The sequence below is a fragment of the Amycolatopsis sp. NPDC004079 genome (genome assembly GCF_040610415.1).
Lineage (GTDB): Bacteria > Actinomycetota > Actinomycetes > Mycobacteriales > Pseudonocardiaceae > Amycolatopsis > Amycolatopsis halotolerans.
The window spans coordinates 1-111,589 of record NZ_JBEXMH010000028.1 but is presented as its reverse complement, the minus strand read 5'-3'; the positions used below and the strand labels follow the sequence as shown (position 1 = coordinate 111,589).

The window sequence follows — 111,589 nt, the reverse complement described above, 5'->3', positions numbered from 1 at the left end:
CCCGCACCCGCAACCCATGCCAAACCGGCGGAGGGCGGGTGCTTGTCAAGGCATCTTTCCCGCCTTGACAAGCACCCGCCGTCCGTCGTCATAATCAGCTTCGGGGTGCCCCACGCAACCGTGGCCGCAATGTCGCCGCCAGGCGACGAGCCGCTTAAGAACCCAACCCGTGCCGCTCCCGAACCAACTCCACAATCCCAGCCATAATGTCAGTCAGCTCATAATCCTTAGGCGTAAACACCCGAGCAATCCCCCGCTCAGTCAACAAAGCAGCGTCATCAGGCGGAATAATCCCACCCACGATCACCGGAATATCCCCAGCCCCAGCCGCCCGCAGCCCGTCAACCACCAACGGCACGACCTCGAGGTGAGAGCCGGACAGGACCGAAAGCCCGACCACGTGCACACCTTCCTGCACAGCAGCCGCGACAATCTGATCCGGAGTCAACCGAATCCCCTGGTAGATAACCTCAAACCCCACATCCCGAGCCCGAACAGCAACCTGCTCAGCCCCATTGGAATGCCCATCCAACCCAGGCTTCCCCACAAGAATCCGCAGCCGCTCGCCCATCTCGGATTCTGTACGACGAACCAGTTCACGGACCCGCTCCAACTCCGGATCCCCCTGCCCAACAGCTGAAGCAGCAGAAACCCCAGTAGGCGCCCGATACTCCCCGAACACCTCCCGCAGAGCCCCAGCCCACTCCCCAGTAGTCACCCCAGCCCGAGCACAATCCACAGTGGCTTCAAACAAATTGTCCGAGGTAGCAGCTTTGGACTTCAACGCAGCAAGAGAAGCAGCAACAGCAGCGTTATCCCGCTCCTCCCGCCACTTCTCCACCGCAGCAACCGCAGCCTTCTCCACCGCGGGATCAATAGTCTCGATCGCCTGAGCCCCCTCCGCCTGCAACGGCGACGGCTCAGTCGTCTCGAACTTATTCACCCCGACAAGAACCCGCTCCCCGCTTTCCATCCCTCGCCGATATTCGGCAAGAGACGAAACGAGCTGCGACTTCATATACCCACTCTCGACCGCAGCCACCGCACCGCCGAGATCCTGCACCCGGGCGATCTCCTCCCGGGCCCCAGCCACGATCTCGTCCACTTTGGACTCAACAACCCGCGACCCGTCGAAAATGTCCTCGTACTCCAGCAGATCCGTCTCGAACGCGAGCACCTGCTGCATCCGCAACGCCCACTGCTGATCCCACGGCCGCGGCAACCCCAGCGCCTCATTCCAAGCAGGCAGCTGAATCGCCCGGGCCCGCGAACCCCGCGACAACGACACCGCCAGCATCTCCAGCACGATCCGCTGGACGTTGTTCTCCGGCTGCGCCTCAGTCAGCCCGAGCGAGTTCACCTGCACGCCGTACCGCAACCGCCGTGCTTTCGGGTTCTCGACGCCGTAGCGCTCGCGCGTCAGCTCGTCCCACAACTGCGTGAACGCGCGCATCTTGCACATCTCTTCGACGAACCGGACGCCCGCGTTGACGAAGAACGAGATCCGCGCGACGACCTTTTCCATGTCGGCCTGGTCGACCTGGCCGGAGTCGCGCACCGCGTCCAGCACGGCGATCGCGGTGCACAGCGCGTAGGCGACCTCCTGCGTCGGCGTCGCGCCCGCTTCCTGCAGGTGGTAGCTGCAGATGTTGATCGGGTTCCACTTCGGCACGTGGTGCACGGTCCACGCGATCATGTCGGTGATCAGCCGGAGACTCGGCCCGGGCGGGAAAATGTAGGTGCCGCGGGACAGGTACTCCTTGATGATGTCGTTCTGCGTGGTGCCGGTGAGCTTGGCCAGCACCTCGTCGACGTCGCGGCCCTCTGCTTCGGCCTGTTCGCGGGCCACCGAAACGTACAGCGCGAGCAGCCACATCGCGGGCGCGTTGATGGTCATCGAGGTGTTCGCCTCGGCCAGCGGGATGCCGTCGAACAGCTGCCGCATGTCGCCGATGTGCGACACCGGGACGCCGACCTTGCCGACCTCGCCGCGTGCGAGCACGTGGTCCGGGTCGTAGCCGGTCTGCGTCGGAAGATCGAAAGCGACCGACAGTCCGGTCTGCCCCTTGGCGAGGTTCCGCCGGTACAGCTCGTTCGACGCGGCGGCGGACGAATGACCCGCATAGGTGCGCATCACCCAGGGCCGGTCGCGCTCGTGGTCGGTGGGGTACGGCACGGTGCACCTCTCTTCGCCGAGACGACCGCCCGAGTGTACCCGCCGGTAACTTAATCGGCGGAGTGGAATCGGCCACGCCCGGGTGACGCGCCGGGCCGGACGACCACTACCCCGCGGTCAAGGTCGACGGTACCCAGCGGCGGCGCTCCCTGCGCTTCCTCCTCGAGGGTCATCTCGACCGAATCGCGGTGTTCGAGCTCGTTGCGCTTGGTGCCGTAGAGGAACGCGGTGACCTCGTCGAGGTACGTCGAGGACAGCCGCGCCTTGAGCCGGGACGGCTTCTTCTTCCGCCGCAGTTCCCAGCCGCCGACGATCAACAGCACGATGGTGGCGACCGGCAGCGAGAGACCCAGCAAGGTCAGCAGCATGATTACCCAACGGCCGGGGCGCGCGGAGCGTTCCGGGCGATCAGCCCGGCGACCTGGGCGGCGTCCGGGACGGCCATCAGCTCCGGCAGGATCGGATACCAGGCGGGCCGGGAGCGGAAACCCTGGTCGCGCAGCCACTCGGAGGCGGTGGGATGAAAGTCGATCGTCCCGGTGCCGTCGCCGTGGTCGCGTACTCGCGGCGGCCGGAGGTCGGCGAGCCGGATCCAGCGGAACTCGATGCCGGGCGGCGATTCCGACACGAAGATCAGCCTGCGGTCGGTGACCAGGTAGGTCGTCACGGCGATGAAGGCGCGACGCTCGCGGTTGCGCTCGTGCCCGGTTGCGACGGCCAGGACTAACACGACGACCCAGCCGATCATGACCCAGTAATTCAGGCTCAGAATCGTGGTCAGCCCCGCGGCGAAGAAGATCAGGATCCCCACCGTGAGGTAGTAGTGATAGTCGCGGTAGCGCCGCAGGTAGCGCTGCGGCCGCCCGGACCAGAGCAGTTGTTCCCCTTCGACCAGCGGATACATAGCGCCCTCCTCGCTCCCGAAGAGTGCACGCCGTCCCGTTCGCCCGGGTTGCCCGATCGGCCGGAGTTAACCGGCGTCGCGGAGACCCGGCACGTCCTACCCAGCGGCCGGGGTGCGCGGAGCGTTCCGGGCGATCAACTCGGCGACGTGCTCCGGATCCTCGATCGCGACCAGTTCGGGCACCATCGTCGTGAGCAACGACCGCGCCTGGAACTTCTGGGCGCGCAGCCGCACCCGCACAGGTGCCCCGAAGCCGACCGTGCCGGTGCCGTCACCGTGGTCGCGTACCCGCGGGGCGGCCAGGTCGGGAAGCCACACCCAGCGGAACTCGATGCCGCCCGGACGGTCGGCGACGAAGACGATCCGGCGGTCCGTCACCAGGTAGGTCAGCACCCCGAACAGCACCCTCCGCTGCCGGTTCTGTTCGGCGATCAGCGCGATCGCCAGGACGAAGAAGCTCGGCCACAAGCTGAACGTGACGGGATCGACGTCGAACATCACGATGCCGACGATGCCGGTCGCGACGATCGTTCCGAAGCCCACCGCCACTCCGACGTAATTGTGGTAGTCCGCGTACCGACGCACGTAGCGCTGCGGCCGCCCGGACCAGAGCAGTTGTTCCCCTTCAGCCAGTGGATACACCGCGCCCTCCTCGCTCCCGAAGAGTGCACGCCGTCCGGTTCGCCCGGGTTGCCCGGCCGGGGTGAACCACTGTGACGGAAATCCGCGAGACGTCGGCCGATCCGGGATCTACCGTGGTCAGACGTGACGTGGAGCGGGTACGGCAGTTATCTGGTGATCGTGGTCCTCATCGTGCTCGCGCCGGGGCCGGACACGATGGTGATGCTGAAGAACGCACTGTCCGGCGGGGCGCGCGGCGGCTTGCTGGCCACCGCCGGCATCTTCGCCGGCAACGCGGTGCAGGGCACTGCCGCGGCCCTCGGGCTCGGCGTGGTCATCGCCCGCTCGCAGCCGGTGTTCCTCACGCTCAAGTGGCTCGGCGCGGCTTACCTCCTCTTCCTCGGCGTCCAGGCGCTGCGCGGCGCCTGGCGCGGCAACTACGACGCGGTCGCCGACACCCAGCGCAAGCGCACCAGCGGTTTCCGGCGGTGGCGCGAGGGATTCCTGTCGAACATCACGAACCCCAAGGTGCTGGTGCTGTACCTGTCGGTGCTGCCGCAGTTCCTCGACCCGGTGCGCACGACGACCTGGGACGCGCTGGTGCTCGCGTACACGGTCGCCGTGCTGGGCACGATCTGGTTGCTGGTCCTCCTGTTCTTCGTGCACCGCGTCCGCGCGTGGCTCAGCCGCCGCAAGGTCCGCCGCGCGCTGGACGGGGTGACCGGCACCGCGCTGGTCGGGTTCGGCGCGGCGCTGGCCCTCGAGTCCTGACCCCGGTTCAGCTCGGTTCAGAGAACGTCGTCCAGCCAGTCGTAGATGCGGCCGCTCGCGAGCCGCATCGCGCCCACGTGGCAGTGCGCGTCCGCGCCCTCCTCAGCGGTGAAGTTCAGCATCTTCTTTGGGCCGCTGATCCGGTCGTACAGCTGCTGCGGCTGACCGGTGAAGAACAAGTCCTCCGGAGCGTCGCAGATCAGCGCCGGACACGTGATGCGCTCGGCGACGCCGTCGTACAGGTGGTATTCGAGGTACTTCGCCAGGAACTCGCGATCGGTCGCGCCGCCCATCACGTAGCGGCCGTGGCTCAGGGCCCAGCGAACGGTCGGGCTCTGTTCCCGCGCGGCGGCTAGAAAGGCGTCCAATTCAGGATCCTCCGGCGCGTTCGCCCGGCGGACGAGCTCGTCGCGGTCCCACGGGAGCTGCTCCACGAAAACCGCACCAGCGTCGAAGAGGCCGTCCACCGCGACGACGGCCGACAGCCTCGGCTCGAAGGCGGCTGCGCGCGGTGCGAGCATCCCGCCGAGGCTCCAGCCGATCAGCGCGACCTTCTCCGGGATCACGTTCGGGAGAGCAAGGGCGTAGTCGAGCACCTGGCTGACGACGTGCTCCCAGTCCGGCCGGAACAGCAGCCCGTCGCGGTGCACGGCACTGGGCTGGCCGGGGCCGTCGAAGGTCAGCACGTGGTAGCCGCGTTCCTGGCCCGCCGTCGCGCCCATGAAGTGCAGGTCCTCGGCGCTGCCGTCGAAACCGTTGTGCACCACCAGGAGCGGCTTCGGGCCGTCGCCGGGAGCACGGTAGAAGTAGCCGCGCAGGACGTGGCCGTCGTAGGGGATTTCGATCCGTTCGACGTGGTCGATCGACTCCACAGCGAGCTGGAAACACTCGACGTTGCGCTCGTAGGCGTAGTTGATCCGCGGGTCTTCCGGGTTGCCGTGCAAGAAAAACTCGGCGCGGCGGTAGTACGTCGAGGCACGCAGGTACGCGTCGCGCGCGCTGACCGGGTGCATGGTGGCGGCTTCGGCGTAGAGCCGTTCGGCGGTGGCGAGCCACGCGTCGTGCCAGCTGTCGTAGTCACCGGACTTGATGTTCGACGCGGTCGCGACGACCTCGCCGAAATCCGCGCCTCCGTAGGCGATCTCGCCGAGGGCGATCAGGGTTTCGAACCAGAATTGCGGGTCGTCTTCGAACAGCAGGGGCTTCATCGGATCTCCTCTTTCGCGAAGGTGCGGAAGTCACGGGCGGGTCGTCCGGTGACTCGTTCGACGGTGTCGGTCACGCGGTCCTCGGCGCCGCCGCGGATCGCCTCGTCCAGCAAGGCGAGCATTTCGGCGTACGACTCGGGAAGGCCGTCGCGGACCAGGAATCGCTGGTACTCGTGGGTGGAAACCGGTGCGTGCACGACCGGATGGCCGAGCCGTTTCCCGACGATCCCGGCGGCCTCGTCGTAGCTGAGCGCACGCGGACCGGTGATGAGGTGGCCGGTGTTGTGCGGTTCGGGATCGAGCAGCGCGCGAACGGCGACCGCGGCGATGTCGCCCGCGTCCACGAACGCCACCCGGGCGTCGCCGGTCGCGGTCACGATCCGGCCCGCGCGGGCACTGTCGCCGACCAGGTTCCCGGCAGTGAAGTTCTGCATGAACCACGACGGCCGGAGCACCGCCCAGCCCGGCTGACGGCGGACCAGGCCGGGCAGCCCGCCCAGCACCGGGGTGTGTTCGTCCACAGCGGACGAACTGAGCAGGACCACCCGCGCGTCCGGCGCGTGCTTGAGGAACTCCTCGACGAGCGGCTGCGGATCGGCCGCGACCGGCGCGATCAGATAGACCGCCGAGACCCCGTCCAGCGCCGGGCCGTACGTCTCGGGATCCTCCCAGTCGAACCGGATTTGGCCTGGTTTAACGGGATTCCGCGTCGCCGCCCGAGCACGTACCCCGGCGGCTTCGAGACCGCGCACGACCCGGCTGCCGGTGGTGCCGGTCGAGCCGAGCACGAGGACGTCAGACACCCGGCACCCCGAGAACGTCGATCACCGCGAGCGGGCTGAAGTAGTCGCGATAGCGGCGGATCAGGCCGTCGCGGACGGTCAGCACCACGACGTAGCCAAGGCGGTACGGCTTCTGCGTGGCGACCGCGATGCCGGCCAGCTCGAACTCCGCGATCGAGACCTCCGGATCGGTCGTCTGGTGCACGCGCTTGGCGGCGACCTCGCGGACGTCGAACAGGTTCGGGTAATCGCGCAGGTACTCGGCCAGAGCGGCGCGGCCTTCGACGCGCTGGGGCTCGCTCGGCGCGGCGAACGGGAACTCGAGCACGGCGTCTTCGGCGAACAGCTGCACGAATCCGGCCATGTCGTGCTGGACCAGCAGGTCGAGCGCGTGATCGATGAGTGCCATCGGAACCCCTCCTCAGGAACGGACGAGACGGTGCCGTCTCGACGCCAACGTACACGGGACGGGACCGTCTCGTCCACACGCTATACTCGTCGGCATGACGACCCGCCGGACGCCGACCGGAGCTGCCGTGCTGCAGCCCGACGTCACCTACGCCATCACCGAAGCCGTGATCGACGAGCTGGCCGATCACGGCTTCGGGAGGCTGTCGATGGAAGCGGTGTCGAAACGCGCGGGAGTCGGGAAAAGCGCGCTATACCGGCGCTGGCGGTCGAAAGACGAAATGATCGGCGCGGTCATCGCGGAATTCAGCCTGGCGCGCGCGGTGGACCCGGACACCGGCAGCCTGCGCGGAGATATCCGAGCCACCCTGGAGGCGCTTTACGGCTGGATCGCGCATCCGCGGTTTTCGCGGATTTTCCCCGGGCTGATCGCGGAAGCGCGCCAAAACCCGGCAATGGCCGAATTCGCCCGCGAAGCCATCGGCGGACCGCGGCGGGCGATCAACCGGGCGGTGTTCACCAGGGCGATCGAGCGCGGGGAGATCCCGGCGGACACGGACATCGAGATGGCCTTGGACATGGGCGCGGGGATCGTTTACTGGCGGCTGATCGTGCGCGGGATCCCGGCGGAGGAAGGGTATTTGGATCAGGTGACGGACCTGGTGGTGCGGGCGTTGCGCGCGTAATCAGAATCGCCAGCCGGTTACGGCTGACGCCGGGTGCCCGGCATTCAGCCGAAAAGATCGGTCAGCGGACGGGAAGGATCACTGTCGGAGCCGACGCGCGGTTGCTCGACGCGGATCCTCGCACGGACATCGCGCACCTGATCGACCGTTTCCACCAGGTTGGGACGCTGCAAGCAGGACGGCCGAGCCAGGAAGAGGCGTCCCCCCGCCGCCTCGCGAAGCCGGGAACGCCTGACAAGCGCTTTCCCCGGCTTCGCGACCGCGGTGCAGCCGCCGCTCAAGCCCGCTCCGGCTCCCCCGCAACCCGGTCGATCCGCGCGCCCAGCCGGTTCAGGTTCTCCACGAAATGCGGGTACCCGCGGTCGATGTGGAACACGTCCCACACCTCGGTCACCCCGTCCGCGCACAGCCCGGCCAGCACCAGCCCGGCCCCCGCGCGGATGTCCGACGCCCACACCGGCGCGCTCGACAGCTTCTCCACACCGCGGACCACCGCGTGGTGGCCGTCCGTGCGGGCGTCGCCGGACAACCGGATCATCTCTTCGATGAAGCGGAACCGCGCCTCGTACACGTTTTCCGTGATCATCGACGTGCCCTCGGACACCGCCGACAGCGCGACCGCGAACGGCTGCAGGTCCGTGGCGAAACCGGGGTACGGCAGGGTCACCCAGTCGACCGCCTTCGGGCGTTCCGGCTGGACGACTCGGAAGCCCTTGTCGTCGTAAGTGGTGACCTCCGCGCCGGCCAGGCGCAGCTTGTCCAGGACCAGGTCGAGGTGGTGCGGGTTCACGCCGCGCACGGTCAGGTCGCCGCGGGTCATCGCGGCGGCGAACGCCCAGGTCGCGCCTACGATGCGGTCGCCGATCACGCGGTGTTCGGTCGGGTTCAGCTGTTCGACGCCGTGGACGGTCAGCGTCGAGGTGCCCGCGCCCTCGATCTTCGCGCCCATTTCGGTCAGCATCGTGCAGATGTCGGCGATTTCCGGTTCGCGGGCGGCGTTGTCGATCACCGTCGTGCCCTCGGCCAGCACGGCCGCCATCAGGATGTTCTCGGTCGCGCCGACGCTCGGGAAGTCCAGCCAGATCTGGGTGCCCACCAGCGTTTCGGCCTTCGCGACGACACACCCGTGCTCGATGGTGCTCGTCGCGCCGAGCTTGCGGAGGCCGTTCTGGTGCATGTCCAGCGGACGCTGGCCGATCGCGTCGCCGCCGGGCAGCGCGACGACCGCCTGCTTCAGGCGGCCGACCAGCGGGCCCAGCACGCACACCGACGCGCGCAGCTTGCCCATCGCCGCCGAATCGGCGCGGTGCGACAGCTCCTTGGGCGTGGTGATGCGCGCCGTGTCGCCCTCGATCTCCACCTCGCAGCCGACGCTGCGCAGGACGTCGCCCATCAGCGGGACGTCCAGGATCTGCGGGCAGTTCGTGATGGTCGTGGTGCCTTCGGCCAGCAGTGCCGCGGCCATCAGTTTCAGCACGCTGTTCTTGGCGCCGACCACGTCGACCTCGCCGACCAGCCGGGCTCCGCCATGCACGTCGAAGTGCTCGCTCATGGCCGCCAATCATGCCCTCTCGCCCAGTTTTGCCCGAACCCGGGCCGGTAGAGTCGAACGTATGGTGGTTCGTATCAACCGGGTCTACACGAAGGTCGGCGACAGCGGCACGACCGCGCTCGGCGACGGTTCCCGGGTCCCCAAGACTTCCGCCCGGCTGTCCGCCTACGCCGACACCGACGAGGCCAATTCCGTGCTCGGCCTGGCGATCGCCCTCGGCGGGCTCACCGACGAGATCGCGGAAGTGCTGCGCCGGATCCAGAACGACCTGTTCGACGTCGGCGCGGATTTGTGCCTCCCGATCCAGGAAGACCCGCCCTACGAGCCGCTGCGCATCACCGAGGCGTACCTGGAACAACTCGAAGGCTGGTGCGACGAGTTCAACGACCGGCTGCCGAAACTCACGTCTTTCATCCTTCCGGGCGGCACCCCGGGCGCGGCGTTCCTGCACCAGGCGCGCACGGTCTCCCGCCGCGCGGAGCGGTCCGCGTGGGCGCTGCTGGAGGCCGAGCCGGACACGTCCAACCCGATCGCCGCCAAGTACCTCAACCGGCTCTCCGACCTGCTGTTCATCCTCGCCCGGCTGGCCAATCCGGAAGGCGACGTGCTGTGGCGGCCGGGCGGCTGATCGCGGCCGCCGTTCCCACCGCGGCAGTCCTCGCCGCCGGAGGTTGGGCGGCCCGCAATCTCAAGACGTCCGACTGGGCGGTGGCCCGCACCCGGCGTGCTGAATTCACCGGATACGACGCGGTGGTCAACGGATCGAAGCTCCACTACGCCCAAGGTCCGGCCGGTGCTGCTGCTGATCCACGGACAGACCGTCGACTGGCAGAGCCACGCGTGCGTGCTGCCTGAACTGGCGCGGGACTTCACGGTGTACGCGGTCGACGTCCACGGCCAGTCCGCCCGGGCGCCGGAGAAGTACACCGCGGCCGCGATCGGGGCTGATCTGGCCCGGTTCGTCGAGGAAATCATCGGGAAGCGGGTGGACAGCGGCCACAACGTGCACGGAGAGAAACCGGCGCGGTTAGCCGAGCTTGTCCGCGCCGTCACCGCCTGGCTCTGGCTACCGGGCCCAGTTGGCTTCCTGAGCGGCCCAGTACCGCTCGTAGTCGACGTCCCACGTCGAATCGCGGCCCGGTTCGACGGCCTGGGCGACAGTGAGCTCCTCGAGCCGCACCGGCTTCGGCAAGGTCTGCCAGCGGCGCGCGCGGTCTTCCCGTTCTCGGGCGTCCATACACCCAGGTTAGCGCCGGAGAACCCGCTGCACGAGAAACAAAAGCCGGGCCCGCCGCAATGGCGGACCCGGCTGAAAAACTCACGAAGCTCGCGGCAGCCGTCGCCCCGGCGGAGCCGATTCGAGCCACGACAGGAATCCGGTCAGCGCACCCGGCCCCATCGCGATCTCGATCGCTTCCTGGTCCGAGGACTCGCAGCGCAGCACCGTCGACCCCTCAGGCACCGCGTACGCCTCGGAACCGGACGGGTCCCGCCGGTCCGCGATCTGCATGCTTTCCCGCTGGAACACGCGATCCGGGCCGGTGCGCAGGCTCCACACCCGGTACCAGACGAATTTCTCGCCCTCGTACCGGCCGAGGCCGAGATGCCAGCTCGAACGGGGACTGTCCGGACGCCACCGCAGCGCCACGCTGACGCCGCCGCCGCGGCGCATCCGGATCCACCGCTGGCCGTACCAGCCGACCACGACGACAAGCACGATCAGGAGCGCTAGCACCACCACAGCGATCTGCACGGCCCGGCTCCTGCCCGTCTAGTCCGCTCAGACCGGCTGTCCGGCCGCGCGGAGCTGGGCCGTGGCCCTCGTCCGCTCGGCCTCGTCGCCGGTGCTGAGGGCTGCCTTCGCGGCCGCCACGTCGATTTCGTCGGACAGCTCGGCGCTCTCCGCGAGCACGCTCACCCCGGTCGCGGTGACGGACAGGAACCCGCCGTGCACCGCGGCGGTCAGCACGTCGCCGTCCGTCGTGTTCACCTTCACCACGCCACCCTCGACGAGCTGGCCCAGCACCGGCTCGTGTCCGGGCATGATGCCGATCTCGCCCTCGGTGGTCTGCGCCACCACGAAGGTGGCGGTACCCGACCAGAGCCGGCGCTCGACGGCAACCAGCTCCACGGACATCTCAGCCACGTAGCACTCCTTCGCTCGGGGTGTCACCACCGAGTGTAATAGGTCTTGCTTCGGTTACGAGAACGGCGGGGGCCGATGTCCACAATGGACAGTGCCCCCGCCGGTCTCACGCACTCACTTGCCGGTGATCTCGTGGTACTTCTTCTCGAGGTCCTCGAGCCCGCCAATGCCCAGGAACGCCTGCTCCGGGTAGTGGTCGAAGTCGCCCTTGGTGATGCGGTCGAACGACTCGATGGTCTCCGACAGCGGCACCGTGGAGCCCGGGATCTGCGTGAAGGCCTCGGCCACCAGCATGTTCTGGGACAGGAAGCGCTCGATCCGGCGCGCCCGCTGCACGGTGAGCTTGTCCTCTTCGGAAAGCTCGTCCATGCCGAGGATCGCGATGATGTCCTGCAGCTCCTTGTACTTCTGCAGGATCCGGATGACCTCGGAGGCGACGCGGTAGTGGTCCTCGCCGACGATCGCCGGGTCGAGGATCGTCGACGTCGACGCCAGCGGGTCCACCGCCGGGAAGATGCCCTTCTGGAACACCGACCGGGAAAGCTCGGTGGTGGCGTCCAGGTGGGCGAACGTCGCGGCCGGGGCCGGGTCGGTGTAGTCGTCCGCGGGCACGTAGATCGCCTGCATCGAGGTGATCGAACGGCCTCGGGTCGAGGTGATCCGCTCCTGCAGCTGGCCCATCTCGTCGGCCAGCGTCGGCTGGTAGCCCACGGCCGAAGGCATGCGGCCCAGCAGGGTCGACACCTCGGAACCGGCCTGGGTGAACCGGAAGATGTTGTCGATGAACAGCAGCACGTCCTGGTTCTGGACGTCGCGGAAGTACTCCGCCATGGTCAGCGCGGACAGCGCGACGCGCATACGCGTGCCCGGCGGCTCGTCCATCTGGCCGAACACGAGGGCGGTGTCGTTGATGACGCCGTCCTCGGACATCTCCAGGAAGAGGTCGTTGCCCTCACGGGTGCGCTCGCCGACGCCGGCGAACACCGACGTACCGCCGAAGTTCCGGGCGACACGGGTGATCATTTCCTTGATCAGCACCGTCTTGCCCACGCCCGCGCCGCCGAACAGGCCGATCTTGCCGCCCTGGACGTACGGGGTCAGCAGGTCGACGACCTTCAGGCCGGTCTCCAGCATCTCCGTCTTGCCCTCGAGCTGGTCGAAGGACGGCGGGTTGCGGTGGATGCCCCAGCGCTCGAGGTCGTCGCCGTAGCCGGGCTCGTCGAGGCACTCGCCGAGCGCGTTGTAGACGTGGCCCTTGACCTTGTCGCCCACCGGAACGGTGATCGGGCCGCCGGTGTCGGTGACCTCCGCGCCGCGGACGAGGCCGTCCTGCGGCTGCAGCGAAATGGTGCGCACGAGGTTGTCGCCCAGGTGGGCCGCGACCTCGAGCGTCACCGTCTTGCGCAGCTGCTCGAACTCGATCTCGACCTTGAGCGCGTTGAACTGGTCGGGGACGGAACCGCGCGGGAACTCGACGTCGACGACCGGCCCGGTCACCGAGACGATGCGCCCCTTGGCGCGCGGGGCTTCAGTACTGGTCATCAATCATCACTTCCTGCTGCGGTGAGCGCGTTCGCGCCACCGACGATTTCGGAGATCTCCTGGGTGATCTGCGCCTGCCGGGCCTGGTTCATCTCCCGCGTCAGGGTGCCGACCAGGTCGTTCGCGTTGTCCGACGCGGCCTTCATCGCCGTGCGGCGGGCCGCCAGCTCCGAGGCCGCGGACTCCAGCAGCGCCGAGTACAGCCGGGTGTTGATGTACTTCGGCAGCAGCGCGGAGAGCAGCTTGTCGGCGCTGGGCTCGAACTCGTAGCTCGGCAGCAGACCGGCGGGCTTCTCGTCCTCGCCCTCGGAGTACTCGACCTCGAGCGGCGCGACGCGCTTGGCGACCGGCCGCTGCGTCAGCATCGACACGAACTCGGTGTAGACGACGTGGATCTCGTCCACCCCGGTGATGCCGTCGGCATTGCCCGAGGCGTCGTCGACACCCGCGTTGAAGGACTTCACCAGCGTCTCGGCCGCCGCGACCGCGTCCGGGTAGCCCGGCTGGTCGGAGAAGCCGATCCAGCTGCCGGTCACCGGACGGTTGCGGAACCGGTAGTAGTTCAGGCCCTTGCTGCCGGTCGTGTAGACGTCGACCGCCTTGCCCTCGGACTTGAGGAGGGCAAGGAGTTCTTCGGTCGCCTTCAGCACGTTGGAGTTGTAACCGCCGCACTGGCCCTTGTCACTGGTGACGACCAGGACGGCGGCGCGCTTCGGGTTCGGGCGTTCGACCAGGAGCGGGTGGTCGAGGTTGGCCGCCGCGCCGGCCAGCGCCGAGAGCACCTTGGTGATCTCGTCCGCGTACGGCCGGGAAGCGGCGACCTTCGCGCGCGCCTTGGTGATGCGCGCGGTGGCGATGAGTTCCATCGCCTTGGTGATCTTGCCGATCGACTTCGTCGCCTTGATGCGCGAGCGAAGCTCCCGGAGTTGTGCGGCCATGGGCTACCAGCTCACTTCTTCGGGGCGGGCTTGTTGACCTTGACGGTCTCCTGCCCGACCTTCTCGGCGGCCATCGCGTCAGCGTTCGACTCCAGCGGCTTGCCCTCGGCGGTGGTGAACTCCTTCTTGAATTCGTTCACCGCCGCGATCAGGGCGTCGCGGGTGCTGTCCTCGAACTTGCCGGTGTCGCGGATCGCGCCCAGGACCTCGGCGTGCTTGCGCCGCGCCGAGTCGAGGAACTCGAGGTTGAACCGGCGCACGTCCTCGGTCGGGACCGAGTCGTAGTGGCCGTTCGTGCCCAGGTACACCGTGGCGACCTGCTCCTCGACCGGGACCGGCGAGTACTGCGGCTGCTTGAGCACCTCGTACAGCCGGGCGCCGCGCTCCAGCTGCGCCTTCGACGCGTCGTCCAGGTCCGAGGCGAAGGCGGCGAACGCCTCCAGTTCGCGGTACTGGGACAGGTCGATGCGCAGCGAGCCCGCGACGTTCTTCATCGCCTTGACCTGCGCGGCACCACCCACGCGGGACACCGAGATGCCCACGTCGATGGCCGGGCGCTGACCGGCGTTGAAGAGGTCCGACTGGAAGAAGCACTGGCCGTCGGTGATCGAGATGACGTTCGTCGGGATGTAGGCCGACACGTCGTTGGCCTTGGTCTCGATGATCGGCAGGCCGGTCAGCGAGCCGGCGCCCAGCTCGTCCGACAGCTTGGCGCAACGCTCAAGGAGACGGGAGTGCAAGTAGAAGACGTCGCCGGGGAACGCCTCGCGGCCCGGCGGGCGGCGCAGCAGCAGCGAGATCGCGCGGTAGGCGTCGGCCTGCTTGGTCAGGTCGTCGAACACGATCAGGACGTGCTTGCCCTCGTACATCCAGTGCTGGCCGATGGCCGAGCCGGTGTAGGGGGCGATCCACTTGAAGCCGGCCGAGTCGGAGGCCGGGGCCGCGACGATGGTGGTGTACTCCATCGCGCCCGCGTCCTCGAGCGCCGACTTCACCGAGGCGATCGTGGAGCCCTTCTGGCCGACCGCGACGTAGATGCAGCGAACCTGCTTCTTCGGGTCGCCGGTCTCCCAGTTGGCCTTCTGGTTGATGATCGTGTCCACCGCGACCGCGGTCTTGCCGGTCTTGCGGTCGCCGATGATCAGCTGGCGCTGGCCGCGCCCGATCGGGGTCATCGCGTCGATCGCGGTGATGCCGGTCTGCAGCGGCTCGGCCACCGGCTGGCGCTCGACCACCGAGGCGGCCTTGACCTCCAGCGGACGCCGGGTCGTGGTCTCGATCTCGCCGAGGCCGTCGATGGCGTGGCCGAGCGGGTTGACGACCCGGCCGAGGTAGCCTTCGCCGACCGGCACCGAGAGGACCTGGCCGGTCCGCTTGACCTGCTGGCCTTCTTCGATGCTCTCGAAGTCGCCGAGGATCGCGGCGCCGATGGAGCGCGCGTCCAGGTTCAGTGCCACGCCAAGCACGCCGCCCGGGAACTCGAGCAGCTCGTTGGCCATGGCCGAGGGCAGCCCTTCGACGTGGGCGATGCCGTCACCGGCGTCGGCGACGACGCCGACCTCTTCCCGCTCCACGGAAGGGGCGTAACTCGAGACGTAATTCTCGATCGCGTGGGCGATCTCGTCCGAGGAGATCGTCAGCTCCGCCATTTCGTTCCCGCTCTCGCTTCTCTTCTGTCCAGTGTGCAAAGTCTGTTGTGCCGCTCAGGCCCGGCTCAGCGTGCGGCGCGCGGCCGCCAGCTGCCCGGAGGTGCTGCCGTCGATGACCTCGTCCCCGACGCGGACGACGAGGCCGCCGCCGAGTGCCGGGTCGATCTCGACGTGCAGCGCGATCGGCCGCCCGTAGATGCCGTCGAGCTTGGTCCCGAGAAGGGCCCGCTGCTCGTCGGTGAGCGCGTTCGCCGAGGTCACGTACGCGACCGAGCGCTCGCGCCGCTCGGCGGCCAGCGCGACCAGCTTGTCGAGCGCGTTGCCGATGCCGCGCCCCTTGGCGCGCTGCACGGCCTGCTCGACCAGGGTCTCGACGACCGCGTCGACCTTGCCCGCGAACAGCCCGCGGACCAGGGTCCGCTTCGCCTCCGCGGGAGCGGTCAGGTCGGACAGCGCCGCCTCGAGTTCCGGGGCGCCCGCGACGATCCGCGCGACCTGGAACAGCTGAGACTCGACGGTTTCGACGTTCCCGGCCTTTTCGGCGGCGGTGAGCAGCGCCGAACGGCCGATCGATTCGAGCCCGTCCACCAGCTCGCGGGGACTGGACCAGCGGCTGCCCGCCACGGTGTCGAGCACCTTCAGGGCCTGTTCGCTCAGCTTTCCGTCGAACAGGCGGCGGACCAGGCCCTGGCGGCTCTCCGGCGCGACCGAAGAATCGCCGACCGCGCGGCGCAGGCCGATTTCGCGGTCAAGGAGGTCGACGACCGAGAGCAGCTCATCCCCGGCCTTCGCGGGGTCAGCGCCCGCTCCGGCCAGCACCTCGCCGAGCTTCTGCTCGGCGAGGTCGAGCGCTTCACGGCTCGCAGCATGCAGCGTCATCTCTGGTTACTTCCCCGCTCCGTTGGTGGCCCCGGCGGTGTCCAGCTCCGCGAGGAACCGGTCGACGGTGCCGCGACGGCGCGCCTCGTCCTCGAGCGACTCGCCGACGATGCGGCCGGCCAGCTCGACCGCGTTGCGGCCCATTTCGGCCCGCAGCTCGGCGACGATCTGCGCCTTCTGCGCCTGCAGCTGGGCGTGGCCCTGTGCCACGATCCGCTGGGATTCGGACTCGGCCTGCTCCCGCAGCTCCGCCTTGATCTGCTCGGCTTCGAGCCGGGCGTCGTCGCGGATCTTCGCTGCCTCGGAACGGGCGTCCGCCAGCTGGGCCTTGTACTCCGACAGCGCCTTCTCGGCCTCTGCCTGAGCCTTCTCGGCCTTCTCGATCCCGCCTTCGATCTTCTGCGCCCGCTCCTCGTACGCCTTCTCGAAACGAGGGACGACGTACTTCTTGAGGATGAACAGCAGGATCAGGAAGGCGACGATGCCGAGGATCACTTCCGACCAGTCGGGCATGATCGGGTTGTGGGCCTCTGCCAACAACTCCACTTGGGTCTTCAGCACAACGTCTCCTTAAGCGAGAGCGAACGACTCAGGCAGCGGAGGCGATGAAGTAGATGACGATACCGATCAGGGCCAGCACCTCGGTGAGCACGAAGGTGGCGTAACCGATGCCCTGCAGCTTGCTCTGGGCCTCCGGCTGACGCGCGGTGCCGTTGATCACCGCGGCGAAGATCAGGCCCACGCCGATGCCGGGGCCGATCGCGCCCAGGCCGTAGCCGATGGCGGCGAGGCCGGCGTTGAGGTTGACGGTCTGGGCGGCAGCCTCGGCCAGGACGATGTTGCTCACGTGCGTTTCCCTTCACTTCGGTCCGCGCACTCACGCGGATCGGGGTCTTGTGGTGTTCTCAGTGCTCCGACGCCAGCGCGGCGCCGATGTACCCCGCGGACAGCAGGGCGAAGATGTACGCCTGGAGGCACTGGATGAACGCCTCCAGGAACGTCAGGCCGATAGCGAAGATCCACGCCACCAGCGACACCGGCTTCAGCGCGATGCTCGAGGTCTCGGTCAGCAGGAAGGTGCCGCCGAGGGTGAAGACCGCCAGGATCAGGTGTCCCGCGAACATGGCCGCGAAAACACGGATGGCGAGCGTGAGCGGGTTCAGGAAGAACTTCTCCGCGAACTCGATCAGCGCGAACAGCGGGAGCACCGGGCCGGGGACGCCGGCCGGCGCGAGTTCTTTCTTGAAGTACCCGCCGAGGCCGTGCTTCTTGATCCCGACGTAGTGGTACACCGGGTAGACCACGAGCACCGACAACGCGATCGGGAACCCGAACCGCGCCATGGTGGGGAACTGCAGGAACGGGATGACCCCGTAGAGGTTGTTCATCAAGATGAAGGTGAACAACGCGAAGATCACCGGCACGAAGCGCTGGAAATCCTTCGAGCCGATCTGCTCGCGGGCGATGTTGTTGCGCGCGAAGTCGTAGATGCCCTCGGCCACGAACTGGCCCTTGGTCGGAACGACCTTCAGCTTGCGCGTCGCCAGCAGGAAGTACCCCGCGATGATGATCACCGAGAGCACCACCAGAAGCATCGGCTTCGTGACGAAGCCGAACAACGGCGGCAGCTCAAAGCTTTCGGCGCCAGGGGGCGCGAAGGTCGCACCCTCGGTCAGTACCAGCGCGGCCACTGGGCTCCTCCCGGTTCTCCCGGCCGGCGTTCACTCCGCCGGGGGAATCGTCACGATCTGGACTTAACGTACCCGATACGCATCGGGACGCCGGAGGCGGCGGTACCCACCGTGCGCGGAGCCAGCCAGCCGGTCTGCGCACGAGGGAGGTCTCGCGTGAACACTGCCCTGCGGTCTACTTCGGACCAGCGGGTTGAGAGGCGGAACCATCCGGTCGCCACACTGCTGATCGCGGTTCGTCGTCGGGAGTGCGCGGCCGAGGCCGCCACCCATGACGCGGACCATACCAGCAGGTCAATCACTGCCGTACAGGCGTACTCCTAACCAGCCGAATGGTCCAGGACCTAGGTCCCGAATCCGGCTGGGACCCTTGTCCCGAATCCGTCAATTCGAGGCGGGAATGATGGTCGGGATACGCGCTTTGCGGAATGTCGCGAACTCCACGGCGGCGGCCACGAGAATGGCGACGATCATCGTGATCCCGAGGGAAAGCGGGTGCAGCACGGTGACGCCCTTGAGCAGAGTGAGCGCGAGGAACAACAGGATGACCTTCGCCGCGTAACCGCCGAGCGCGATGAGCATCACGAGCGACGGGTCCTGTCCGGCGGATACCTTCATCATGCCCAGCGTCGAGAGCGAGGCGACCATCGCCAGCACGCCGCCGACCAGGGCCCCGAGGAAGCCGTGCAGTCCGTTGAGGACGGTGAAAAGAACAATGCAGATCAGGATGAACGGCGGGGTGAACAGGAGCGAGGCCCGCGTCATCGAGCGCGCGAGCTGGCGCACCGGAGCGGCGTGCGGGTTCTCCGGAGCTTTGGCCTGAGCCGCGGCCTGGGACGTCTCGGGCGTCGTCTCGGGCGTCTCGGTGTCGCTCACTGCATTCGCTCCTCGTTCGGTTCGACCCGCCAGTATAGACCGCCCGCGGGGTCAGACGCCGGGGCGGTGCCGGGAACGCAGCCGCGGCACCAGGGAAACGAGCACCGCCAGCACCAATGCCGCGCCAATCGACCAGAACACGACGGGGCTGTCGAAAATCGTGATGGAGACCGCGCCGAAAGAGAGAATTCCGGCCCACAAATAGATCAGCAGCACCGCGCGCCGTTGCGAATGGCCGATTTCCAGCAACCGGTGGTGCAGATGCATTTTGTCGGCGGCGAACGGGCTCTGCCCGCGCCGCGTGCGCCGGACGACGGCCATCACGAGGTCGAGCACCGGCACGAAAAGCACGGCCACCACGACCACCAGCGGGGACAGCAGGGCCAGCGCGTCCGACGCGGAGAACCGGGTGTAGTTGACTCGTCCGCTCGCCGATGTGGTGGCTCCGGCGAGCATCAGGCCGATCATCATCGATCCGGAGTCGCCCATGAAAATTTTGGCGGGCTGGAAGTTGTACGGGAGGAAACCAAGACATGCCCCGGCGAGCGCGGCGGCGATCAGCGCGGGCGGGTACGAGCCGAAGTCGCCGCCCGCGTTGTCGAGCAGGCCGAGCGAGAACACGCAGGTGGCCGTCGCGGCGATGAAGCCGAGCCCGCCGGCCAGCCCGTCGAGGCCGTCGACGAAGTTCATCGCGTTGACCATGACGACGACCATGACGACGGTCAGCAGCGCGCCCTGGTTCTTGTCCAGCACCAGCACCGAACCGATGGAATCGCCGTTCCCGCCCCACGGCACCCAGAACGACACCCACTGCACGCCGAAGATGACGAGGATCCCGGCGCACATGACCTGTCCGGCGAGCTTCGTCCACGCGTCGAGCTCGAACCGGTCGTCCAGGATGCCGATGAGCGAGATGACGCCCGCCGCGAGCAGCACGCCGACCGCGTCGTAGGAGACGTCGAAACCGTGGCTGAGCGCGGGAAGCTGGTGCGCGAGGCCCATCGCCGCGGCGATCCCGAGGTAGATGCCGACGCCGCCCATCCGCGGGATGGGCTTGACGTGCACGTCGCGCGCGCGGGGGTTGGCGATCGCGCCGATCCGGATGGCCACGCGCCGCACGACGCCGGTCAGCAGATAGGTCACCGCGGTCGCGGTCAGCGCGACGAGCAGGTACTCCCGGATCGGGAGAAGTCCTTGGACTACAGGCATGACCGCGTCACGCCCGCCGGGAGGTCGGAGTCACCGCGCCACGCTACCGCGCCCGCGTGCGGCCCCGGTGAACGGCAGTCACTTGCCCGGCTCAGTCCAGCGTCTCCTCGGCGACGCCGATCACCTCGGCGATGGCGGCCTTCGTGACCGCGCCCTCGCGCAGCACCACCGGCTTGTCGCCAGTCAGGTCCACGATGGACGAGGCCACCGCTTCCCCGCTCGACCCGCCGTCGAGGTACACCGACACCGAGTCGCCGAGCTGCTCCTGGGCTTCCTCGGCGGTCGAGGCGGGCGGGCGCCCGGAGACGTTCGCGCTCGACACCGCCATCGGGCCGACGTCGCGAAGCAGCTCCAGCGCGACCGGGTGCAACGGCATCCGCAGCATCACCGTGCCGCGCGAGTTGCCGAGATTCCACTGCAGACTCGGCGCGTGCGGCAGCACGATCGACAGGTCGCCGGGCCAGAACGCCTCGATGAGCGCGCGCGCCTGCGGCGGAACGCCGAGCACCAGACCGTCCACAGTGGACCAGGAGCCGACGAGAACGCCGACCGGCATGTCCGGGCCGCGGTTCTTCGCCCGCAGCAACGCCTGGACGGCGCCGGAGTCGAACGCGTCGGCGCCAATGCCGTACACCGTGTCCGTCGGCAGGACGACCAGCCGGCTCGACCGCACCGCGGCAGCCGCCGCGGACAGGCCTTCGGCTCGGGATTCGCGCTTGCCGCAGTCGTAGACCGCACTCATGACGGGCAGCCTATCCCCCGGCGCGGACGGGTTCGGAGCGCCCCGAGGTGCGATGGGGCGGTGGAGCGGTCTGGCTCCGGCGAGGGGCGGGCTCGGTACGCGATGCGGAGGTCCGTGAAGGGCTCCTTGAGGGAATCAGATTCCCTCAAGGAGCCCTTCACAGACGGCTGCGGGAGCGGATGGCTCGGTCCGATGCGGAGGATCTCGCGCCGCGCGAGCTGACGTGACTCCGGCAGGGCGATGGCGAAGGGCTCGGGTGAGGGTGCGGGGGCTGCCCCAATGCCGCTTTGGGTGCATCCCACGCACCCAAAGCGGCGTTCGGTGCATCCCACGCACCCAATGTGGCATTTCGTCAGGGACGAGGCGGAGGGCTCGGTCCGGCGCGGGGCGCGGCCGCACCGGACCGAGCCTGGCCGAGTGGCCGCCTGACCCGGGGGGTCAGCGGCCGAAGGTCAGGCGATCAGCTGCCGTAGCTGGCCTGCTTCACCGCGAACACGTTCCGGTTCCCCGCCCCCTCCTGAAGCGACCACAGGAGATCCGCGTCCTTCGGGTCCTCCCAGTACGAGATGCTCTCCCCGCTGCTCACCCAGGCGTGCGTGGCCGGGCCCGCGGTTGGGGTCCAGTAGTAGAGCTGCTTCTGAGTGGAGGAGTTGAACCACCAGCGGCCGTTGTGCGAGGCGACGCCGTTGAGGTTGTACCAGGGCAGCTGGAGAGCCTGGCTCGCCGTCGTCGAGGCTGCGAACGTCGTCGCTCCCGAGGCGAACGGGAAGCGCACCGCGCGCGGCGGGCGGTTCGGGTAGTCCGCGCAGTCGGCCTTGCAGGTGTACTCGGTCATCACCATCGACTTGCTCACCCGGTCCAGCGAGATGCTCGACCAGGCCAGGTTCGGGCCGGAGGCGGTGTGCGCGGCGACCGTGCCGACCTGCGGCAGGACGTAGCGGTAGTTGTGCGCGTAGTACTGGCCGCTGGAAAGGCCGATCTGATCCGCCGTGCCGCCCGAGTTGACCTCGAGGATCTTGCGCATGTCGAAGACCCGCATGCCGCCGCCGGTGTCGGCGACGTACAGGTAGTCGCCGTACCAGGAGACGCCGCCGGCGTGGATCGGGATGTCCTTGTAGTTCGGCGAAGCGGTGGTGCCGGTGGGTTCGACGAGCAGGATTTTGCGGTACTTGTTCGGGTAGGTCGCGTCCCAGTCGGCGAGGGTGATCCGGCTGCGGACCTGCTTGCCGCCGCATTTGTCGCGCGTGTACCAGCTGACAGCGACGAGCTGGTGTCCGTCGTAGTTGCCGCCGTTGTCGCCGCCGACCGCGTCGCGGCTGGTGGTGATGCCTTGCGGATAGTTGGTGCAGTCGGTGTTGTCGCCGTCGTCGAAGCGGAACCCGCCGGTGAGACCGGCCGGGTTGAACGTCGACGGCAGCGGCTTGCGGTCGTGGTTCGCGTTGTCCATGACGGTGTGCACCGGCACGGTGTGCAGCTTCGACGCGAGGCCCGAGTAGGCCGCGTCGTATTTGTGGTAATCCGAGGTCAAGGTGTATTGGCTGGCGGGCAGCGTGGTCGGCCCGGCGGCGGCGGACGCGTTCGTCGCGCTCGCGGTGAGCGCTGTGGCGGCGATGAGCGCGGCGCCGCATCCGGCGGTGATTCGATGACGCATGAACATGACTCCCCCAGAAGTCTGATTGTTCGGCCGCCCCAAGGTAGGGGGTGGCCTTGCGGCGGGGCAAGCAGTTGCCGCCCAGCCGAAAGGCGCCATCCGCCGGATGGACGGATGACGCCTTTCAGCGCTCAGAATCCGATCGCGGTACAGGCAGTCGTCGTTGACTTCGACGGGTCGGCGATCGACGTGGCGGTGAGCCGCACGCGAGCGGTGTGCGGTGCGTCCGCCGAACGTTTCGCGTACGCCTGGATTTGCGTCGAGCTGCCGAACTTGGCGGTGGCCAAGGCATTCGGGAGCCGGACTTCCCAGCCGCGAGCGTCAGTGGACGCGGTCAGCCGGTAGGTGTCCTGGTCGTACGGAGCTGCCGCGCCGCGTGCCGAACCCTGGTTCGACAGACGGAAGTCGCAGGTGGCCAGCCCGCCGCGGGTGAACGCGGGCAGTGCGGGCCACAGCCACGCGCCCCGTGCCTGCGGTCCGGCGCCGTCGAGCGACGCGACGGTGACCGTGTACGACAGGACGCCGCGGCTGTCCCGGTCGAGGTCGGTGACGAGGAACCGCAACCGGTTGGCTTCGTCGGTGTACTCGTAGCCGCCGGCCGCGCCGGTGCCCGCCTTGAACGTGGCGTCGTTGAGCTGCCGGTAGTCGCCGACGGTGATCTTGACCGGCGTGCCGTCCGCGCGGACGTAGTCGGTCAGGCCGATGTCCTGCGGGTTCGCGTCGACGATCCATTCGAACGGCGCGGCGTCCTTGGCCTTGGTCTTGGCCAGCAGGACGCCGGAATCCGGCGCGAACGAGTCCGAACCCATCCGGTCGACGACCTCGAGGCTGTAGTGGTCGTACCCGCCGCCGTCGCACTTCGGGTCCGTCGCCGGATCGCACTGGGGCGAACGGTCGCCACCGGTGAGCGCGATCGTGACGCCCGCGTACGCGCCGGACGCGGGCTCCGCTTCCCTCGCAGTCACGCGAGCGGTGACGGGACCGGTCGTGGCGAGCTGGTTCCGGTCCAGGTTCAGGACGGCCTTCGGATCGACGATGCCGAGCTTGAGTTTGTTGCGCAGCATGTGGTGCGCGCCCATCGAACCGCCTTCGGTCGCCGGGATCTGCCAGCGCGTGTGCGGGCCGCCGGGGCCGTTGAAACTGCCGCGCGACAACATTTCCCACGGCCCGGTGTACGAGCGCCGGGGCGGATTGCCGAACGGGTTGTTGTAGTTGTCGCCGATGCCGAGGATGTGGCTGAACTCGTGCGCGAACACGCCCTGGCCCGAGCTTTCCGCCTGGGTCGAGGATCCGTTGGCCGCGTTGGGCCAGATGGTCGACGCCGAGGCCCACGACGTCCACGGCACGTAGCGCGTGTGCGCCCAGTTCCGGTCGCCGGGTTTGCTGCCCGGCGGGCCGAATTCGGCGGGCACGTTCTCCTTCGTGCCGAACTTCATCTCGCCGAATTCCTGCCACGTCGAGCTTTCGTCCTGGCCCGCGGAGAGGAAGAAGATGAAGTCGAACTGGTCGGCGACCGGACCGACGTCGGCGCGCCACGCGTCGCCCGCGTCCTTGCGCAGGTCGCGGGTGCAGTCGGCGTTCGCGGGACAGTCCTCCGGCTGCATTTCCATGCCGTACTCGAAGGATTTGCCGGGCATGCGGTAGGGGCCGAACGCGGTGAGGTCGACGCCGAACCGGCCGCCGGAGTCCTCCATCCAGTACTCGTTGATGGTGTGGCCGTGGTTCAGGGTTTCGGGTTTGTTGAGGAAATCCTGGTAGTGCTGCGCGACTTTCTCGCGCGGCAGATTGCTCGCGGACGGCGACGGATTGCCGAAGACGGTCGAATGCGGTGCTTTCGTGACCACGAAATCCGCGTCCGGGTAGTCGGCCAGCACGACGGCGCCCTTGAACTTGCGCACGGTCGGTTTCAGCGACGGGTCGGCCCAGTTGGTGCCGGGGACGTGGCGGTAGTCCTGCCAGGTCATGCTCGCCTGGTCGGCCCAGTGCGCGGAATCCAGCGGCGCGGGCCAGCCCTGGGTGAGCGGATCGGCCGCGGCGGTCCCGGCGAGCAGCGCGGGCGCCAGTGCCGCTGCCGCCACGACTGCGGCGAGGCGGCCGCGAATGGTCCGGGTGGTCCGGATGCGGTGATTCCGGCGGGGTAAGGGGGATCTCATCCTCGCTCCTCACTTCTCCGCCGGTCCGCCCGGCGGTCCCGAGGCCCGACGCTAACGGTGATCGTTAGGCGGGCGAACGAAATCCACCCCGCTGCCGCACGACGAAAGTCGGGCAAGACAGGGGCAAAGGTGCGAATGGCGCAGCGCCACCGGCTGGATGCGGCGGGCGGGTCGTGAGGGGAACCCTCACGGACTCAGAGTCCCTCAGGGTTCCCCTCACGACCTCCAAGTTCGTGAAGGTGGCCCTCACGGACCAGCGCAAGTCCGTGAGGGCCACCTTCACGGACTCGGGTCTCCTCAACGGCCCTTCACGGCCAACAGCGGTCCGTGAAGGGCCCCTTTACCGACTCAGATTCCCTCAAGGAGTCCTTCACGGACCTTCGGAGAACAGTGCGGCCTCAGCCGAGGCGACGGGCGGTGACGAAGCGGGCGCGGCCTGTGTAGTCCGGGTGGTCCTCGACCCCGGTCAGCACTCGCCTTGCCCGCACCAAAGCCGGGACCGCCGAACCGTGTGTGTCGTCGTGTTCGATCGCCAGACCGCCGCCGGGGCGCAGCAGCCGCGCACCGGCCGCGATCGCGTGCCGGATCACCGCCAAGCCGCTTTCCTCCGCGAAGACCGCGCGCGCCGGGTCGTGTTCGCCGACCTCCGGCGGGACCGGCGTGCCCTCCGGCACGTACGGCGGGTTGCAGAGCACCAGGTCCACGAGACCGTCGAGTTCGGCGAACATCGTCGGGTCCGAGATGTCGCCGGAGTAGAGCCGGATCGGCGTGTTTCCGGCGGCGGTGTGCACGTCGGCGTTGTGCCGGGCCCAGGCGAGCGCCTGGGGGTCGACGTCGACCGCGTAGACCACCGCGTCCGGGCGTTCGTGTGCCAGCGCCAGCGCCAGCGCGCCGGAGCCGGTGCACAGGTCGACCACCACCGGGTATTCGCGGCCCTGCAGGAACTTCACGCCCCATTCGAGGAGCAGTTCGGTCTCCGGGCGAGGGACGAACACACCCGCGCCGACGTTGACCGTGATGTTGCCGAGCGCGGCCCATCCGGTCAGGTACTGCAGCGGGATCCGCTTGGCGCGCTGCGCGACCAGCTGGCCGATCGCGTCGATCACCGGCGGGTCGACCAGCGGCACCATCGGCAGCCTGCCCCGTTCCACGCCGAGCACGTGCGCGGCGATGAGATCCGCGTCCGACCGCGGCGATTCCACGCCCGCCTCGGTGAGGATCCGGGTGGCCTCCATGATGGCCAGGCGCAGCGGCTGCCGATTCACTGGTCGTCCTTCACTCGTCGAAGCTGCCCCCAACGGGGGTGCTGCTCAGCGTATCGACCCCCGCCCGCGCGGGCGTCACGCCTGGCCGAGATACCCGGACAGGACTTCGCGCCGCTGAGCCAGGTCCCCCATCCGGCGGTCCACTTCGGCCAGTTCCCCGCGCAGCCTGCGCACCAGGTCGGGGCACAGGTCCAGGTGCGCGGCGGGACCGACCGCGCAGTCGAGCATCTGGGCGATCATCTCCGTGGTCAGGCCCGCGGCCAGCAGTTTCCGGATCTGGCACACCCGCACGACGGCCTCCTCGCCGTACACCCGGTAGCCGCTCGTGTTGCGCGCCGAGTCCAGGAGCCCCTGTTCGCCGTAGTAGCGCAGCAGCCGCGGCGCGACGCCGGTGCGCTGCGCGAGTTCGCCGATCAGCATCCGATTCTCCCCCGCCTCTGGCCTTCACACTGGTGTCAATCCTTAACGTCGCGAACATGACAGAACATTTCGCGCCTCTCGTTCTCGGAGCGGGTCCCGGCCTGCTGCTCGCGCACGGCGCGGGCGGCGGCGTGCACGCCAACTTCGGTCCGCTGCTGGACGATCTCTCCCGTACGCACACCGTGGTCGGGGCCGATTACCCCGTCGCGGGCGGCACGCTCGACGAACTCGCCGACGGCCTGGTCGCGACCGCCGTCGACGCTGGCGTCGAGAAATTCACCGTCCTCGGCTACTCGCTCGGCACGGCCGTCGCGGTCCGCGTGGCCACCCGGCACCCCGATCGCGTGACCGGGCTCATCCTCACCGCCGGTCTCGCCCGGCCGGACGCGCGGATGGAGCTGGCGCTGGATGTGTGGGCGGAGCTGCTGAAAGGCGACCGCGTCCGGCTCGCCAAGTTCCTGATGCTGACCGCCGTCAGCGAGCAGTTCCTCGCCACGCTGACGGCGGAGCAGCTCACCGCAGCGGTCGCCGGGCTGGCCGAATCGGTGCCCGAGGGCACGGCGAAGCAGGTCGAACTGGTGCGATCCGTCGACACAAGGGCGGAACTGGCGTCGATCGCGGTCCCGACGCTGGTGATCGCCACGACGCTGGACGCCCTCGTGCCGCCGAGGCATTCGCGCGAGCTGGCCGACGGCATTCCCGGCGCGGAGCTGGTCGAGATCGAGTCCGGGCACGGCATCACCGACGAGGCGCCGGACGCCTGGCTCACCGCGATCCGGAAGGTGCTGCGATGAGCCGCCAGGTCGTCCTCCCGAACGAAGCGCCCGACCTGACCCCGCGACGCCTCGCCGACCTCGCCCGGCTGGCCGAGGAGCTGGGGTACGAATCCGTCTGGCTGCCTGACCACGTGCTGCCGCCGGAACCGTTCGGCGAGGTTTTCGGCGGCGTGTACGAGCCTCTCGCGACGCTCGCCTACCTCGCTGCGGCGACCGAACGCGTGCAACTGGGCACGTCGGTGGTGATCGCGCCGCTGCGCGAGCCGTACCTGCTGGCCAAACAGGTCGCGACGATCGACCGGCTGTCCGGGCACCGGCTGATTCTGGGCGTCGGCGCGGGATGGAACGAGCCGGAGTTCGCGGAGATCGGCGCGGATTTCTCCCGGCGCGGGGCGACGCTGGACGACACGCTTTCGCTGCTGGACCAGCTGTTCACTACCGGACGCGGCCGGGCTGGCGGGTATTTCGAGCCACGGCCGCGGGGGCGGATTCCGATCCTGGTCGGCGGGAACTCGACGGTCGCGCTGCGCCGGGCGGTTCGAGCCGGGGACCAGTGGCTGAGTGCGGGACTCTCGCCGGAGGCTTTCGCGGAACGAGCTGCGACGCTGACTCGGCTCGATCCTGAACGGCGCGTGCGACGGATTGCCCGGCAGCAGTTCGATGACGACTTGAGCGCGGCTGTCGAGACCTACCGTGGGTATCGGGAGGCCGGCGCGGACGCGGTGGCCGTGCATTTCGGCGATGACGACGGATACGAGGAGCGGATGGCCGCCTTCGCCGCGGCAACCGCCTGACGTCAGCCCCGAGCCCGCCCCATAGACTCCGCCCGGTGAGATCCAGGGACCTGCGCTTCGGCCTCGGGGTATTCGTCGCCTCGCTCGGACTGTTGCTGCTGCGGTTCCTCGTGCCCCGCCCGGTCGGCATGGCCGACAACGGCGACGGCTGGCGGTTGCTGTGCCAGCTCGGCGGGCGGCAGCTGGACCGGCCGTCGGAAGGGTTCGTCCGGTTCAGTTACGGGTCCGCGCCGCCGTGCGATTCCGCGTACGTCTCGAGCCAGGCCTGGCTCGATTGGGCGGCAGGCAAAATCGGCGCGTTGTTCGGTGCGTCCGGCGTGCTGAACCTGCTGGTGCTCGGCGTGCTCACCTGCGTGCTGGTCGCCGGCGCGATCACCGTCACGGTGCTCGGCCTCGACCTGAACCGGCGCAACCGGTTGATCGCCACGGTCTTGCTGCTGCTCGTGATGGGCGACTCGGCGTTCTTCGGCTACTTCGCGTCAGTGCTCAGCGAAGGCGCGGCTTTCCTCGGCATCCTGCTGATCTGCGGCGGCCTCTTCCTGTTGCACCGCCCGGGAAACCTGCGCTGGGCCGGGGCGGCGGTGACTGTCCTCGGCGGACTCGTCGGGATCAACGCCAAATCGCAAACCCTGTTGCTCATCCCGCTTTTCGCGCTCGCGCTGCTGCTGACCCGGCCGTCCGGCGCGCGCGGGCGGAAACGCTGGGTGCTGCCGCTGGCGGTGCTCGCGATCGTGGGCGCGGGCACCCTGGCGGTCCAGTCCCAAGGCGATCCGGCCAACGCGGAGTACCGCGAGGCCAACATGTACCACGCGGTCTTCGACTCCATTGTGGACGGAAAGCACGACACGAAGGCCGACCTCGCCGCGCTCGGGCTGCCGGAATCGTTCGAACAGTACGTCGGCACCGGCTGGTGGGGCGAGCGCGCCGCCTGGCACGACCCGCTTTACCCGCAGTACAAGGACAAAATCAGCCGCCGCGACGTGCTGCACTACTACGCGACGCACCCTGGCCGGACAGCCGAAATCCTGCAACAGGGCGGGGTCGACGCCCTCACCGCGCGTCCGGCAAATCTCGGCAGCTTCGGCGAACTGTCCGGACAGCCGCGGCTGTCGAAGGAGTACCGGGTGCCGGTGTTCTCCGGGCTGGCCGCGCTGATCGCGCCGCTCGGGTTGTTCGCGCTGGTGCCGATTTGGGTGCTCATCGGCTGGGCCGGAGTGCGCGCGTTCCGCCGGGATCGGCGTGAGTACGGGATTGTGGCGTTCCTGCTGGTGTTCTTCGCGGCGGGACAGCTCGGACTGTCTGCGTTGGGCGAAGGCATCGAGGGCGTCAAGCACCAGTTGCTGACACTGTTCCCGACTGTGCTCGCTGTGGTGTTCGCGGTCCTCAGCCTGCTTCCCCGTGCGGAAAGCGCGCCGGAGCACACTGAGGACTCAAGCGCTGAGGAAATCCCGGCCGCGGTCTAGGAATCAGCCCGCCTGTGAGGCGAGCCGCTCCTCCCGGTCAGCGGTAGCCAGTGCGTCCAGCACACCGTCCAGCTCGCCGTCCAAAACCTGGTCCAGGTTGTACGCCTTGTAATTCACCCGGTGGTCCGAAATCCGGTTCTCCGGGAAGTTGTACGTCCGCACGCGCTCCGAACGGTCCACCGTCCGCACCTGCGAGCGACGCGCGTCCGATGCCTTCGCCGCCGCCTCTTCCTCGGCGACCTGCTGGAGCCGCGCCTGCAGCACCTGCAGCGCCCGCGCGCGGTTCTGGATTTGCGACTTCTCGTTCTGGCACGACACGACGATCCCGGTCGGCAGGTGCGTGATCCGCACGGCCGAGTCGGTGGTGTTCACGCTCTGCCCGCCGGGGCCCGAGGAACGGAACACGTCGATGCGGAGGTCGTTCGGGTCGATTTCGACCTCGACCTCTTCCGGTTCCGGATAAATCAGCACGCCGGACGCGGACGTGTGGATGCGGCCCTGCGATTCGGTGGCCGGCACGCGCTGCACGCGGTGCACGCCGCCCTCGAATTTCAGCCTTGCCCATACGCCTTCGACGTCCGCGGTCTTGCTCTTGAGCGACAGCGTGACGTCCTTGTAGCCGCCGAGGTCCGACTCAGTCGAGTCGAGCACCTCGGCCTTCCAGTTGTGCCGTTCGGCGTAGCGCAGGTACATCCGCAGCAAATCGCCGGCGAACAGCGCGGATTCCTCGCCGCCTTCGCCGGACTTGATTTCCATGACGACGTCAGAGCCGTCGTACGGGTCGCGCGGCAGGAGGAGTTCGGTGAGTTTCGCTTCGAGCTGCGGAATTTTCGCCGCCAGCTCTTCGGCCTCGGCGGCGAACGCCGCGTCCTCGGCCGCGAGTTCCTTGGCCGCGGAAAGGTCGTCGCGGGTCTGGTCCAGCTCGCGCACCGCGCGCACGACCGGGCTCAGCTCGGCGTAGCGGCGGCCCAGTTTCCGGGCCCTGGCCTGGTCCGCGTGCACCGCGGGGTCGGCGAGCTGCTGTTCCAGCTGTGCGTGCTCGTCGAGCAGCCCCTTGAGCGAACTCGAATCCACTTCGCCGTCTCCCTCTCGCGAACAAGCCCGGACAGAACAACGGCGCCCACCCGGGCGTGCGGGTGGGCGCCGTCGGACAAGCTACTTGGCGTCGGTCTTCTGCTGACGCTTGCCGTAGCGCTTCTCGAACCGGGCAACCCGGCCACCGGTGTCCATGATCTTCTGCTTGCCGGTGTAGAAGGGGTGGCAGTTCGAGCAGATCTCGACGTGGATCTGACCCGACTCCTTCGTGCTGCGGGTGACGAAGTTGTTCCCGCAGTTGCACGTGACGGTCGTGGTCACGTATTCGGGGTGAATACCGCTCTTCATGGTGTCCTCTCTCGTTGGCCCCGGGTCCCCAGTGCGGGGTGAACCGGTGCCGGACTTCAGCGGGTCATTCTGCCAGACGTGCTGGCAGGGGCTACAACACACCCCGGTGACCAGGTATTCCACGGTCCGCCGCGACAGCCGGTAGTGAAGGACATTCGCATTGTACGGATTTTGTACCTGATGGCGTGAAGCTGGCCGAGTTCGTGAATCGCTCACTTACTGGAGGTCCGGACATGCGCACGACCGACCTGCTCACCCGGCTCGCGAAGCCGGCCGCCGTGCTGGCACTGGCCGCTTCCGCCGCGGTCTTCGCGCCTGCCGCGAATGCCGCCGACGGGATCACCGCGGCGGACGTGAATCCCGCCGCCGGCACGTTCTCGGAGGTGTCCGAGGCGAATCTGACCGGCGCCGCGGACGGGACTCCGGCCGGGGCCGTCGCTTGGTACAAGGCGCACGCCGGAAGCACCGGGTGGGAGCACTACTGCGAGAAGGCCGCCGAGAATTCTTACGGCACCACCGGGGTTTGGGCGTCGGCCAACGCGCACTGGAACGGGGCCAGCCCGAAGCACACCAGCGGCAAGCCGCCCGCCGGTTCGTTCGTGTACTGGAACATCAGCGCCTACGGCCACGTCGGCATCGCGGACGGCAACGGCGGGTTCTACGCCACCAGCGTCGGCGGCAAGATCGGCCACGGCAGCTCCACGAGCTACTTCAACAACTACCGCGGCTGGACCCCGGCCGCCGTCCCCCGCCACTGAGTTTTCTGCCGCGCCACCTCCCCGGTGCGGCAGAAACGTCCGTGAGGGGAACCCTGGGGGACTCAGAGTCCGTGAAGGTTCCCCTCACGGACCTCCACCAAAGCAACCGGCCCGCCCCCGAAAGCGATGGGGGCGGGCCGGTGTGCGTTCAGGCGAGACTCAGTCGTCGTCTCCGCCGCCGAGCGCGGTCTTCGAGACCTGCATCAGGAACTCGATGTTGGTCTTCGTCTTGCGCAGGCGCGAGATCAGCAGGTCGATGGCCTGCTGCGAGTCCAGCGCGTGCAGCACGCGGTGCAGCTTGTGCGTGACCGCCAGCTCGTCCGGAGAGAGCAGCAGCTCTTCCTTGCGAGTACCGGACGGGTTGACGTCGACCGCCGGGAACACGCGGCGCTCGGAGATCTTGCGGTCCAGCTTGAGCTCCGCGTTGCCGGTGCCCTTGAACTCCTCGAAGATCACCGTGTCCATCGTCGACCCGGTCTCCACCATCGCGGTCGCGAAGATGGTGAGCGAGCCGCCGTTCTCGATGTTGCGCGCGGCGCCGAGGAAACGCTTCGGCGGGTACAGCGCGGTCGAGTCGACACCACCGGACAGGATCCGGCCCGACGCGGGCGCGGCCAGGTTGTAGGCCCGGCCCAGGCGGGTGATCGAGTCGAGCAGGACGACCACGTCGTGGCCCATTTCGACCAGGCGCTTGGCCCGTTCGATGGACAGCTCGGCGACCGAGGTGTGGTCGGACGGCGGGCGGTCGAAGGTGGAGGCGATGACCTCGCCCTTCACCGACCGCTGCATGTCGGTGACCTCTTCCGGGCGCTCGTCGACCAGCACGACCATGAGGTGGGCCTCAGGGTTGTTCGTGGTGATCGCGTTCGCGATGTCCTGCATGATCGTGGTCTTGCCGGCCTTCGGCGGGGACACGATCAGCGCACGCTGGCCCTTGCCGACCGGCATGATCAGGTCGATCACGCGGGTCGTGAGCTTGTGCGGCTCGGTCTCGAGGCGCAGCCGCTCGTTCGGGTACAGCGGGGTCAGCTTGGTGAAGTCGGGACGGCGCTTGGCCTCGTCCGGCTCCAGCCCGTTGATCGAGTCGACGCGCACCAGCGGGTTGAACTTCTGCCGCTGCTGCTCGCCCTCGCGCGGCTGGCGCACGACACCGGTGATCGCGTCGCCGCGGCGCAGGCCGAACTTGCGGACCAGCGAGAGCGACACGTACACGTCGTTCGGCCCGGCGAGGTAGCCCGAGGTGCGCACGAACGCGTAGTTGTCGAGCACGTCCAGGATGCCGGCGACCGGCAGCAGGACGTCGTCCTCGCGGATCTCGGTGTCCGGAGCGCCGCCTTCGCGCTGGCCGCCACCGCTGCCCCGGCGGCGACGGTCGCGGAAGCGACGGCCGCGGCGGCCGCCTTCCTCGTCGTCGTCCTGCGGGCCGTTGTTCCGGTTGTCGCGGTTGTCCTGCTGGTTCCGCTGCCGGTTGTCGCGGTTGTCCTGCCGGTTGTCCTGGCCGCCGCGGTTGTCGCGGTTGCCGTCGCGGTTGTCGCCGCCGCGGTTGTCCCGGTTGCCGTCCCGGTTGTCGCGGCCGCCGTTGTCCCGGCTGTCGCGGTTGTCCCGGTTGTTGTCGCGGTTGCCGCCCTGGCGGTCGCCGCGCTGGTCGCGCTGGCCGTCGCCCCGGTTCGCGCCGCCGCGGCGACGGCGGTTGCGGCCGCCTTCCTCGGACTGGCCCTCAGCCTGGCCCTCGGAACGGTCGTGGCGCTCCGGGCGCTCCTGCGCGGCGGGCTTCCCGTCCTGCGCGGTCTCCGCCTTCGGAGCCTCGGCGTTGGCGGCCTTCGGAGCCTCCGCCTGCACCGGCTCGGCCTTCGGCTCCGCCTGGGGAGCGTCCGCCTTCGGCGCGTCGGCCTTGGCCCGGCGGGCGGGCTTCTCGGCCTTCTCCGCCTTGACCGGCTCGCCGACGCCGTCGAGCGGCAGCGTCTCGGCCGTCGCGGCGGCACGCTTCTTGCTCTTGCCCTGGCGCTCGCGGATCGCGGCGATCAGGTCCCCCTTGCGCATGCCGGTGGTCTCGCCCACACCCAGTTCGCCCGCCAGCTGGCGGAGCTCGGCGATGACCATTCCGGACAGGCCCCCGGTGCGGCGCTTAGGAGCGGCCGCGGCCCCATTGGTCTCAGCGGCCGCGGCGGGGGTCTCCACGTCGCCGCTCAACAGATCGGTGTTGCTCACACATGTCCTTCCTGACCGATCCACGTTCCAGGTGGATCAGCGGACTGCCGCCGGTAGCGAGACGGCTTCTGCCTCCGATGCGGACGGCTCGCGCCCAGCCGTGCGAGACACAGCGAAGCGCCGCCAGCACAGGGTGTTTGCCCCCTCCGGACGGAGAAAGCGGAATTCGGCACCGCCGGAACCGGAAACCCGCCTGCGTCCCTCCGCCTCCCGCGTGCCGGGCGGTGCGGAATCGGCGGATCGACGAAGGATGCGGACCGGAGCCGCCGTGAGGGGCGAACAGGCCCGGCATCGGGTGCGGAAACGCACGGTGATCGAACGCCCCCGAGGGTAGACCGCGCCCTGTCCGGGTGCAACAACCACCCCCCGCGTGGCGCACGCTGCCGTCCAGCCTGTGACCAGGTCGTCACCTGGCCACAACCTGCACGCCGTCGCGGTCCACCGGCAATTCGGCGACGTCGAACCCGGTAACGTCCACGCCCGCCGGGAGTATTCCCGTCAGCGTGAGAGCGAGCACAGTCGGACCGGCGCCGGAGATGGTCGCGGGAACGCCGTGGGCACGCAGCGTGCGCACCAATTCGGTGCTCGCCGGGTACGCCTCGGCGCGGTAATCCTGGTGCAACCGGTCCTCGGTGGCGGCCATCAGCAGTTCGGGCCGCTCGGCGACGGCCAGCACGGCGAGCGCCGCCCGTCCCGCGCTGTGCGCCGCGTCGGCGTGCGGGACCTGAGGCGGAAGCAGGCCGCGCGTCGTGCTGGTGGCCGATTTCTCCGCGGGCACCGCGACCACCGGGCGGATCGCCGCGTTCGGCTCCACGCGTTCGGCGCGGAACCGGCCGTTTTCGGACCACGCCACCACGAGCCCGCCGAACAGGCTCGCCGCCGCGTTGTCCGCGTGGCCCTCGAACTCGGCCGCGAGCTGGAGCGCGTCGGCGTCGAGCGGACGCTCCGCCAGCGCGTAGCCCAGCGCCACGCCGGTCACGACCGCGGCCGCCGACGACCCGAGGCCGCGTGCGTGCGGAATGCTGTTGTGGCAACGAAGGTGCAGACCGGGCGGCCGGACGTCCAGGTGCTCGCAGGCCCGCCGGAGCGCGCGGACCACCAGGTGGGATTCGTCGGTCGGCACGTCCTCGACGCCGCCCGCTCCCGCGTCGAGCACCTCGATCTTCAGCCCGCCCTCGGTGACCTGCAGTTCGACGACGTCGTAGCGGGACAGGGCGAGGCCGAGCGCGTCGAATCCCGGGCCGAGGTTCGCGCTCGACGCCGGGACCGTCGCGCGGAACCCGCTCAGCGCCGTCACGACCGCGCCCCAATGTGGCGTTCGGTGCGTGAGATCGCCCCAATGTGGCATTGGGGCGCTGTGGTCGGGGCGAGCGGCGAGCGGCTCATCGCAGGTCCAGGGCCGCCGCCACGGCCGTCGGGTCGACCGCGAGCGGTTCCACCTCGACGTTGCCCTCCAGCGCCGTGGCCGGGTCTTTCAGGCCGTGCCCGGTGACCGTGCAGACGACCTTCGAGCCCTTCGGCAGGCGTCCGTCCGCCGCGGTGGCCAGCAGGCCGGCGACGCTCGTCGCGGACGCGGGCTCCACGAAGACGCCCTCGCGGCGGGCCAGCAGCCGGTACGCCTCAAGGATCTTCTCGTCGGTGATCGCTTCGAACAGGCCGTCCGACTCGTCGCGCGCGGAGACCGCGCCCGCCCACGAAGCGGGGCTGCCGATGCGGATCGCGGTCGCGATGGTGTCCGGGTCGGAAACCGGTTCGCCGTGCACCAGCGGCGCGGCGCCGGCGGCCTGGAAACCGAACATCCGCGGGGTGTTCTTGACCACACCGTCGGCCGCGTACTCCGAATAGCCCTTCCAGTACGCGGTGATGTTGCCCGCGTTGCCGACCGGGAGGCAGTGCACGTCCGGGGCCTCGCCGAGGACGTCGCAGATCTCGAACGCCGCGGTCTTCTGCCCGGCGATGCGCACCGGGTTGACCGAGTTGACCAGGGTGACCGGATAGTCCGCCGCGGTCTTGCGGGCGAGTTCGAGGCAATCGTCGAAGTTGCCGTCGACCTGGAGGATCCGCGCGCCGTGCAGCACCGCCTGGGCGAGCTTGCCCATCGCGATCTTGCCTTGGGGCACCAGCACCGCGCAGGTGAGCCCGGCCCGCGCGGCGTACGCGGCGGCCGAGGCCGAGGTGTTGCCGGTGGACGCGCAGATCACCGCTTTGAGGCCGCTGGCCAGCGCGTGCGTGATCGCCACGGTCATCCCGCGGTCCTTGAACGAGCCGGTCGGGTTCGCGCCCTCGACCTTCAGGTACACGTCGGAGCCGGTCAGTTCCGACAGGTGCGCGGCGGGCAGCAGCGGAGTGTTGCCCTCGCCGAGCGTGACCACGCGTGCCCCGTCGGGGACCGGAATCCGGTCGCGGTACGCCTCAATGATTCCCGGCCACGCACTCATGCTGCCGCCTCGATTCGGAGTTTCACCATGCGCTTCGGCGAGGCGGAAGCATGAATATCCATGATTCGCTTGCAAGCTGCACTCATGCGTCTTCGCCTTCCACCCGCATCACGCTGACAACCTCGTGCACCACATCGAGTTTCGCGATTTCGTCCACAGTGGACTGCAACGCCGCGTCGGGCGCGAGGTGCGTCACCACGACGAGGCTCGCCGTGTCGTTCGCGTCGCGCTGGCGCACCGCGGCGATGCTCACGCCGTGCGCGGCAAACGCTTGCGCCACCTGGGCGAGCACACCCGCGCGGTCCGCGACGTCGAGGCTCACGTGGTAGCGCGTCGGCGTCTGGCCCATCGGCCGCACCGGCAGCGCGGCGTGCGCCGATTCGCGCGGGCCGCGGCCGCCGAGCACCTGGTTGCGCGCCACCGCGACGAGGTCGCCGAGCACCGCGCTGGCGGTCGGCGCGCCGCCGGCGCCCTGGCCGTAGAACATCAATTCGCCGGCCGCGTCCGCCTCGACGTAGACCGCGTTGAACGCGCCGCCGACGCCGGCCAGCTGGTGGCTGCGCGGAATCATCACGGGATGCACGCGGGCGGAAACCGACTCCGCACCGTCATCCGCCGTCACCCGTTCGCAAATCGCCAGCAGCTTCACCGTGCGGCCAAGCGTGCGCGCGGCGGCCAGATCGGACGCCGTGACGTCCGCGATGCCTTCGCGGTGCACGTCTTTCGCGGTGACCCGCGAGTGGAACGCCAGCGAGGCAAGGATCGCGGCCTTCGACGCGGCGTCGTAGCCGTCGACGTCCGCCGTCGGGTCCGCCTCCGCGTAGCCGAGGCGGCTCGCCTCGTCCAGGGTTTCGGCGTAGCCCGCGCCGGTGGCGTCCATCGCGGAGAGGATGTAGTTGGTGGTGCCGTTGACGATCCCCATCACGCGGGTGATCCGGTCGCCCGCCAGCGATTCGCGCAGCGGGCGCAGCAGCGGGATGGCCCCGGCCACGGCGGCTTCGAAGTAGAGGTCGACGCCTGCCGCGTCGGCCGCCTCGAACAGCTCGGCCGAGTGCTCGGCGAGCAGCGCCTTGTTGGCGGTGACCACGGATTTGCCCGCGTTCAGCGCGGTGAGCAGCCAGCTGCGCACCGGGTCGATCCCGCCGACCAGTTCGACCACGACGTCGACGTCGTCCCGCGCGACCAGCGCGGCGGCGTCGTCGGTGAGCAGTTCGGCGGGCAGTTCCGGGTGCTTGTCCGGACGCCGCACGGCGATGCCGACCAGTTCCACCGGCGCGCCCGCGCGGGCGGCCAGTTCCCCGGCCTGTTCGGTGAGCAGCCGGGCGACCTCGCTGCCGACCGTGCCGCAGCCGAGCATCGCGACCCGGATGGGCGCGCGGTCCGTGGGAGACAGGCTTTTCGGAGACACAGTGGACACTTCTCAAACCTCCAGGCGCAGCATGTCGTCCGTCGTCTCCCTGCGCAGCAGCAGCCGGGCGGCGCCGTTGCGCACGGCGACCACCGCGGGCCGCGGCAGCCGGTTGTAGCCACTGGCCATCGCGTAGCAGTAGGCACCGGTCGCCGCGACGGCCAGCAGGTCGCCGGGAGCCAGCGTGTCTGGCAGCCAGCAGTCTCGGACCACGATGTCGCCGGACTCACAGTGTTTTCCCACCACGCGAGACAACGCCGGGGTCACCGGCTCGTCGCCGTCGGAGGCGGACCGCGAAACCACGCGGCAGTCGTACACCGCGTCGTAGAGCGCCGTGCGGATGTTGTCGCTCATGCCGCCGTCGACGCTGACGTACCGGCGGGCGGTCTCGTCGCCGAGCGCGACGTCCTTGATCGTGCCCACCTCGTACAGCGTGAACGTGCCCGGACCGGCGATCGCGCGGCCGGGTTCGCCCGCGATGCGCGGCACCGGAAGGTCGGCGTACGCGCACTCCTTGCGGACGATCTCGCGGATCTGCGTGATCATCTGCGAGGGCGGCGGCGGGTTGTCCTTTTCGGTGTAGGCGATGCCGAAACCGCCGCCGAGGTCGACGACGTTCATCTGCTCCAGCAGTTCCGGGCCGTGCTCCTTGGCCAGTTCCGCGAGCAGCCCGACGACGCGGCGCGCGGCCACCTCGAACCCGTCGGCGTCGAAGATCTGCGAACCGATGTGGCTGTGCAGGCCGATCAGCTTCAGCGACGGCGCGTTCAGCACCCGGCGCACCGCCTCGGCGGCGTCGCCGGAAGCCAGCGAGAAACCGAACTTCTGGTCCTCGTGCGCGGTCGCGATGAACTCGTGGGTGTGCGCCTCGACGCCGACCGTCACCCGGACGAGCACCTTCTGCTCGACCTCGTGCGCGGCGGCGATTTCGGCGAGCCTGGCGATCTCGTAGTACGAGTCGACCACCACGGTGCCGACGCCCGCTTCGACGGCGGCGTCGAGTTCGGCGACCGATTTGTTGTTGCCGTGGAACGTGATCCGCTCCACCGGGAAGTTCGCGCGCTGCGCGACGGCCAGTTCGCCGCCGCTGCAGACGTCGAGGCTCAGCCCCTGTTCGGCCACCCAGCGGGCGACCTCGACGGACAGGAACGCCTTCGACGCGTAGTGCACGAGCGCCGGGTCGTCGAACGCCTCGGCGTAGTCGGCGCAGCGGGACTTGAAGTCCGCCTCGTCGACCACGAACAGCGGCGTGCCGTACGTCTGCGCGAGGTCGCGCACGTCGACGCCGGCGATCCGCACGACGCCGTCCGCGGCGCGATAAACGTTGCGCGGCCACACTTTCGCGGGCAGCTGGTCGAGTTCGCCCGCACTCGCGGGCGGGAACCCGGAGGCGTCGGCATGGGGGTAGACGTCGGCGTGGCGGGGGCCCGCGGGGTGCGCCATTGTTTACATCCGTTCCGGAGCGGAGACACCGAGCAGCGACAGGCCGTTCGCCAGTACCTGGCGCGCGGCTTCACACAGAGCGAGCCGGGCGTACGTGAGGGGGGTGGCCTCCTCGTCGCCCTGCGGGAGGACCCGGCCCACGGTGTAGAACTTGTGGTACGCGCCGGCCAGTTCCTCGAGGTAGCGGGCCACGCGATGCGGTTCGCGCATCTCCGCCGCCCGCCGCACCACGGCGGGGAATTCGCCGATGGTGCGGATCAGGTCGCCTTCTGCAGGCAGGGTGAGCAGTCCGAAATCGACGTTCTCGCCGGACCCGTCGGTCCTCAGACCGAGGTCCGCCGCGCCGCGCCGCAGCGACGACAGCCGGGCGTGCGCGTACTGCACGTAGTAGACCGGGTTGTCGTTGGAATGCTTGCGCAGCAAGTCCAAATCGATGTCCAAAGAGGAATCGACGGAGTAGCGGATCAGCTCGTAGCGGGCCGGGTCGACGCCGACGGCCTCGACGAGGTCCTCGAGCGTGATCACGGTGCCCGCGCGCTTGGACATCCGCACCGGCTTGCCGTCGCTGACCAGGTTCACCATCTGGCCGATCAGCACCTCGACCGTGGCCGGGTCGTCGCCGAACGCCGCCGCAGCCGCCTTGAGCCGCGCGATGTAGCCGTGGTGGTCCGCGCCGAGCATGTAGATGCACAGGTCGTGGCCGCGGTTGCGCTTGTCCTTGAAGTAGGCGAGGTCGCCCGCGATGTAGGCGGTGTTGCCGTCCTTCTTGATGACGACCCGGTCCTTGTCGTCGCCGTACTCGCTGGAGCGGAGCCACCAGGCGCCGTCGGCGAAGTAGAGGTTGCCGGAGTCCTTCAGCTGCTGCACCGCCGCGTCGACCGCGCCGGACTCGTGCAGCGAGTTCTCGTGGAAGTAGACGTCGAAGTCGGTGCCGAACTCGTGCAGGCTCTGCTTGATCTGGCTGAACATCAGCTCGATGCCGATGCGCCGGAAGGTCTCGTGGCGCTCGTCCTCGGGAAGGCTCAGCGCGCTCGGCTCGGCCTTGATCACCTCGGCCGCGATGTCGCTGATGTACCCGCCCGCGTAGCCGTCCTCCGGCGCGGGCTCGCCCTTCGCGGCGGCGATCAGCGAGCGCACGAACCGGTCGATCTGCGCGCCGGCGTCGTTGAAGTAGTACTCGCGGGTGACGTCCGCGCCCTGCGCGCCGAGCACCCGGCCCAGCGCGTCGCCGACCGCGGCCCAGCGCGTGCCGCCGAGGTGGATCGGGCCGGTCGGGTTCGCGGAGACGAACTCCAGGTTGATCCGGGTCCCGGCCAGCGCGTCGCCCCGGCCGTACTCCGCGCCCGCGGCCAGCACCTGGCGCACGACCTCGCCCTGTGCGTCCGCGGCGAGCCGGAAGTTGAGGAAGCCCGGTCCGGCGACCTCGGCCGCGGCCACCCCGTCCGCGCCGGCGACGACCTCGGCGAGCGCCTCGGCGAACTCGCGCGGCTTCAGCCCGGCTTTCTTGGCCACCTGCAGCGCGAGGTTGGTCGCGTAGTCTCCGTGGTCCGGGTTGCGCGGGCGTTCGATGGTCACGGTCTCCGGCAGCACGGCGGCGTCGACGCCGCGTGCGGCGAGGACCTGCTCGGCGGAGCTGCGGACCAGATCGGCGAGAGCGGCGGGAGTCACTCGCCGGATTCTAGGTGCGCTTCGGCCGCGCGCCTCCGGCGGTACAGGCTGGCGAGACGGCGGGCACACCGGAGGCGGATGTTCCGCTCGCCGGGGCGCCGCGCGGGTGTTCACGGTGATCGCACGCCCGGTCTCTACACTGGGCTACCGGCAGGGTTCCGCCCGGATCCCTCCCCCGCTCTCACGAGGAGATCTCGGCAACCATGGCCAACGGGACCACCAAGAAGAAGGGCTCGTCCGCGTCCGCGGTGAAGGCGGCGAAGAACCGCTCGGTCGTCGCGGGCAAGCGCACGCCCTGGGGCACCATCATCGGCGTCGTCGTGGTGGTCGCCCTGCTGGCCGGCGTCATCGTCTACTACCTGCAGGCCTCCGCGCCCAAGCGCGACCAGGCCTCCCGGGACGAGGCCGCCGCCGCCTTCGCGCCGACCGCGAGCAATCCGGACCCGTCGAAGAAGATCCCCGGCGTGATCACCAAGCAGTACACCGGTTCGGTGCACATCCTGCCCACCGAACGGGTGGCCTACGACCAGAGCCCGCCGTTCGGCGGCCCGCACGACGGGTACTGGGCCACCTGCACCGGCGTCGTCTACCCGACCGCGGTGCGCAACGAGAACATGGTGCACGCGCTCGAGCACGGCACGGTGTGGATCGCCTACAACCCGGACCAGGTCAAGGGCGACCAGCTGCCGCTGCTCGAGGCCAGGGTCAAGGGCAAGCCGTACACGATGATGTCGCCCTACCCCGGCCTGGACAAGCCGATCTCGCTGCAGTCGTGGGGCCACCAGCTGAAGCTGGACAGCGCCGACGACCCGCGCATCGACCAGTTCATCGCCGCGCTGCGGACCAACCCGAACGGCGTGTACCCGGAGATCGGCGCCTCGTGCGACGCGCTCGGCAAGGGCATGTTCGACCCGAGCAACCCGCCGAAGTTCGACCCGAGCAAGCCGGGCAAGGACGCGAAGCCGATGGACTACAAGGGCAGCACCGGGGCGCAGAACGAGCAGCAGCCCGGCATGCCGGGCACCCCGCCCGCCGGGCAGTGACCGTGGGCAGCTCCGAAAACGACGCTGACCAGGCGGAGGCGAGCGCTGTCGAACCCGAGGAGTCCGCTCCGGCGGAGCGGACCGGCTGGTCCCGGTGGGTGGTCATCGGCGGGACGCTGATCGCCGTGCTGCTGGTCGGGGCCGCGATCGGCGTCTTCGCGACGCGGCTCACCGACGGCAGCGACGCGGTGCCGGCGACGCCGGGCGCGGGTTCGGTCGAGGTCGGCTTCGCCCAGGACATGTCGGTGCACCACCTGCAGGCGGTCACCATGGCCGGCTGGGCCCGCGACCACTCGGCCGACCCGGAGATCCGCCAGCTCGCGTTCGACATCGAGCGCACGCAGACCGAGCAGGTCGGGCGGATGAAGGGCTGGCTCATGCTGTGGGACCAGCCGGAGCAGGCGACCGGCGCGTACATGACGTGGATGACCGAGCCGATGGGCCACGCGGGCATGCAGATGCCGACCAGCAGCCCGGCGGGCGGCGCGCCGATGCCCGGCATGGCCACCGACGCGGACCTCGCGAAGCTGCGCTCGCTGTCCGGCCGCGCGCTGGACGTCGAGTTCCTTCAGCTGATGCTGCGCCACCACCAGGGCGGCGTCGCGATGGCTGAGTACGCGCAGGACCACACCTCCAACGACGCGGTGAAAGCGTTGTGCCGCAGCATGTTGGTGTCGCAGGGCGCGGAGATGGACCAGATGAAGCTCATGCTGAAGGGGCGGGACGCGCAGCCGCTGCCCTTCTCCTGAAGCCTCGTGAGTGTTGAGCACGGTGAGAACCGTGCTCAACACTCACGAGCTTTTGTACGTAGGCCGCGCCAGGTCCCGGATGTCGCCCAGCGTCCCCCACTCGTCGCGCCCGAGCCGGGACAGCGGGCGCAGCCGCTCGATCATCGGGTGATCGCCGTCGAGGACGTCCTCGTTGACCGCGAGGTGCACGACCCGGCCGAACACCACCGTCGAGCGGCCGAAACCGACCGTGCTGTGCAGTTCGCATTCGAACGCCACCGGCGATTCCGCCACGCGCGGCGGGCGGACCTTCAGGCTCGGCTCGCGGGTCAGCCCGGCCTCGTCGAACTCGCTCAGTTCCGGCGGGAAATCCGCGCCGGTCGCGTTGATCTGCTCAAAAAGCGGCTCGGGCGCGAGGTTGACCACGAATTGCCGGGTCGCCTCGACATTGCGCAGGGTGTCTTTCCGCCCGACCGAGGTGAACTGCAGGACGGCGGGCGCGGCCGAGGCGACGGTGAAGAACGAATGCGGCGCGAGGTTGTCGACCCCGGCTCGCGAGGTGCTCGACACCCAGGCGATCGGCCGCGGCACCACGGTCGCGGTCATCAGGTGGTAGAACGCGTTCGGGGCCAGCTGGGCGGGGTCGAAGTCCTTGCGCATGGTCCCCGGTCTACCAGGACAGCTCCGCGCATCGGCGGGCGCATTGCGGTCCCTCGACCTGAAGCGTCGCGTGTTTGATCTCGTAGCGGACCGACAGCAGGTCTTGCGCCTTGGTGAGCACAGTGGACTGTTCGGCTTCGGCGCTCACCGTCAGGTGGGCCGAGGCGACCTCCATGCCCGAGGTCAACGTCCAGACGTGCAGGTCGTGCACGTCCGCGACGCCAGGCAGCGCGGCGAGTTCGGTGCTGATCTCGCCCACGTCGACGCCGGCGGGCGCGTGCTGGAAGAGGATCCGCAGCGCGCGGCGGGCGAGCGTCCAGGTGCGCGGCAGGACGAACAGTCCGATGGCGACACCGATGATCGGGTCGGCGTAACGCCAGCCGGTGGTGAGCGTGATCGCGCCGCTGAGCAGCACGCCGACCGAGCCGACGAGGTCAGCCAGCACCTCGAGGTACGCGCCGCGGACGTTCAGGCTTTCCTTCGCGCCCGAGCGCAGCACCATGAACGACACGATGTTCGCGACGAGGCCAGCCGCGGCGGCGAGCAGCACCGGCAGGCCGGGCACCTCCGGCGGGTCGGCGATCCGCCCGATCGCCTCGACCGCCACGTATCCGGCGACGCCGAACAGCAGCACCGCATTGGCAAGCGCGGCAAGGACTTCCGCCCGGTACATGCCGAACGTGCGGCTGGGCGTCGGCCCGCTGCGGCGCGCGAGCACGATCGCGGCGAGCGCCATTCCGACGCCGAGGACGTCGGTGAACATGTGCGCGGCGTCGGAGATCAGCGCGAGCGAGCCGGTGGCGAAGCCCACGGCGAACTCCAGCACCATGAACCCGGCACCGACCGCGAGAGCGATCAGCAGCGCGCGGACGTAGCGGCCGGAAGCGCTCGCCGGAGCGGCGGTGTGTCCGTGCCCGTGTCCCATCGCTCGCCTCCCAAGTTTCGGTGTCGAGAGGAATATATAGTGACATGCGCATATGTGCAATACAGGGTAGCCTAACTTCACTCTAATGCCTGGTGACGGGTTCTCCCAGCCCTGTTCCGCGAGGTGGGAAAGCTCAGCGCACGAGCCGGAAGAAGCCGCGAATCTGCTCGACGAGCGACGCGGGTTGTTCCATCGCCGCGAAGTGCCCGCCGCGCGGCAGTCGCTCGAACCAGCGCAGATCGGTGTACTTCAGCTCCGCCTGCCGCCGCGAGGGGCGGATGATGTCGCGCGGGTAGACGGAGATTCCGGACGGTGCGGTGACGAGATCGCCGAAGCTGCGGAAGCTCTCCCAGTACAGCCGCGCGGACGACGTCGCCGACGCGGTGAACCAGTACGCCGAGATCGCGTCGAGGAGCTGCTGACGGGTGACGGCGTCCTCCGGGTGCCCGTTGTTGTCAGTCCAGACCCAGAACTTCTCGGCGATCCAGGCCGCCTGCCCCGCCGGCGAGTCGGTCAGGCCGTAGCCGAGAGTTTGCGGACGCGTGCCCTGCTGCCCCGAATACCCCTGGCCGGTGCGCCGGAACTCAGCCGCCGCTCGCGCGCCTTCGCGTTCCTCGTCGGTCTCGTCCGCGAACTGGCCTTGAGGCGCGGCCGCCATGTTGACGTGCACCCCCGCGACCCGCTCCCGCGCCACCTCGCCGAGCGCTCCCGACACCGCGGAACCCCAGTCGCCGCCCTGCGCGCCGTACCGCTCGTAGCCGAGGGAGACCATCAGCTGATCCCAAGCGGTCGCGATTTTCTGGACGCCCCAACCGGCTTCGCTCGGCTTCTCGCTCCAGCCGTACCCCGGCAACGAGGGCGCGACCACGTGGAACGCGTCCGCCGGATCGCCGCCGTGCGCCCCCGGGTCGGTCAGCGGACCGAGGATGTCGAGGAATTCGAGCACCGAACCAGGCCAGCCGTGCGTGACCACCAGCGGAAACGCGTCCGGCTCCGGCGAGCGGAGGTGGACGTAGTGAATCCCGAGGCCGTCGATCTCCTGGCGGAACTGCGGGAAGACGTTGAGCCTCGCGGCGAACCCGAAGTCATAGTCCTCAGCCCAGCTCCGGCAGAGCTCCTGGGCATACGCGAGCGGCAACCCTTGCGACCAGTCGCCGACGGTCTCCGCCTCCGGCCACCGAGTGCGCCGCAACCGCGCCCGCACGTCGTCGATGTCCTCGTCCGCCACCCTGACCTGGAACGGCTCGGCGCTCACCGCCGCCTCCCTCCGCGTCGATAGTTCGACGCTACCGCGCTAAGCACCCTCTGTGCGCGGTCGCGGAGGGGCATGCGCTAGGCTTTGTTCAGTTCGCGCGAGCGAGCCCTCGTAGCTCAGGGGATAGAGCACTGCCCTCCGGAGGCAGGTGTCGCAGGTTCGAATCCTGCCGAGGGCACATTATCGGCCGATACTCGAAATCACCTTCACGGTGCGGGTATCGGCCAATTTTATTTCTCACGCCGGATGGATGAGGCGGCTTTCGTAGGCGAAGATCACGGCCTGGATCCGGTCGCGGAGTTCGAGTTTGTGCAGGATCCGCCCCAGGTGGGACTTCACGGTCGCCTCCGCGAGGTGCAGGGTGGCGGCGATCTCGGCGTTCGAAAGACCGGAACCCACCTGGACGAGTACCTCGCGTTCGCGGGTGCTGAGTCTGCTGAGCCGTTCGTCGCTGGCGGTGTCTGCGTCGGGCAGGTGCGGGCGGAATTTCTCCAGCAGGCGGCGGGTGACGCGCGGGGAAACCACCGCGTTGCCCGCGGCCACGGTGCGGATCGCGGCGAGCAGTTCCTCGGGTCTGGCGTTCTTGAGCAGGAATCCCGAGGCTCCGGCTTTGAGCCCGGCGAAGGCGTATTCGTCGAGGTCGAAGGTGGTGAGGATCAGGATTCTGGTCTGCGGGCGGATTCGGAGGAGCTGCCGGGTCGCCTCGATTCCGTCGATCGTCGGCATGCGGACGTCCATGAGGACGACGTCGGGACGCAGGTCGTTGGCGAGGCGGACGGCGTCGGCTCCGTCCTTGGCTTCGCCGACCGGTTCGAGGTCCGGCTCGGCGTCCAGGACCATGCTGAATGCCATGCGCAGCAACGCTTCGTCGTCGGCGATCAGGATGCGGATCGTCATGCGGACTCCGCTGAGGCACCGAAGGCGAGGCGGGTGCGCACTCCCCACCCGCCACCGGTGAGTGGTCCGGCCAGCACCGTGCCTCCGTAGACGGCCGAGCGCTCGCGCATGCCGGTGATGCCGTTGCCGGAGCCGGGGGAAGTCGGCGGGCCGGTGTCGGTGACGTCCACGGTGACGGTGTCGGCGGCGCATTCGATCCGGACCTTCGCGCGGGTGCCAGTGGGGGTGTGTTTGAGAGTGTTGGTCAAGGCTTCCTGGACCAGGCGGTAGACGGTCAGTTGCGCGGTAGCGGGGATGTGCGTGTGGCTGCCGTCGATGTCGAGGCTGGTCGGGAGTCCGGCGGCGCACATCTGGTCTGCGAGGGTCTCCAGTTGCGCGATGCCGGGCAGCGGGTGACGTGCCGCGTCGGGTTCGTCGGTGCGCAGGAGGCCGAGTGAACGGCGCATGTCGGTGAGGGCTTGTCGGCCGGTTTCGGAGACCTGAAGCATCGCGGTGGTGGCTTTGTCGGGAGACCGATGCTGCGCGGAGACAGCGGCGTCGGTGAGCGCGACCATGACGGACAGGTTGTGGGTGACGATGTCGTGCATCTCCCTGGTGATCCGGGCCCGTTCCTCGGCGACGGCCCGTTCCCGCACGGCTTCCAGGTAGGCGCGTGCAGTCCGCTTGTTCACTCCGAGGACGGCTGCGGCGACGACCATCGCGGTGAGTGCGGCGAACGGGGTCAGGAACGCACCGTCGCCCGCCCAACGCAGGCAGGCGAGGACAGCCCCGATCTCCACTACGGCGACGGCGACGAACGTGACTCTCTTGCTCGAGTTCGCGGCCACTGTGTAGAGAGCGACCAGCAATGCGATGTCCGCGGGGAGTTGGATGCCTACCACCCACTGGACTGCCGCCGCGGTTGCCACCGCACCGAACACGGTGAGCGGGGCTCGGCGTCGCCACACCAAAGGCAGCGCGAGTGCGGTGGTGAGTGCGGCTGCCACCGGTAGCTCCGCGGGCGTCCACATGATCAAGACGTGGAGCAGGAGAAACGCAGGCAACAGGGAATCCTGCACCCGCTCGGTCCTCATCCTGCAAGCGTAGGCGGACTGCCCGCCGCGCACATGAGCCTGACGGCTGACCGCGGCGGGCCGGATTGCGACTGCAGAAGGACTTCCGATACCTCCTGTGGTCGTAGTGCGGCCGCTGGTCCGGGTGCTCGATTGCCACTGGGGACGGTTGGAGATCGGGTCCGGAGAGCGATGTGGCCGGACTGGTCCGGCACCGAATATGGCGGCATGAACCTGCTGGAAATCCTCACGTTGCTCAGCGCCGTGGCGCTGGTGGTAGCGCGCTGGCTGCCTGCTGTCGCCCGCCCACGCGTCACTATCGCGGCGGGGGCGGTGTTCCTGCTGTCCGCTATCGCGCTCTGCGTGACGGGGATCCGCTGGCAGCTGCTGCCGGTGCTGGCGGGCGGTGTCGTCGCGGCACCGTTCGCCTTCTCCCCGCTGGTACGAAGCCGTGCTCGGCGGGCCCGCTGGTGGCTGGCGTTGCCGGGATCGGTGTTCTGCGTCTGCCTGATCACCACCGGCCCGGTGACGGCGTGGGCTTTTCCCGTCCCCGTCTTCCCTACGCCCTCCGGCGGCTTCGCGGTCGGCACCCGGGTGCTGCAGTGGACCGACCCGGACCGTCCCGAGAACTTCACTGCCGATCCGCGGGACCACCGCACGGTCGTGGCCCAGCTCTGGTACCCCGCCAACGGCCCAGCTGACGCCCCGCGTGCCCAGTACCTCGGACGCACGGAAAACGAGGCGCGCACCGTCGCCGACGCACTCGCTGGCGGAGTTGGCCTGCCGGGCTTCCTGTTCGACGGTGTTCCGCTCGCCCGAACCCACGCGGTTCCCGATGCCCCGGTGGCCGTCGAGGGCGGACGGTTCCCGGTGGTGCTGTTCTCGCCGGGGTCGAGCGGAGTGCGTACCCAGAACACCGCGTGGGCGGAGGAAATCGCGAGCCACGGCTATGCGGTCGTCGCGCTCGACCACCCGTACGACTCCGCCGCCGTCGTGCTCGCCGACGGACGGACGATCACCAGCGCGACCGTCTCCACCGGCGACCGGGCGGAGGACGACCGGCTGGCCGACGACTGGACCGCGATCCGGGCCGCCGACCTCAGCTTCGCGCTGACCCGGCTCGGCGCCGACCCGCTGGCCGCACGCCTGGACACCGGCCGAGTCGCCGTGACCGGGCACTCGATGGGTGGCGCCGCCGCGCTACTTGCGGCCAGGCGGGACCACCGGTTCACCGCCGTCATCGACCTGGACGGCTACCCTCGCGGCCCCTTGTCTCCCGCGCTTGATCAGCCGACGCTCGCGCTCACCCAGGCCGTCACTCCGGCCACCGATCCGCGCTACCTGCCTCGGCTCACCGACGTGCTCACGCGGGGTGCGGCGACGAACTACCGGCTCACCATCCCTGGTGCCGCGCACCTCACCTTCACGGACGGCCCGCTGTATTTGCCGCCGGTGCCTTCGATCGTCGGTTCACTGGGTCGCGCCGAGAGTCCGCGTGTGGTGGCCGCTGTCAGTCTGGCGTTTCTGGATTCCTTGCTGCGCAAGGGATCTGGTGATTTGGCGGGCGCTTTGTCGAGCTACGGGGAGCTCAGCGTGTTCCACGTTGAGCGCGGCCGCTGACCGGCTCAACGCCACCAGGTTGGGGCAACAGGAGATCCGCTCAAGGCGTGAGGGATCTGTCAGCTGCCGTTCAGCCGCCCGGCGACGAACTGGCGGGCGATCTCCACGAGCGGTTCGCCTCGTGCCTCGGCCATTCCGCGCAGCCACGCCTGTGCCTGAGGCGCGGCGACGCGTTGTGCGGACATCACGAGGCCGATCGCGATGTTGACGTCGGCTTCGTCGGCTGCCGCCCGAACCTCCTGGATGATCTCGGTGTCCAGGTCGGCAAGAAGCACGATCGCGGCGAATTCGGCGAACGCTTCCGCGTCGGCGGGCGCGTCCCCTTCGCGGGCTTCCCGGTTTCGGCGGTAGAGCGTCAAGGTTCCCGGAGATGCGGTCGCGGTGCGCAACGGGTACGCGAAGACCGCCGTAACGCCGATACTGCGGGCGACATCGGTGAAAGCGGGCCAGGCAGCGCCGAACCGCACCAGATCGGGCACCAGGACCGGGCCGCCGCCAGCGGACGCGGCCAGCGACGGACCATCGCCGGTCAGCCATTGGAGTTCCTCGACTCGCTGTCCCCAGAGGGAACTCGCGGCGAGGTCGTAGTGCACCAGCTCGCTGTCGTGCAAAGTGAGCACAGCGGCGTCGATCCCGGGCAATTCTTCCGACGCCGCGGCGCAGATCGCGGCGGCGCACCCGCCCGGACGCGCCGATCGGGCGGAGTGCACGACCCGGTGCCACAACTTGTCCCGCCGCGTCGCGTCGCTGCTGCTGGTGCGCACCGGAACCCGGGCCAGTGCGGCTTTCGCGTCGGCGAGGGCGCGGTCGTACTGAGTGACGGCGAGCATCGCGCGACGCAGCACCGCGGCCGGTTGCCGCTTGCCGTCCGCGAGTTCCGCACCGGCCGCATCGCGCAGCACATCGTGCACCACGGTGATGTCCTCGACGTGATGCAGCGTCCCCGCGACGCGACCGGCGGCATCGAGGAGCGGGGAGTTGACCGGGCTCCAGGTCTTGAAGCGGAACCGGTCGGGCGCGGCCGGATCGGGGATGTCGTAGCGCTGCACCCCCATGTCGTCGCGCAGACCGCGCCGCATGACTCGTTCCAGGGACGCGCCGAGATTGCGCACGCCGGTCGCGCCGGTGTCCGCGGGATTGTCCGGGAAGGCGTCGAACATGAAGGAGCCGACCAATTCGTCGAACTGCCGCCCGGTGGCGCGCAGATACGCCGGGTTGGCCGCTTGGATCCGCAGGTCAGCGTCCAGCAGAAGGTACGCGGACGAGGTAGCGGTGAACAGCGGGTTGCCGGACACTGAGCGCAAGAGCTCGTGCACCGATTCTCACCTCACACGGTGGCTGGCAGCGGCTGAATCGGCTTTCAATGATAGCCACTTTTCCCTGGCCGCTCGACCGATCGCACGGTGGAACGGATTCCGTAACCGGCGCTCGCTGCGGCATCGGATCAGCTCCATTTCCGGTCCGGAGCGAGCATTCGACGACTGGCTGCGGCTGCGCGGGCGGGACCGCGCTGGTTCCCGAGCGGCTACGGCGAACGGCGGTTGTCTCCCGCCCCCGTACCGGGTAATCCTATTTTTACAACGTTGTAACGCACGAGTGGAGGCTGGTCTCCGTGCCGCTGAACCGCAGACACTTCGTCGCCGGGGCCGTCGCCACTCTGCTCACCACGGCGTCCGCCGGGACCGCTGAAGCCGCGCCTTGGCGCAAGCGCGGCGGCTTTTACTCGCCCAACGCGGCTCCGCTCTCGCCCACCGCGTTCCTCAAACTCCCGCCCGGCGCGGTCAAGCCCCGGGGCTGGCTCGCCGGGCAACTGCGGCTTCAACTCGACGGCCTCTGCGGCCACTACCCCGAAACGTCGCACTTCCTCGACTTCGACACCACCGGCTGGGTGCATCCCGAACGCGGCGGCTGGGAAGAGCTCCCGTACTGGCTGCGCGGTTACGTCGACCTCGCCATCGTCACCGGGGACAGCACCGCGCTGGCCTCCGCTCGCCGCTGGATCGACGCGGTCATCGCCACCCAGCAGGCCGACGGGTTCTTCGGCCCGAGCGAACTGCGCACCAGATTCCGGGGCGGGCCGCACTTCTGGCCGTACCTGCCGATGATCCAGGCACTGCGATCCTGGCAGGAGTACTCCGGCGACGGGCGAATCATTCCGCTGCTGACCCGATTCTTCCGGTACATGAACGCGCAAAGCACCGACGTGTTCGACGCGGACTGGCTGAACATGCGCTGGGGCGACGGCCTCGACAGCGTCTTCTGGCTCTTCAACCGCACCGGCGACGCGTTCCTTCTCGACCTCTCCGACAAGATCCATCGCTACGGAGCCAACTGGGTCGGCAATCTGCCGAGCCTGCACAACGTCAACGTGGCACAGGGATTCCGCGAACCAGCCCAGTATTCGCTGCGTTCCGGCGACGCGAAGCTGATCCAAGCGTCCTATCAGGACTATGCCCAGATCATGGCCGCGTACGGCCAATTCGCCGGCGGCGGGTTCGCCGGGGACGAGAACGCGCGCCCAGGATACGGCGATCCGAGGCAGGGCTTCGAAACCTGCGGGATCGTCGAGTTCATGGCCAGTCACCAACTGCTCACCAGACTGACCGGCGACCCGATCTGGGCCGACCGCTGCGAAGACCTCGCCTTCAATTCCCTCCCCGCCGCACTAGACCCGTCCGGGCGCGCGGTGCACTACATCACCAGCGCGAACAGCATTGATCTCGACAACGTGCCCAAGACCGAAGGACAGTTCCAGAACGGCTTCGCGATGCAGGCGTATCTGCCCGCCGTCGACCAGTACCGCTGCTGCCCGCACAACTACGGCATGGGCTGGCCGTATTTCACCGAAGAACTCTGGCTGGCGACCCCGGACCAGGGCCTCGCCGCGTCGATGTACTCGGCGAGCAGCGTCACCGCGAAAGTCGGCGACGGCACTTCGGTAACCATCGACGAGGACACCACCTACCCGTTCTCGGAGACGATCACCTTCACCATCCGGACCCCGCACCCGCTGAATTTCCCTTTATACTTCCGGATTCCTTCGTGGTGCGCCACCCCGCAACTCACCGCGGCAGGTACGCCGGTCGCGGCACCGGCTGGGCCCGCTTTCACAAAAGTCCAGCGCACGTGGCGAAACGGCGACGTCGTCACTTTGACCCTGCCGCAGCGAACCTCCGTACGAACCTGGTCCGCGAACCACGACTCCCTGTCCGTCGACCACGGCCCGCTGACGTACTCGCTGCGGATCGGGGAACAGTACGAACACCTGGGCGGTTCCGCGCAATTCCCGGAGTACGCCGTGCACGCGACTACGGCCTGGAACTACGGGCTGACCGTCGACGCCGCCTCGGCGATGACGTTCGCCGCCACTGGCGGGCCGCTGCCGGACAATCCGTTTACTCCGGACACCGCGCCGGTGCGAATCACCGCGCCTGCCCGGAAAATCACTGAATGGACCGCGGATGACCAGAATGTCGTCACGCCGCTGCAGTCGTCGCCAGCGCGCAGCACGGCGGAGGTCGAGACGGTCACGTTGATTCCGATGGGTGCGGCCCGATTGCGAGTCACGTCGTTCCCGACTGCCTCGCCCGATGGCACCCAGTGGGTTCCCGGTGGTGGCGGTGCGGGATTCCGGATCGCGAACCGCAACTCCGGCAAAGTACTCGGGGTGGATCGGATGTCCACTGCGGACAGCGCGCAGGTGGTCCAGTTCAGCGATAACGGCACCGCCGACCACCTCTGGCACCTGACCCCGAACGGCGACGGCTGGTATCGGATCCGCAACCACAACTCCGGCAAGGTACTCGGCGTCGATCGGATGTCCACCGCGGACAGCGCGACGGTGGTCCAATACACCGACAACGGCACCGCCGACCACCTCTGGCAACTCATCGACAACGGCGACGGCTGGTTCCGCATCGTGAACCGCAACTCCGGCAAGGTGCTCGGAGTCGACCGGATGTCCACAGCAGACAGCGCCCAAGTGGTCCAGTACACCGACAACGGCACGGCGGACCACCTGTGGCAGCTAATCCCGGACGGCCAAGTGCGAGTCGAGAACCGGAACTCGGCGAAGATACTCGGCGTCGATCAGATGTCGACAGCCGACAGCGCCCGCGTCGTCCAGTTCGGCGACACCGGAACCGCCGATCACCTGTGGACCTTCGAAGCCGCGGGTGGCTGGCTGCGAATCCGCAACGTCAACTCGGGCAAGGTACTCGGCGTCGACCGAATGTCCACAGCAGACAGCGCGATGGTGGTCCAATACACCGACAACGGCACCGCCGACCACGACTGGCGACTGCTTGACAACGGCAGCGGCTGGTTCCGCATCGTGAACCGCAACTCCGGCAAGGTGCTCGGGGTGGACCGGATGTCTACTGCGGACAGTGCACAGGTGGTGCAGTTCAGCGACAACGGGACCGCGGATCACCTGTGGCGGCTGCGCTAGTTTTTAGAACTCCCCGGGTGGCCCCTGACCTGGAGGACCAGAGGCCACCCGGGAACAATCAATCCTCTTCAGCCGTTCGCCTGTGCAGCGTCGCGACGGGCTGACTGTCGCCGACAGACTCAAGCGCGCCTACGAGATCTTCGCCGGTCCCGCCCAGAACGAACGCACTCGGGTCCACCCCCAACTGGGCCGCCAGCGTCGCCCCAACGCGGCGCAGGCTGGTTTCCAGACTCTCCCCGTCGACAACGGGGCGTACCGCGAACATCACGACCTCACAGGAACCATCCGTGGCCAGGAATTGGAGTCCGGACGCCCCGATCGATTCCGCGATCGGGAGGGCCTGCCCCAACGCCGCCGCCAGGTCTGCCCCCGGAAACCGATGACTCACCTTGGCGATCAGGTCAGAGTCGTCCCCCAAAGTGAAATCTTCCCGGACTCCGGGGTCCCATTCCTCCAATTGCAGACCGCCGTGCGCGGCGTGCACGAGGTACAGCACATAGCCGCTGAACTCTTCCTCGTTGAACCAAAGGCTAGCGTAACCGCCATTCTCCGGGTCACCGAAGAAGTCCAGGTATTCATCGTTGAGCCGATGCTTGACAGCCACGGGCTTGACCGCGCTGCGCATGGCTTGCGCGGCAGTCTCCCCGGCCGCCCAGGGAGCGGCGCAGTAGAGGGTGGCGATGAAACCCCTGCGCGGGCTCTCCGGGTCACAGCGAATGATCTCCGCTGCGACGCCGCCGAACTCACCAGCCAGCGACTGGCATCGGTCGACCATCTCGGCGAGGTCCGCAGTGTCGACCCAGATGCCGATATGGACTTCAATACCAGCCTTTGGCAATCTCATCAATGCGTCACTCGTCCCTCGGGGGAAATATTGGCATGTCCATTTTTTGTGGCGAAGTAAACCATTTTACCATCCCCGCCGTCGAGCTGGACATCCCATTCGCTCTTTTTCGGATCCCACCGCCACTCGTGCCCATAGGCGTCAAAGTATGACCGCTTCAGGTCCTTTGAAATTTTGAAGCTGTCCGAGGGAACGAACCGAATCGGCCCCATAGTCGGCAACCGCGCATTCCGGACGGCATTACGGTATTGCGTTCCCATTCTGGCGAAGTACTGATCGGCGTCCCGCTGCAGGGTGTTCATCACGCTGAGCGCACGTTCGGCATGCGCCGGCGAAAGCCCCTTGACGTTGTGCAGGACGTTTTCCAGGAAGCCTGGCCGGGTGAAGTAAGCCGCCAGGTGCCCAAAGCTCTTCTCAAGCCTGCGGGCGGCCTTCGCCAGGTCGGCGCCCGCGCCGAGCCCGGGAATGGCTCCGGCGGCCGACATCAGCACGCCGGTCCAGTCGCCCTGGAACAGGCTCATCAGCCCGGAGCCGATGTCGCTGAGCGGGGTCGGGTCGAACATGCTCCCGAGGTCGAGCAGCAACCCCGCGATGTCGGCGACCGACATGCCGCCGTCGAGGATCATCTCCCGCGGCACCACCGGATCAGGAGCGTCGCCGCCGCCGGGCTCCGGGGTCACCGGATGCTCCCGCTGCGCCTTGGCTTCCGCATCACGCTTGTCCGTGTACGCCCTCAGCGCATCCGCGGCGGCTTGCGCGGCATCTGCGGCGGACTTGCCGGCGGAGATCGCCGACGCGCGCGCATCCGCCGCTGCCGCTTGCGCTTCAGCCGCGTAAACCCGGGCTCGCGCGGCAGAAGCCGAAGCCTCCGACGCCGACTGCTCGGCTGACCGGGCGGAGTTCTGCGCCGCGTTCGCGGCGTCCCGAGCCTGTTTTGCCGACCGCGCGGCCGCATCAGCGGATTCCTGCGCCTGGCGGGCGGATTCCTTGGCATCCCTGGCATAGCCGGCGGCTTCGTCCGCAGCCTGCTTCGCTTGGGCGGCGTAGACCTGCGCCTCCCCGGACGCCTGGCGTGCCACTGCCGCGGCGCGAGCCGCTTCGGCGGCTGTCGCCCGCGCCTCGGCCGCCAGCCGGGTCGCCTCCGCCACGTACCGCCGGACCTCGGCGGCGTGGGTCGCGGCGTCGTTGTCCATCCGCTGGGCCTTGTACTGCCCGACCCGGATGAACGTCTTCAGGAACGAAGGCGGTCCAGACAACGCGACCTGGCCCGCTGCCTTCACGTTCGGCCCGCCGGCGCTGATAATTCGGCCCGCGGAGATCCGGTCGTCGTGCTCGGCCGCGACGTGCTGCCCGGTCGCGAGGAACTGTTCGACGTCGGCCGGGGTGCCGTCGAGCGCCCGTTGCGCCGCCTCGTTGGTAGCGGGGCCGCCGGTGCTCATGATCTGGCCGACCTTGACCCGGTCGTCGGCGACCTTCCCGTCGTAGTACTGGGTCCGCAGGAATTCCTGGACTCCCGAATAGGCGCCGAACAGCACCCGTTCCGCCGCTGCTTTCTTGGCGGGCTTGTCGGTCTCGTCGGCCAGGTACGCGACCCGGGCCCGATCGTCCTGCTCGGCCGCGACCTGTCGCTGGGTTTGCACGAACGCCAGAACGTCCGCTTCGGTCCCGGCCAACGCCGCTTCCGCGGCCGCCGCGGTCCACGATCCGCCGGTCTTGCGCAACTGCACCGCGATCAGACGTCCGTCGGTCACCTTCGTCGCCGCCGGGGTGTTCGGCGCGGAGGCTTCTTCGATCAGCCGCCGGGTCTCCTGGTCCAGCCGGGCTGCCTCGGCGGCGTCCCACTCGGCGTCCGCTCGCCGGGTGTCGTACGCCTGTTTCGCCTGCTCTGCGACACCAATCGCCTCCGCGGTGTCGTTCTCGAGCCGGGCGGCCTCACTCGCCCGGGCAGTCTCTTCGATCTTCGCTGCCTGCGCGGCGGCCGCGGTCGCGGCGTCCGCCGCCCGCAGGGACGCGTCCGCATGTGTCGTGGCTTCCTTGGCCGCGTCCGTGGCCTCGCCGGCGTGTTTGGCCGCTTCGTCAGCCGCGTCCGCCGCCGCTTCGGCGTGTCCCGCTGCCGACCTGGCCGCATTGGCCGCGTCCGAGGCCTGAACGGCTGCCTGGTTAGCGAACGTCTCGGCTGCACCAGCCGCCCGATTGGCCTCGGCGGCTTTCCGCTTCGCGGTCGCCGCGGCGTTCCGAGCCCGCTGCGCCTCCGCGGTAGCACTGCCCACAAAACGGGCGGCGTCCGCGGCCGCCGCTGCTGCCAGATCGGCGTTGACTCCCGCGCTCCTCGCCGAGCCGGCCGCGGAGGCCGCGCTGATCGCAGCGATTCCGGCGGCGACAGCGGCGTTGGCCGCGAGAGTTGCGGCCTGGGCCACTGTCCGGGCGTCGAAGGCTGCCTGACGCGCCCCGTCCGCGTTCTTCGCATCGGTAGCGGCCGCGGTCGCGGCGTTGCGCGCACGGATCGCCGCTTGCCCGGCTGCCGCTGCCGCCGAAGCCGCTTTGGCTGCCGCGTTCGCCGCGACTCGCGCCGCCTGGTTCGCCGCGTTGGCCGCAGCGATCGCGGCCTGCGCCGAATCGGCGGCACGACTGGCCGAATCCGCGGCCCGTCCGGCTGCCTCGGCCGCGCGGCCCGCATCCTTCTGCGCCGCTTCGGTTTCCTGCGCGGCTCGCTGCGCGGCTTCCTTCGCGAGCCGAGTCGCCTCGACCGCGCGCGCTGATGCTTCCTTGGCCGCCGCGGCCTCTCGCGTAGCTTCTTCGCCGGCGTCCTTGGCCAGCCCGGCAAGCTGTGCGACCGAGGTTGTCTCCTGGTCGCGCGCCCGTGCGAGGTATTGGCCGCTGCGCAGAAACTCGCTGACATCCTCCGCTGAGCCCGACAACGCGATCTGCGCGGCCTGCTTCACGTTCGGGCCGCCTTCGGACATGATCTGGCCGACCCGCACTCGGTTGTCCCGCTCAGCGGGTTCGTACTGGCCTTCCACGAGGAACCGCCAGACGTCGTCGACCGTGCCGTTGAGCGCGGTCTGCGCGGCCTCGCGCACACCGCGGCCACCGGTGCTCATGATCTGGCCGACCCGCACTCGCAGGTCCTGTTCCAGCGGCACGCGCCAGCCGTCGGCGAGAAACGCCTGCACGTCCGCGGGCGCGCTGTTGAGCGCGGCTTGTGCGGCTTCCCGCACCCCGCGTCCGCCAGTGCTCATGATCTGGCCGACCCGGACCCGGTCGTCCCGCTCCTTCGCCGCGGCCCCGCCAGTCCGCAGGAACTCCTTGACCTCATCGTCAGAGCCGGTCAAAGCGATCTCCGCGGCGCGCACCAACCCCGGCGTGCCCTCCTTCAGCATCGCCACCACGCGCGCCCGGTCCGAGCCGCTTCCGTCCGCGGCCGACGCCATGGGCCCGGCCTCGAGCGTTCCGCACAACACCGCGACCGCAGTGGCCAGCACGACGGCGGTCCGCCGTCTCCGACCGCCGTTCGATCTTGTTCTCACTTCGCTCAATTCCCCTCGATTCGCGAACGAACAAAACAGAGCGACGATAGCGATTCTTAATCGACAACCACCAGAGGCAATCGGGTTTATTCGCCGGCGGCCATCCGGCCTAGCGCGCCGAATAACACCAGAAGTTCACCAGAAGAACGTTACTTTCCCCTGGTAAAGTGTAACCAAAGTCACAGTTATATAAACTTTACCTTCAAGAAATGCAAGAGAAATAGGTTCGCCTTATCGTTTTATCGCCGGGGCCGAACCCGGCCGAAGGCTTCACCCTGACCGACATTTCCGGAACGGGAACTGAGAAACGGGGAATCGTGCGTTTGTTTTCCAAGCGACTAGGGCTCGGCAGCGCAACACTGCTCGGCCTCACGACGGCGTTGTTCACGACTTCCGAAGCCGCCGCGAGCGGGGCCGCCGACGACACCGCCCCGCCGCCGCTGGTCGAGACCTACGACTACCCGGGTGCGGACAAGATCCTGGCAGAACGGAACATCACCCTGCTCAAGGGCGACGGGCACGTGCTGCTGGTCGACTGCGCCTCGGGCGGCGACCTGATCGTCGTGCAAAGCTACAAGATCAAAGGCGGAGATGCCTGCTTCCGGGTGACTGGGGTCCCGGGTTACGTGACCATGCAGATTCCGGAGACCTACTTCATCAAGGGCGACTCGCACACCGCGAAAGCCACGCTGACCGCCAAGAGCACGACCGAGAGCGTGGACATTCAGAAGGGGCAGTGGACGCCCGTCGGCGAGTCCATCCCCAAACACGACCCGGCAGCACTTCTCGAGATCCGGGTCACCGCCTAGCCCTCAATCTCTCCGCCATTCGAATCCCTCGCTCGGCGGCCGACTTCTCCGGAACGCGGCTGCCGAGCGAGGACCGGCCAGCGCGCCTAACCCATCACAGCCGCGGCGAGCTCGAACTGCTCCCTCGCCGCCTCGTCTTCGCCCCGCGCCTGCAGGCAAGCCCCCAGCCGATTGCGGACTTCGATCTCCGCCCACGGCGACATCTGATCCGTCAACGCGCCCAACGCCCGCAAGTGATACGAGAGCGCGACATCCAAACTCCCTAAGTCCTGCACCGCGGAACCAAGGCGAGAAAGCGAACTCACCAGCAACAGCCGATCCTCGACCCGCTCCGCCAATTCGACCGCCGCACGCAAGGGTTCCGCTGCTTCCGCCGAGCGGCCCAGATGCAGCAGGACGCTGCCGATGTGGCTGGAGACCCGGCCCAGCATCGCCGGATTGCCGGTGGAGACCGCGACTTCCCGCGATTCGGCGAAACACGCGAGCGAGAGTTCGTAATCGCCCTGCTTGAAATGCACGTAACCGAGTCCGGAAACCGCCCGTTCGACCAGCCAGCTGTCCGCTACCTCGGTGGCCAGCGTTCGCGCCTCGGTCAAAACCTGCTCCGCTTCATCGAGCGGTCCGGCAAGCATCGTGACCATTCCCAGACCGCACAAACCTCGCGCTGTTTCCCGCCGGTCGCCGGTTTCGCGGCTGATTCGCAGTCCTTCTTCGCACCATTTCCGGGCCTGGGCGGAATCTCCCAGCGCGAGGTGCGCCCAGCCGAGCCCGAAGCGGAGCGCCGTCGCCATCCGCCGGTCCGCCACGTTGTCTACTTCGGACAGTGCGACTTCCAGCAGCGCAAGGCATTCCCGGTACCGGATGCGCCGCACGAGGTAGTCGACGGCGCCCTCGGCGATCCAGCACGCGTAGTCCGCGTGCCCGGCCGCGACCGCGGCCGAGACCACTTCCACCAGGTCGCCCGCCCGGTCCAGCCAAGCCGAAGCGTCCACCAGCCCGGCGAACGGCGAATCGGCGAGTTCCGGGCCGCTGGGGAAGCCTGGCTCGCCCCATTCGCTCGCCGCGCGGCAGGCGTGCAGGTACACCCCGAGCCCGCTGGCGACGTCGGGCTCGTCCGCGGCCAGGCGGCGCGCGTAGACCGCGACCAGGTCGTGCATCCGATACCGGCCCGCGGCGGGTGCCTGCACCAGGTTCGCGTCGACCAGGTCCTCCAGCACGCTTTCCGCGGCACGCCGGGAGCAGCCGAGCATCGCGGCGAGGACCAGTTCGTCGAACTCGGGCGCGGGTGCGCGGCCCAGCGTGCGGAAGGCGCGTTGCGCGTCAGCCGGAAGCTGGTCGTAGGAAAGCCGGAACGCGGCCTCGACGCTGCGTTCCTCGGCGGTCAGTTCGCCGAGCCTGCCGGTGTCGTCGGCAAGCCGGTCCGCCAGGTCTCGGAAGGTCCACATCGGACGGTTCTGCAAGCGCGCTCCCGCGATGCGCAGGGCGAGCGGGAGCCGTCCGCACAGGCCGGCCAGTTCGCGCACGGCCTCGTGTTCCCGACCCGCGCGAGCCGGGCCGACGATCCGGCTCAGCAGGCCAGCCGCGGCGTCGGAAGTCAACGGCCCCAAGGAAATCCGGCGTTCAACGTCCAAACCGGGCAGTCGGCGGCGGCTGGTGATCAGCACCCGGTTGCCGGTTCCGCCAGGCAGCAGCGGACGGACCTGTTCGGCGCTGACTGCGTCGTCCAGCACCAGCACCAACCGCAGCGGAGCCGTCGCGGCGCGCCAGTTCGCGGACAGTTCGTCCAGGTCGTCCGGAATGTTCTGGTCGTTGACGCCCGCCGAACGCAGCAATCGGCGCACGACCCGCACCGGCGCGAGCGGAGCCCGGCTGGTGCTGTGCCCGTGCAGGCCGACGAACAGGCAGCCGTCGGGATGTTCTTCGCGCAGCAACTGGGCCGCGCGCACCGCAAGCGCCGTCTTGCCTGCCCCGGGCACACCGTCCACTGCGGACACCGCGCTCCCTGGCGAGGCGAGCCGGGCCAGTTCGTCGTCGCGCCCGGCCAGCTCTCCGACGTCATTCGGCAATTCGTCCCGGATTCGCGGCGGCGGGGCAGGCCGGGACGCGACGCCGAGCGCGCCGTCGTCGCCGCGCAGCACCGCTTCGTGCACGCGACGCAGGTCCTCGCTGGGTTCGAGCCCCAGCTCATCGCGCATCCGGACGCGGAACTCGCGCCAGGTGTCGAGCGCGTCGGACTGCCGGCCAGCGCCGTAGAAGGCCCGCATGAGCAGGCCGGTCAGCGATTCGCGATCCGGATGCTCGGCGAGCAGCGCCGACACCTCGCTGATCGCCGATTCGTAGTCCCCCAGCCGGATCAGCGCGTCCGTGCGGCCTTCGACCAGCCCGACGCGGCGTTCGCCGAACCGGCGGCGCTCCCGTTCGGCGAACGGGCCGGGCAGTCCGGCCAGCGGAACTCCCTCGTAAAAGGCCAGCGCCTGGCCGTACCCGTCCGCCGCCGCGGCGAGCGCACCGGCCGCGGCCGCCTTCTTCGCGCGGGCGGCGATCTCCTCGACCCGCACGGCGTCCACCCCGACGCCCGCCCCGGCGAACCGGTATCCGCCGGGGTCGGTCCGCAGCACCGATTTCGCGTCCGCGCCGGCCGCGGCCAGGGATCTCCGCAGCTGGTAGATGTAGCCGGGCACGCCGTCGCTCTCCGGCGGATGCTCGCCCCACACCCGGTCGACCAGCTCGGCCCGGCTGACCGTCACGTCCGGCCGCAGGAGCAGCGCCACCAGCATCGTCGTCCGCAGCACCGGCCCGAGTTGCAGCGGCTGCCCGCCGTACCAGCCGCGGACCGGCCCGAGCACGGCGAACTCCAGCCGGGCCCCGGGCTCGCGCTCCGCCCCTGCCCGGCCGGTTCGCGCGGCACCCGATGACATACCGAGAGTTTAAAGCAGCTCTTCCGGTGTCCCCCAGGAGAGCTACCCGCAGGTGTCCACCTCGCGGGGACGATTCCGCACGGCCGAATCAGTAGCGTTTCCCCTGTCCCGGCGCGGCCTTTCGTGAACCGGGTTCTGTCATGGAGGAGTATTCGATGCGCAAGGTCGGGGGAACCGCGGCGGTGCTCGCGGCTTGCCTGCTATTGGCGGGCTGCGACGAGGAATCGGAGGCGGATCCGGCACCGAGCAGCGCACCGGTCAGCCAGGCCGCGTTCACCGGGGCGAAGAAAATCACCGTCGACGGCAAATCGGTGAACGTGTCCTGTTCGGGAAAGCTAGAAAAAGGCAAACCGGTAGTCGTTCTGCTACACGGCGGCGGCGACGCACTGGACAAATTCGCCAGCCTCCAGGAAACGCTCGGCAAGAAGAACCGGGTGTGCTCCTACGACCGGCTCGGCGCGGGCGGCAGCGACCAGCCCGCCGGTCCGCAGACCTTCGAGACCACCGGAAAGGTGCTGACCGGCGTCCTCGGCCAGCTTGCCGCGGACTCGCCGGTCGTGCTGGCCGGACATTCGCTCGGCGGGCTGATCGCCGCCCGCTACGCACCCGAACACCAGGACAAGGTCAAGGGCCTCGTGCTGCTGGACGCCACCTCGCCGACGCAGAACGCCGATCTGGCCAGGGAAATCCCGGCCGACGCCACCGGGGACGCGGCCGATCTCCGCGCGCAGACCATAGCGGTCTTCAAAGGCGAAAGCCCGGAAAAGCTGGTCGTCGCCGACGCCGACGTGAAATCCGCCGGGGACATTCCGGTCGAGGTGATCAAGCACGGACAGCAATACCTGGCACAACTTCCGCAGTACGGCCCGGGCTTGGAACGAGCGTGGACCGAAGGCCAGGAAAAATGGCTCGCGATCTCCAGCCGCAGCAGACTGACCGTTGCGAAAACCAGCGGCCACTACATTTACGTGGACCAGCCGGACCTCGCCGTGCGGGAAATCGAGGACGTCGCCGCGCGAGCCGCGGGCTAATCGACCAGCCCGTGCCGATAAGCGTAAACGACCGCCTGCACTCGGTCACGGACGCCGAGTTTGGCGAGCATTCGCGAAACGTAAGTCTTCACTGTCTCCTGGCTGAGCACGAGCGTCGCGGCGATTTCGCTGTTGGAAAGGCCTTCCGCGACCAGGCGGAGGACTTCCAGCTCGCGCGGGGCCAGCGGGAGGTCACCCGGATCCGCGGCAGCGGGGCGGATCCGGGTGGCGTACCGGCCGACGAGCTGGCGCGTCACCTCGGGATCCAGCAGCGCCGCGCCGGCCGCGACGGTCCGGATCCCGTCCAGCAGCTGGTCCGGCGGAGCGTCCTTGAGCAGGAACCCGGCGGCCCCGGCGCGCAACGCCTGGTAGACGTTCTCGTCGAGGTTGAAGTTGGTCACCACCAGCACTTTCACCGGTGCCGCGACGTCGGGGCCGGCCAGCAGCCGGGTCGCGGTGATGCCGTCGAGCACCGGCATCCGCACGTCCATCACGACGACGTCCGGGCTCAGCTCGCGGGCCAGCTTGACCGCGGCCTGCCCGTCACCGCATTCGCCGACGACCTCCAGGTCCGGCTGCGCGTCGATGATCGTCACCAGGCCGGTCCGGACCAGCACCTGGTCGTCGGCCACGAGGACCCGCAACGGCGCGCTCACGCCGGAATCCGGGCCCGGACGCAGAACCCGCCGTCCTCGCCGCGGCCCGCGCTGAAGTCGCCGCCGACGTCGTCCACCCGATCCCGGAGCCCAGCCAGCCCGCGCCCGCTGCCGCCGACGACCAGGTCGGTCTCACTGTCAGTACGGACTTCCACGGTGATGTCCTCCTCGCCGTGCCGCACCCGCACCGACGTCGGGCTGCCGTGTGCGTGCTTGAGCGCGTTGGTCAGCGCCTCCTGCACGACCCGGTACGCCACCGGCGCCGCTCCCGATTCCGCCGGAGTGCCCACCTCGGTGAACTCCACCGGCTGCCCCGCTCGCCGCGTCCGCTCGACCAACGTGTCCAGCCCGAGGTCCGGCGGGGCGCCGGGATTGAGCACGTCGAGCAGATTCCGCAGCTCAGCGATGGCCTGCCGCCCGGTGCCGGTGACTGCGGCGAGCGTCTGGTCGAGCCGGTCGCCGGTGAGGTAGCGCGCCGATTCGGTCTGCACGACCATCGCCGTCACGTGATGGGTCACGACGTCGTGCAGCTCGCGCGCGATCCGCGCCCGTTCGGCCGCACGCGTTTCCGCAGCGACCCGACGACGCCGTTCGACCTCCGCTGCGCGGGTCGAGCGCAGCCACGCCCCGATCCCCCACACGACGACCAGCGACAGGTAGAACGCGACCACTCCCGCCGCCGGTTCACCGCCGCCACGCAGCGGAAACGCGGCCACGAACAGCAGATACGCCACCGTGAACCCGATCGCCGCCGCGCGCCTTCCCCGGTCCGCCCGCCAACCGGCGTTCAGCACCGCGACCGGCAACGCCGAACCGGCGAACGAGTGGTAGCCGCACAGCTGGTCGATCGCGAACCCGGCCGTCACCAGCGCGAGCACCGCGATCGGCCACCGGCGGGCTGCCGCGAGCGACAACGACTGCAGCGCGACCGCCGCGACCGCCAGCGCGTCGAACGGCCGCGACGGCAACCCGCCGAACTGCGTCCCGAACGTCTGCAGCGAGGGGAGCAGCGACCCGGCGAAGAACGCCAGTCCGAGCAGGGGGAACCACACCGCGTGCCGAGATGCCGAGACCCGCCGGAGGTTGATCACCCGGCGAGTGTATTCGGGACGAACAGGACGCCGGACCCGATCATGCGGCACCATGGACGGCGGGGCACGAGTCCTGCCCTGGTTCAGGCTGATTCGCGACCGGTTCGATCAGCCTCGGCCTTTGTTGGCCACCCACTCGTCCCTGGTCAGCGCGTACTCGACTTCGCCGTGTTCGGTGCCTGGCAACGGATCGTCGAAGTGGACGTGGAACGTGCGGACGTAAGTCAGCCCGGACCGTTCCATCACCCGGCGCGACGGGGTGTTCACCGCCATCGTCTGGGCCCATACCCGCCGCGTGCCGAGTTCAGTGAATCCTTTGTGGATCACCGCCCGCGCGCCTTCCGTCGCGTAGCCGCGACCCCAGGCTTTCGCCATCAGCCGGTAGCCGAGTTCCAGCTCCGCGGTGCTGCCGTCCTCCGGTGGATCGAGCGAAATCCAGCCGATGAACTCGCCGGTCTCCCGCTCGATCGCCGCCCACCGTCCGGCCGGTCCGTTGTGGTAATCCCGGAGGATGGCGGGGAGGATCTTGTGCTCGACCTCGGCACGGGGCGTCGGCTCGCCGGTCAGGAACCGCATGACCCGCGGGTCGCTGTCGAGCTCGACCAGGTTCTCGATGTCGTCTTCGGTGAATCGCCGCAACAGCAACCGATCCGTCTCCAGGAACGTCACCGGCCCGCCAATCCGGCCGCCGCCGCGAGCCGGTCGCGCGATTCCAGCAATTGGGTCTTGAGCTTCGGCAGATCAACCCCCAGCAGCTTCCCGTTCCGCTTAACCGCCTTTCCCCCAACGAAGACGCTGTCCACCAACCCTGGATGCGCGGCGGTGACCACTGTGGACACCGGATCGTTGACCGGAAACACCGACAGGTCCTCCGCGTCGATGAGCACCAGGTCAGCGTCCTTCCCCACGCTGATGCTTCCCGTCCGATCCTCTCGCCCGCAAGTCCGGGCACCGTCCACAGTGGCGAACTCCAGCAGATCTCGCGCGACCAGGCTGCCGTCGAGACCGCGCTGTGCCGCGAACGCCGTACGCATAGCCGAAAACATGTCACCTCCCACTGACGGACAGTCGTCAATCGACAACGACGGCCGGATCCCGGCGGCCAGCAGACGTCCGGTTTCCGGCCACCCGAACCCCATTTTGAGCTCGACGTCCGGGCTGACCGTCACCGAACAGCCCGCGTCCGCGAGGATCGCCAACTGCTCGTCGGTGAGGCCGTTGCCATGAACGATTGTCGTCCGGTCGTCAAGCAGTTTTCGTTCGCGCATCTCGGGAATCGAGTCGCGAACCGCGCGGTGGATGTGCACGCTCACCCTGAGCCCGAGCTCCCGCGCCAACGCGACGTCGGAGGCCGTAGTGTCCATTGTGGTCAACATCGGCCCACGCAGCCCGAACGCCATTTCGTCGCCGGTCAGTCGGTTCCGCACTCGCGCGGTGTCGGCAGGCTCCAGCGCGCTGTAACAGAAGATCGACCTTCCGGGAGCCTCCTGAAGCGCGTCGATCGCCGCGTCGGCGTTCTCCGGCCGGTCAGAGCAGTGGAACCAGTCGAGCATCGTCGTCACACCCGAATTGAGCGCTTCGAGCCGCCCCAGCAGATTGCCGACATACACATCCTCCGGCCGGTAGTGCGGCCTCAGCTTCTCGTGCATCGTCTCGCGGTATTCGGCGAACGTCCAGTCCGCACCGATCCCCCGAAACGCCGTCTGCCAGGTGTGCCGATGAGTATCCACGAACCCAGGCAGGACGATCTTGCCCGCCGCGTCCACGACCTCAGCGTCGGCTTCGAGCGCGGTGCCGACCGCCGCGATCCGCCCGTTCTCGATCAGCACGTCGCCACGCGGGAGATCCCCGACCTCCGGATCGAGACTGACCACAGTGCCGTTCCGCAGCAACGTCCGCATGAACCCTCCCCAAAGTTGATGCATCAACTCTAGGGCGGGTCGAGTTGATGAGTCAACTGCCGAGGTACGCTCCCTGCCCATGACGCCCGACGACTGGGAGCTGTGGAACGCCTGGGTGCGCGCCCAACGCCTGCTCACCCGCGAGCTGGACCGCGGACTGCAGCGCGACTGCGGCATTTCGAAGGCCGAGTTCAGCGTCCTCGTGACCCTGTGGCGAACCCCCGGCCATGAGGCGCGCGTCGCCGACTTGGTCGAGGCCCTCGGCTGGGAAAAGAGCCGCCTCTCGCACCAGCTGACGAGAATGGAATCGCGCGACCTGGTCACCCCGACCCGCAGCGGCCCCAGCGGCCGGCGCACCGGAATCAGCTTCACCGCGCACGGCCGGTCGATCATTCAGGACGCCTTGGTGATCCACGGCAACAACATCCGCCGCCACTTCCTGGACGAGCTGACCCCCTCGCAGGCCGCCGCGATCCGGTCCTGGGCCGAACAAACGATCGAGCGTATCGAGCCAGCCGGCTGACCGGACGCTACCGTGTTCCGAAGATGAGTACAGGTATCCGAAAGGTTGATGCCATGAGCGACGCACCGGGCAAAGCAGCGTCGCCGGCCGCGGACCGGACGCTGACCGTGCTGGAAGCCCTCGTACGGGCCGAGGAACCGTTGACGCTGACCGCACTCGCCAAGGCTGCCGGGGTGCCGCTCGCCACCTGCGCCTCTATCGCTTACACGCTGGAGCAGCGGGGGTATGCCGTGCGGCGAGTCGTCGGCCGGAGCCACTTCTGGCGCCCCACGCTGCGGCTTTACGGGCTGGCCATCGAGTTGGTCCGGAAGGTCGATCTGCCGTCCATCGTCCAGGCCGACCTGCGGCGTCTTGCGGAGAGCCTGGGGATGCCTGCGCATGTGGGGATCTTGGAGGATGCTTCGGTCGTTTATGTGGCTAAGGCTTCTACGCCTGGGTTCGTCCAGTTCGATACTTATCGGGGGAAGGTTGCTCCGTTCGACCTGACTGCGTTGGGGCGGGCGATCGCTGCGCATCTGCCGGAGGCTGAGTTGAAGCCGTTGTTGTCCCGCCTTTCGCTCGGGGCTGGGCCGAAGGCTGCTGCGCCGGATGCTGGTCAGTTTCTGGCTTTGCTGGCGAAGGTGCGGGCGGATGGGTATGCGATTGAGAGCGAGGAGGAGCAGGCGGAGATCGCTTGCCTTGCTGCGCCGTTCTTTGACGCCGAGGGTGCTGTCGCTGGGGCCGTTGGGGTGACGGGGTTTGCGCGGCAGTTGGTTGGGGAGAAGCGGAAGGCCGCGGTGCGGGGTGTGGTGCAGGTGGGACAGGAGGTCTCGCGGCGGCTGGGGTTTGCAGTGTAAGGCACGTCGGTCCCGCACAATCTATCTCGACGAATCTATCCGCCTCAGGAGCGGCGCAGATTACTCAGGCCCAGCGCCAAGAAGACGTCAACCATTATCGCCTGCCGCATGCAGCCTAGTACGGATAGCCGCGCGGTCGCAACTTACACAATACGCAACGGGACAAGCTCACCCCAAGCTATCTCATCTCTCATTACAGCTCTCGAATGAACTTATTTTCTATGACCAAGCGGTCGATGCAAGACAAAACGTCCTCACCGAGCTCGCCGAACGCATCATCGAATCCGCCAAACCAGTGACCATTCCTCCCAAGCAGTAGAACCAGGTATCCATTACTAGCCTCCCCGACAGGCACCAAGGTCGTTTTAGCACGATCGGCGTAACCCGCAACCCACCTTGGGTCAAAACTCTCAAGCAATCGAGCCGCCGAGAAACGCATCCCATCCGGAAAGCCACTGACCCTTTTCCATCGCATACTAATTCCCGAGTACTCCCGAAGAAAGTTAATCGCTTCAGGAAACACCTCAAGACCGGCCTCAGCCAAAGAACGCAGATCGTCTGAAATGTCCACATCACGACCAAGAGTCCAGCCAGCTTGTCTCAATAAGTCAATCGAAGGCCGCTCGTTCATTTGTCTCCATATAGCCAACGTACACAATTTTCACAAGGCGGTCTTAGTACGCCATCGTTCGTATGAACAGAAACAACTTCCAGATCCTCAAGCTTAGCACCATGCGAAATCGCCGCCGAGCATGCCGCCACCTCTCCACAGTTCCGCACCGGCCACGGTTCACGACTCTCTCCAGGCAGCCGTTCGGCCAGCTCTCGAGGAACGAACACCTTGGGGTTTCCACTTGTACCGATCCAGACCTGACCAGTCGTCCGATCCACTGCCGCCGTTGTCACCCGAGGTGTCGCACTCCTGGAGAGCCCTAATCCCATTAGCTCCGATGCCGCAGCCCGCGCCGATTCCAGTGCTCCCGGTATCCCAGCCGCCGCTTTTCCAGCCTTTCCAATTCCACCCAAACCGGCACCGAGCGCCAGGAGAAACTCTCCAGCAAGAGCGCTTCCGGAACTGTGCTCGCATTCCGCCGCATTGATAATACAGTAGGTAGCGGCAATGAATTTGGCACCCTGTACGTCACTCTTGTTCTCTCGCAGATATTCTGCAGCCTTCTGACATCCAGTTAACCCAAAGCAGCTTCTCTTCACCTCACCCTTGGCGCCAGTATAGGCGGGATCCCACCACGAACCGACAAATTCTGCCCCCTTCAGATCGTCGAGAACTTCCTCAGATTTTTCCGTTTCGGGAGAATTCTTCTTAACCCATTCTTTTCGCGTCTTGTACTGTTCCCACCAGACAGCCTGACTTACCGCCCAACTCTTTTCCTCAGCAGTGGGCGGAGCACACCCCTTGTCTTGAACTCCAACCCCAGAGCAATTGATCGAAGTATCCCGCGGCTCGTGGCCATCGAGTTCTACCCGTCCGACGGGGTTCCCGCCAGTGAAAGCGTATCGACTTCCAGTGAACGGGTCAGTAGTCAAATTGAGGTCGCCAAGTGCCCCGTTGTACGAGTCACGCGTCAGGAAGGTGTTGCGACCAGGGCTGTAGTGCCGGAACCCCATGTCGTAGTTACGAGTAGCCGGGTCGTAGCGCTTCCCGTTGAACCGATACAGGTTGTAAGCCTGCGCCGAAGGATCCTGCGGCTTGGGCTTGTCAATCCCGGTAAACGACTGCTTGTCGTCACTCCCGTAAGCCGTATAACCGTAAGTCGCCTTCGTATCGCCCTTATCCGTAGTAAGAGTCTCGACGTCCGTATGCGGGTTATACCCGTACTGAGTCGTCTCCTTGCCACCGTCACCGGTCTGCTTGGTCTGCGACAACCGCTGCCCGTTAGGGCTGTACTGATAAGACTTGTCCAGCTTCCCGGCAAGCTTCTCGTTCAAGACATTGGAAGACAGGCCGAGATAAGCGAAATCAGTGGTCTTGCCGCCCTCGGTCTTGGCGAGCGTCCGGTCCAACGGGTCGTACGCATACGTCGTCGTGACCCGCTCGGTCGCGCTGCCTTCCTTGAGCTTCTGGTACTCCGCAATGCGATCGAAGCCGTCGTACCGGTACTTCTCCAACAACGTCCCGTCCACAGTCACGTTGTCCAGGCGGCCGAACGGGTCGTAGGTATGAGTGCTGGTGTTCTTGTCGATCGACGACGTGACCAGCCGGTTGCGGTCGTAGGTGTACTTGGTGGTCTTCCCGTCGATCGTCTGCTCGATGACGTTGTTGTTCGCGTCGTGCAGGTACTTCTCGACACCGAGGGTGGCACCCGAAGGCTCGGTCTTGGTCGATGAGCGGAGCCGGTCCCGTGGGTCGTAAGCGAACGTGCGGGTGTTGTCCAGATAAGCGCCGTGGTTGTCCGCGTTCATCGTGTGTTGCGTGTCGTGCGCGGGGTTGCCGTTGGCGTCGTAGTCGCGGGTGTGTTCGCTGACGATCGTGCCGTCGGGCTTGCGTTCGACCTCGTGCCGCAGCGCGCCGTCCGGGAAGTACTCGGACTGGAGCTGGTTGCCGTTCGCCTTGGTTTCGAGCAGTTTCTGGGCTCGGGGTGTGTAGGTGTAGGTCGTGTTCTGCGGGGTGCCGCCGGTGTCGGTGTTGGTGGCCTTCTCGACCAGGTCTCGGACGTCGTACTCGTAGACCGAGTGCTGGTCGTCGTGGTCACGGGTCTTCGGGTTGCCGTTGGGGTCGTAGCTGTAGCTGGTGGTCTTGGCTACGGCGCCCTTGAGCTTTTCCTGGACCTGCTGGATCTGGTTCAGCCCGTTGTACGCGATCGCGTAGTTGTCGATCTTGGCGTTCGGGCTCGAATCGGTGATGTCGACCAGATTGTTGTTCGGGTCGTAGCGGTAGCCGAACGTTTTCTGCTGGGCCGGACCGGTTTCGCCGCTGCCGTCGCGGACGATCTTCACCGCGTCCGCGGCTACGACGCCGTTGGCCTTGTCCGACAGCGTGACCTTGCGCGGCTGGCCTTCGGTGAGACCGTACGAGCCGAGGCTGACCCACTGGCCGGGTTGCTGGGTCTGGTCAACGGTCTTGGTCGTGCTGCCGCCGTCGTGATCGATGGTGTAAGTGGCGTTGGTGGCGGTGGCGGCCTTGGGATAGCGGACGAAGATCTCGTACGTCCCGGTGCGCGGCGCGTCGAGGTTCCAGGCGACCGTGTCGGTGCCGGTGCCGGGGTTGTGCCGCCGGTAGTCGAACCCTTCGTAGTCGGGGTTCGGGTCGGCTCCGCCGGTGCCCCAGGTGCCGGTGACGATGGCGGCGGGGTCGCTGTTGTCGATCACCCGCACGTCCCGGCCGATCGGGACGCCGTCGTCGGAGCGCGACTTCAGCTTTCCGTCTGGGTAGAACGACCACGCCATGGTGCGGCTCATGGATCCGCCGGCCGCGGTGAGGGTGCGGGCGGTCTGCTTGCCGAGCTGGTCGTAGTCGTAGGTGGTGGTGATGTTCCACGGGTCGACGCTGGAGCGGAGCCAGCCGGTGTCGAAGTAGCTGGTGCGGGTGACGTTGCGGAAGTTCTGGCCGTTGGACGGCGGCGCGCTGACTTCGGTGAGCCGGCCGACCTCGTCGTAGGTGTAGGTCGTCTTGTCCGGCGTCTTGACGCGTTCGTCGTTGACGTCGAACGGGGTCTGCTGTTCGATCGGGCGGTTCAGCTTGTCGTAGACGGTGACCGCGGCGAAGTTGTCGGTGTTGCCGGCGATCTCGGTGCCGCGCGGGGAAATGACCTTGGTCTTGTTGCCGACCTCGTCGTACTCGAAGCGGGTCTTGCGGTAGACGGGATTGCCCGACGCGTCCTTCGCGCGCGGCACCCACTGCTCCTCGACCATGGCGCGGGCGTCGAGTTTGAGCACCGAGGTGTTCTGCTCGGCGTCGGTAGCCTCGACGATATTGCCGTCCCGGTCGTACTTCCGGCCCGTGGTGAATCCCGCGGCGTCGGTGACGGTCTTGACGCGGTGGTTCAGGTCGTAGGCGTACTTCGTCGTGTACGCCTTGGGGTCGTGCGTCGCGGTCTTGCGCGGGTCGACCACGGTGGTGAGGTTGCCGACGTTGTCGTAGTCGTACGTGGCCCGGTTGCCGCTGGCGTCGACGGTGGCGATGACCCGGTTGAGCTGGTCGTATTCGCGGGTGGTGGTGAAGTCGCCGGGGTCGGGCGTCAGGGTGCCCTTCGGATCGGTTTGCCGCAGCAGGTTCCCGACGTTGTCGTAGTCGTAAGTGGTGGTCTTGTCGGGATCACCGGCGTCGTCCTTGGGGGCGCTGACCGCGGCGATCTCGTCAGTGGGCCGGTAGGCGGCCGAGGTAACCGCGCCGTTGGCCGCCGTCGTTTTGACGACGTTGTCGTTCGAGTCGTATTGCGCGCCGGGGGTGAAGATGAAGTCGCCCTTGTCGGCGTCCTTGGGCGCCTTGGACGACAGCGGCCTGCCGAAGAGGTCGTAGGTGTACTCGCTGACCTTCTTGCGCGCGTCCATTGTGGACAGCACGTTGCCCGTCGCGTCGAACTTGGTCAGGGTGTCATGGCCGTACGCGTCGGTGATCCGGCGCGGCGAGCCGATGGGGTCGTAATCCCCGAAGGTCGTGGTGTTGTTGTTGGCGTCGGTGACGGTCAGCAGCTGGCCATAGCTGTCGTAGCTGCTCAGGGTGGTGTAGTGGCCGGAAGCGGGATCTCCGCTGCCCTTGGGGTCGGTGACGGCGACCAGGTTTCCGCGGTCGTCGTAGGTGAACAGCCACTTGCGGCCTTCAGGGGTGATCTTCTCGGTCAGGTCGGCGACGCGGCCGCCCAGCCCGGTCCGGTAGTTCAGCGCGGTGGGCGGGGTTTTGTTCGCGTTGGCCTCGGCGTCGGCGATGCTCTTCGGGTAGCCGGTGACCGGGTCGTATTCCCAGGTGGCGACGGCTTTGCCACCGTTCTCGGCCAGGCGGCGGACGTTGTTGTCGGCGTCCCAGGTCAGTTCGGTGGTCTGGTTCTTCGCGTTGGTCAGCTTCGTCGGGCGGCCGTAGCCGTCGATGAGCGTGTCGGACGCGTGGCCGTTGGCGTCGGTCACGATCGAGTCGACCGCCGAACTGTGGTCCGGATCCGGGTAGCGGTAGTCGAAGCCGGTGTCTTTCCCGGCCCGGTTCGTCAGCGTCCGCGTCTTCCATTTGCGGGCCGGATCGTCGTAATAGGACAGTCCGGTGGAATTGCCGCGCGGGTCGGTGACCGAGATCAGCTTCGCGTTTTTGTTCAGCAGCGCGTTGTTGTAGAAGAAGGTAAACGTCTTGTGCTGATCGGTGCCCGCGCCGTCGGTGATCTCCTGCAGCAGGCCGCGGTCGCTGTAGACGAACTCGATGCGGCGTCCGGAGATATCGGTGATCGCCTTGAGCTGGTTGGCGATCTTCCCGTTGGCCAGGTTGACGCCGTGATGCTTCTTGTCGCCGGTGAAGTAGTCGTAGTCCGGGTCGCCGTTCTGGAAATACTCGAAGTTCAGGGTCCGGCGGCCGGTGGCGTCGGTGAGGTATTTCAGGACGCCGGTGTTGTGGTTGTTGACGCACGAGCGTTCATAGGTGAACTGGAGCTCGTTGCCGTTCTTGTCGACGGTGGCGCTCTGGTAGCCGTCGCTGTCGAACACGAGCTGGGTACGGTCCGGCCGTGTCATCACCCACGTGCGGTTCGGGTCGCTGCTCCCAGTGCGCTGCAGATAGAGATGGACGCCGGCGGGCTTGTCGTAGTCCCACAGCCGCGGGTCAGGGCTGTCGTGCTTGTTCAGCGCGAACTGGTGGCTGGTGCCGTCCCCGTCGGTCAGCACGATCTTCGCCGGATACCCCGCCCCGCCCCAGCCGTAGAACTCCAGCGGGGTGCCCAATCTGGCCAGGGTCGAGGCGGAGAGGGACCAGCCGGAGCCGATGTAGGAGTTGGACGTGTCCTGGGCGTTGTAGGTCATCCGCAGGAACGTCGCCAGGCCGCGACTCGGATTGCTCAGCGCGTTGTAGGACCACACCGCGTTGCCCGCGAACTGGTTGACCATCAGCGTCGAGCCGGCTCCGGTGTTGCCGCCGGAGTAGGAGTAGAACTTCTCCAGGCCCAGCTGGTCCGACTTCGGATCGTCGATCGTGATGTTCTGCGCCAGCGACGGGATCTTCGTCGTTTCCGACAGCCACTTCCCGGTCGTCCGGTTCCGCAGGTCCCACTTCAGCACGAACGCTTCGCGTTTGTTGCCGAGGTCGAACGGGGTCGCTGTCTTCACCTTCGCGTCGACCGCGAGCACGCCGTCGGGCGCGAGGTCCTTGGGCAGCGGCGTCTCGACCCGGTTGCCGGGGCCGGTCACGTCGGTGCCGTCGGGCAGTTCCCAGTGGTAGGACAACGCGTAATCGGCTGCGGGCCAGGCCGCGCCGGTGGTGTTGGTGAGGGTGACCGGGACGGTGTACTCGTCGCCGGGGATCATCCGGTCCGGCGTGGTCGGCGCGTAGTAGGTGCTTTCCGCGGTCTGTTCGGTGTAGACCACGGTCAGTTTCGGGCGCAGGCGCGGCTCGGCGGCCTCGCTGCTGAGGAAAAGGGTGCGCTCCTGCGGATTGGCCTCGTCGGCGAGCTTCACCAGCGCGCCGTGGTTGCTCGCCGGATCGTTGACCCACCGCTGTGCCAGACCGGTCACGCCGAGGACGCGCAGGGCCGGGTCGTTGGTGACTCCGGTGGTGGTCCCGGCGACGGCCGGGTCGAAGTCGCCGCCGGGAGTCGACCAGGCGCGACCGGCGCTCGCCTTGTTCCAGGTGGCGCTGCCCTGGTCGAAATCCTTCGTGAGCCCGTGTGCTTCATAGCTGCCGGTGCCCACCGGCGTGCCGCCGACGTAGGTGAAACCCCAGAGGCTGAGCTCCGCGTTCTGCACCCGCGCGCCGGACGGAATCCCGCCCAGATCCGGGAATTTCACCACGCCGCGGGTCGCGCCGAAGGTGCCGGAGTTGTTGCCGACCGACAGCCACGGCTCGCCGGTCAGCTTGTCGTGCGGCTGGTCGGGTTGCTTGCTGGCCAGGGTGGTGTCGGCGGCGTTGCCCTGGAGGACTTTGACGACCTGGCCCGCTTTGGGCAGCCGCACCAGCTGCGTCGCGGACGGGATCAGCTGGCCGTCGCGTGTTTTGGCCGCGACGACGTAGTAGAAGGCGTTGCCGAACGGCTGCGGGTCGTCGGCCTTGGTCGGCTGCGCGGTGGTGTCGGCGTAGCTGGCGGTGCCGGGGCGCAGCGGGGCGACCAGCGTCGCCGCCGTCGGGGTGAACTGCTGGAATACCGAACGGTGGACCTGGTACTCGACCAGGTCGTTCCCGGGATAGGCGGACCAGGTCAGGTTCGCGCCGGTAGCGCGGATCGTCGTCGGCGCGTCGAGCGCGGGACCAGGCTTTCCGTAGGTGAGCAGCAGTCGCGGGGTCTGCTCGGTCGCGCCGTTGTAGGCATACTCGGCGGCCTCGTAGCGCGGACCGCCCATGCCCCGGGTCTCGTCAGCGGCTTTGAGCAGGAAACCGTGGTTGGGCTGGGTGCCGTCCAGCCAGCTTTGGACGGTGGAACGCACGCTGAAGCTGTGCCACACATTGGCCTTGTCGGCCTTCTTGACCTGAGTGCCGGGTTTGGTCAGGCGTACGGCGTCGGCCACGACCTCCTTGCCCGCCACCCCGCCGAGCACGACTTTGTGCCCGGTGCCTGCTTTGAACGGCCAGGTGCCCAGCGATTTCCACCCGCCGGGGGCCGAGGCGGTCTGGTCCACCGGCACGGTCTGCTGCCCGCCGTTGTAGTACACGGTGTACGGCGCGCCGGACGCCCGGTTCGCTCCGGGCACGTAATGCACCTCGACCTGGTAGTCGCCGTCCTCGGTGAGGCGGGGAACCCAGGTGTAGTCGCCGCCGCGGCTGCCGACCCGGTAACTGTGGCCGACCGCCTGTTCGGCGTCGCCGGTATCGACCGTGCGCCACTCGCCGTTCGCGGCGGTGCGGCCGGGTTCGCCGTCGTCGACGCTGTCCTGGTTCTGGCCCACCTCCGCGAAAGCGGCCGCGGCGGAGTTCCAAGTCGCGGTGCTCGCCGTCCACGGCTGGGTCGCCCGGTGCGCTTCCACGGTGACGTCGTTGGCGCCAGTCGTGTGGTCCTGGTCGTAGTACACCTGCAGCTGCGCCGAATCCAGCCGCGTGCCGGCCGGAATGTTCGCGAGGTCGAACTTCAGCAAGCTGCGCGCGGCACCGGAGTTCGTGGCGCCGACCGACAACCGCCAGCTGCCGTCGTGGTTGGCGTCCGGCTCGTCGGAGGTCACCATCGTGTCCTGCGCCTGGGTGGCGGTGGGCTGGATCTTGATGGTCGGGTCGATCACCACCGGGTACACGCGTTCCTTGGCACGCAGCCATTCCTGGTCCGCGGTCACCGTGATCGTGAACCGGTTGCCCTCGGCGCGAACCGTCTGGGCGACCTTGCCGCTCCACGACTTCCCGTACGGAGAGGCCGCGTCGTCGCGACCGTCCAGCATGAACGGCTTGGCCATGACGAACAGCGGCCCGCCGTCGCGGTCCCCGCCCGCGCGGAAGAAGGCGATCGAACCGTCCTTTTGCTGCTCGGCCTCGACACCGGCCAGGTCCATGGTGAAGCTGTAGCTCGGTGCCTGAGCCGGAGGTTTGGCCAGCACGAGCTTTTCTTTCAACGCGTCCGGAGTCACCTGGTAGACCACATCGGTGCCGGGGAATGCGCCCGGATAGGTGATCGCGGCGCCCTCGACGCGCGGTTCCAGTGAACGTGATTCACCGGCGATACCGAGCCGGATTTCCCGTTCGCCTTGCTTGAAACCGACGAGATGATCCGTTTTTCCCCCGAAAGAACTGTGGAAAGTGTTGTGTTCGTTGCGGTAAGCGAAGCCCTCCGGCGCGGACGTTTTCTCGATCCGGGTGTCGATGTCCTGCCAGTGCCCGGCAGCGTCGCGATAGTGCAGCGGCGTCTGCGACACCTGGAGCTGCGTCCGACCGTCCGACAAGGGAAACGCTTTGGTCGTGAGCGTCCGCTGATCGACCTTTTCGGCCAGCCGCTTCGCTTCGGGTACCGCCTGTCCGACCGGCGCTGATTCGTGGCGGGGCAACGCATCCGCCGGTCCAGGCGGCGACGGGGGGACGCTGCGATGGGAGTGCACCGGCGGGCCCGCGGCCGGACGCGGCGGTAGCGCGGCAGCCACCGGACCGGCGCCGAAAACGGTGCCAGCCGTTACGATAATCGTAAGCGCGCAGCACAACAAAGCGCGTTTGGTCGGCATCTCTGGGTTCCCCCTGCACAATCGCGCCCGAGTCCGCTTGATATGCGACTGACCGGCGACAACGCCAGCCATCCCCTCTGGGCGGCGAACACCGCAATCGACGGTACAACCGCGTGATCACGTCCTCAATAGGCCGGATGGTCCAGCTTGGACAATCGCGGCGGGATAGACCGATCGAGCGGTATTCGCTACATTCGAGCCACTCAGTCATGCAATCGCATGGTCCACGGAGGGGGAGGCCGGGATGAGCACTATTCCGCGTGCGAAAATAATGTTTCTCACCGCGGCGGCGGCCGCGGCGCTGCTCGCCGTCGCGCCCAGTGCGGAGGCGAGTCCGGACGCGAGTTCGCTGGGGCTGCCCGCCTACTCCGATCTGGTCGCCGACGAGGCGAACCACCACGTGTTCGTGAGCGGCGGCAAGACGAGCAACGGCGTCGTCGTCACCGACTTCGGCGGCCGGGTGCGCAAGACCGTCGACGGACAGTTCGGCGCGTCCGGTCTCGTACTCTCCGCCGACGGCCGCACGTTGTACGTCGCGCTCGCGTCCGGCGACGCGATCTCCGCGATCGACACCACCACGCTCGCCGAAACCGCCCGCTACCCCACCGGCGCCCAGACCTGTCCGGCGCATCTCGCGCGCACCGGCAACGTCGTGTGGTTCGGCTACGGCTGCGAGGAATCCTGGAACGGCGGCATCGGCAAGCTCGACACCGCCGCCACCCCGCCCGCCGTCACCCTCGACTTGCAGGGCGCGAACGTCCGATTCCACCACGCGCCGCTGGTCGCATCCCAGACCGGGGACGCCGGACCGCTCGTGGCGGGGCAGGCGGAACTCAGCCAATCGTCGGTCTACGTCTATGCCGTCGCTGCGGGCAAACTCGAGTCCCGCGCGTCCGGTGCGGTCGTCGGCAGCGACCTGGCCGACCTCACGCTCTCTCCTGACGGCACCACCATCTACACCGCCTCGGGCTCCCGCGACGCAGTCGAGGCCTTCAACAGCAAGGACCTCACGCGCGCCGGCGCGTATCGCACCGGGCAGTATCCGAATTCCGTCGCTGCTTCGGCGGACGGCAAGTACCTCGCGAGCGGCGTCCGCAACCCGCGCGATGACGTCTACGTCTACAAGGTGGGCGGCAGCGCGCCAGTAGCCACGGTGGATGCGACCAGCGACGGCGTCCTCGCGCCGCGAGGGCTGGCGTGGGCCGCGGACGGCGAGCGGTTGTTCGCCATCACCCGGCCTGCCAATGGGGCGGAGCCCGCGTTGCGGGTGCTCAAGGATCCGGCTGACCGGTAAGCCTTCTCCGCACGTCCACGGCCCGGCCGCGGCTCCAGCTGCGGTCGGGTCGCTTCTTGCCGTCCGGTCAACGGCATTGCTTCTGCTCCCCCGATCGACTATCTTCCTAAATGAGGAAGACTTCTACGAAATACCGGAAGATAAGCCAACCGGAGTATCGGGGAGACGTCGTGGGCGCACTGCTGCGCTGGGCGGAGGCCGACCGCGCCGCGGTGCGGGGTGTGCTTTCCGAGGCGCTCGTCTTGGTGCCCATCGGCGCGACCGAGCAGCATGGGCCGCATTTGCCTACTGGGACGGACGCGTTTCTCGCGGCTGCCGCTTGCGAGCGCGCGGCTGAGATCGCGGCACTGCGGGCCGAGCGGGCATTGTTGCTTGCGCCGCCTATTCCGTACGGGGCTTCTGATCATCACCTTCCCTTCAACGGCACGCTTTCTCTGTCGGCGCAGACCTTGTTGCATGTGCTTGACGATTTAGCACGGTCGATCGCGGTGCAGGGCGGGAAGCGGATGGTTGTGGTCAATGGGCACGGGGGCAACGTTGGGGTTTGCCACGCCTTCGCTGGTGCCGCGTCGACTCGGCATGGGCTTGCGGTGGCGCATACCGATTATTGGCGGGCACTCGAGGCTGAGGACATCGTTCCTGGGCATGCTGGCGAGTTCGAGACGTCGATGATGCTGGCGGTCCGCAGAGAGCTGGTTCAGGAGCGGGCGGACCGGGAGAAGCCTCAGCAGACGCGAGTGTCTGATGTGGACATCCATTCTGGACAGGTTTGGCGGGAGATTGACGGGTATACCGACCAACCCGCGTTAGCCACGGAGAGCCAGGGCCACCGGTGGTTCGAGAGGATCACCAACGGGCTCGCGGACCGGTTCGTGGCGCTGGCGAAGGTGTCGTGAAGCCGATGATCGTGGACGTCCACACTCACACTCCGACCCACCGGTCCGCGGTGCCGGAGGACGAGTTGCGCGTTTACGAGGGGTGGCGTACCGACCGGGCCGTGGTCACCACTAATTCCTGGGACGACTACGACAAAGCCACTGCGGCGGCTGATCTGTCCATTGTGTTCAACATCGCGGTCGAGAAGCCCGAAGAAGCCACGGGGTTGCCGTATCGGCCAGAGGACACCAATACCGCCACGGCGGCGTTCGCGGCGGACGATCCCGAGCGGCGGATCGGGTTCATGTCGGTGAATCCGACTGCGCCCGACGTGTTCGATGAGGCTGACCGGTGTCGTGAACTGGGACTGGTCGGGGTGAAGCTCGGGCCGAACTATCAGAATTTCGATCCGCTGTCGCAGCCCGCGTTGGATTTCTACGGTTACTGCGAGCGGAACGGGTTGCCGATCTTGTTTCATCAGGGGGCCTCGCCGATTCGGCAGGCACCGCTCCGGTACACGTACCCGCTGGTCACGGACGAGGTCGCGTTGCAGTTCCCGGAACTCCGGATTGTCATGGCGCACATGGGACATCCGTGGGGGCGCGAGACTGTGGTGACCATCCGCAAGCATCCGCACGTCTACGCCGATGTCTCGTCGATTTACCTCCGGCCTTGGGTTTGTTACGAATCACTGCTCGCGGCGCAGGAGTGGGGTGTGCCGCACAAGCTGTTGCTGGGGTCGGATTTTCCCATCGCCACTACCGCGGAGGCGATGGCGGGCATACGGCGGGTCAATGACATCGTCGAGGGCACGGCGTTGCCCAAGATTTCCGCGGAGCTGATCGAGGGAGTCATTCACGCGGACGCGGTTGCTGCGCTTGGCCTCGAGAGGAACCCGTGATGACGCCGATCCGGGGAGTCTCTCCCGTGCTCGAAGTGCCTTTCACTGACGACGGCGAGATCGATGTTTCCGGCTTTCGGCGGGTGGTCCGGCACGTGCTCGGGACCGGGGTCGGCAGCGTGATGTTTCCGGGGTTCGCGTCGGAGTTCTACAAGTTGGCGGAAGACGAGAGGCAGACGCTCACTCAGGTGCTGCTGGCGGAAACCGCGCTGCAGCCGGACGTCTTGGCCATCGTCGCGGTTCAGGATCATGCGACGCGGCTTGCGGTGAAGCGGGCTGCCGAAGCGGTGGACGCGGGCGCTGATTTGATCAATCTTTTGCCGCCGCATTATCTGCAACCGTCCAGGAAAGCGCTGGTCAAGCATATTCGGGAGGTGCTTGACGCGGTGGATCCGACTCCGGTGGTGGTGCAATACGCACCCGCGGAGACCGGCACCCGGCTTGATGCGGACATGCTTCGCAAGATCGCGGCCAAGCACGCCAATCTGCGGCTGGTCAAGGTGGAGTCCAGCCCACCGGGGCCGTTGATCGCCGAGTTGGCTGCTGGGGATCCGCCGATTCCGGCTGTCGAGGGGTACGCGGGGGTGCAGTTGCCCGACGCGATCCGGCGGGGTGCGGTCGGGACGCAGCCTGGGTGTTCGTTCACCGAGATTTACGTGGAGATCTGGCGGCGGTTCGAGAGCGGTGACGACGCGGGCGGGGACGAGTTGCATCGCAGGCTGCTCCCCTATATCTCTTACTGGATGCTCGACACTGAGCGGATTATCGCGACGGAGAAGCTGATCTCGGTACGCCGCGGGCTGTTCGCCAGCCCGTACTGCCGCGCGCCCGCGCACCGGCTCGACGCCGAGGACATCCGGTTGATCGACCGGTTTCTCGCGGAGTTCCGTGAGTTCCTGTGAATACGGTCGAAGACATCGAGGTCGTCGCGATCAGTCCGGTCGTGCGGCCGGAACTCGTCGTGGCCGGGGCTCGCGGGACGCATGATCATTCCGACTTCTTGCTGGTCCGGGTGACCACTTCGGACGGTGCGACCGGGATAGGCGAGGTCAGCGCGACGCTTCAGTGGAGCGGCGAAGACGCTGGTACCGCGGAGTATCTCATCAGAAAGGCCCTTGCTCCGGCGATCCTCGGCCAGCCGCTCGTCCCGGTCGCCGGCCTTGAGCGGCGCATGGACCACGCGGCGACCGGTGCGCCGTTCACCAAAGCGGGGATCTCGACAGCGTTGTGGGACGCGTACGCACGCACGCTCAACGTCCCGCTCGCAACCGCTCTCGGTGGTCCATTAAGGACTGAAGTGCCGGTGAAGTGCTCGCTCAGCGGCAGCGGCAAGAGACTCTACGAGGTCTACCAGGCAGCGTACGACGCGGGTTTTCGCAGCTATAAACTGAAGATCGGCTTCGATCCTGAAGAGGATGCCTCCAGGCTCGCAGAGGCCCGCGCGCTCGTCGGGGCGGACACGTTCCTCGGTCTCGACGCGAACGGAGGCTACCGGCCTGCGGACGCAGCGAGGGCGATTGAGTTGATGCGCGACCAAGACCCAGCGTTTCTCGAACAGCCAGTGGCACCCGGGGATCTCACCGGGATGCGCAACCTACGCGGGCGCGGTCTATCCATTGTGGCTGATGAAAGTGTGTTCGGTACTGACGATCTCGTGTCCGTGATCCGGGCCGAAGCAGCAGACGCGGTCAGCCTGTACATCGGCAAAGCGGGCGGACCGGGCCGAGTGGTGTCGATGGCGCACCTCGCGAACGCGTTCGGGATGGACGTCGTGCTCGGGTCCAATGGGGAGCTGGGCATCGGCGCGGCGGCCCAGCTGCACGCGGCCTGTGCCGCACCGGGGCTGTCGACCCGGATTCCCTCCGACATCATCGGCGCGCACTACTACGAGCGCGACATCCTCAAGACCCCGTTGTACAGCGACGGCCACAAGGTCCGGCTCGGCGACGCGCCAGGCCTGGGCGTCGAGGTAGCCGACGACATCGCTGCTGGGTTCAGGAGCGTCCGATGAACCGGTCGAGCACGTTCGCGGTCACTGCCGAGACGCCGTCGTCCACCAGCACCGACGACGACCAGGCGATCGAGCCGACCGAGAACACCTCGCCGCCGCTGGCCGTGGTGTAGCAAGCGATCTCGCCGCCGCCGTCACCGGGGTTGAGGCCGCGCGCGAGTACATGAGTCCCTTGTGGACTGTGGGGACCAGTCTTGTCGGTTTCGTGGCCGGAAGCACCGCCGGGGCATCGTTCATGGAGGCTCCGCACGCCGAACCAGCCCCCTTTGTCCAATCCGGTGCCGCGGAAAGCCCAGTGACCGGGGTCGATCACCTCGTACGGCGCGCCGGTCATCGCGCCCGCGCTGGTGAAGACCACGCCGAACAGCTCCGAAGTCGGCCGGAACGTCCGGTGCATCCGGCTCTCATACGGACCGGCCTCGATGGCCTGGGTACGGAATTGCAGCGCGTCCGCGGTGAAGGCCACCTCGCAGTCGGCGACATTGCCGCCGAAGTTGGCCAGCTTTCCGCCGCGATCGTGCACCCAGGAGTAGACCGTGGAGTACATCTCGCGGGACCAATATTCCGGATGCGTGCTCAGGACCAGCACACGGTAGCTGTCCAGCGGCAGGGTGCCGTCGTGCAGGTGTGCGTCGGAATAGAGATCGTATTCGTAGCCGTTGCGTTCCAGCCAGCTGAGCAATCGCCATTCCGCGGCGGCCAGGTGACACGGCTGTCTGCCGCGGATCGGGTCCGCTGGCTGATCGGCCGCGCTGAGCTGGTTCAGTGGTTCCGGACGTTCGAAGGACAGTGGCGGGTACGCGTCGTCGGGCAGCGCGTGTTCGCTGAAGCTCGATTCGAGGTAGCGGGGCATTTCCAAGCGGGGCACCAAAACTGGCGCGGACGGCAGTCCGGAAGCGTTGATGTAGTTGCTGCGGCCGCCGAAATTGTTGTAGGCGTTCCAGGTGTTCGTGGAGGCGACGACGGCGATGGGCGCGGTCGGCTGGCGCGGAGCGACCACCCAGGGGAACGAGAACCGAGCCCCGGATTCGCCTTCGACGTGGAAGTAGTACAGACCGCTGCGATCCGGGGCCGTGACGTACTGGCGGTGCGACGGATCGACGTAGCCTTTTTCGTTGAATCGCACGCCGGTTTGCGTGTAGTCGCCGTCGGGTGTCACCTGCACTGTGGCGCGCGGTGCGTGTTCGTCGAACCAGCCGATCAGCGCCGTCTCCTCGGCCGCCGCGCCGTGTCGCCACAGGCTCAGCCGGTACGGCTCAGGGCTGTGGATCCGGAACTCGCCCTCGTCGCCGCTGCGGGCCCATTTCGGCCAGATGTAGCCGAAGATCTGGTCGGACAGCAGCCGGAACTGGTGCGGTTCGCCGGGGCCGAGCGCGACGTCGACGTGTTTGGCTCCGTAGCCGTCTTTGGCGAGGGTGACGCGGTAGTCTCCGGGCGGGACGTCAGCGTGGATCGCGCCGGTCGCGGTGGAGCGGGCGGTCCAGTGCGACCGGCCGTCGCCGATTTCGACGAGCACGTCCGGCAGGGCGAGATAGCGTTCGTCGCTGACATATCCCAGCAAGGTCATACCGTCGCCGATTTCGGTTCAGTGACCGGTTCCGGCAACGGTTGTCCGGCGCGTTCGGGCAGCATCAGCATCGCGACCGCGCTGAGCGCGCAGCCGGCGATCACGTAGATGCCGACGCCCCACACCGCGCCGGTCGCGCCGACCAGCCACGCGCTGAGGTACGGCGCGAATCCGCCGCCGAGCACCGCGGTGAGCTGATATCCCAGGTTGACGCCGGTGACGCGCGAGCGGGTGTCGAACAGTTCGGACAGAATCGTCTGGGACAGCGCGGACATCGCCATCACGAACACCGAGAAGCCCAGCACCATCGCGACCGCCACGAGCACCGGGTTTTTCGTCTCGAAAAGCCAGAACACCGGGAAGATCACCACGGCGAGCCCGACGCAGCCGCCGAGGAACACCGGTTTACGGCCGATCCGGTCCGATAAGGCGCCCCAGGTCGGCGCGAGAATGATCTGTGCACCGGCGGCGACCATTGTCGCGGTGAGTGCCACCGACGCGGGCATGCCGAGATCTTTCTTGACGTACGACGCGCCATACGTGGTGATCACGTAGCCGCCGATGCTGTTGGCGAAACCGAACAGAACGCCGTAGATCAAATTGCGCGGACGGCGCAGTACGGAGACCAACGGAATGCGCTCGCCGGAAGCTTTCTCGCGAGCGCGTTCGAACTCCGGTGTTTCGCCCACGCGCAGCCGGATGACCAAGCCCGCGACCAGCAGCACGAAGCTCAGCAGGAACGGGATCCGCCAGCCCCAGGCCAGGAAATCCCGGTCGGGCAGCGTCGCGAACAACGCCATCAAGCCGGAGGAAATGAGCAGCGCGACGCCCGCCCCGGAAAGGAGCAACGCGCCGTAGAGACCGCGTTTGCGCGGCGGGGCGTGCTCGACGGCCAGCGAGATCGCGCCGCCCATTTCGCCGCCGGTCGAAAACCCCTGCAGCAACCGCAGGATGACGAGCAGAATCGGGGCCGCGACGCCGATCTGGCGGTATCCGGGCAGCGCGCCGATGAGAATCGTGGCGATGCCCATCAGCACGATGGTGAGGATCAGGGCCTTCTTGCGGCCGAACCGGTCCGCGATGTGGCCGATCACGACGCCGCCGACCGGGCGCAGCACGAACCCGACGGCGAAGGTGGCGAACGACGACAGCTGTCCGGTGAGCGGGTCCGCGGACGGGAAGAAGACGGCCGGGAACACGACGGCGGCGGCTAGGCCGAACAGGTAATAGTCGTAGTACTCGAGCAACGTGCCGATACTGGAAGCCAGCACCGCGGACCGGCGCGCCGAACGAGGCGGGGCCGAGCCGGGGCTGTCCGAGTGAGAGCTGTCCGCGCTCATGACGCCCGCACCTCCTGATCCGATGGTGGACCAAGGCCGGTCGACCTCGACCCGACAACCCCCCGAATCACGTATTTCCGAAATACCGTAGATACGTCTTCTATTTCGGAAAGATTAGTCTATGCTGGCGCCGTCGGACAAGGGGAATCTCGGGCGGGCACCGGCGGTTTCCGCAGCACGGGCCGCCGAGCCGTGGAGGGGTCGACCATGACGTTGAGCCGTCGTCGTCTTTTGCAGTTGTCCGCGGCCGCGGCGGGCACGGCCGTGGTCGGGTCCGGAACCGTTGCCGAGGCCGCCGGAAAAGAGCCGGACTGGGCCGCGTTGCGCAGGCGGCTGCACGGCGCGCTGCTGCAGCGAAATCACGCTGGCTACGAGGAAATCCGCCTGCCGTTCAACATCCTTTACGACGACCGCTACCCGTCGGCGATCGCCCGCTGCGTCGACGCCGACGACGTCCGGAGGTGCCTGGAGTTCGCCGCGGAAAACAAAATCACCTTCGCGGCCCGCAGCGGCGGCCACAGTTATGTCGCATATTCCACTCCGGGCGACGGATTGGTCGCGGATCTCAAGCTGATGAACCGCGTGGAGGTCCGGCGTAACGGCACCGCGGTCGTCGGCCCCGGCACGCGGTTGATCGACGTCTATCACGCACTCGCCGCCGGAGGCCGCGCATTGCCGGGCGGCACGTGCGGCTCGGTCGGCATCGCCGGGCTCGCGCTCGGCGGCGGAATCGGCGTGCTGATGCGGAAATACGGACTGACCTGCGACCACCTGGCCGGCGCGAAAGTGGTGACGCCGCGCGACCTGCGGGTACGTTCGGTCGACCCGGGTTCGGACCTCGGCTGGGCGCTCACCGGCGGAGGCGGCGGGAACTTCGGCGTCACCACGGAATTCACCTTCCGCACGGTGCCCGCGCCGCCGCGGGTCACGGTGTTCGTGGTGAACTTTCCCGAGGGTTCCGGCACCGACGTCTACGGTGCCTGGCAGGACTGGATCACCGCCGCGCCAAGGGAATTCTGGTCGAACATCTCGGTGCTCGGCGGCCCGAATCCGGCCGCGGGCGTGCCCGGCTGCCTCCTCGGCGGTGAGCAACAAGCGCGCGAGCTCATCGCCGACCTGGAACGCCGGGCCGGGGTCAAGGGCACGGTCAGCGGATTCCAGGAGACGGATTATCTCGGTGCCATGGATTTCTGGTCCGGAAGCCTGGGCCGTCGTCGATTCATGGCCGCTTCCCGGGTTCTGGCGCGAAAAGCGGATCCGGCACAGCTGAGCGCGCTCGTCACCGGCGAGACCAAGATCGCGCTGGAAGTGAACCCGCTCGACGCGGCGGTCTCCGACGTCCGCCCCACCGACACCGCGTTCGCCCACCGCGGCGTTTTCGGCGACGTGCAGGTTTATCTCAGCGCCGACCCGGACGTCGACCGGGAAACCGCGAAGCACGAGGTGAACGACGTTCAGGCGCGGCTGGCGAAATTCGCCACCGGCGGCGCGTACGTCAACTACATCAACGACGACCAGAAGGATTGGGCCACCGCGTACTACGGGGTGAATCTCGGGACGCTCCGGGCGGTAGCGGCGAAGTACGACCCGAGTGGGGTGCTCGCGTTCGAGCAGGGTCTCTCGCCGCGCCCGGTGTGAAAGCCGGTCTGCGGCCGGCGCAGGACTCCGGCCGCAGACCGGCGGGCCAGGCTTCTCCGGCCGCGATGTCAGGGACTTATCAACAAGCTGCGCAGCCCGCGCCCGCTGAACGTCCACAAAGGACGCCAACAGCGCCGAGATGCCCGCTTTATCACCATGCGCCCGGATCATGAGCTCCGTAAGGGGAACCCTGAGGGACTCAGAGTCCCTCAGGGTTCCCCTCACGGACGCCTGGCCCCGCCCAGATCCTTCGCGACCTGGGCAAACTGCACGCGCAGCGCCGCCTTCCGGCATTGCCCTTCACGGACCGGCCGAGGGTGGCTAGGCGGCGACCTGCAGGATCCAGGTGACCCCGAAGCGGTCCCGGAGCATGCCGAACGCCGGGGCCCACTGCGACGGGCCGAACGGCTCGATCACCGTCGCGTCCTCGGACAGCTTCTTCCAGAACTCGCCGACCTCGTCGACGGAATCGCCGCCGACGGACAGGAAGAACTTCTCCGTGGTGACGGTCATCCCGTTCTCGCGAGTGGTCTCGCCGACCGGCGCGGCGGCCGCGATGCCGGGGACGTCGTAGGCCATCACCTGGAACCCGTTCTCGCCGACGACCTGCCCGAAGACGACGTGGTCCGCGCCAGGCGCCTCCTTCGGCATCCCGAAGTCGCCGTAGGTGGCGATCCGGATCTCCCCGCCGAAGACCGACCGGTAGAACTCGAGCGCCTCCCTGGCCTCGCCCCGGAAGTTCAAGTGGGCGACGGCGTGCACTGCCATGATTTCGACTCCTCGATTCCCGCGCCGGACTCGTTCCCGCGCTGGAATCGAGACTCGCAGCAGTAGCGGTCAGGCAGTGGCCGCTACTTCCGGCATGATCGAAACCATGCGAAAAGTGACCGACGACGAGCGACGAGACCGCATCGGACTGCGGCATGCACTGGCGACCGCCGCGCCCGGGGTGGAGGACGCCGTCCGCGCGGTCACGTGCTTGCACGCGACCGAGGCCAGCAGCATCTATCTTTCCGCGTACGCCCGTTCCCGCGCCGACCGGGCGTCCATTTCGGACGCATTGTTCGGCCGACGCACTGTGGTGCGGCAACTGGCGATGCGCCGGACGGTATTCGCGTTTCCGGTCGATTTATTCGCTGCGGCAAGGGGAAGCGCGTCGGCTCGGGTCGCTCGGCAGATGACCGCGCGGCTGGCCAAGGACGCCGAGCTCGCCGGGATCGACGACGGTCCGGCATGGGTCGCTGACCGATGTTCCGAGGCGCTGGCGGCGATCCGCGACGAGTCCGGCACCACCGCGCAGCTACGCGCCCGCATTCCCGAGCTGAGCACGCGGATCGCCGCCGAAGGACGGCCCACCGTCCTTGCCCCCGTGGGGTCCCGCGTCCTCTCCGTGCTCGCGGCCGGCGGTTCGGTGGTACGAGGGGAGAACGCCGGTCGCTGGCAGACGTCGCGTCCAGTGTGGACAGCGGTTGAGCAGTGGCTCGGCGAGGATCCGGGCGTCCTGGACGAACGGGCAGGCTACCGGGAGCTGGTGCGGCGGTGGCTGTGGTCATTCGGGCCGGGGACCGAGGACGACCTGGTGTGGTGGCTCGGCGCGACGAAAACCGCGGTCCGCCGCGCGCTGGACGACGTCGGCGCGACGCCCGCCCTGCTGGAGGACGGCGCCCCGGCGTGGCTGCATCCCGGCGACGAGGAGGAGGTCCGCCTCGACGGGGACTGGGCGGCGCTCCTCCCGACCCTCGACCCGACCACCATGGGCTGGCGCCGCCGCGACTTCTACCTCGGCGACCACGGCCCGCACCTCTTCGACGGCGCGGGCAACGCCGGTCCGACGGCGTGGTGGAACGGGCGGATCGTCGGGACCTGGACGCAGCAGGCGGACGGGACGGTGGAGGTCGTGGCGATCGATCCGTTGCCGCGGGCCGCGGTGCGGGCGTTGGACCAGGAGGCCGCGAAGCTCACCGCCTGGTTCGACGGTGAGCGGGTCGCGACCGGTTACGTGTCGCCGCTGATTCAGGGCCGGGTCAGTCGCGGCGCCGGAGCTTCGGGTCGGTAAGCGAAGGCGGGACATACGACACGTCGATCGGCCCCACGTCGGTGCCCGGCGCGACGATCTCGTCGATCCGGTCCAGGACGTCGTCGTCCAGCCGGATGTCGGCACCGGCCAGCAGGTCGTCCAGCTGCGGCAACGTCCGGGGCCCGATGATCGCGGACGTCACGGCCGGATGGTTGACCGCGAACGCCAGCGCCAGGTGCGTCAGCGAAAGCCCGGCTTCCTCGGCCGCCTGCGCGAGTTGCTCGACGGCCGCGTGTTTGCGCTCGTCGCTCATGTGCCGCGGCACGAACCGCAGCTGTGCTTCCCGCAGCTGCTCACCGCCTGGCCGGTAGCGGCCGGTCAGCAGGCCCATCGCGAGCGGGCTCCACACCAGCACTCCCATGCCGTACCGATCGCACACCGGCAGGATTTCGCTCTCGATCCCCCGGTTGAGCAGCGAGTACGTCGGCTGCTCGGTCCGCAGCCGGGCCAGCCCCGCGCGTTGCGACACCCATTGGGCTTCGACGATCTCGGACGCTGGGAAGTTCGAGGACCCGACGGCGCGCACCTTCCCGCTGCGCATCAGGTCGGTCAGCGCGGAGAGGGTTTCCTCCAGGTCGGTGTCGGGATCGGGGTGATGGAGCTGGTAGAGGTCGATGTGGTCACTCCGCAAGCGCCGCAACGACTGTTCGACCTCCGCGACGATCCAGCGCCGGGAGCTTCCACCGCGACCCGGGCCCATCGAGCCGTTGACCTTCGTGGCCACCACGACGTCGTCCCGGCGACCCTTCAACGCCGCGCCGAGGATCTCCTCGGACTCCCCGCCGGGTCCGTAAACATCAGCGGTGTCAACGAAGTTGATCCCCGCGTCGAACGCGCGGTGCACCATCCGGACGCACTCGCCGTGATCGGGATTGCCGATCTTCCCGAACTTCATCGTGCCAAGGCAATAGGCGCTGACCTTGATCCCGGTCCGCCCCAAAAGCCGCATCTGCATGTGCCGGTTTCCTTTCCTGAGCAACGCCACGCTCGCAGAGGTAGCGGCCAGCCGGTGACCGCTACCGCGCACAATCTGCGAAAGTGCTCAGGTGACCGACGTCGTGCTGCCGCCCCGGCTCCAACGCGGAGACCGAGTACGGCTCGTCTCCCCGGCGAGCTGGCCAACTGACGAAATGCTCGCGGAATCCGTGCATGCGCTGGAAAACTGGGGCCTGACCGTCGAAGTCGGCAAACACGCCCTCGACCGGCACGGCTACCTCGCGGGACTCGACGAGGACCGGTTAGCCGACCTCAACGACGCCTACCTCGACCCCGGCGTACGCGCGGTCATCGCCACTCGCGGCGGAGCCGGGGCGTACCGGATCGCCGACGGGATCGATTTCGCGGCCGTGCGCGCGGATCCCAAGCCGCTCATGGGGTTCAGCGACATCACCAACCTGCATCTCGCGTTGTGGCGGCGCTGCCGGATCGCCGGGATCCACGGCTTCCTCGCCGGCGCGCGCTCCGCCGAATCGACCCGGCGGCTGTTGTTCGAGCCCGAACCCACGACGCTGCACCGGGACCCGAACTCGCTCACCGCAGCGGTCTCGTTTCCCGGGACGGCCACCGGGAACCTCGTCGGCGGCCATCTCGGCACGGTCATCGGGTTCATCGGTGCCGGACTGCCCAGTCTCGACGGCGCGATCCTGTTCCTCGAAGCCCCGCGCGCGATCGGGCTGGGCCAGGTCGACCGGCAGCTGACGCACCTCATGCGGTCCGGTTCGCTGCGCGGTTTGCGCGGGGTCGCGCTCGGCCGGTTCCCCGGGTTCGAGGACTACGCCGACCGCGGCTGGACCGTGCTCGACGTGCTGCGCGACCGGCTCGGCGCGCTGGGCGTCCCGGTGCTCGGCGGCATCGACGTCGGCCACGGCACCGCCCCGCTGTCAGTGCCGCTCGGACCGGTCGCGACGCTGGACGCGGACACGCTGACAGTCGGGCCCACGGTCCGCTAGGGACCCCAGCTCAGGTGCCGGTAGTGCAGCCCGTTCTTCGACTCCTGCCATTCCCCGACGGTGTCCGGCTCCCGGCCGATCTCCGGCGCGTAGACGTCGCCCTCGAAGGACTCGCGGAGTTCGGTCACCTCGATCCGGTCGGCGAACGGCAGCGACTCCTGGTAAATCCGCGCGCCGCCCATCACCCACAAATCCTCGTCGGCGGCGGCCGCAAACGCTTGCTCCAGGCTGGGGAACGTCTCCGCGCCGTCCTGCGGCGTGCGGGACACCACCAGGTTGCGCCGTCCCGGCAGCGGCCGGAAGCGTTCCGGCAGCGACTCCCACGTGCGCCGTCCCATGAGCACGGTCGCGCCCGCGGTCACCGTGCGGAAGTGCTTCATGTCCTCCGGGATGTGCCACGGCAACGCGTTGTCACGGCCGATGACGCGGTTCGCCGACTGTGCCCAGATGAGTCCGATCATCAGACGGCCACCGGAGCCTTGATGCCGGGGTGCGGGTCGTAGCCCTCCAGCGAGATGTCCTCGTATCGGTAGTCGAACAGGCTCTCCGCCGGCTTCAGGCTCAGCGACGGGAACGGCCGCGCGTCCCGGGAAAGCTGCTTGCGGACCTGGTCGACGTGGTTGTCGTAGATGTGGCAGTCGCCCCCGGTCCAGACGAAGTCGCCGACGCGCAGGCCGACCTGGTCGGCGATCATGTGTGTCAGGAGCGCGTAGCTCGCGATGTTGAACGGGACGCCGAGGAACAAGTCCGCGCTGCGCTGATAGAGCTGGCAGGACAGCTCACCGTTGGCCACGTAGAACTGGAAGAACGCGTGGCACGGCGGGAGCGCCATCTGCGGGATGTCCGCGACATTCCACGCCGACACGATGATCCGCCGCGAATCCGGGTTCTCGCGCAGGGTGCGGAGAACGTCGCTGATCTGGTCGACGTGACCGCCGTCGGGCGTCGGCCAGGACCGCCACTGGACGCCGTACACCGGGCCGAGGTCGCCGTCCTCGGCCGCCCATTCGTCCCAGATCGTGACGCCCTGGTCACGCAGCCAGTTCACGTTCGAGTCGCCGCGCAGGAACCACAGCAGTTCGTACGCGATCGAGCGGAAGTGCACTTTTTTCGTGGTGATCAGCGGGAATCCGTCGGCCAGCCGGTAGCGCAGCTGGTGCCCGAAAATCGACCGGGTGCCCGTACCGGTGCGATCCCCCTTCTGGGCTCCCGTGTCGAGCACGTGCTGAAGCAGGTCTTCGTACTGCGTGTCCGGCATGGGTGCGGATGGTAGTCGAGACAGCGCCGTGTCAGCCGGATATCAGCCGCGGCGGTGACGCTGGTCGCACCACCACCCAGAGGGGGATTTCCGATGACACGCCCACCCGGCCTGCCGCTCGAGCGCGACGCAGGCCCGTTCGCCCCGCCGTCCGCCATCACCCGGCTGCGGGAGTCCCGGCCGGTGAGCCCGCTGAAGTTCCCGGACGGGCACGACGGCTGGCTGGTCACCGGCTACGACGCGGTCCGCCAGGCGCTCGCCGACCCGCGGTTCAGCTCGCGCCAGGACCTCGGCCCGGTGCACGTGCCGTATGAAACGCCGAGCATGCCGGAAGCGCAGGAAGAGTTCGAACCGTCGCCGCAGACGCCCGGCCTGTTCATCACGATGGACCCGCCGGACCACGGCCGGCTGCGCAGGAAGCTGACCGGAACGTTCACCGTCAACCGGATGAAACGGCTCGAGGAGCGCATCACCGAAATCGCCGAACAGCAACTGGATCACCTCGCGGACTGCCCGAAGCCGGTCGATCTGGTCAAGGAATTCGCGCTTCCGGTGCCGTCGCTGGTGATCTGCGAAATGCTCGGGGTGCCGTATTCGGATCGGGAAATGTTCCAGAAGAACTCCGCGCAGATCATGCTCCGGGACCAGAGCGTCGACGACAAGATGGCCGCTTGGACGGCGATCTCGTCGTACCTCGGCGAACTCGCGGTGAGCAAGCGCGCGGAACCCGGCGCGGACATCCTCTCCGACCTGGCCCGCGACGAGGATCTCAGTATCGAGGAACTCGTCGGGATCGGGTTCCTGCTGCTGCTCGCCGGGCACGAGACCACGGCGAACATGCTGGCGCTCGGCACTTTCGCGTTGCTGGAGAACCCGGAGCAGCTGACCGCTCTGCGCGACGATCCGGACCTGATCCCCGGCGCGGTCGAGGAACTGCTGCGCTATCTGACGGTGGTCGACGTCCTCTTCCGGTACGCGGTCGAAGACCTCGAACTCGGCGGCGAAAAGATCAGCAAGGGATCGACCGTGCTCATTTCGATGGCGGCCGCCAATCGCGATCCTTCGCATTTTCCCGACGGCGACGACCTCGATGTCGAGCGGAATGCGCGCACGCATTTGTCGTTCGGCCACGGCGTGCACCAGTGCCTCGGCCAGCAGCTCGCCCGGATCGAAATGCGCGCCGGATTCGCCGGACTGCTGCGCCGCTTCCCGACGCTCGCGCTGGCGGTCCCGCCGGAAGAGATTCCGCTGCGGACCGGGATGAACATCTACGGCGTCCACGAGCTGCCCGTGACCTGGTGAAACCGCACGCGTCAACAGATCAGTTGACGCGTGCGCACGTCAACGTCTACGTTGACAACCATGGCAGACTCCGTGCGGGAAATGGCCGACCGATACTTCCGGCAACGCAGAAACCCCTTCCTCGACGAACTGGTGCGCACGGCGAGATCCGGACGCCAGCCCGGCGAAGAGCTCAGCGCCGAGGACGCGGCGGGCGCGTTGCACCTGGTCCCGGACGTCCGCGGCGACCTGGACCGGGCCGAGGTCACGCTGATCGAATCGGTCCTCGACCGCGGCTGGACCTGGGAACAGCTGGGCGCGGAGTACGGCAACCGGTCCAAACAGGCGATGCAGCAGCACTACCGGCGGCGCGGCGGGAACCGTTCCTGGCCGGCCGGGGAACGCCCGCCGCGCACCGGATCACCGCACCGCCTAGGCGACGAAGACCTGGACCCGGCCGACGTGGCGAAGGTGCGCGAGGCGATCAGCGCCCTGCTCGCCACCGCGCACGACGTCGCCGAAACCCACACCGTCGACGGGGTGTGGACTGCGGGCGAACCGATCCTGGAGGAGATCTCGACGGTCGGCCTGGATCCGTTGCCCCGCTTGGAAGTCGCGTGCCGCGCCGCGGCCGGCGCCATCGAGGACATGGTCGTCGCGGGATGGGAACGCCGTGATCCAGGACGGGAGGAGCGGCGGCGGCAGTCGTGGACCGTGCGGCTCGAGGACGAGATGCGGGACATGGCGGCCTGGCTCGACCGTGAACCGCAAGGACACCTCCTCCCCCGCGTCGACCGTCCGCTGACCGTCGGGACGACCACCGCCATACGGGCGGACCACGTCGAGATCGCCGCTGAGGAGGTCGGCCAGGCGAGGGAGTCGATCAGCCTGACTCTCGACCGGCTCGAAGCCCACCGCGCCGTGTTCGACCAGGTCATCGACGAACTGCGGCGGCGGCAGGCCGAATTGTCCTGAGCCGTCAGCGAACCCGGGACTGCAGCCACTTGTCCCAGGGCCGTTCCTTGTCCTTGGCGAACGGCACGTCCGACCGCAGCCCGCGCGGGATCAGCACCAGAGCTTCGCCCGCGAAGCTGACGCCGATCGCGAGCTGATACGGCCTCGCCTGTTCGTGCAAGCCGAATTTCACTGCCAGCACAGTGAATCCGAGCGACACGGCCACGCCGAGCACGAACAGCGCGAGGCTCGACTTGCGGTAGCGCTGCCACAACTCGCCCTTCTTGGCGTACAGCCGGATCGTCGCCCCGCGCGCCGCGCCGAAGGCGAGACCGACCACGCAGCTGCCGACGATCCACCACACGTCAGTGCTGGTCAGCCCCGTGAACCCGACCACCCCCGCGACACCGATCGCGATCAGCACCACCGGCGGCGCGACCGTGTCGCGCCAGTTCAACGGCTCCCCGAGCATCCGGAACACCAGCATCACCACGACGCCGACGATCAAGCTCACGAGCACCCACCCGCTCATCGCGGACCCCCTGCCCCAGACAACGCAGCGGCCTTTTTGGCACGCTCATGCTAAATCCATCGTGGCACCGCCGTGCTATAAACGCAACCATGCCGAAGATCGTGGTGCCGGAAGACCGGCGGACGGCCGTCAGCGAAGCCGTGGTCCGGGTGGTCCGCCGCGGCGGCGTCGAGGCCGCGACGCTCGGCAACGTGGCCAAGGAAGCGGGCCTCGCGATCGGGTCGATCCGGCATTACTTCGCCGATCACGAGGCGATGATGATCTTCACCATGGACCAGCTCGGCCGCCGGATCGGCGAGCGCGTCGCGGTCCGCGCGGACCGGCTCCTCGCAGCAGACACCGATCGCCGGACACTGGTCGAAGACCTGCTCGCCGAATTCCTCCCGCTCGACGACGACCGCCGGGACGAGGCCGTCGCGTGGCTGGCATTCACCGTCGCCGCCCGCACCCGGCCAGCGTTCCGCGCAAGTGCCGACGCCCAGCACCAGTACCTGCGCGACCTGATCACCCGGATCCTGCGCGAAGCCGTCGCGCTCGGCAGGCTTTCCGAGGAACTGGACCTGACCGTCGAGGCGGTCCGGCTTTCCGCGTTGCTCGACGGACTGACCATGCAAGCGGTGCTGTACCCGGAATCGACGCCCCCGGAATTGCTCCGGGACGCACTGCGGCGCAGCCTGCCGTAACCCCGGGTCCCTTGTGGACCAAAGTCCCACCGGCGCGATTCATCGGTTGTGAACGCGCTGTGAATATTGCGAATTACCTGTCGCCGCGATGAGCGAAACCGCGGCGGTGCCAGTCGTTTCCCCGCGGAACCGGATGTGAACACTCACACGGCGTGCCGGAGCCGTTGCTCTGCGGGAGTGGGCGAGAACACAGTGATGCTCGGCCGGGTCACCCCGGCAAGCTCCCTTCCCCGTCTGGCACAAGGAGATTCGATGGATTACCGACCCACCCGGCGGACTGTCCGGATTACGGTGGCGACCGGGGCAGCCGCGCTTGCCGTGGCGCTGCTGCCGGGCACCGCGCTGGCCCAGTCGACCAACGACGCGGGCCAGCCGAACGGCCTCATCAAGACCGCCACGCACACCAAGGTGGTCGAAGTCCAGCCGCTCGGCGCACACCTGAACCGCGCCGCGCTGCCCGCTTCGAAGCAGCTCTCGTACAACCAGCAGGTGCAGGAAAACGACCAGTGGTGCTGGGCCGCGGACGGCTCCAGCATCGAGCAGTCCCAGGGCGGCACCGCCTCGCAGGCCGATTTCTGCGCGGCGGGCAAGGGCACCCAGTCCGGGTACTGCCCGAACGAAGGCGGCCAGATCTCGGAAATCGTGCAGGGCTTCCAGGGCACCGGGTTCTCCGCGGAGAGCGCGAACGGACCGATCAGCTACGACTCGGTCCAGAACCAGGTCAACTCCGGAATCCTGAACCTGACCGGCATCTACTGGACCTCCGGCGGCGGGCACGCCGAGGTGATCTACGGATACGACAACACGAACAACTCGATCATGGTCGGCGACCCGTGGCCGAGCTACGAGCGTTACCAGACCTGGGACTACACCCAGTACCAGAGCAACGCCCAGTTCAACTGGAACGACACCATCGTCAACATCAAGAAGGGCTGACGAGCCGCCATGGGTGAGATCTGCCGGAAGTTCGCCGCCGGCGCGGCGATCGCGGTCGCGGCGCTCCTGTCCGCCGGTCCCGCCGAGGCCGCCGGGGCCTCGTGGGTCGCGCCGCCGTCGGAGCAGGACGTCGCGGCCGCGGTCAAAGCCGCGGAAACGGCGCGCGCGATCAGTTTCGCCACGTCGAACTTCCGGCAGGTCGGCCACGGCGAGCCCGGCCGGATCACGGTCGGGCACCGGGGAATCCCGGTCTACACGCTCAATCCCGATTTCGTCGCGGCGAAGCCGGGCGCCCCGGCCGGCGTGCTGCGGTCGATCGCGGTGACGGCCACCGCGGCCACCGGCGCGAAAGCCACCCTCCGCGCCGCGCCCGACCGCTCCGCGCCGACCGGCTGGTCGGTCGGGAACGTGTTGTCCGGCAACGACGAGGAGACGCTCAGCGCCCGGCTGCGGCCGGATTCGGTGCTGCTGAACGAACCGCAGATCAACGGCTGGTACGACCTCGGCCGCGACGGCGTCGTGCTCCTGCAGGCCAGCCTTCCCCAGTCGCCGGTCGGCCAGTTCACGCCGATCGCCGACTACGAACAGCAGGTGCACTCCCGCTACGCCGACAAACTGCCCGGTTCGGCCTACCAGCGCGGCGGCGGCATCGGGTTCAAGCAGACCCTCCAGCGCGACACCGGACCGGCCGGTTCGCTGACCGTCGGGCTGATCGTGTTCGGTTCCGCGGTGGCGGCGGCAGGCGCGTTCCTGTTGTGGCGCTGGACGAAACGCCGGATCAGTCCCAAATGAGATCGACCCCGGCGATGCCCACGCCGAGTTCCTCGAAGTAGGCGCTGACCGTGTTCCCCGGCCCGCAGAACAGCGGCTCGCGGACCAGCAGCTCCAGGTCTTCTCTCGGCCGGACGGTCCGCAGGCAGCGCGCGGGCAGCGCGGCCGGGTCGAAGCGCAGCCGCAGCAGGTACGCCGACATGCGGGAGCGCACGACCCGGTGGAAACTCCCCGGCCGGACCGAGGCGGAGGGACGCAGCGTGAACCCGAACGTGTGCGTCTCCCCCTCGGCGAGGCCGCGGTCGAAGAGGACCTCGAACACCATCCCCGCCGACCGCATGCTGCGCCGCACCCGCCCGACCCGGCAGCCGTCGACCGCGATGATCTCCGTCGCGGTGACGTCGCTGCCTTCCTCGTCCTGGTGCGTGACCAGGAAACTGTCCGGCCCGGATCTTCGGGCCCGCACCACCATGGTCGACGTGATCTCCTCGGTCCGGCCCTGCGCGCCGAGGGTCAGCACGTCGACGACCGTCGCGACGTCAAGGTCCGCGTTCTCCTCGACGCCCGGCGTCCCGCTCAGCTCGTCGCGCAGCGCGAACGTTTCCGCCCAGCTCTGCTGGAGTTCCGGCAGCGACGGCCTGCGATCGGCGTCGGCGGTCCGGTGCGGCCCGATCAGCACGACCAGGCTGTCCGGCGGGAGGTTCAGCACCGACTCCAGAGCGCGCACGACGTCGAGCGACCGCGGCGCGGACGGACTGCGCAGGCCGCGCTGCCAGTAACTCAGCGTGGACTCGGCGACTGAAACCCCGTGCGCGGCAAGGTGCGCGCGAAGCCGCGAAAGGGACAGCCCGCGCCGGTCGACGGCCTCGGACAACGCGCGGTGGAACGGACCGGACCGGACTGTTCGCGACGACCACCGGACCGCCAAGCTCTGCTGCTGCATCTGGCTTCCCCTGCTCGTGCCGAATAGCTGTTCAGCATGAGCAGTTCGTGACCGGGCAACAACCGTCCATGGTCGAGAATCGGACATTTCCCCCGACTTGGGGAGGCTCAGCCGTCCTCGAGGGTCCGCCAGAAGGCGCAGCTGCTCGTCGTCCAGCCGGTCGGTCAGCCAGGTGAACCCGCCGGTGGACATCAGGCGGGGTTGCGCGAGGTCCGTCACGCGCATGCCCGCGTCACCGGCTTCAGCCAACAGGGCTAGCACGCCGTACTCCGCCATGCTCGCGTTCGGGATGTTCAAGCAGTTCTTCGATCTTGTCGACCAGTACGCGCTCGTCGACAAACCCGTCCTGCTGGCCGCGACCGGCGGTGGCGATAACCACGCACTGGTGCTGGAGCATGCGCTACGGCGGCCGTCCAGTTCCTTCCCTCGACAGCTCAGCCCGTGAAGTAAGCCGTCGCGAACTCCGTTAACCGTTGTGCCGCCGCGGAAACATACGTGTCCGCACGCTGCACCACCGTCAACGTCCGATAACAACCCGGAGCATCCAGCTCCAACCCGACGGCCGCCTCGTCCTTGGCGGCTCGTCGGGCCACCTCCGGCACCAAACCGATCCCCAGCCCGCTCGCGATCAGCTGGCCGGTCGCGCCGGGTTCGTCGCTCTCGCAGGAGTAGTTCGGTTCCAACCCGGCCTCGGCGAAGAGGCGGTCGGCGAGGGTGCGCGGCCAGTAGCCGGGGCGGGTGGTCACCATGGGCTCGTTCGCGAGGTCCGCCATCCGCACCCGTTTGCGCCGCGCGAGGCGGTGCGCGCTGGGCACGGAGAGAATCACCTCCTCGCGCAGCAGTTCCCGCGTCTGGAGGCCGGGTTGCCGCAGCGGCTGCGAGGCGAAGCACAGATCGACCTCGCCCGCGCACAGTTGTTGCGCCATGGTTTCCGCCGAGGATTGGTACAGCCGCAGCTCGATGCCGGGGTACTCCGCGCGGAAGGCGCTCATCAGGCCGGTGAGCGTCAGCAAAGTTTCCGACGCTACGGCGACCCGGCCGTGGTCCAGGCCGGCCAGGTCGACGAGTTCCTGGCGGGCGTCGTCGAGTTCGCGCAGGGCCCGGTCGACGCGGCGCAGGAACGTGGTGCCGAAGTGGTTGAGCCGTATGCCCCGCCCGGCGCGTTCGAACAGCGGCACGCCGAGATCCGCTTCCAGCCGCGCGATCGCCCGGCTCAGCGACGGCTGCGCGATGCGCAGTTCGGCCGCCGCCTGGCTGAGGTGGCCGCGGTAGGCGACCGCCTGGAAGTAGCGCAGTTGCAGCAGGTCCATCTCATAGCTCCGAGGTCATGAGTATATGCCATATCTGGTCTTGGACGGCATGAGAAATTCAGCTTAGCGTCTGTCCGGGGGAAGATTCACGCGCACAAGGGGGAACAGTGGCCGAAACGGCCCTCACACGCGGGCGGACGTTGCTGGTGGTGATGCGGGTTTTCGCGACGCTCCACGCCGTCGCGATCCTGGGTCAGCCGGTGTTCGCCGGACGGTATCTGATCGGCGATTACGGCATGCTGGCGCTGCACGAACTCGGCGCGAACATCGTGTCGACGATCGCGCTGGCGCAGCTCGTGCCTGCCGCGCTGTACTGGTGGCGCGGCGGCGTCCAGTGGCCGTTCTGGGCGAGCCTGCTGCTGGCAGGCGGCGAGACCGCGCAGTACTTCGCGGGCCTGGCCGGTGCCCTTGACCTGCACATTCCGCTCGGCGTCGCGCTGGTCGCGATCGCGCTCGGAACGCTGTTCGGCATCTGGCGGACCGGGGCGCGGCGATGAGCGGGATGTCGCGACGCCGGTTTCTCGGACTGGCGGGCGGTGCCGGTGCGCTGCTCACTGCCGGGTTCGTCGCCCCGCGGTTGTTGCGGCCCGCTGCCGCTACCGGCGAGCTGCTGACCAGCGAAGTGCCGCTGCCGCGACCGTTTCAGGTGCCATTGCCGCTGCCGCCGGTGCTGAAGCCGGTATCCCGCGACGGTGGTGCCGACCGGTACGAGATCGTCCAGCGGGCGGGCACCGCGGAGATCCTGCCCGGACTGCGCACGCCGATCTGGGGCTATCAAGGCACTTTCCCCGGACCAACGATCGAATCCCGCAGCGGCCGGACCACGATCGTCCGGCACCGCAACGAACTTCCGGTCCCGACGGTCGTGCACCTGCACGGCGGACGCACGCCGCCGGAGTCCGACGGATACGCCACCGACCTCGTCCTGCCCGCCGACGGCCGGTACCTCGCCGGCGCCGGGCACGGCCATTCGGGGATGGCCGATCCGGACGCCGTCGTCACCACCGGCACTCGCGAGTACACGTATCCGTTGCGGCAAAAAGCCGCGATGCTCTGGTATCACGACCATCGGATGGATTTCACCGGCCCCGCGGTGTATCGCGGGCTCGCCGGACTGCACATCGTGCGCGACGCCGAGGAAGACGCCCTGCCGCTGCCGCGCGGCGAGCGGGAAATCCCGCTGATGATCACCGACCGCGCGTTCGCCGAAGACGGATCGATGCGGTATCCGTCGCTCGACCCTTCTTTGCGGGCTGTACCAGGCGTCGAAGATGCTTATGCCGCAGGGGTTCTCGGCGACGTGCTGCTGGTGAACGGCGCGCCGTGGCCGGTCGCGGAAGTGTCGGCGACCCGGTATCGGCTGCGCTTCCTCAACGGTTCCAACGCCCGCCGCTACGACCTCGCGCTCGACCCGCCGCCCCCGAGCGGACCCGCGTTCACGCAAATCGGCTCGGATCAGGGCTTGCTCGACGCCCCGCGCGGCCACGAACACCTGCCGATCGCGCCTGCCGAACGATACGACACGGTGGTCGATTTCGGTGCCTATCCGGTCGGTACCGAGGTCACGTTGGTGAACCGGCTCGGGACCGGGACTACCGCGCAGGTCATGCGCTTCCGCGTGGTCCGCCGAGCTAAGGACGACAGCCGAATCCCGGCGCGACTGTCCGAAGTGGAGCGACTTGACCGTGCACAAGCGACAGTGACGCGCGAGTTCGCGTTCCGAAGTGGACAGTTCAACGGCAGGCACGGCTGGACTATCGGCGGCGAAGCTTTCACTCCGACGCGGATCGCCGCGCAGCCGAAACTCGGCGACGTCGAGATCTGGCGGTTTGTCGCGGATCTGCACCATCCGATCCACCTGCACCTCGTGCACTTCCAGGTGCTTTCCCGCGGCGGCAAGGATCCCGCCCCACACGACGCAGGCCGCAAGGACACTGTGGACCTTCAGCCCGGCGAAGCGGTCGAGGTGATCGCCCGGTTCGACGGCTATCGCGGGCGGTACATGTTCCACTGCCACAACGCCGAGCACGAGGACATGGGGATGATGGCCACGTTCAAGACCGTCTAGGAGGTGGCGCGGTCACCACAAACCTTTCCGGCTGGGTGTCCCCGTCACCGTGACCTCGCGCAGCAATCTTCCTACGCTGGCCGCAACGGTTTCCTCTTCGATTCTGGAGGTGCGGCAATGAGCTCCCCAGCCCGACTGGCCGGTGCTGCGCTCGGCCTGTCCGCGGTGCTGGCCCTGACCGGCCAGACCGCCGCGACGGCCTCGCCAAAACCGGCGGCGAATTCGGTGACGTGCAATTCCGGTCCGCTGCAGGTGAAGTTCTCCGAATTCCCCGGTTCGCCGCCGAACGTGTTCTGGTCGCTCGGCGTCTTTTGTTCCGCTCCGGCGCAAATCTCCCTGTCCTCCCGGTTGGTCACCGGGTTCAGCACGCTGGCCTTCGGCACCAATCCCAGCGCGTTCACCCAGCTGCTGTTCACCACCTCGCCCGGCAACAAGTCCGTGTCGGTCCCGAAGGGCATCCCGGTGGAAGTGCTGGCGTCAGCCACGATCGCCAACCGCACCGGCGGCATCGTGACCATCGCCAGCTCCGCGGGCGGAAACTGCACCCGGAACAATTCGGTGCAGGTGACGTGCAATTACGCCAGCGGGTTCTTCCGTCCCTGACCGGGTTGGGCGTCGAGTGCCGACGGCCGCGGCACTCGGCGTCACTGGCGCGCGGACAGCGCGGCGAGCGCCAAATGCAGCACATGCAGATCGTGATAACCGCTCACTGACAGCCCGGTGCGCTGCTCGATCTGCCGGAGCCTGCGGTCGAGAGTGTTGGGGTGAATGTGCAGCATAGCGGCCACTCGCCGCCGGTCGGCGTTGCCGAGCACCCAGCCGCGCAAGGTGTCCACCAGCACCGGCGAATCGGTCAGCGGCGCGACTGTGCCGGACAACCGCGTCGCGAGGTCCGGATCGCCCGAAACCAGCCGATCCGCCAGCACATGCGACAAGTCGTAGAAACCGGCCGGATAACCCCGGCTGCGCACCAGCCGCCAGACTGTCACCGCTTCCCGGAAGGCGGCGGGAAGTTCCTTCGTGTTTCCCTTCGCCACCACCACCTGGACGCCGGGGCCGAGCGCGCCGAGAGCCGGGACCGACGAGTGTTCCGGCACCCGGATCCCCGGCCCGTCGACCACGGGCAAGGGATGCAGCAGGATGACGAAATTCTTGCGCGCCACCACCAATGCGCCGCTTTCGAGCAGTGTTCGCTCAAGCCGGTCCAGCTTGCCCGAGAGGTCGCCGCGCGGATCCTCGGGCGACACTAAAGCGATCAGGTATGCCGGAGCCCGCGAGCCCGCTCCGGCGGCCGAACCGCTCAGCAGGCCGCGAATCACCTGTTCGCGGTAGCGACCGGTTTCCGCTCGTTGCTGATGCCAGTCGAAGAACGCACCCAGTTCGGCAGCCTCGGCCAGCGGACCCAGCTGAGCCGACCACATCACCAACGGCATCAGTGTGGCCCGGTCGGTCACCGACGCTTCGGCGAGCGCGATCCGCATCGCGGCGGTGTAGCTGGTGGTGACGCCGAGCCGCAGCGACTCCGCGGAAAACCCTCCGTCGGCCACGACGTGCCCGAACTTTTCGTACGGGGAAAGGGTTTCCGGATCGACAATCTGGTCCGACCGCGCACAATCGAAGGCGAGATCCGCGCCGAACCGGATGAGTTCGATCGAGCGCGGGATCAGTGCGAGCGCCCCCGGACCGTGCCCGGCCATCGTGGCGTTCAGTTCGTTCCGCACCCCTGTCAGCACGCGGGGCAGCAGCCGTTCCAGAACAGCCCGGGTTTCTCCGCTACGCATGGCGACGGTTTCCTGACGGCGAGGTGCGCCCAGCATAGCGGCTGAACTACTTGGTCCACACCCACAACCTGACGCGGCGGCCGGTCGCGAAGGCGCACGCCAGCAGCGGCAGCAGCCAGTCCAGGAAGAGGAGGAAGAACAAGACGAGAATCGGGTCCACGCCCCACGCGTCGAGCACCCGGCCGCCGTCCACCCGGACGGACGCGACGACGAAGGCGGCCACGACGACCACCAGCCTGCTGCCCGCGCCGAGAAGAACGAACGTCCGGCCGAGCGGGTTGCGCAACGCCAGCAGCATCGCGCCGGCCAGGCAGCAGACCCCGCAGAAAACCTGGCTGACCAGGCCGCCCAGCATGCTGATCGACAGGGTCCCGTCTTCGGTCGGCACGAATCCCGTGGTCAGCGACAGCGCGTCGGCCGCGTCCCATCGGCTGCCCGGGGAGACGGAAGGCACGCTGCCGAGGGGCCAGATCAGGAACACCGCCTCACGCACAGCCAGCAGCACCGCGAACCCGATCGCGAGCAGCACCCCAGCCGGTATCCGCCCAGTCCGCTCCGTCACCAGACCCTCCTCCGCCACCGAGGCGGTCAAGCTAGGCCAGCTCGGGCGGGACCGGTCCCGAATCAGGCCAGCCGGTACCCGGCCCCCGCGACCGTCTCGATCACCGGCGGCAACCCGAGCTTCCGCCGCAACGTCATCACCGTGACCCGCACTGTGTTCGTGAACGGATCGGCATGCTCGTCCCACGCCTTCTCGAGCAACTGTTCCGCACTCACCACCGTCCCGTCCGCACGCATCAGGACCTCCAGGACCGCGAACTCCTTGGGAGACAACGGCAAGAACCGGCCGTCGCGGGACGCCTGATGCCGGGGCAGATCCAGCACCAGCCCAGCCGCCTTCAACACCGGCGGCAACGCCGGGCGCGCGCGGCGAGCCAGCGCGTGCACCCGAGCGACCAGCTCCGCGAATACGAACGGCTTGGTCAGGTAGTCGTCCGCGCCGAGGTTCAGACCGTCGATGCGATCGGTGACGTCGGCGGCGGAGGTGAGCATGAGGACCCGGGTCTCGCCTCCCGCGTCGACGATCGCCGCGCACACCTGGTCGCCGTGGACGGTCGGCAGGTCCCGGTCCAGAACGACGACGTCGTAGGCGTGCACGGCGACCCGTTCGAGCGCTTCGCCGCCGTCGTAGCAGACATCCACCGCGATCGAATGGCGCCGCAGCCCCTCGGCGATCGAATCCGCCAGGAGCGGCTCGTCCTCGACAATCAGTACCCGCATTCGATCATCATGCCCGGAACGGCGATAAAGGGGAGATAAGGATCAGGCGGGCAGGTGCACGTCGACGGTCAGGCCGCCGTTCGGATTGGCTCGCGCCGACACGTCCCCGTCGTGCGCGCGGGCGACGGAACGCACGATCGACAACCCCAGCCCCGAGTGATCCGCCGCGCCAGTCCGATCCGGCTTCCCGCGCCGGAACGGTTCGAACAAGCCCGGCACGGCGGTTGCGTCCACATTGGACCCGGAGTTGCGCACGCTCAACGCGGGCGTCGCACCAATCGTCACTGCCACCCACCCGTCCGGAACGTTGTAGCTGATCGCATTGCTCACCAGATTCAGCACCAACCGTTCGAGCAGCACCGCATCGCCGATCACCGTCCGCGCGCGCAGCCGGGTTTCCACCGTTACGCCGGCCTCCTTCGCCTGTGCGGCAGTGAGCTTCACGACCGAACGGACCACTTTGTCCAGCCGCACCGGTGCCCGAGCGCTGAGGCCGCGGTCGGTGCGCGCGAGCACCAGCAGTCCCTCGATCAGCCGCTCGCTGCGTTCGTTGGTCCGCAGCAAATGCGCACCCAGTTTGGTCAGCACCGGACCGGCCTCGGGGTTTTCCAAAGCGACCTCGATCAGCGTGCGCTGCACCGCGAGCGGCGTGCGCAACTCGTGCGAAGCGTTGGCCACAAACCGTTTCTGGCTGTCGAAAGAACCGGCGAGGCGGTCCAGCATGTTGTCGAAGGTGTCAGCGAGTTCCTTCAGTTCGTCGCGTGGACCGTCGAGGTTGATCCGCTGATCGAGCTTCCCGGCTTCGAGCCGTCGCGCGGTCGAGGTGATGGTGTGCAGCGGCCGCAGTGCGCGTCCGGCCATGAACCAGCCGAACAGCAACGCCAGCGCCGCCGTCACCACCAGCGCGATCGCCGAGGCGAGGACCAAAGTGGACATTGTCGAGCTGCGGTAATCGGTGAGCACGGCCGTGGCCACCCGCTCCGCCGACGCGGTATCCGCCGGGATCGCACTGAAAGTGGCGTCAGCAGGGAGCGCATCGGCGGACATCGCCTGGCCGAGCCTCAGCGAGACCCCGTCGCCGAGATACTGCGCGGGCACGGGCAGTTCGTTGCTGACGACAACGTAGGTCACCACTACCAGCACGATTCCGGCCAGCAGGAAGAACCCGCCGTACAGCGCGGTGAGCCGGGTCCGCACGGACAGCCGCAGCGGCCCCCGGCGGGTGCCGGCGTTCTTCTCGGCCAAGGATCCTCCCAGGTCGTCGCTGCCGACAAGTCTGTCGGATCCGGGCATAAGGAGAGGATAAACAAGATCGCTTAACGGGCCTGTATCGCCGCGTCGGTACTACTGGGCCACCGGCGGGAACCACCCGCTCGAGCGAAGGAGAATCCGATGCGGAAAGCACGTCTGGCGGCCGTCGGGGCCGGACTGGCGCTGGCACTGCTCACCGGGTGTTCGTCCGGGGACACCGCGCCGCAGGTGCCGTCGATCTCCAGCCCGAAGGCGAGTTCGGACCCGGGGGCCGCCGCCGGGAAAGCCGATCCCGCGGCTGATCGGGACGCGATGCGCAACTACGCGAAATGCATGCGCGAACACGGCGTCGACACGCCGGACCCGGGCGAGAACGAAGCCCCGACCATCAACTTCTCCAACGACCCCAAGACCACGGCGGCGCTCGACGCCTGCAAGAAGCTGCTGCCGGGCGGCGGCGTGCCGAAGAAGCTGACCCCGGAGGAGATGGACAAGGCGCGCAAGGACGCCAAATGCATGCGCGAGCACGGCGTCGACATGCCGGACCCCGACGCGGAAGGCGGCGCGCGGGCGCTGCCGATGAAGGACGACGGGACCAAATTCGAGGAAGCGCTCAAGGCGTGCGGAATGGGAATGGCCGGAAAGTGACCGGGAAACGAGCACGCTGGATCATCGCCGCGGGAGCGACTGTCGTCGTGGTCGGCACGACCTCGGCGGTAGTGCTGACGCATGTCGCCTCCGGCGGCGAACCGCCCGCGGCGGCGAAACCGGTGGCGACCGCCGAAGTGACCAAATCGGACTTGAAGGAAGAGGAGAACGCGACCGGAAAGCTCGGCTACGGCAAGGAATCCACGCTGAGCGGCAAAAAGACCGGCACAATAACGTGGCTGCCCTCTCGCGGCGACGTACTCGGCCGCGGCAAGTCGGCGTACACAGTGGACGCCAAGCCGGTGCCGCTGTTTTACGGAAACCTGCCGTTCTATCGCGTGCTGAACGACGGCGTGGACAAAGGCCCGGACGTCAAGGAACTTGAAGAGAACCTGAAAGCGTTGGGGTACAGCGGTTTCGGCACGCCCGACGAGAAGTTCACCTCGGCGACCGCAGCAGCGCTCAAACGCTGGCAGAAATCTCTCGGCCTGGAACAGACCGGGTCCTTCGATCCCGCCGACGTCCTGCTGGCCCCCGGCGAGATCCGGGTGTCGGCGGTGACCGGGCAACTCGGCGGGCCGGGCGCGGGCGAGATCTTCAAGTACACCGGCACGGCACGCGTCGTGGAAGCCGAACTGGACGCGACCAAGCAGAGCGTCGCGGTCAAGGACGCGAAGGTGTCGGTCTCGCTCAACGGCCGCACGCTGACCGGCACCATCACCGACGTCGGCAACACCGCCGCGGAGGACAAAGAGAACGGCAAGGCGAAGGTCACCGTCCAGATCCGGATGGACGACCCGGCCGCCACCGGCGACGTCATCGACGTTCCGGTCTCCGTGCGGTTCACCAAGCAGGTCCACCGGGACGTGCTGGTGGTCCCGGTCGGCGCGCTGGTCGCGCTCGCCGAGGGCGGCTACGCGGTCGAGGTCGACGAGCAGGGCAAGCGACGGCTGGTCGGCGTCGAGACCGGGCTGTTCTCTGGCGGCCAGGTCGAGGTCAAGGCCGCCGGTCTGCACGCGGGTCAAAAGGTGGTGACCACGTCATGATCCCCGTGCTGGCCGCGTATCGGGTGTCGCGCACCTACGGCGGGAACGTGCCCGCGCTGCGGAATGTCTCACTGTCCTTTTCGGACGGCGAGATGGTCGCGATCGTCGGGCCGTCCGGCTCGGGCAAATCCACGCTGCTGCAACTGATGGGCACGCTCGACCGGCCGACCGAAGGCCGGATCGAAATCCGCGGGCACGACGTCGCGCAGCTGTCCGATCGCAAACTCGCCGCGCTGCGTTCGCGGTGGATCGGGTTCGTCTTCCAGCAGTTCTTCCTCGACGACGGCGAAACCGCGGTGGGCAACGTGTGCAGCGGCCTGCTGTACAGCGGAGTCCCGAAGCGGAAACGGCGCGCGCGAGCATTGGAGGCACTCGACCAGGTCGGGCTCGGTCATCGCGCCGGGCACCTGCCGGGCGAACTGTCCGGCGGCGAACGCCAGCGGGTCGCGATCGCGCGGGCGGTCGTGAACACGCCGCCGATCCTGCTCGCCGACGAACCCACCGGGAACCTCGACACCGGCAACGGCGCGGCAGTGCTGTCCCTGCTCGCGGAGCTCAACGCCGCGGGCACCACGATCGTGCTCATCACGCACGACCGGGAGATCGCGGCCGGAATGCCCCGCCGGATCGAAATCCTCGACGGAGAACTGCGCCTCGACACCGGTGCCGCCGATCTCGCGGGAGCAGCGCAATGATCGCGCCAGCGCCAGCACCGCCCAGCCCGAACCGGCTCGGTCCCGCCGACCTGCTTTCCCTTGGCGCGCATGGCATGCGCACCCGACCGCTGCGCGCGATGCTGTCCGCGCTCGGCATCGCCATCGGCGTCGCGGCGATGGTCGCGGTACTCGCCATCCCGGCGTCGGCAGACCAAGCACTGCAAAACAAACTCGCCGCGATGGGCACTAACCTGCTCCGCGCCGAAGCCGGTCAGACGCTCATGGGCGGCTCGGCGAAGCTCCCGGACTCAGCGGTACCGATGGTGCGGCGGATCGCGCCGGTCGAGGGAGCGGTGGAGGTCGGCAAGGTCAACGCCAAGGTGTACCGCAACGACCGCGTCGGCAAGGACGATTCGGCGGGCGTCTCGGTGTTCGCCGCGCGGCCGGATCTGCTGCCGGTGCTCGGCGGGAAGGTCCGGACGGGGACGTTCCTCAGCCCGGCGAACCAACGCTTCCCGGCCGTCGTGCTCGGCTCGGAAGCGGCGTCACGGCTGGGGATCGACCGCCTCGACCCCGCCCGGCCGCCGCAGATCCTGATCGGCTCGTCGTGGTTCAGCGTCGTCGGGATTCTCGCCCCGATGCCGCTCGCGCCGGAGGTCGAGCGTTCGGTGCTGATCGGCTGGGACGTCGCCACCCGGGTCTTCGGCTTCGACGGCCACCCCAGCACGGTGTACCTGCGCGCGAGGGAATCCCAGGTCAACGCGGTGCGTTCGGTGCTCGCCGCGACGATCAACCCGGCCGCGCCGAACGAGGTGGCGGTCGATCGGCCGTCCGACGCGCTCGCCGCGCAGCAGTTGACGAAGAACACCTACGGCGCGCTGTTCCTCGGCCTCGGCGGGGTGGCACTGCTGGTCGGCGGCGTCGGCGTGGCGAACACGATGGTGATCTCGGTGCTGGAACGCCGGCGCGAGATCGGGCTGCGCCGCGCGCTCGGCGCGACCAGGGGCCAGATCCGCGGGCAGTTCCTCGCCGAATCGGTACTGCTGTCCGGATTGGGCGGGCTCGTCGGGGTGGTGCTCGGGGTCGGCGCGACGGCGGGCTACGCGCTCAGCCAGGGCTGGCCCGCGGTGCTGCCGCCGGTCGCGCTCGTCGGCGGGGTGGCGGTCTCGGCCGCGGTCGGCGCGATCGCCGGGGCGTATCCGGCGATGCGGGCCGCGCGGCTTCCTCCGGCCCAGGCCCTCGCTTGAGTTCTCGGGTAGCCCGCACGGCCGCGTGAACGCCACCCGGTCGTGCGGGCAAATATAAACACTGGACTCCCGTCTAGTGCTATGGTGCAACTACGGTTACAAGTACTAACGTTCAATTGAGTTCCTAATCAACTCCGGCCTGCCGAGGTACCGCAGGCACTACCGCGGCTCGGCAGTGCGGGGGATCGAACCCGCGCGCCGAATCGCGGATCCTCGGCCGAGGCGGACGCGAAGGACACGGCGCTGTCGCCGGGAACGACTGGTCTGTGAGCTGACATGAGCGCATTGCCCGAACGAGTGGCGATCATCGCCAACGACCCGATCAGCGGCGAGGGTGCCGCCGCCTACCTGCGCGCCGCGCCCCGCTACGCCGTGATGGCCGCCGGCGAGGTCCCGCGCGCGGACGTCCTGCTCGTGATCGTGCCGGAGGTCCGCGAGAAAACCCTGCTCGACCTGGCGCGGATCCGCCGGGCGGCGCTCGCGCCGGACGTGCGCGCGGTGCTGGTCGCGGACCGGATCGACAAGGCCGAACTGAGCAGGCTCGGCGGCTTCGGCCTGTCCGCGGTGCTGTACCGCGGTTCCGCGACGCGCGAGAAGATCCTCGACGCGCTGGCCGCCCGGGTGCCGGCGGCCGAACCGGAGGAAGTCCGCGCGACCAGGCTGACGAACGAGTTCCGCGCCAGCGAGGGCGAGGCGCGCTATCCGCGAGGCTTCCTCGACCGGCACCGGCTGCAGAGCCGCGAGGTGGAGATCCTCGGCCTGCTCGCCGACGGCTTCGGCACGGTCGAAATCGCCGACCGGATGTCGTACTCGGAGCGGACGATCAAGAACATCATCAGCACCCTGCTGGTGCGGTTCGATCTGCGGAACCGTTCGCACGCGGTCGCGTACGCGCTGCGAACCGGCATCATCTGAACGTCTCAGATCGCGCCGTTGCGGAGTGCGTAGGCGACCGCGTGCGTCCGGTTGCGCAGATCCAGCCGCTGCGACAGGTCATGGATCACCTTCTTCACCGCGCGCTCGGAGAAGTTGATTTTCTCCGCGGTTTCGGCGGTGTCGAGGCCGTCGGCCAGCAGGCGCAGCACGTCGATTTCCCGCTGCGTCAAACCGGAACTGTGCGTCGGACGCGGATCCATCGGACGGCGGTAGTGGCTGAGCAGCGTCCCCAGCGCCGCCGGGGGCAGGATTCCGCCGCCGCGAGAAGCGGTCAGCACCGCGGCGGCCAACTGCTCGCTCGACGTGCGCTCGCGGTTCAGCAGGGCGACCACGTTGCACTCCACCGCCGTCAGCACCGCCGCGCCCGCGGTCTCCTCGTCGACGAGGAGAACCACCGGAGCGTCCACAGTGGCCTTCAGCCCGCGCAACGCGGACGTCGCCTCCACCGACAGCAGCTCGGCCGCGACGATGATCACGTCCACCTCGTCGGCGACCACGGAAAACTCGGGTCTCGCCTGCAGCCAGCTCCGGATCCCCGTGTCCGTAAGCGGATCCGAAGCTTGAATCAGCACCCGGACCGCTTCCTCGTGCACCGCCGCCCCGTTCATCCCACTCCCCCTGCCGCCGGTCCTCCCGGATTGCCGAATTTAGGGCCCCGGCGGGACGACCGGCGATCCCGCGCGGGGTAAAGATCAGGTACAGCCAGCTGTACCGCCCATGGTCCCGCGATACTGGTGAGGACGAAAGGACGCCGATGGCACGGACGGGACGCCGCCCCGGGCAGACCGAAACGCGGGAGGCCATTCTGGCCGCCGCGCGGGACCTGTTCGGCCGGAACGGGTACGAGGGCGCGACGATCCGCGCGATCGCCGCCGAGGCGGGTGTGAATCCCGCGCTCGTACACCATTTCTTCGGCAGCAAGGACCAGGTTTTCGCGACCGCGCTGCACCTCCCGGCCGACCCCGGCGTCGTGGTCGCCGCGATCCTCGACGGCCCGCGCTCCGAGGTCGGCGAACGCCTCGTGCGGCTGTTCCTGACCCTCTGGGAAACCCCGGCCTCGCGCGACGCGTTCTTCGGCGTGCTGCGGTCGGTCTCCACCACCGAACAGGCCGCGGACATGCTGCGCGGCTTCATCCAGGGTGCGCTGCTCGACAAAATCGCCGATGCCCTCGACATCCCGCCGCTGCGGGTCACCGGCATTGCCGCGCAACTGGTCGGGCTCGCGATGGTCCGTTACGTCATCCAGGTCGATCCGCTCGCCGGGGCCAGCCACGAGGACGTTCTCGCGTTGATCGCTCCTGCGGTGCAGCAGTACGTCGACCGACCTTGACCTCGTTCCCCCTCCGGAACACCGCCGCCACGACCCGCTTCCTCCCGCCCCAACGCCACATTGGCTCCACCCCTGCGAAAGTCCGTGAGGGGAACCCTGCGGGAATCAGAGTCCCCCAGGGTTCCCCTCACGGACCTCCGCATCACGCACCCGGCCAGCCGCGCGGCGCAAGAACCCCGCGCTAACGAGGTTTCTCGGCAGGGCCGCGCGGCGGTGTGCGGCCTGGGCCCGCTGGCAGCCGCAGCGATGCGAAGCACCGGCCGACCCTCGCCATGCCGCGCAGCTCCCGCAACCGTCCGTGAAGGGCTCCTTGAGGGTATGAAAATTACACAACGATACCGAAAACGAACACCCCCCCCCCCCCCCCCGCG

Annotated in this window: 99 protein-coding genes, 1 tRNA gene and 1 pseudogene; 39 read left to right on the top strand and 62 right to left on the bottom strand. The window is 68.3% G+C overall.

Features of this window, described 5'->3' with window-relative positions:
- Nucleotides 1–154: 154 nt before the first annotated feature.
- The 4 genes from ABZX37_RS26845 to ABZX37_RS26830 form a co-directional block, all read right to left on the bottom strand.
- Nucleotides 155–2,176 carry a protein meaA gene (locus tag ABZX37_RS26845; RefSeq protein ID WP_354743992.1) on the bottom strand — a complete coding sequence of 674 codons (2,022 nt, stop codon included), beginning with the start codon at nt 2,174–2,176 and terminating at the stop codon, nt 155–157.
- A 50-nt stretch (nt 2,177–2,226) separates the two neighbouring features.
- Nucleotides 2,227–2,544: a DUF6191 domain-containing protein gene (locus ABZX37_RS26840; protein WP_344271494.1), complete on the bottom strand. Its 318-nt coding sequence runs from the start codon at nt 2,542–2,544 to the stop codon at nt 2,227–2,229.
- A gap of 2 nt (nt 2,545–2,546) precedes the next feature.
- Nucleotides 2,547–3,080: a hypothetical protein gene (locus ABZX37_RS26835; RefSeq protein ID WP_354743990.1), complete on the bottom strand. Its 534-nt coding sequence runs from the start codon at nt 3,078–3,080 to the stop codon at nt 2,547–2,549.
- 96 nt (nt 3,081–3,176) lie between these two features.
- Entirely contained in the window at nt 3,177–3,722 is a 546-nt protein-coding gene (locus tag ABZX37_RS26830) for a hypothetical protein (RefSeq protein WP_354743988.1), read from the bottom strand.
- A 123-nt stretch (nt 3,723–3,845) separates the two neighbouring features.
- Here ABZX37_RS26830 and ABZX37_RS26825 point away from each other — a divergent pair, with 123 nt between their 5' ends.
- A complete protein-coding gene (locus ABZX37_RS26825; protein WP_354743986.1) occupies nt 3,846–4,472 on the top strand; it encodes a LysE family translocator in 627 nt (208 codons plus the stop codon).
- Between the two features lie 17 nt (nt 4,473–4,489).
- Here the strand turns inward: ABZX37_RS26825 and ABZX37_RS26820 are convergent, their stop codons facing one another.
- Genes ABZX37_RS26820 through ABZX37_RS26810 form a run of 3 tightly spaced genes read right to left on the bottom strand, consistent with a single transcriptional unit; the run spans nt 4,490 to nt 6,871 of the window.
- Nucleotides 4,490–5,680, bottom strand: coding sequence for an alpha/beta fold hydrolase (locus ABZX37_RS26820; protein ID WP_354743984.1), 1,191 nt, complete (start codon nt 5,678–5,680; stop codon nt 4,490–4,492).
- A complete protein-coding gene (locus ABZX37_RS26815; RefSeq protein ID WP_354743982.1) occupies nt 5,677–6,483 on the bottom strand; it encodes an ergot alkaloid biosynthesis protein in 807 nt (268 codons plus the stop codon). The genes ABZX37_RS26820 and ABZX37_RS26815 overlap by 4 nt, the downstream gene beginning before the upstream one ends.
- The gene (locus tag ABZX37_RS26810) at nt 6,476–6,871 is read right to left on the bottom strand and encodes a nuclear transport factor 2 family protein (protein ID WP_354743980.1); all 396 of its coding nucleotides are present in this window, start codon (nt 6,869–6,871) and stop codon (nt 6,476–6,478) included. Before ABZX37_RS26810 ends, ABZX37_RS26815 begins: the two co-directional genes overlap by 8 nt.
- Nucleotides 6,872–6,965: 94 nt before the next feature.
- Here ABZX37_RS26810 and ABZX37_RS26805 point away from each other — a divergent pair, with 94 nt between their 5' ends.
- Nucleotides 6,966–7,556 (top strand): TetR/AcrR family transcriptional regulator, encoded by a 591-nt coding sequence (locus tag ABZX37_RS26805; protein WP_354743978.1) that lies wholly within the window; start codon nt 6,966–6,968, stop codon nt 7,554–7,556.
- Between the two features lie 277 nt (nt 7,557–7,833).
- Here the strand turns inward: ABZX37_RS26805 and murA are convergent, their stop codons facing one another.
- On the bottom strand, nt 7,834–9,108 hold the full coding sequence (murA, locus tag ABZX37_RS26800; RefSeq protein WP_354743976.1) for a UDP-N-acetylglucosamine 1-carboxyvinyltransferase: 1,275 nt from the start codon (nt 9,106–9,108) through the stop codon (nt 7,834–7,836).
- Between the two features lie 61 nt (nt 9,109–9,169).
- Here murA and ABZX37_RS26795 point away from each other — a divergent pair, with 61 nt between their 5' ends.
- Nucleotides 9,170–9,736, top strand: a complete 567-nt coding sequence (locus ABZX37_RS26795) for a cob(I)yrinic acid a,c-diamide adenosyltransferase (protein WP_354743974.1) — start codon at nt 9,170–9,172, stop codon at nt 9,734–9,736.
- Between the two features lie 438 nt (nt 9,737–10,174).
- Here ABZX37_RS26795 and ABZX37_RS26790 read toward each other — a convergent pair whose 3' ends face one another.
- From ABZX37_RS26790 to ABZX37_RS26710, 17 genes are all read right to left on the bottom strand, one after another.
- Complete coding sequence (locus ABZX37_RS26790; protein WP_167756599.1) at nt 10,175–10,345, bottom strand: hypothetical protein; 171 nt, start codon at nt 10,343–10,345, stop codon at nt 10,175–10,177.
- Between the two features lie 81 nt (nt 10,346–10,426).
- Nucleotides 10,427–10,861: a DUF2550 domain-containing protein gene (locus ABZX37_RS26785; RefSeq protein WP_344271456.1), complete on the bottom strand. Its 435-nt coding sequence runs from the start codon at nt 10,859–10,861 to the stop codon at nt 10,427–10,429.
- Between the two features lie 27 nt (nt 10,862–10,888).
- Nucleotides 10,889–11,254, bottom strand: coding sequence for a F0F1 ATP synthase subunit epsilon (locus ABZX37_RS26780; protein ID WP_354743971.1), 366 nt, complete (start codon nt 11,252–11,254; stop codon nt 10,889–10,891).
- Between the two features lie 114 nt (nt 11,255–11,368).
- Nucleotides 11,369–12,796, bottom strand: a complete 1,428-nt coding sequence (gene atpD / locus ABZX37_RS26775; RefSeq protein ID WP_354743969.1) for a F0F1 ATP synthase subunit beta — start codon at nt 12,794–12,796, stop codon at nt 11,369–11,371.
- On the bottom strand, nt 12,796–13,734 hold the full coding sequence (locus tag ABZX37_RS26770) for a F0F1 ATP synthase subunit gamma (RefSeq protein WP_354743967.1): 939 nt from the start codon (nt 13,732–13,734) through the stop codon (nt 12,796–12,798). Before ABZX37_RS26770 ends, atpD begins: the two co-directional genes overlap by 1 nt.
- Before the next feature lie 11 nt (nt 13,735–13,745).
- On the bottom strand, nt 13,746–15,383 hold the full coding sequence (gene atpA / locus ABZX37_RS26765; RefSeq protein ID WP_354743965.1) for a F0F1 ATP synthase subunit alpha: 1,638 nt from the start codon (nt 15,381–15,383) through the stop codon (nt 13,746–13,748).
- A gap of 54 nt (nt 15,384–15,437) precedes the next feature.
- Entirely contained in the window at nt 15,438–16,262 is an 825-nt protein-coding gene (locus tag ABZX37_RS26760) for a F0F1 ATP synthase subunit delta (RefSeq protein WP_354743964.1), read from the bottom strand.
- 6 nt (nt 16,263–16,268) lie between these two features.
- Nucleotides 16,269–16,823 carry a F0F1 ATP synthase subunit B gene (locus tag ABZX37_RS26755; RefSeq protein ID WP_354743962.1) on the bottom strand — a complete coding sequence of 185 codons (555 nt, stop codon included), beginning with the start codon at nt 16,821–16,823 and terminating at the stop codon, nt 16,269–16,271.
- 28 nt (nt 16,824–16,851) lie between these two features.
- Nucleotides 16,852–17,109 (bottom strand): ATP F0F1 synthase subunit C, encoded by a 258-nt coding sequence (locus ABZX37_RS26750; protein WP_354743960.1) that lies wholly within the window; start codon nt 17,107–17,109, stop codon nt 16,852–16,854.
- Between the two features lie 58 nt (nt 17,110–17,167).
- Nucleotides 17,168–17,953, bottom strand: coding sequence for a F0F1 ATP synthase subunit A (atpB, locus tag ABZX37_RS26745; RefSeq protein ID WP_354743958.1), 786 nt, complete (start codon nt 17,951–17,953; stop codon nt 17,168–17,170).
- A 384-nt stretch (nt 17,954–18,337) separates the two neighbouring features.
- On the bottom strand, nt 18,338–18,829 hold the full coding sequence (locus ABZX37_RS26740; RefSeq protein ID WP_354743956.1) for a hypothetical protein: 492 nt from the start codon (nt 18,827–18,829) through the stop codon (nt 18,338–18,340).
- 51 nt (nt 18,830–18,880) lie between these two features.
- A complete protein-coding gene (locus ABZX37_RS26735) occupies nt 18,881–20,038 on the bottom strand; it encodes an MraY family glycosyltransferase (protein ID WP_354743955.1) in 1,158 nt (385 codons plus the stop codon).
- A 91-nt stretch (nt 20,039–20,129) separates the two neighbouring features.
- A complete protein-coding gene (locus ABZX37_RS26730; RefSeq protein ID WP_354743953.1) occupies nt 20,130–20,780 on the bottom strand; it encodes an L-threonylcarbamoyladenylate synthase in 651 nt (216 codons plus the stop codon).
- A 460-nt stretch (nt 20,781–21,240) separates the two neighbouring features.
- Complete coding sequence (locus ABZX37_RS26725; RefSeq protein ID WP_354743951.1) at nt 21,241–22,431, bottom strand: hypothetical protein; 1,191 nt, start codon at nt 22,429–22,431, stop codon at nt 21,241–21,243.
- Between the two features lie 131 nt (nt 22,432–22,562).
- Complete coding sequence (locus tag ABZX37_RS26720) at nt 22,563–24,584, bottom strand: M6 family metalloprotease domain-containing protein (protein ID WP_354743949.1); 2,022 nt, start codon at nt 24,582–24,584, stop codon at nt 22,563–22,565.
- Nucleotides 24,585–24,982: 398 nt separating this feature from the next.
- A complete protein-coding gene (gene prmC, locus ABZX37_RS26715) occupies nt 24,983–25,849 on the bottom strand; it encodes a peptide chain release factor N(5)-glutamine methyltransferase (RefSeq protein ID WP_116204486.1) in 867 nt (288 codons plus the stop codon).
- 75 nt (nt 25,850–25,924) lie between these two features.
- Complete coding sequence (locus ABZX37_RS26710; protein WP_354743947.1) at nt 25,925–26,269, bottom strand: MerR family transcriptional regulator; 345 nt, start codon at nt 26,267–26,269, stop codon at nt 25,925–25,927.
- A 56-nt stretch (nt 26,270–26,325) separates the two neighbouring features.
- Here ABZX37_RS26710 and ABZX37_RS26705 point away from each other — a divergent pair, with 56 nt between their 5' ends.
- From ABZX37_RS26705 to ABZX37_RS26695, 3 genes are read left to right on the top strand one after another with little or no spacing between them, the layout of a single operon-like run.
- Nucleotides 26,326–27,063 carry an alpha/beta fold hydrolase gene (locus tag ABZX37_RS26705; protein WP_354743945.1) on the top strand — a complete coding sequence of 246 codons (738 nt, stop codon included), beginning with the start codon at nt 26,326–26,328 and terminating at the stop codon, nt 27,061–27,063.
- On the top strand, nt 27,060–27,839 hold the full coding sequence (locus tag ABZX37_RS26700; RefSeq protein ID WP_354743944.1) for a TIGR03619 family F420-dependent LLM class oxidoreductase: 780 nt from the start codon (nt 27,060–27,062) through the stop codon (nt 27,837–27,839). Before ABZX37_RS26705 ends, ABZX37_RS26700 begins: the two co-directional genes overlap by 4 nt.
- Nucleotides 27,840–27,874: 35 nt before the next feature.
- The gene (locus tag ABZX37_RS26695) at nt 27,875–29,302 is read left to right on the top strand and encodes a hypothetical protein (protein WP_354743942.1); all 1,428 of its coding nucleotides are present in this window, start codon (nt 27,875–27,877) and stop codon (nt 29,300–29,302) included.
- 3 nt (nt 29,303–29,305) lie between these two features.
- Here the strand turns inward: ABZX37_RS26695 and prfA are convergent, their stop codons facing one another.
- A complete protein-coding gene (gene prfA / locus ABZX37_RS26690) occupies nt 29,306–30,376 on the bottom strand; it encodes a peptide chain release factor 1 (RefSeq protein ID WP_354743940.1) in 1,071 nt (356 codons plus the stop codon).
- 81 nt (nt 30,377–30,457) lie between these two features.
- Nucleotides 30,458–30,685, bottom strand: a complete 228-nt coding sequence (gene rpmE, locus ABZX37_RS26685) for a 50S ribosomal protein L31 (RefSeq protein WP_043832086.1) — start codon at nt 30,683–30,685, stop codon at nt 30,458–30,460.
- Between the two features lie 233 nt (nt 30,686–30,918).
- Here rpmE and ABZX37_RS26680 point away from each other — a divergent pair, with 233 nt between their 5' ends.
- On the top strand, nt 30,919–31,443 hold the full coding sequence (locus ABZX37_RS26680) for a CHAP domain-containing protein (protein ID WP_344271396.1): 525 nt from the start codon (nt 30,919–30,921) through the stop codon (nt 31,441–31,443).
- 159 nt (nt 31,444–31,602) lie between these two features.
- Here the strand turns inward: ABZX37_RS26680 and rho are convergent, their stop codons facing one another.
- The 6 genes from rho to argS form a co-directional block, all read right to left on the bottom strand.
- Nucleotides 31,603–33,651, bottom strand: a complete 2,049-nt coding sequence (rho, locus tag ABZX37_RS26675) for a transcription termination factor Rho (protein WP_354743937.1) — start codon at nt 33,649–33,651, stop codon at nt 31,603–31,605.
- 406 nt (nt 33,652–34,057) lie between these two features.
- The gene (gene thrB / locus ABZX37_RS26670) at nt 34,058–34,939 is read right to left on the bottom strand and encodes a homoserine kinase (RefSeq protein WP_354743997.1); all 882 of its coding nucleotides are present in this window, start codon (nt 34,937–34,939) and stop codon (nt 34,058–34,060) included.
- A 94-nt stretch (nt 34,940–35,033) separates the two neighbouring features.
- On the bottom strand, nt 35,034–36,089 hold the full coding sequence (gene thrC, locus ABZX37_RS26665) for a threonine synthase (RefSeq protein WP_354743935.1): 1,056 nt from the start codon (nt 36,087–36,089) through the stop codon (nt 35,034–35,036).
- An 82-nt stretch (nt 36,090–36,171) separates the two neighbouring features.
- Complete coding sequence (locus ABZX37_RS26660; RefSeq protein ID WP_354743996.1) at nt 36,172–37,497, bottom strand: homoserine dehydrogenase; 1,326 nt, start codon at nt 37,495–37,497, stop codon at nt 36,172–36,174.
- A 12-nt stretch (nt 37,498–37,509) separates the two neighbouring features.
- Nucleotides 37,510–38,940, bottom strand: coding sequence for a diaminopimelate decarboxylase (gene lysA / locus ABZX37_RS26655; RefSeq protein ID WP_354743933.1), 1,431 nt, complete (start codon nt 38,938–38,940; stop codon nt 37,510–37,512).
- 3 nt (nt 38,941–38,943) lie between these two features.
- On the bottom strand, nt 38,944–40,608 hold the full coding sequence (gene argS, locus ABZX37_RS26650) for an arginine--tRNA ligase (RefSeq protein ID WP_354743931.1): 1,665 nt from the start codon (nt 40,606–40,608) through the stop codon (nt 38,944–38,946).
- A 203-nt stretch (nt 40,609–40,811) separates the two neighbouring features.
- Here argS and ABZX37_RS26645 point away from each other — a divergent pair, with 203 nt between their 5' ends.
- Together ABZX37_RS26645 and ABZX37_RS26640 are read left to right on the top strand one after the other, a co-directional pair.
- A complete protein-coding gene (locus tag ABZX37_RS26645; RefSeq protein WP_354743929.1) occupies nt 40,812–41,651 on the top strand; it encodes a DUF3105 domain-containing protein in 840 nt (279 codons plus the stop codon).
- Between the two features lie 98 nt (nt 41,652–41,749).
- Nucleotides 41,750–42,400, top strand: coding sequence for a DUF305 domain-containing protein (locus ABZX37_RS26640; protein ID WP_354743994.1), 651 nt, complete (start codon nt 41,750–41,752; stop codon nt 42,398–42,400).
- 42 nt (nt 42,401–42,442) lie between these two features.
- Here the strand turns inward: ABZX37_RS26640 and ABZX37_RS26635 are convergent, their stop codons facing one another.
- The 3 genes from ABZX37_RS26635 to ABZX37_RS26625 form a co-directional block, all read right to left on the bottom strand.
- Complete coding sequence (locus ABZX37_RS26635; RefSeq protein WP_354743927.1) at nt 42,443–43,039, bottom strand: flavin reductase family protein; 597 nt, start codon at nt 43,037–43,039, stop codon at nt 42,443–42,445.
- A 10-nt stretch (nt 43,040–43,049) separates the two neighbouring features.
- Nucleotides 43,050–43,964: a cation diffusion facilitator family transporter gene (locus tag ABZX37_RS26630; RefSeq protein ID WP_354743925.1), complete on the bottom strand. Its 915-nt coding sequence runs from the start codon at nt 43,962–43,964 to the stop codon at nt 43,050–43,052.
- Between the two features lie 133 nt (nt 43,965–44,097).
- Nucleotides 44,098–45,219 carry an epoxide hydrolase family protein gene (locus tag ABZX37_RS26625; RefSeq protein ID WP_354743923.1) on the bottom strand — a complete coding sequence of 374 codons (1,122 nt, stop codon included), beginning with the start codon at nt 45,217–45,219 and terminating at the stop codon, nt 44,098–44,100.
- A 105-nt stretch (nt 45,220–45,324) separates the two neighbouring features.
- On the opposite strand from ABZX37_RS26625, the gene ABZX37_RS26620 reads away from it, so the two are divergent.
- Nucleotides 45,325–45,397 (top strand) — tRNA-Arg (locus ABZX37_RS26620).
- Nucleotides 45,398–45,456: 59 nt separating this feature from the next.
- Here the strand turns inward: ABZX37_RS26620 and ABZX37_RS26615 are convergent.
- Both ABZX37_RS26615 and ABZX37_RS26610 read right to left on the bottom strand, forming a co-directional pair.
- A complete protein-coding gene (locus tag ABZX37_RS26615) occupies nt 45,457–46,116 on the bottom strand; it encodes a response regulator transcription factor (RefSeq protein WP_354743921.1) in 660 nt (219 codons plus the stop codon).
- The gene (locus ABZX37_RS26610) at nt 46,113–47,189 is read right to left on the bottom strand and encodes a histidine kinase (protein WP_354743919.1); all 1,077 of its coding nucleotides are present in this window, start codon (nt 47,187–47,189) and stop codon (nt 46,113–46,115) included. The genes ABZX37_RS26615 and ABZX37_RS26610 overlap by 4 nt, the downstream gene beginning before the upstream one ends.
- Before the next feature lie 207 nt (nt 47,190–47,396).
- Here ABZX37_RS26610 and ABZX37_RS26605 point away from each other — a divergent pair, with 207 nt between their 5' ends.
- Nucleotides 47,397–48,788 (top strand): dienelactone hydrolase family protein, encoded by a 1,392-nt coding sequence (locus ABZX37_RS26605; RefSeq protein ID WP_354743917.1) that lies wholly within the window; start codon nt 47,397–47,399, stop codon nt 48,786–48,788.
- A gap of 59 nt (nt 48,789–48,847) precedes the next feature.
- Here the strand turns inward: ABZX37_RS26605 and ABZX37_RS26600 are convergent, their stop codons facing one another.
- Nucleotides 48,848–50,104, bottom strand: coding sequence for a PAS domain-containing protein (locus tag ABZX37_RS26600; protein ID WP_354743915.1), 1,257 nt, complete (start codon nt 50,102–50,104; stop codon nt 48,848–48,850).
- 296 nt (nt 50,105–50,400) lie between these two features.
- Here ABZX37_RS26600 and ABZX37_RS26595 point away from each other — a divergent pair, with 296 nt between their 5' ends.
- The gene (locus tag ABZX37_RS26595; protein WP_354743913.1) at nt 50,401–53,238 is read left to right on the top strand and encodes an RICIN domain-containing protein; all 2,838 of its coding nucleotides are present in this window, start codon (nt 50,401–50,403) and stop codon (nt 53,236–53,238) included.
- Between the two features lie 58 nt (nt 53,239–53,296).
- On the opposite strand, the gene ABZX37_RS26590 is transcribed toward ABZX37_RS26595, so the two are convergent.
- Together ABZX37_RS26590 and ABZX37_RS26585 are read right to left on the bottom strand one after the other, a co-directional pair.
- Nucleotides 53,297–54,082, bottom strand: coding sequence for a hypothetical protein (locus ABZX37_RS26590; protein ID WP_354743911.1), 786 nt, complete (start codon nt 54,080–54,082; stop codon nt 53,297–53,299).
- Complete coding sequence (locus tag ABZX37_RS26585) at nt 54,082–57,564, bottom strand: polymorphic toxin type 17 domain-containing protein (RefSeq protein ID WP_354743909.1); 3,483 nt, start codon at nt 57,562–57,564, stop codon at nt 54,082–54,084. The genes ABZX37_RS26590 and ABZX37_RS26585 overlap by 1 nt, the downstream gene beginning before the upstream one ends.
- Nucleotides 57,565–57,926: 362 nt before the next feature.
- Here ABZX37_RS26585 and ABZX37_RS26580 point away from each other — a divergent pair, with 362 nt between their 5' ends.
- On the top strand, nt 57,927–58,418 hold the full coding sequence (locus ABZX37_RS26580) for a hypothetical protein (RefSeq protein ID WP_354743907.1): 492 nt from the start codon (nt 57,927–57,929) through the stop codon (nt 58,416–58,418).
- Between the two features lie 86 nt (nt 58,419–58,504).
- Here the strand turns inward: ABZX37_RS26580 and ABZX37_RS26575 are convergent, their stop codons facing one another.
- Complete coding sequence (locus tag ABZX37_RS26575) at nt 58,505–61,336, bottom strand: BTAD domain-containing putative transcriptional regulator (protein ID WP_354743905.1); 2,832 nt, start codon at nt 61,334–61,336, stop codon at nt 58,505–58,507.
- Between the two features lie 155 nt (nt 61,337–61,491).
- Between ABZX37_RS26575 and ABZX37_RS26570 the strand changes: the two genes are divergently transcribed.
- Nucleotides 61,492–62,367: an alpha/beta fold hydrolase gene (locus tag ABZX37_RS26570; RefSeq protein ID WP_354743903.1), complete on the top strand. Its 876-nt coding sequence runs from the start codon at nt 61,492–61,494 to the stop codon at nt 62,365–62,367.
- Here the strand turns inward: ABZX37_RS26570 and ABZX37_RS26565 are convergent.
- The 4 genes from ABZX37_RS26565 to ABZX37_RS26550 form a co-directional block, all read right to left on the bottom strand.
- On the bottom strand, nt 62,364–63,023 hold the full coding sequence (locus ABZX37_RS26565; RefSeq protein WP_354743902.1) for a response regulator transcription factor: 660 nt from the start codon (nt 63,021–63,023) through the stop codon (nt 62,364–62,366). The two genes, ABZX37_RS26570 and ABZX37_RS26565, sit on opposite strands and share 4 nt — an antisense overlap.
- On the bottom strand, nt 63,020–64,114 hold the full coding sequence (locus tag ABZX37_RS26560) for a histidine kinase (protein WP_354743901.1): 1,095 nt from the start codon (nt 64,112–64,114) through the stop codon (nt 63,020–63,022). Before ABZX37_RS26560 ends, ABZX37_RS26565 begins: the two co-directional genes overlap by 4 nt.
- 108 nt (nt 64,115–64,222) lie before the next feature.
- A complete protein-coding gene (locus ABZX37_RS26555) occupies nt 64,223–64,783 on the bottom strand; it encodes a GNAT family N-acetyltransferase (RefSeq protein ID WP_354743899.1) in 561 nt (186 codons plus the stop codon).
- Nucleotides 64,780–66,015, bottom strand: coding sequence for an amidohydrolase family protein (locus ABZX37_RS26550; RefSeq protein ID WP_354743897.1), 1,236 nt, complete (start codon nt 66,013–66,015; stop codon nt 64,780–64,782). The genes ABZX37_RS26555 and ABZX37_RS26550 overlap by 4 nt, the downstream gene beginning before the upstream one ends.
- 79 nt (nt 66,016–66,094) lie before the next feature.
- On the opposite strand from ABZX37_RS26550, the gene ABZX37_RS26545 reads away from it, so the two are divergent.
- Together ABZX37_RS26545 and ABZX37_RS26540 are read left to right on the top strand one after the other, a co-directional pair.
- The gene (locus ABZX37_RS26545; RefSeq protein WP_354743895.1) at nt 66,095–66,538 is read left to right on the top strand and encodes a MarR family winged helix-turn-helix transcriptional regulator; all 444 of its coding nucleotides are present in this window, start codon (nt 66,095–66,097) and stop codon (nt 66,536–66,538) included.
- A gap of 53 nt (nt 66,539–66,591) precedes the next feature.
- Nucleotides 66,592–67,374, top strand: coding sequence for an IclR family transcriptional regulator (locus ABZX37_RS26540; RefSeq protein WP_354743893.1), 783 nt, complete (start codon nt 66,592–66,594; stop codon nt 67,372–67,374).
- Between the two features lie 193 nt (nt 67,375–67,567).
- Here ABZX37_RS26540 and ABZX37_RS26535 read toward each other — a convergent pair whose 3' ends face one another.
- Together ABZX37_RS26535 and ABZX37_RS26530 are read right to left on the bottom strand one after the other, a co-directional pair.
- On the bottom strand, nt 67,568–68,005 hold the full coding sequence (locus tag ABZX37_RS26535; protein ID WP_354743891.1) for an SUKH-3 domain-containing protein: 438 nt from the start codon (nt 68,003–68,005) through the stop codon (nt 67,568–67,570).
- The gene (locus ABZX37_RS26530; protein ID WP_354743889.1) at nt 68,002–76,353 is read right to left on the bottom strand and encodes a DNRLRE domain-containing protein; all 8,352 of its coding nucleotides are present in this window, start codon (nt 76,351–76,353) and stop codon (nt 68,002–68,004) included. Before ABZX37_RS26530 ends, ABZX37_RS26535 begins: the two co-directional genes overlap by 4 nt.
- 544 nt (nt 76,354–76,897) lie before the next feature.
- Here ABZX37_RS26530 and ABZX37_RS26525 point away from each other — a divergent pair.
- The 5 genes from ABZX37_RS26525 to ABZX37_RS26505 all read left to right on the top strand — a co-directional run bounded on the left by ABZX37_RS26525 (nt 76,898) and on the right by ABZX37_RS26505 (nt 81,735).
- A complete protein-coding gene (locus tag ABZX37_RS26525) occupies nt 76,898–77,947 on the top strand; it encodes a hypothetical protein (RefSeq protein WP_354743887.1) in 1,050 nt (349 codons plus the stop codon).
- Between the two features lie 170 nt (nt 77,948–78,117).
- The gene (locus ABZX37_RS26520; protein ID WP_354743885.1) at nt 78,118–78,843 is read left to right on the top strand and encodes a creatininase family protein; all 726 of its coding nucleotides are present in this window, start codon (nt 78,118–78,120) and stop codon (nt 78,841–78,843) included.
- Nucleotides 78,844–78,848: 5 nt separating this feature from the next.
- Nucleotides 78,849–79,724: an amidohydrolase family protein gene (locus ABZX37_RS26515; RefSeq protein WP_354743883.1), complete on the top strand. Its 876-nt coding sequence runs from the start codon at nt 78,849–78,851 to the stop codon at nt 79,722–79,724.
- Entirely contained in the window at nt 79,724–80,626 is a 903-nt protein-coding gene (locus ABZX37_RS26510; RefSeq protein ID WP_354743881.1) for a dihydrodipicolinate synthase family protein, read from the top strand. Before ABZX37_RS26515 ends, ABZX37_RS26510 begins: the two co-directional genes overlap by 1 nt.
- A complete protein-coding gene (locus ABZX37_RS26505) occupies nt 80,623–81,735 on the top strand; it encodes an enolase C-terminal domain-like protein (RefSeq protein ID WP_354743879.1) in 1,113 nt (370 codons plus the stop codon). Before ABZX37_RS26510 ends, ABZX37_RS26505 begins: the two co-directional genes overlap by 4 nt.
- On the opposite strand, the gene ABZX37_RS26500 is transcribed toward ABZX37_RS26505, so the two are convergent.
- Together ABZX37_RS26500 and ABZX37_RS26495 are read right to left on the bottom strand one after the other, a co-directional pair.
- A complete protein-coding gene (locus ABZX37_RS26500) occupies nt 81,719–83,302 on the bottom strand; it encodes a carboxypeptidase-like regulatory domain-containing protein (protein ID WP_354743877.1) in 1,584 nt (527 codons plus the stop codon). The two genes, ABZX37_RS26505 and ABZX37_RS26500, sit on opposite strands and share 17 nt — an antisense overlap.
- On the bottom strand, nt 83,299–84,642 hold the full coding sequence (locus tag ABZX37_RS26495) for an MFS transporter (protein ID WP_354743875.1): 1,344 nt from the start codon (nt 84,640–84,642) through the stop codon (nt 83,299–83,301). Before ABZX37_RS26495 ends, ABZX37_RS26500 begins: the two co-directional genes overlap by 4 nt.
- A gap of 207 nt (nt 84,643–84,849) precedes the next feature.
- Here ABZX37_RS26495 and ABZX37_RS26490 point away from each other — a divergent pair, with 207 nt between their 5' ends.
- The gene (locus tag ABZX37_RS26490) at nt 84,850–86,280 is read left to right on the top strand and encodes an FAD-binding oxidoreductase (protein ID WP_354743873.1); all 1,431 of its coding nucleotides are present in this window, start codon (nt 84,850–84,852) and stop codon (nt 86,278–86,280) included.
- Nucleotides 86,281–86,601: 321 nt separating this feature from the next.
- Here ABZX37_RS26490 and ABZX37_RS26485 read toward each other — a convergent pair whose 3' ends face one another.
- Nucleotides 86,602–87,048 carry a VOC family protein gene (locus ABZX37_RS26485; RefSeq protein ID WP_354743871.1) on the bottom strand — a complete coding sequence of 149 codons (447 nt, stop codon included), beginning with the start codon at nt 87,046–87,048 and terminating at the stop codon, nt 86,602–86,604.
- Nucleotides 87,049–87,154: 106 nt separating this feature from the next.
- Between ABZX37_RS26485 and ABZX37_RS26480 the strand changes: the two genes are divergently transcribed.
- A complete protein-coding gene (locus ABZX37_RS26480; protein WP_354743869.1) occupies nt 87,155–88,336 on the top strand; it encodes a winged helix DNA-binding domain-containing protein in 1,182 nt (393 codons plus the stop codon).
- Here ABZX37_RS26480 and ABZX37_RS26475 read toward each other — a convergent pair.
- Complete coding sequence (locus tag ABZX37_RS26475) at nt 88,305–89,312, bottom strand: aldo/keto reductase (protein ID WP_354743867.1); 1,008 nt, start codon at nt 89,310–89,312, stop codon at nt 88,305–88,307. The genes ABZX37_RS26480 and ABZX37_RS26475 overlap by 32 nt on opposite strands.
- Before the next feature lie 91 nt (nt 89,313–89,403).
- Between ABZX37_RS26475 and ABZX37_RS26470 the strand changes: the two genes are divergently transcribed.
- The gene (locus tag ABZX37_RS26470) at nt 89,404–90,306 is read left to right on the top strand and encodes an LD-carboxypeptidase (protein ID WP_354743865.1); all 903 of its coding nucleotides are present in this window, start codon (nt 89,404–89,406) and stop codon (nt 90,304–90,306) included.
- Here ABZX37_RS26470 and ABZX37_RS26465 read toward each other — a convergent pair.
- Together ABZX37_RS26465 and ABZX37_RS26460 are read right to left on the bottom strand one after the other, a co-directional pair.
- The gene (locus ABZX37_RS26465; RefSeq protein ID WP_354743863.1) at nt 90,303–90,767 is read right to left on the bottom strand and encodes a dihydrofolate reductase; all 465 of its coding nucleotides are present in this window, start codon (nt 90,765–90,767) and stop codon (nt 90,303–90,305) included. The genes ABZX37_RS26470 and ABZX37_RS26465 overlap by 4 nt on opposite strands.
- Complete coding sequence (locus tag ABZX37_RS26460; protein WP_354743861.1) at nt 90,767–91,564, bottom strand: thymidylate synthase; 798 nt, start codon at nt 91,562–91,564, stop codon at nt 90,767–90,769. Before ABZX37_RS26460 ends, ABZX37_RS26465 begins: the two co-directional genes overlap by 1 nt.
- Nucleotides 91,565–91,657: 93 nt before the next feature.
- Here ABZX37_RS26460 and ABZX37_RS26455 point away from each other — a divergent pair, with 93 nt between their 5' ends.
- A complete protein-coding gene (locus tag ABZX37_RS26455) occupies nt 91,658–92,866 on the top strand; it encodes a cytochrome P450 (RefSeq protein ID WP_354743859.1) in 1,209 nt (402 codons plus the stop codon).
- A gap of 60 nt (nt 92,867–92,926) precedes the next feature.
- Nucleotides 92,927–93,820, top strand: a complete 894-nt coding sequence (locus tag ABZX37_RS26450; protein WP_354743857.1) for a hypothetical protein — start codon at nt 92,927–92,929, stop codon at nt 93,818–93,820.
- A 4-nt stretch (nt 93,821–93,824) separates the two neighbouring features.
- Here the strand turns inward: ABZX37_RS26450 and ABZX37_RS26445 are convergent, their stop codons facing one another.
- Entirely contained in the window at nt 93,825–94,331 is a 507-nt protein-coding gene (locus ABZX37_RS26445) for a DUF1453 domain-containing protein (RefSeq protein WP_354743855.1), read from the bottom strand.
- An 89-nt stretch (nt 94,332–94,420) separates the two neighbouring features.
- Between ABZX37_RS26445 and ABZX37_RS26440 the strand changes: the two genes are divergently transcribed.
- The 3 genes from ABZX37_RS26440 to ABZX37_RS26430 all read left to right on the top strand — a co-directional run bounded on the left by ABZX37_RS26440 (nt 94,421) and on the right by ABZX37_RS26430 (nt 96,742).
- On the top strand, nt 94,421–95,014 hold the full coding sequence (locus ABZX37_RS26440) for a TetR family transcriptional regulator C-terminal domain-containing protein (protein WP_354743853.1): 594 nt from the start codon (nt 94,421–94,423) through the stop codon (nt 95,012–95,014).
- 252 nt (nt 95,015–95,266) lie between these two features.
- Nucleotides 95,267–95,950 (top strand): papain-like cysteine protease family protein, encoded by a 684-nt coding sequence (locus ABZX37_RS26435; protein ID WP_354743851.1) that lies wholly within the window; start codon nt 95,267–95,269, stop codon nt 95,948–95,950.
- A gap of 9 nt (nt 95,951–95,959) precedes the next feature.
- Complete coding sequence (locus ABZX37_RS26430) at nt 95,960–96,742, top strand: hypothetical protein (protein WP_354743849.1); 783 nt, start codon at nt 95,960–95,962, stop codon at nt 96,740–96,742.
- On the opposite strand, the gene ABZX37_RS26425 is transcribed toward ABZX37_RS26430, so the two are convergent.
- Nucleotides 96,729–97,664, bottom strand: a complete 936-nt coding sequence (locus ABZX37_RS26425) for a helix-turn-helix transcriptional regulator (protein ID WP_344271281.1) — start codon at nt 97,662–97,664, stop codon at nt 96,729–96,731. The genes ABZX37_RS26430 and ABZX37_RS26425 overlap by 14 nt on opposite strands.
- 286 nt (nt 97,665–97,950) lie before the next feature.
- On the opposite strand from ABZX37_RS26425, the pseudogene ABZX37_RS26420 reads away from it, so the two are divergent.
- Nucleotides 97,951–98,070, top strand: a pseudogene (locus ABZX37_RS26420) (NAD(P)H-dependent oxidoreductase); the annotation flags it as partial.
- Nucleotides 98,071–98,098: 28 nt separating this feature from the next.
- On the opposite strand, the gene ABZX37_RS26415 reads toward ABZX37_RS26420, so the two are convergent.
- The gene (locus tag ABZX37_RS26415; RefSeq protein ID WP_354743847.1) at nt 98,099–98,974 is read right to left on the bottom strand and encodes a LysR family transcriptional regulator; all 876 of its coding nucleotides are present in this window, start codon (nt 98,972–98,974) and stop codon (nt 98,099–98,101) included.
- Between the two features lie 107 nt (nt 98,975–99,081).
- On the opposite strand from ABZX37_RS26415, the gene ABZX37_RS26410 reads away from it, so the two are divergent.
- From ABZX37_RS26410 to ABZX37_RS26400, 3 genes are all read left to right on the top strand, one after another.
- Entirely contained in the window at nt 99,082–99,471 is a 390-nt protein-coding gene (locus ABZX37_RS26410) for a hypothetical protein (RefSeq protein ID WP_354743845.1), read from the top strand.
- Nucleotides 99,468–101,042, top strand: coding sequence for a multicopper oxidase family protein (locus tag ABZX37_RS26405; RefSeq protein WP_354743843.1), 1,575 nt, complete (start codon nt 99,468–99,470; stop codon nt 101,040–101,042). Before ABZX37_RS26410 ends, ABZX37_RS26405 begins: the two co-directional genes overlap by 4 nt.
- Nucleotides 101,043–101,159: 117 nt before the next feature.
- Entirely contained in the window at nt 101,160–101,645 is a 486-nt protein-coding gene (locus ABZX37_RS26400) for a hypothetical protein (protein WP_354743841.1), read from the top strand.
- 41 nt (nt 101,646–101,686) lie between these two features.
- Here ABZX37_RS26400 and ABZX37_RS26395 read toward each other — a convergent pair whose 3' ends face one another.
- The 4 genes from ABZX37_RS26395 to ABZX37_RS26380 form a co-directional block, all read right to left on the bottom strand.
- On the bottom strand, nt 101,687–102,823 hold the full coding sequence (locus tag ABZX37_RS26395; RefSeq protein ID WP_354743839.1) for a helix-turn-helix domain-containing protein: 1,137 nt from the start codon (nt 102,821–102,823) through the stop codon (nt 101,687–101,689).
- Nucleotides 102,824–102,869: 46 nt separating this feature from the next.
- Entirely contained in the window at nt 102,870–103,385 is a 516-nt protein-coding gene (locus ABZX37_RS26390) for a hypothetical protein (protein WP_354743837.1), read from the bottom strand.
- A gap of 62 nt (nt 103,386–103,447) precedes the next feature.
- On the bottom strand, nt 103,448–104,104 hold the full coding sequence (locus ABZX37_RS26385; protein ID WP_354743835.1) for a response regulator transcription factor: 657 nt from the start codon (nt 104,102–104,104) through the stop codon (nt 103,448–103,450).
- A 42-nt stretch (nt 104,105–104,146) separates the two neighbouring features.
- Nucleotides 104,147–105,397, bottom strand: coding sequence for an ATP-binding protein (locus ABZX37_RS26380; RefSeq protein ID WP_354743833.1), 1,251 nt, complete (start codon nt 105,395–105,397; stop codon nt 104,147–104,149).
- Nucleotides 105,398–105,496: 99 nt separating this feature from the next.
- Here ABZX37_RS26380 and ABZX37_RS26375 point away from each other — a divergent pair, with 99 nt between their 5' ends.
- The 5 genes from ABZX37_RS26375 (at nt 105,497) to ABZX37_RS26355 (ending at nt 109,867) form a co-directional block, all read left to right on the top strand.
- Entirely contained in the window at nt 105,497–106,003 is a 507-nt protein-coding gene (locus tag ABZX37_RS26375) for a hypothetical protein (RefSeq protein ID WP_354743831.1), read from the top strand.
- On the top strand, nt 106,000–107,049 hold the full coding sequence (locus ABZX37_RS26370; protein WP_354743829.1) for a peptidoglycan-binding protein: 1,050 nt from the start codon (nt 106,000–106,002) through the stop codon (nt 107,047–107,049). The genes ABZX37_RS26375 and ABZX37_RS26370 overlap by 4 nt, the downstream gene beginning before the upstream one ends.
- Nucleotides 107,046–107,744 (top strand): ABC transporter ATP-binding protein, encoded by a 699-nt coding sequence (locus ABZX37_RS26365; RefSeq protein WP_354743827.1) that lies wholly within the window; start codon nt 107,046–107,048, stop codon nt 107,742–107,744. The genes ABZX37_RS26370 and ABZX37_RS26365 overlap by 4 nt, the downstream gene beginning before the upstream one ends.
- Entirely contained in the window at nt 107,741–108,952 is a 1,212-nt protein-coding gene (locus ABZX37_RS26360) for an ABC transporter permease (RefSeq protein WP_354743825.1), read from the top strand. Before ABZX37_RS26365 ends, ABZX37_RS26360 begins: the two co-directional genes overlap by 4 nt.
- A gap of 276 nt (nt 108,953–109,228) precedes the next feature.
- On the top strand, nt 109,229–109,867 hold the full coding sequence (locus ABZX37_RS26355) for a LuxR C-terminal-related transcriptional regulator (RefSeq protein ID WP_354743823.1): 639 nt from the start codon (nt 109,229–109,231) through the stop codon (nt 109,865–109,867).
- 5 nt (nt 109,868–109,872) lie between these two features.
- Here ABZX37_RS26355 and ABZX37_RS26350 read toward each other — a convergent pair whose 3' ends face one another.
- Nucleotides 109,873–110,496, bottom strand: a complete 624-nt coding sequence (locus ABZX37_RS26350) for a response regulator transcription factor (RefSeq protein WP_354743821.1) — start codon at nt 110,494–110,496, stop codon at nt 109,873–109,875.
- 146 nt (nt 110,497–110,642) lie between these two features.
- Between ABZX37_RS26350 and ABZX37_RS26345 the strand changes: the two genes are divergently transcribed.
- Nucleotides 110,643–111,218: a TetR family transcriptional regulator gene (locus tag ABZX37_RS26345; RefSeq protein ID WP_354743819.1), complete on the top strand. Its 576-nt coding sequence runs from the start codon at nt 110,643–110,645 to the stop codon at nt 111,216–111,218.
- Nucleotides 111,219–111,589 lie beyond the last annotated feature (371 nt).

Coding starts and splice junctions, on each gene's coding strand:
- ABZX37_RS26840 (WP_344271494.1), bottom strand. CDS start 2,544: ATGCTGCTGACCTTGCTGGGTCTCTCGCTGCCGGTCGCCACCATCGTG.
- ABZX37_RS26835 (WP_354743990.1), bottom strand. CDS start 3,080: ATGTATCCGCTGGTCGAAGGGGAACAACTGCTCTGGTCCGGGCGGCCG.
- ABZX37_RS26820 (WP_354743984.1), bottom strand. CDS start 5,680: ATGAAGCCCCTGCTGTTCGAAGACGACCCGCAATTCTGGTTCGAAACC.
- ABZX37_RS26810 (WP_354743980.1), bottom strand. CDS start 6,871: ATGGCACTCATCGATCACGCGCTCGACCTGCTGGTCCAGCACGACATG.
- ABZX37_RS26805 (WP_354743978.1), top strand. CDS start 6,966: ATGACGACCCGCCGGACGCCGACCGGAGCTGCCGTGCTGCAGCCCGAC.
- murA (WP_354743976.1), bottom strand. CDS start 9,108: ATGAGCGAGCACTTCGACGTGCATGGCGGAGCCCGGCTGGTCGGCGAG.
- ABZX37_RS26795 (WP_354743974.1), top strand. CDS start 9,170: ATGGTGGTTCGTATCAACCGGGTCTACACGAAGGTCGGCGACAGCGGC.
- ABZX37_RS26790 (WP_167756599.1), bottom strand. CDS start 10,345: ATGGACGCCCGAGAACGGGAAGACCGCGCGCGCCGCTGGCAGACCTTG.
- atpD (WP_354743969.1), bottom strand. CDS start 12,796: ATGACCAGTACTGAAGCCCCGCGCGCCAAGGGGCGCATCGTCTCGGTG.
- ABZX37_RS26770 (WP_354743967.1), bottom strand. CDS start 13,734: ATGGCCGCACAACTCCGGGAGCTTCGCTCGCGCATCAAGGCGACGAAG.
- atpA (WP_354743965.1), bottom strand. CDS start 15,383: ATGGCGGAGCTGACGATCTCCTCGGACGAGATCGCCCACGCGATCGAG.
- ABZX37_RS26760 (WP_354743964.1), bottom strand. CDS start 16,262: ATGACGCTGCATGCTGCGAGCCGTGAAGCGCTCGACCTCGCCGAGCAG.
- ABZX37_RS26735 (WP_354743955.1), bottom strand. CDS start 20,038: ATGCCTGTAGTCCAAGGACTTCTCCCGATCCGGGAGTACCTGCTCGTC.
- ABZX37_RS26730 (WP_354743953.1), bottom strand. CDS start 20,780: ATGAGTGCGGTCTACGACTGCGGCAAGCGCGAATCCCGAGCCGAAGGC.
- ABZX37_RS26725 (WP_354743951.1), bottom strand. CDS start 22,431: ATGCGTCATCGAATCACCGCCGGATGCGGCGCCGCGCTCATCGCCGCC.
- ABZX37_RS26720 (WP_354743949.1), bottom strand. CDS start 24,584: ATGAGATCCCCCTTACCCCGCCGGAATCACCGCATCCGGACCACCCGG.
- ABZX37_RS26710 (WP_354743947.1), bottom strand. CDS start 26,269: ATGCTGATCGGCGAACTCGCGCAGCGCACCGGCGTCGCGCCGCGGCTG.
- ABZX37_RS26705 (WP_354743945.1), top strand. CDS start 26,326: ATGACAGAACATTTCGCGCCTCTCGTTCTCGGAGCGGGTCCCGGCCTG.
- ABZX37_RS26700 (WP_354743944.1), top strand. CDS start 27,060: ATGAGCCGCCAGGTCGTCCTCCCGAACGAAGCGCCCGACCTGACCCCG.
- rpmE (WP_043832086.1), bottom strand. CDS start 30,685: ATGAAGAGCGGTATTCACCCCGAATACGTGACCACGACCGTCACGTGC.
- ABZX37_RS26680 (WP_344271396.1), top strand. CDS start 30,919: ATGCGCACGACCGACCTGCTCACCCGGCTCGCGAAGCCGGCCGCCGTG.
- thrC (WP_354743935.1), bottom strand. CDS start 36,089: ATGAGTGCGTGGCCGGGAATCATTGAGGCGTACCGCGACCGGATTCCG.
- lysA (WP_354743933.1), bottom strand. CDS start 38,940: ATGGCGCACCCCGCGGGCCCCCGCCACGCCGACGTCTACCCCCATGCC.
- ABZX37_RS26645 (WP_354743929.1), top strand. CDS start 40,812: ATGGCCAACGGGACCACCAAGAAGAAGGGCTCGTCCGCGTCCGCGGTG.
- ABZX37_RS26635 (WP_354743927.1), bottom strand. CDS start 43,039: ATGCGCAAGGACTTCGACCCCGCCCAGCTGGCCCCGAACGCGTTCTAC.
- ABZX37_RS26630 (WP_354743925.1), bottom strand. CDS start 43,964: ATGGGACACGGGCACGGACACACCGCCGCTCCGGCGAGCGCTTCCGGC.
- ABZX37_RS26615 (WP_354743921.1), bottom strand. CDS start 46,116: ATGACGATCCGCATCCTGATCGCCGACGACGAAGCGTTGCTGCGCATG.
- ABZX37_RS26610 (WP_354743919.1), bottom strand. CDS start 47,189: ATGAGGACCGAGCGGGTGCAGGATTCCCTGTTGCCTGCGTTTCTCCTG.
- ABZX37_RS26605 (WP_354743917.1), top strand. CDS start 47,397: ATGAACCTGCTGGAAATCCTCACGTTGCTCAGCGCCGTGGCGCTGGTG.
- ABZX37_RS26590 (WP_354743911.1), bottom strand. CDS start 54,082: ATGAGATTGCCAAAGGCTGGTATTGAAGTCCATATCGGCATCTGGGTC.
- ABZX37_RS26575 (WP_354743905.1), bottom strand. CDS start 61,336: ATGTCATCGGGTGCCGCGCGAACCGGCCGGGCAGGGGCGGAGCGCGAG.
- ABZX37_RS26570 (WP_354743903.1), top strand. CDS start 61,492: ATGCGCAAGGTCGGGGGAACCGCGGCGGTGCTCGCGGCTTGCCTGCTA.
- ABZX37_RS26550 (WP_354743897.1), bottom strand. CDS start 66,015: ATGCGGACGTTGCTGCGGAACGGCACTGTGGTCAGTCTCGATCCGGAG.
- ABZX37_RS26545 (WP_354743895.1), top strand. CDS start 66,095: ATGACGCCCGACGACTGGGAGCTGTGGAACGCCTGGGTGCGCGCCCAA.
- ABZX37_RS26540 (WP_354743893.1), top strand. CDS start 66,592: ATGAGCGACGCACCGGGCAAAGCAGCGTCGCCGGCCGCGGACCGGACG.
- ABZX37_RS26535 (WP_354743891.1), bottom strand. CDS start 68,005: ATGAACGAGCGGCCTTCGATTGACTTATTGAGACAAGCTGGCTGGACT.
- ABZX37_RS26525 (WP_354743887.1), top strand. CDS start 76,898: ATGAGCACTATTCCGCGTGCGAAAATAATGTTTCTCACCGCGGCGGCG.
- ABZX37_RS26515 (WP_354743883.1), top strand. CDS start 78,849: ATGATCGTGGACGTCCACACTCACACTCCGACCCACCGGTCCGCGGTG.
- ABZX37_RS26510 (WP_354743881.1), top strand. CDS start 79,724: ATGACGCCGATCCGGGGAGTCTCTCCCGTGCTCGAAGTGCCTTTCACT.
- ABZX37_RS26500 (WP_354743877.1), bottom strand. CDS start 83,302: ATGACCTTGCTGGGATATGTCAGCGACGAACGCTATCTCGCCCTGCCG.
- ABZX37_RS26495 (WP_354743875.1), bottom strand. CDS start 84,642: ATGAGCGCGGACAGCTCTCACTCGGACAGCCCCGGCTCGGCCCCGCCT.
- ABZX37_RS26490 (WP_354743873.1), top strand. CDS start 84,850: ATGACGTTGAGCCGTCGTCGTCTTTTGCAGTTGTCCGCGGCCGCGGCG.
- ABZX37_RS26485 (WP_354743871.1), bottom strand. CDS start 87,048: ATGGCAGTGCACGCCGTCGCCCACTTGAACTTCCGGGGCGAGGCCAGG.
- ABZX37_RS26480 (WP_354743869.1), top strand. CDS start 87,155: ATGCGAAAAGTGACCGACGACGAGCGACGAGACCGCATCGGACTGCGG.
- ABZX37_RS26475 (WP_354743867.1), bottom strand. CDS start 89,312: ATGCAGATGCGGCTTTTGGGGCGGACCGGGATCAAGGTCAGCGCCTAT.
- ABZX37_RS26465 (WP_354743863.1), bottom strand. CDS start 90,767: ATGATCGGACTCATCTGGGCACAGTCGGCGAACCGCGTCATCGGCCGT.
- ABZX37_RS26460 (WP_354743861.1), bottom strand. CDS start 91,564: ATGCCGGACACGCAGTACGAAGACCTGCTTCAGCACGTGCTCGACACG.
- ABZX37_RS26455 (WP_354743859.1), top strand. CDS start 91,658: ATGACACGCCCACCCGGCCTGCCGCTCGAGCGCGACGCAGGCCCGTTC.
- ABZX37_RS26450 (WP_354743857.1), top strand. CDS start 92,927: ATGGCAGACTCCGTGCGGGAAATGGCCGACCGATACTTCCGGCAACGC.
- ABZX37_RS26445 (WP_354743855.1), bottom strand. CDS start 94,331: ATGAGCGGGTGGGTGCTCGTGAGCTTGATCGTCGGCGTCGTGGTGATG.
- ABZX37_RS26440 (WP_354743853.1), top strand. CDS start 94,421: ATGCCGAAGATCGTGGTGCCGGAAGACCGGCGGACGGCCGTCAGCGAA.
- ABZX37_RS26435 (WP_354743851.1), top strand. CDS start 95,267: ATGGATTACCGACCCACCCGGCGGACTGTCCGGATTACGGTGGCGACC.
- ABZX37_RS26430 (WP_354743849.1), top strand. CDS start 95,960: ATGGGTGAGATCTGCCGGAAGTTCGCCGCCGGCGCGGCGATCGCGGTC.
- ABZX37_RS26425 (WP_344271281.1), bottom strand. CDS start 97,664: ATGCAGCAGCAGAGCTTGGCGGTCCGGTGGTCGTCGCGAACAGTCCGG.
- ABZX37_RS26415 (WP_354743847.1), bottom strand. CDS start 98,974: ATGGACCTGCTGCAACTGCGCTACTTCCAGGCGGTCGCCTACCGCGGC.
- ABZX37_RS26405 (WP_354743843.1), top strand. CDS start 99,468: ATGAGCGGGATGTCGCGACGCCGGTTTCTCGGACTGGCGGGCGGTGCC.
- ABZX37_RS26400 (WP_354743841.1), top strand. CDS start 101,160: ATGAGCTCCCCAGCCCGACTGGCCGGTGCTGCGCTCGGCCTGTCCGCG.
- ABZX37_RS26395 (WP_354743839.1), bottom strand. CDS start 102,823: ATGCGTAGCGGAGAAACCCGGGCTGTTCTGGAACGGCTGCTGCCCCGC.
- ABZX37_RS26385 (WP_354743835.1), bottom strand. CDS start 104,104: ATGCGGGTACTGATTGTCGAGGACGAGCCGCTCCTGGCGGATTCGATC.
- ABZX37_RS26380 (WP_354743833.1), bottom strand. CDS start 105,397: ATGCCCGGATCCGACAGACTTGTCGGCAGCGACGACCTGGGAGGATCC.
- ABZX37_RS26375 (WP_354743831.1), top strand. CDS start 105,497: ATGCGGAAAGCACGTCTGGCGGCCGTCGGGGCCGGACTGGCGCTGGCA.
- ABZX37_RS26365 (WP_354743827.1), top strand. CDS start 107,046: ATGATCCCCGTGCTGGCCGCGTATCGGGTGTCGCGCACCTACGGCGGG.
- ABZX37_RS26360 (WP_354743825.1), top strand. CDS start 107,741: ATGATCGCGCCAGCGCCAGCACCGCCCAGCCCGAACCGGCTCGGTCCC.
- ABZX37_RS26355 (WP_354743823.1), top strand. CDS start 109,229: ATGAGCGCATTGCCCGAACGAGTGGCGATCATCGCCAACGACCCGATC.
- ABZX37_RS26350 (WP_354743821.1), bottom strand. CDS start 110,496: ATGAACGGGGCGGCGGTGCACGAGGAAGCGGTCCGGGTGCTGATTCAA.
- ABZX37_RS26345 (WP_354743819.1), top strand. CDS start 110,643: ATGGCACGGACGGGACGCCGCCCCGGGCAGACCGAAACGCGGGAGGCC.